This is a genomic window from Olsenella sp. AGMB03486, from assembly GCF_040884255.1.
Lineage (GTDB): Bacteria > Actinomycetota > Coriobacteriia > Coriobacteriales > Atopobiaceae > Olsenella_L > Olsenella_L kribbiana.
Map to the genome: position 1 here is coordinate 57,116 of NZ_JBEVTM010000001.1, position 114,376 is coordinate 171,491.

At 60.6% G+C, this 114,376-nt stretch carries 102 protein-coding genes, 2 tRNA genes and 1 riboswitch (2 of these 105 cut by a window edge); of the genes, 65 read left to right on the forward strand and 39 right to left on the reverse strand.

The window, feature by feature from the left end; translation table 11 throughout:
- Positions 1 to 168 carry the 3' portion of a NifU family protein gene (locus tag ABVS03_RS00230; protein WP_330970898.1) on the forward strand. Its footprint begins 66 nt before the window's first position, so the window shows 168 of its 234 coding nt (coding positions 67-234); its start codon lies beyond the left edge, outside the window; the stop codon is at positions 166 to 168.
- Between the two features lie 86 nt (positions 169 to 254).
- On the forward strand, positions 255 to 1,100 hold the full coding sequence (lgt, locus tag ABVS03_RS00235) for a prolipoprotein diacylglyceryl transferase (protein ID WP_368017534.1): 846 nt from the start codon (positions 255 to 257) through the stop codon (positions 1,098 to 1,100).
- 63 nt (positions 1,101 to 1,163) lie between these two features.
- On the opposite strand, the gene ABVS03_RS00240 is transcribed toward lgt, so the two are convergent.
- Positions 1,164 to 1,643: a hypothetical protein gene (locus tag ABVS03_RS00240; RefSeq protein ID WP_368017535.1), complete on the reverse strand. Its 480-nt coding sequence runs from the start codon at positions 1,641 to 1,643 to the stop codon at positions 1,164 to 1,166.
- A 197-nt stretch (positions 1,644 to 1,840) separates the two neighbouring features.
- Positions 1,841 to 2,038, forward strand: a riboswitch (cobalamin riboswitch).
- 109 nt (positions 2,039 to 2,147) lie between these two features.
- On the opposite strand from ABVS03_RS00240, the gene ABVS03_RS00245 reads away from it, so the two are divergent.
- The 6 genes from ABVS03_RS00245 (at position 2,148) to ABVS03_RS00270 (ending at position 9,805) form a co-directional block, all read left to right on the forward strand.
- Positions 2,148 to 4,700 carry an InlB B-repeat-containing protein gene (locus tag ABVS03_RS00245; RefSeq protein WP_368017536.1) on the forward strand — a complete coding sequence of 851 codons (2,553 nt, stop codon included), beginning with the start codon at positions 2,148 to 2,150 and terminating at the stop codon, positions 4,698 to 4,700.
- A 1-nt stretch (position 4,701) separates the two neighbouring features.
- On the forward strand, positions 4,702 to 5,850 hold the full coding sequence (locus ABVS03_RS00250) for a DUF4430 domain-containing protein (RefSeq protein WP_368017537.1): 1,149 nt from the start codon (positions 4,702 to 4,704) through the stop codon (positions 5,848 to 5,850).
- Positions 5,837 to 6,751, forward strand: coding sequence for an energy-coupling factor transporter transmembrane component T (locus ABVS03_RS00255; protein WP_368017538.1), 915 nt, complete (start codon positions 5,837 to 5,839; stop codon positions 6,749 to 6,751). The genes ABVS03_RS00250 and ABVS03_RS00255 overlap by 14 nt, the downstream gene beginning before the upstream one ends.
- Positions 6,748 to 8,181 carry an ABC transporter ATP-binding protein gene (locus ABVS03_RS00260; protein ID WP_368017539.1) on the forward strand — a complete coding sequence of 478 codons (1,434 nt, stop codon included), beginning with the start codon at positions 6,748 to 6,750 and terminating at the stop codon, positions 8,179 to 8,181. The genes ABVS03_RS00255 and ABVS03_RS00260 overlap by 4 nt, the downstream gene beginning before the upstream one ends.
- Positions 8,178 to 8,861 (forward strand): ECF transporter S component, encoded by a 684-nt coding sequence (locus tag ABVS03_RS00265; RefSeq protein WP_368017540.1) that lies wholly within the window; start codon positions 8,178 to 8,180, stop codon positions 8,859 to 8,861. The genes ABVS03_RS00260 and ABVS03_RS00265 overlap by 4 nt, the downstream gene beginning before the upstream one ends.
- A 143-nt stretch (positions 8,862 to 9,004) precedes the next feature.
- On the forward strand, positions 9,005 to 9,805 hold the full coding sequence (locus tag ABVS03_RS00270) for a YebC/PmpR family DNA-binding transcriptional regulator (RefSeq protein WP_330970906.1): 801 nt from the start codon (positions 9,005 to 9,007) through the stop codon (positions 9,803 to 9,805).
- Between the two features lie 127 nt (positions 9,806 to 9,932).
- Here ABVS03_RS00270 and ABVS03_RS00275 read toward each other — a convergent pair whose 3' ends face one another.
- The 3 genes from ABVS03_RS00275 to ABVS03_RS00285 are packed head-to-tail and all read right to left on the reverse strand — an operon-like array spanning position 9,933 to position 14,020.
- On the reverse strand, positions 9,933 to 12,452 hold the full coding sequence (locus ABVS03_RS00275) for a homocysteine S-methyltransferase family protein (RefSeq protein WP_368017541.1): 2,520 nt from the start codon (positions 12,450 to 12,452) through the stop codon (positions 9,933 to 9,935).
- Positions 12,436 to 13,161: a vitamin B12 dependent-methionine synthase activation domain-containing protein gene (locus tag ABVS03_RS00280; RefSeq protein WP_330970908.1), complete on the reverse strand. Its 726-nt coding sequence runs from the start codon at positions 13,159 to 13,161 to the stop codon at positions 12,436 to 12,438. Before ABVS03_RS00280 ends, ABVS03_RS00275 begins: the two co-directional genes overlap by 17 nt.
- Complete coding sequence (locus tag ABVS03_RS00285; protein ID WP_368017542.1) at positions 13,151 to 14,020, reverse strand: methylenetetrahydrofolate reductase; 870 nt, start codon at positions 14,018 to 14,020, stop codon at positions 13,151 to 13,153. Before ABVS03_RS00285 ends, ABVS03_RS00280 begins: the two co-directional genes overlap by 11 nt.
- Before the next feature lie 178 nt (positions 14,021 to 14,198).
- On the opposite strand from ABVS03_RS00285, the gene ABVS03_RS00290 reads away from it, so the two are divergent.
- From ABVS03_RS00290 to ABVS03_RS00310, 5 genes are all read left to right on the forward strand, one after another.
- On the forward strand, positions 14,199 to 14,993 hold the full coding sequence (locus tag ABVS03_RS00290; protein ID WP_368017543.1) for a hypothetical protein: 795 nt from the start codon (positions 14,199 to 14,201) through the stop codon (positions 14,991 to 14,993).
- A complete protein-coding gene (locus ABVS03_RS00295) occupies positions 14,986 to 15,348 on the forward strand; it encodes a DUF2273 domain-containing protein (RefSeq protein WP_368017544.1) in 363 nt (120 codons plus the stop codon). Before ABVS03_RS00290 ends, ABVS03_RS00295 begins: the two co-directional genes overlap by 8 nt.
- A gap of 95 nt (positions 15,349 to 15,443) precedes the next feature.
- Positions 15,444 to 15,950: an Asp23/Gls24 family envelope stress response protein gene (locus ABVS03_RS00300; protein ID WP_330971158.1), complete on the forward strand. Its 507-nt coding sequence runs from the start codon at positions 15,444 to 15,446 to the stop codon at positions 15,948 to 15,950.
- Between the two features lie 166 nt (positions 15,951 to 16,116).
- Positions 16,117 to 17,034, forward strand: a complete 918-nt coding sequence (locus tag ABVS03_RS00305; protein ID WP_330970912.1) for a nucleoside hydrolase — start codon at positions 16,117 to 16,119, stop codon at positions 17,032 to 17,034.
- A 114-nt stretch (positions 17,035 to 17,148) separates the two neighbouring features.
- Entirely contained in the window at positions 17,149 to 18,810 is a 1,662-nt protein-coding gene (locus tag ABVS03_RS00310) for a serine hydrolase domain-containing protein (RefSeq protein ID WP_368017545.1), read from the forward strand.
- Positions 18,811 to 18,896: 86 nt separating this feature from the next.
- Here ABVS03_RS00310 and ABVS03_RS00315 read toward each other — a convergent pair whose 3' ends face one another.
- From ABVS03_RS00315 to dltA, 5 genes are read right to left on the reverse strand one after another with little or no spacing between them, the layout of a single operon-like run.
- Positions 18,897 to 19,097, reverse strand: coding sequence for a hypothetical protein (locus tag ABVS03_RS00315; RefSeq protein ID WP_368017546.1), 201 nt, complete (start codon positions 19,095 to 19,097; stop codon positions 18,897 to 18,899).
- Entirely contained in the window at positions 19,094 to 20,326 is a 1,233-nt protein-coding gene (gene dltD, locus ABVS03_RS00320) for a D-alanyl-lipoteichoic acid biosynthesis protein DltD (RefSeq protein ID WP_330970915.1), read from the reverse strand. Before dltD ends, ABVS03_RS00315 begins: the two co-directional genes overlap by 4 nt.
- A 13-nt stretch (positions 20,327 to 20,339) precedes the next feature.
- The gene (gene dltC, locus ABVS03_RS00325) at positions 20,340 to 20,600 is read right to left on the reverse strand and encodes a D-alanine--poly(phosphoribitol) ligase subunit DltC (protein ID WP_330970916.1); all 261 of its coding nucleotides are present in this window, start codon (positions 20,598 to 20,600) and stop codon (positions 20,340 to 20,342) included.
- Between the two features lies 1 nt (position 20,601).
- Complete coding sequence (gene dltB / locus ABVS03_RS00330) at positions 20,602 to 21,777, reverse strand: D-alanyl-lipoteichoic acid biosynthesis protein DltB (RefSeq protein WP_330970917.1); 1,176 nt, start codon at positions 21,775 to 21,777, stop codon at positions 20,602 to 20,604.
- 13 nt (positions 21,778 to 21,790) lie between these two features.
- A complete protein-coding gene (gene dltA, locus ABVS03_RS00335; protein WP_368017547.1) occupies positions 21,791 to 23,413 on the reverse strand; it encodes a D-alanine--poly(phosphoribitol) ligase subunit DltA in 1,623 nt (540 codons plus the stop codon).
- Positions 23,414 to 23,594: 181 nt separating this feature from the next.
- Between dltA and ABVS03_RS00340 the strand changes: the two genes are divergently transcribed.
- Positions 23,595 to 24,275, forward strand: coding sequence for a response regulator transcription factor (locus tag ABVS03_RS00340; protein WP_368017548.1), 681 nt, complete (start codon positions 23,595 to 23,597; stop codon positions 24,273 to 24,275).
- Positions 24,272 to 25,531 (forward strand): sensor histidine kinase, encoded by a 1,260-nt coding sequence (locus ABVS03_RS00345; protein WP_368017549.1) that lies wholly within the window; start codon positions 24,272 to 24,274, stop codon positions 25,529 to 25,531. The genes ABVS03_RS00340 and ABVS03_RS00345 overlap by 4 nt, the downstream gene beginning before the upstream one ends.
- On the opposite strand, the gene ABVS03_RS00350 is transcribed toward ABVS03_RS00345, so the two are convergent.
- Positions 25,528 to 26,184, reverse strand: coding sequence for an HAD family hydrolase (locus ABVS03_RS00350; protein WP_368017550.1), 657 nt, complete (start codon positions 26,182 to 26,184; stop codon positions 25,528 to 25,530). The genes ABVS03_RS00345 and ABVS03_RS00350 overlap by 4 nt on opposite strands.
- A 103-nt stretch (positions 26,185 to 26,287) precedes the next feature.
- Positions 26,288 to 26,470, reverse strand: a complete 183-nt coding sequence (locus ABVS03_RS00355; protein WP_368017551.1) for an HTH domain-containing protein — start codon at positions 26,468 to 26,470, stop codon at positions 26,288 to 26,290.
- A 139-nt stretch (positions 26,471 to 26,609) separates the two neighbouring features.
- Between ABVS03_RS00355 and ABVS03_RS00360 the strand changes: the two genes are divergently transcribed.
- Together ABVS03_RS00360 and ABVS03_RS00365 are read left to right on the forward strand one after the other, a co-directional pair.
- Positions 26,610 to 27,542, forward strand: coding sequence for a ribokinase (locus ABVS03_RS00360; protein WP_368017552.1), 933 nt, complete (start codon positions 26,610 to 26,612; stop codon positions 27,540 to 27,542).
- Between the two features lies 1 nt (position 27,543).
- Complete coding sequence (locus ABVS03_RS00365) at positions 27,544 to 29,295, forward strand: AAA family ATPase (protein ID WP_368017553.1); 1,752 nt, start codon at positions 27,544 to 27,546, stop codon at positions 29,293 to 29,295.
- Between the two features lie 3 nt (positions 29,296 to 29,298).
- On the opposite strand, the gene ABVS03_RS00370 is transcribed toward ABVS03_RS00365, so the two are convergent.
- Positions 29,299 to 29,628 carry a NifB/NifX family molybdenum-iron cluster-binding protein gene (locus tag ABVS03_RS00370; protein WP_330970925.1) on the reverse strand — a complete coding sequence of 110 codons (330 nt, stop codon included), beginning with the start codon at positions 29,626 to 29,628 and terminating at the stop codon, positions 29,299 to 29,301.
- A gap of 150 nt (positions 29,629 to 29,778) precedes the next feature.
- Between ABVS03_RS00370 and ABVS03_RS00375 the strand changes: the two genes are divergently transcribed.
- Genes ABVS03_RS00375 through ABVS03_RS00385 form a run of 3 tightly spaced genes read left to right on the forward strand, consistent with a single transcriptional unit; the run spans position 29,779 to position 33,580 of the window.
- Entirely contained in the window at positions 29,779 to 31,323 is a 1,545-nt protein-coding gene (locus ABVS03_RS00375) for a hypothetical protein (protein WP_368017554.1), read from the forward strand.
- Positions 31,324 to 31,361: 38 nt separating this feature from the next.
- Positions 31,362 to 32,768 (forward strand): hypothetical protein, encoded by a 1,407-nt coding sequence (locus ABVS03_RS00380; protein WP_368017555.1) that lies wholly within the window; start codon positions 31,362 to 31,364, stop codon positions 32,766 to 32,768.
- Between the two features lie 8 nt (positions 32,769 to 32,776).
- Entirely contained in the window at positions 32,777 to 33,580 is an 804-nt protein-coding gene (locus ABVS03_RS00385) for an alpha/beta hydrolase family protein (protein ID WP_368017556.1), read from the forward strand.
- Here the strand turns inward: ABVS03_RS00385 and ABVS03_RS00390 are convergent.
- The 3 genes from ABVS03_RS00390 to ABVS03_RS00400 form a co-directional block, all read right to left on the reverse strand.
- Complete coding sequence (locus tag ABVS03_RS00390; RefSeq protein WP_368017557.1) at positions 33,577 to 34,350, reverse strand: alpha/beta fold hydrolase; 774 nt, start codon at positions 34,348 to 34,350, stop codon at positions 33,577 to 33,579. The two genes, ABVS03_RS00385 and ABVS03_RS00390, sit on opposite strands and share 4 nt — an antisense overlap.
- 82 nt (positions 34,351 to 34,432) lie before the next feature.
- Positions 34,433 to 35,194 carry a Pr6Pr family membrane protein gene (locus ABVS03_RS00395; RefSeq protein WP_368017558.1) on the reverse strand — a complete coding sequence of 254 codons (762 nt, stop codon included), beginning with the start codon at positions 35,192 to 35,194 and terminating at the stop codon, positions 34,433 to 34,435.
- 24 nt (positions 35,195 to 35,218) lie between these two features.
- Complete coding sequence (locus ABVS03_RS00400; protein WP_368017559.1) at positions 35,219 to 35,542, reverse strand: hypothetical protein; 324 nt, start codon at positions 35,540 to 35,542, stop codon at positions 35,219 to 35,221.
- A gap of 180 nt (positions 35,543 to 35,722) precedes the next feature.
- On the opposite strand from ABVS03_RS00400, the gene glmM reads away from it, so the two are divergent.
- Positions 35,723 to 37,060 carry a phosphoglucosamine mutase gene (glmM, locus tag ABVS03_RS00405; RefSeq protein ID WP_368017560.1) on the forward strand — a complete coding sequence of 446 codons (1,338 nt, stop codon included), beginning with the start codon at positions 35,723 to 35,725 and terminating at the stop codon, positions 37,058 to 37,060.
- Between the two features lie 79 nt (positions 37,061 to 37,139).
- Here glmM and ABVS03_RS00410 read toward each other — a convergent pair whose 3' ends face one another.
- From ABVS03_RS00410 to ABVS03_RS00430, 5 genes are all read right to left on the reverse strand, one after another.
- Entirely contained in the window at positions 37,140 to 38,096 is a 957-nt protein-coding gene (locus ABVS03_RS00410; protein ID WP_368017561.1) for an alpha/beta fold hydrolase, read from the reverse strand.
- A 169-nt stretch (positions 38,097 to 38,265) separates the two neighbouring features.
- Entirely contained in the window at positions 38,266 to 39,489 is a 1,224-nt protein-coding gene (locus tag ABVS03_RS00415) for an acetyl-CoA carboxylase biotin carboxylase subunit family protein (protein WP_368017562.1), read from the reverse strand.
- A 160-nt stretch (positions 39,490 to 39,649) separates the two neighbouring features.
- Positions 39,650 to 40,816: an esterase family protein gene (locus ABVS03_RS00420; protein ID WP_368017563.1), complete on the reverse strand. Its 1,167-nt coding sequence runs from the start codon at positions 40,814 to 40,816 to the stop codon at positions 39,650 to 39,652.
- A gap of 137 nt (positions 40,817 to 40,953) precedes the next feature.
- Entirely contained in the window at positions 40,954 to 41,256 is a 303-nt protein-coding gene (locus tag ABVS03_RS00425) for an AzlD domain-containing protein (protein ID WP_368017564.1), read from the reverse strand.
- Positions 41,253 to 42,056 (reverse strand): AzlC family ABC transporter permease, encoded by an 804-nt coding sequence (locus ABVS03_RS00430; protein ID WP_368017565.1) that lies wholly within the window; start codon positions 42,054 to 42,056, stop codon positions 41,253 to 41,255. Before ABVS03_RS00430 ends, ABVS03_RS00425 begins: the two co-directional genes overlap by 4 nt.
- A gap of 103 nt (positions 42,057 to 42,159) precedes the next feature.
- Here ABVS03_RS00430 and ABVS03_RS00435 point away from each other — a divergent pair, with 103 nt between their 5' ends.
- From ABVS03_RS00435 to ABVS03_RS00445, 3 genes are all read left to right on the forward strand, one after another.
- Complete coding sequence (locus ABVS03_RS00435; protein WP_368017566.1) at positions 42,160 to 43,062, forward strand: LysR family transcriptional regulator; 903 nt, start codon at positions 42,160 to 42,162, stop codon at positions 43,060 to 43,062.
- Positions 43,063 to 43,175: 113 nt separating this feature from the next.
- The gene (locus ABVS03_RS00440; protein WP_368017567.1) at positions 43,176 to 43,652 is read left to right on the forward strand and encodes a hypothetical protein; all 477 of its coding nucleotides are present in this window, start codon (positions 43,176 to 43,178) and stop codon (positions 43,650 to 43,652) included.
- A 196-nt stretch (positions 43,653 to 43,848) separates the two neighbouring features.
- Positions 43,849 to 44,670, forward strand: coding sequence for a hypothetical protein (locus ABVS03_RS00445; protein WP_368017568.1), 822 nt, complete (start codon positions 43,849 to 43,851; stop codon positions 44,668 to 44,670).
- Here ABVS03_RS00445 and ABVS03_RS00450 read toward each other — a convergent pair.
- A complete protein-coding gene (locus tag ABVS03_RS00450; RefSeq protein WP_368017569.1) occupies positions 44,667 to 45,215 on the reverse strand; it encodes a hypothetical protein in 549 nt (182 codons plus the stop codon). The two genes, ABVS03_RS00445 and ABVS03_RS00450, sit on opposite strands and share 4 nt — an antisense overlap.
- Positions 45,216 to 45,292: 77 nt before the next feature.
- On the opposite strand from ABVS03_RS00450, the gene ABVS03_RS00455 reads away from it, so the two are divergent.
- Together ABVS03_RS00455 and ABVS03_RS00460 are read left to right on the forward strand one after the other, a co-directional pair.
- Positions 45,293 to 46,645 carry a DNA repair protein gene (locus ABVS03_RS00455; RefSeq protein ID WP_368017570.1) on the forward strand — a complete coding sequence of 451 codons (1,353 nt, stop codon included), beginning with the start codon at positions 45,293 to 45,295 and terminating at the stop codon, positions 46,643 to 46,645.
- Positions 46,617 to 46,796, forward strand: a complete 180-nt coding sequence (locus ABVS03_RS00460) for a hypothetical protein (RefSeq protein WP_330970943.1) — start codon at positions 46,617 to 46,619, stop codon at positions 46,794 to 46,796. The genes ABVS03_RS00455 and ABVS03_RS00460 overlap by 29 nt, the downstream gene beginning before the upstream one ends.
- 27 nt (positions 46,797 to 46,823) lie before the next feature.
- On the opposite strand, the gene ABVS03_RS00465 is transcribed toward ABVS03_RS00460, so the two are convergent.
- Positions 46,824 to 47,363 (reverse strand): NUDIX domain-containing protein, encoded by a 540-nt coding sequence (locus ABVS03_RS00465; protein ID WP_330970944.1) that lies wholly within the window; start codon positions 47,361 to 47,363, stop codon positions 46,824 to 46,826.
- The gene (locus ABVS03_RS00470; RefSeq protein WP_368017571.1) at positions 47,363 to 48,328 is read right to left on the reverse strand and encodes a hypothetical protein; all 966 of its coding nucleotides are present in this window, start codon (positions 48,326 to 48,328) and stop codon (positions 47,363 to 47,365) included. The genes ABVS03_RS00465 and ABVS03_RS00470 overlap by 1 nt, the downstream gene beginning before the upstream one ends.
- A gap of 415 nt (positions 48,329 to 48,743) precedes the next feature.
- Here ABVS03_RS00470 and ABVS03_RS00475 point away from each other — a divergent pair, with 415 nt between their 5' ends.
- The 4 genes from ABVS03_RS00475 to ABVS03_RS00490 all read left to right on the forward strand — a co-directional run bounded on the left by ABVS03_RS00475 (position 48,744) and on the right by ABVS03_RS00490 (position 55,992).
- Positions 48,744 to 52,061 (forward strand): ATP-binding cassette domain-containing protein, encoded by a 3,318-nt coding sequence (locus tag ABVS03_RS00475; RefSeq protein ID WP_368017572.1) that lies wholly within the window; start codon positions 48,744 to 48,746, stop codon positions 52,059 to 52,061.
- A 195-nt stretch (positions 52,062 to 52,256) separates the two neighbouring features.
- The gene (gene nadA, locus ABVS03_RS00480) at positions 52,257 to 53,192 is read left to right on the forward strand and encodes a quinolinate synthase NadA (protein ID WP_368017573.1); all 936 of its coding nucleotides are present in this window, start codon (positions 52,257 to 52,259) and stop codon (positions 53,190 to 53,192) included.
- Positions 53,193 to 53,197: 5 nt separating this feature from the next.
- Positions 53,198 to 55,426 (forward strand): L-aspartate oxidase, encoded by a 2,229-nt coding sequence (locus ABVS03_RS00485; RefSeq protein WP_368017574.1) that lies wholly within the window; start codon positions 53,198 to 53,200, stop codon positions 55,424 to 55,426.
- An 11-nt stretch (positions 55,427 to 55,437) separates the two neighbouring features.
- Positions 55,438 to 55,992 (forward strand): transcription repressor NadR, encoded by a 555-nt coding sequence (locus ABVS03_RS00490; RefSeq protein WP_330970949.1) that lies wholly within the window; start codon positions 55,438 to 55,440, stop codon positions 55,990 to 55,992.
- Positions 55,993 to 56,077: 85 nt separating this feature from the next.
- Here the strand turns inward: ABVS03_RS00490 and ABVS03_RS00495 are convergent, their stop codons facing one another.
- Positions 56,078 to 57,304, reverse strand: a complete 1,227-nt coding sequence (locus ABVS03_RS00495; protein ID WP_330970950.1) for an MFS transporter — start codon at positions 57,302 to 57,304, stop codon at positions 56,078 to 56,080.
- Between the two features lie 219 nt (positions 57,305 to 57,523).
- Here ABVS03_RS00495 and ABVS03_RS00500 point away from each other — a divergent pair, with 219 nt between their 5' ends.
- Together ABVS03_RS00500 and ABVS03_RS00505 are read left to right on the forward strand one after the other, a co-directional pair.
- Entirely contained in the window at positions 57,524 to 58,468 is a 945-nt protein-coding gene (locus ABVS03_RS00500; RefSeq protein WP_330970951.1) for a hypothetical protein, read from the forward strand.
- 260 nt (positions 58,469 to 58,728) lie between these two features.
- A complete protein-coding gene (locus ABVS03_RS00505; RefSeq protein ID WP_154434155.1) occupies positions 58,729 to 58,932 on the forward strand; it encodes a cold-shock protein in 204 nt (67 codons plus the stop codon).
- Positions 58,933 to 59,030: 98 nt separating this feature from the next.
- On the opposite strand, the gene ABVS03_RS00510 is transcribed toward ABVS03_RS00505, so the two are convergent.
- Positions 59,031 to 59,741 (reverse strand): HAD family hydrolase, encoded by a 711-nt coding sequence (locus ABVS03_RS00510; protein WP_368017575.1) that lies wholly within the window; start codon positions 59,739 to 59,741, stop codon positions 59,031 to 59,033.
- Positions 59,742 to 59,839: 98 nt separating this feature from the next.
- Here ABVS03_RS00510 and ABVS03_RS00515 point away from each other — a divergent pair, with 98 nt between their 5' ends.
- Positions 59,840 to 61,252 (forward strand): Sapep family Mn(2+)-dependent dipeptidase, encoded by a 1,413-nt coding sequence (locus ABVS03_RS00515; RefSeq protein WP_368017576.1) that lies wholly within the window; start codon positions 59,840 to 59,842, stop codon positions 61,250 to 61,252.
- 78 nt (positions 61,253 to 61,330) lie between these two features.
- On the opposite strand, the gene ABVS03_RS00520 is transcribed toward ABVS03_RS00515, so the two are convergent.
- Positions 61,331 to 63,763 carry a tetratricopeptide repeat protein gene (locus tag ABVS03_RS00520; protein ID WP_368017577.1) on the reverse strand — a complete coding sequence of 811 codons (2,433 nt, stop codon included), beginning with the start codon at positions 63,761 to 63,763 and terminating at the stop codon, positions 61,331 to 61,333.
- 151 nt (positions 63,764 to 63,914) lie between these two features.
- Between ABVS03_RS00520 and ABVS03_RS00525 the strand changes: the two genes are divergently transcribed.
- Positions 63,915 to 64,268: an ArsR/SmtB family transcription factor gene (locus ABVS03_RS00525; RefSeq protein ID WP_368017578.1), complete on the forward strand. Its 354-nt coding sequence runs from the start codon at positions 63,915 to 63,917 to the stop codon at positions 64,266 to 64,268.
- Here the strand turns inward: ABVS03_RS00525 and ABVS03_RS00530 are convergent.
- From ABVS03_RS00530 to serC, 4 genes are all read right to left on the reverse strand, one after another.
- Positions 64,265 to 65,509, reverse strand: a complete 1,245-nt coding sequence (locus ABVS03_RS00530; protein WP_368017579.1) for a diphosphate--fructose-6-phosphate 1-phosphotransferase — start codon at positions 65,507 to 65,509, stop codon at positions 64,265 to 64,267. The genes ABVS03_RS00525 and ABVS03_RS00530 overlap by 4 nt on opposite strands.
- Before the next feature lie 107 nt (positions 65,510 to 65,616).
- Positions 65,617 to 66,900 (reverse strand): DUF1015 domain-containing protein, encoded by a 1,284-nt coding sequence (locus tag ABVS03_RS00535; RefSeq protein WP_368017580.1) that lies wholly within the window; start codon positions 66,898 to 66,900, stop codon positions 65,617 to 65,619.
- 18 nt (positions 66,901 to 66,918) lie between these two features.
- The gene (locus ABVS03_RS00540; RefSeq protein WP_330970958.1) at positions 66,919 to 68,109 is read right to left on the reverse strand and encodes a 3-phosphoglycerate dehydrogenase family protein; all 1,191 of its coding nucleotides are present in this window, start codon (positions 68,107 to 68,109) and stop codon (positions 66,919 to 66,921) included.
- 37 nt (positions 68,110 to 68,146) lie between these two features.
- Positions 68,147 to 69,232 (reverse strand): 3-phosphoserine/phosphohydroxythreonine transaminase, encoded by a 1,086-nt coding sequence (gene serC / locus ABVS03_RS00545; protein WP_368017581.1) that lies wholly within the window; start codon positions 69,230 to 69,232, stop codon positions 68,147 to 68,149.
- Between the two features lie 306 nt (positions 69,233 to 69,538).
- On the opposite strand from serC, the gene ABVS03_RS00550 reads away from it, so the two are divergent.
- Together ABVS03_RS00550 and ABVS03_RS00555 are read left to right on the forward strand one after the other, a co-directional pair.
- Complete coding sequence (locus ABVS03_RS00550; protein WP_368017582.1) at positions 69,539 to 69,898, forward strand: phasin family protein; 360 nt, start codon at positions 69,539 to 69,541, stop codon at positions 69,896 to 69,898.
- Positions 69,899 to 69,901: 3 nt separating this feature from the next.
- Positions 69,902 to 71,644: an ABC1 kinase family protein gene (locus ABVS03_RS00555; RefSeq protein WP_368017583.1), complete on the forward strand. Its 1,743-nt coding sequence runs from the start codon at positions 69,902 to 69,904 to the stop codon at positions 71,642 to 71,644.
- Positions 71,645 to 71,744: 100 nt separating this feature from the next.
- Here the strand turns inward: ABVS03_RS00555 and ABVS03_RS00560 are convergent, their stop codons facing one another.
- The 5 genes from ABVS03_RS00560 to ABVS03_RS00580 all read right to left on the reverse strand — a co-directional run bounded on the left by ABVS03_RS00560 (position 71,745) and on the right by ABVS03_RS00580 (position 78,597).
- On the reverse strand, positions 71,745 to 72,749 hold the full coding sequence (locus ABVS03_RS00560; RefSeq protein ID WP_330970962.1) for an RlpA-like double-psi beta-barrel domain-containing protein: 1,005 nt from the start codon (positions 72,747 to 72,749) through the stop codon (positions 71,745 to 71,747).
- A gap of 332 nt (positions 72,750 to 73,081) precedes the next feature.
- On the reverse strand, positions 73,082 to 74,200 hold the full coding sequence (locus ABVS03_RS00565) for an aldo/keto reductase (protein ID WP_330970963.1): 1,119 nt from the start codon (positions 74,198 to 74,200) through the stop codon (positions 73,082 to 73,084).
- A 109-nt stretch (positions 74,201 to 74,309) separates the two neighbouring features.
- The gene (locus tag ABVS03_RS00570) at positions 74,310 to 76,160 is read right to left on the reverse strand and encodes an ABC transporter ATP-binding protein (protein ID WP_368017653.1); all 1,851 of its coding nucleotides are present in this window, start codon (positions 76,158 to 76,160) and stop codon (positions 74,310 to 74,312) included.
- 80 nt (positions 76,161 to 76,240) lie between these two features.
- On the reverse strand, positions 76,241 to 78,079 hold the full coding sequence (locus tag ABVS03_RS00575) for an ABC transporter ATP-binding protein (RefSeq protein ID WP_368017654.1): 1,839 nt from the start codon (positions 78,077 to 78,079) through the stop codon (positions 76,241 to 76,243).
- Positions 78,080 to 78,105: 26 nt separating this feature from the next.
- Positions 78,106 to 78,597, reverse strand: coding sequence for a MarR family transcriptional regulator (locus tag ABVS03_RS00580; protein ID WP_330970964.1), 492 nt, complete (start codon positions 78,595 to 78,597; stop codon positions 78,106 to 78,108).
- Between the two features lie 391 nt (positions 78,598 to 78,988).
- Between ABVS03_RS00580 and ABVS03_RS00585 the strand changes: the two genes are divergently transcribed.
- The 12 genes from ABVS03_RS00585 (at position 78,989) to ABVS03_RS00640 (ending at position 90,997) form a co-directional block, all read left to right on the forward strand.
- A complete protein-coding gene (locus ABVS03_RS00585; RefSeq protein ID WP_368017584.1) occupies positions 78,989 to 79,921 on the forward strand; it encodes a phosphate ABC transporter substrate-binding protein PstS family protein in 933 nt (310 codons plus the stop codon).
- A 100-nt stretch (positions 79,922 to 80,021) separates the two neighbouring features.
- On the forward strand, positions 80,022 to 80,963 hold the full coding sequence (pstC, locus tag ABVS03_RS00590) for a phosphate ABC transporter permease subunit PstC (RefSeq protein WP_368017585.1): 942 nt from the start codon (positions 80,022 to 80,024) through the stop codon (positions 80,961 to 80,963).
- Positions 80,956 to 81,891 (forward strand): phosphate ABC transporter permease PstA, encoded by a 936-nt coding sequence (gene pstA / locus ABVS03_RS00595; RefSeq protein WP_330970967.1) that lies wholly within the window; start codon positions 80,956 to 80,958, stop codon positions 81,889 to 81,891. Before pstC ends, pstA begins: the two co-directional genes overlap by 8 nt.
- A gap of 14 nt (positions 81,892 to 81,905) precedes the next feature.
- Entirely contained in the window at positions 81,906 to 82,712 is an 807-nt protein-coding gene (gene pstB, locus ABVS03_RS00600; protein WP_368017655.1) for a phosphate ABC transporter ATP-binding protein PstB, read from the forward strand.
- Positions 82,712 to 83,464 (forward strand): phosphate ABC transporter ATP-binding protein PstB, encoded by a 753-nt coding sequence (pstB, locus tag ABVS03_RS00605; protein WP_368017586.1) that lies wholly within the window; start codon positions 82,712 to 82,714, stop codon positions 83,462 to 83,464. The genes pstB (ABVS03_RS00600) and pstB (ABVS03_RS00605) overlap by 1 nt, the downstream gene beginning before the upstream one ends.
- A gap of 1 nt (position 83,465) precedes the next feature.
- A complete protein-coding gene (gene phoU, locus ABVS03_RS00610) occupies positions 83,466 to 84,131 on the forward strand; it encodes a phosphate signaling complex protein PhoU (RefSeq protein WP_330970970.1) in 666 nt (221 codons plus the stop codon).
- 2 nt (positions 84,132 to 84,133) lie between these two features.
- A complete protein-coding gene (locus ABVS03_RS00615; protein WP_330970971.1) occupies positions 84,134 to 84,811 on the forward strand; it encodes a response regulator transcription factor in 678 nt (225 codons plus the stop codon).
- A 1-nt stretch (position 84,812) separates the two neighbouring features.
- The gene (locus ABVS03_RS00620; protein WP_368017587.1) at positions 84,813 to 86,231 is read left to right on the forward strand and encodes a sensor histidine kinase; all 1,419 of its coding nucleotides are present in this window, start codon (positions 84,813 to 84,815) and stop codon (positions 86,229 to 86,231) included.
- Positions 86,232 to 86,413: 182 nt separating this feature from the next.
- Entirely contained in the window at positions 86,414 to 87,493 is a 1,080-nt protein-coding gene (gene argC, locus ABVS03_RS00625; RefSeq protein ID WP_368017588.1) for an N-acetyl-gamma-glutamyl-phosphate reductase, read from the forward strand.
- 86 nt (positions 87,494 to 87,579) lie between these two features.
- Complete coding sequence (gene argJ / locus ABVS03_RS00630) at positions 87,580 to 88,854, forward strand: bifunctional glutamate N-acetyltransferase/amino-acid acetyltransferase ArgJ (protein ID WP_368017589.1); 1,275 nt, start codon at positions 87,580 to 87,582, stop codon at positions 88,852 to 88,854.
- Positions 88,855 to 88,875: 21 nt separating this feature from the next.
- A complete protein-coding gene (gene argB, locus ABVS03_RS00635; RefSeq protein ID WP_368017590.1) occupies positions 88,876 to 89,757 on the forward strand; it encodes an acetylglutamate kinase in 882 nt (293 codons plus the stop codon).
- Between the two features lie 4 nt (positions 89,758 to 89,761).
- Positions 89,762 to 90,997, forward strand: a complete 1,236-nt coding sequence (locus ABVS03_RS00640; RefSeq protein ID WP_368017591.1) for an acetylornithine/succinylornithine family transaminase — start codon at positions 89,762 to 89,764, stop codon at positions 90,995 to 90,997.
- Here the strand turns inward: ABVS03_RS00640 and ABVS03_RS00645 are convergent.
- On the reverse strand, positions 90,994 to 91,866 hold the full coding sequence (locus ABVS03_RS00645; protein WP_368017592.1) for an alpha/beta fold hydrolase: 873 nt from the start codon (positions 91,864 to 91,866) through the stop codon (positions 90,994 to 90,996). The genes ABVS03_RS00640 and ABVS03_RS00645 overlap by 4 nt on opposite strands.
- A 57-nt stretch (positions 91,867 to 91,923) precedes the next feature.
- A complete protein-coding gene (locus ABVS03_RS00650) occupies positions 91,924 to 93,957 on the reverse strand; it encodes a methionine--tRNA ligase (protein WP_368017593.1) in 2,034 nt (677 codons plus the stop codon).
- Between the two features lie 103 nt (positions 93,958 to 94,060).
- Here ABVS03_RS00650 and ABVS03_RS00655 point away from each other — a divergent pair, with 103 nt between their 5' ends.
- On the forward strand, positions 94,061 to 94,591 hold the full coding sequence (locus tag ABVS03_RS00655) for a DUF3267 domain-containing protein (RefSeq protein ID WP_368017594.1): 531 nt from the start codon (positions 94,061 to 94,063) through the stop codon (positions 94,589 to 94,591).
- Between the two features lie 581 nt (positions 94,592 to 95,172).
- Here the strand turns inward: ABVS03_RS00655 and ABVS03_RS00660 are convergent.
- Positions 95,173 to 95,919: a hypothetical protein gene (locus ABVS03_RS00660; protein ID WP_330970981.1), complete on the reverse strand. Its 747-nt coding sequence runs from the start codon at positions 95,917 to 95,919 to the stop codon at positions 95,173 to 95,175.
- Between the two features lie 152 nt (positions 95,920 to 96,071).
- Here ABVS03_RS00660 and ABVS03_RS00665 point away from each other — a divergent pair, with 152 nt between their 5' ends.
- Together ABVS03_RS00665 and queA are read left to right on the forward strand one after the other, a co-directional pair.
- A complete protein-coding gene (locus tag ABVS03_RS00665; RefSeq protein ID WP_368017595.1) occupies positions 96,072 to 96,692 on the forward strand; it encodes an epoxyqueuosine reductase QueH in 621 nt (206 codons plus the stop codon).
- Between the two features lie 66 nt (positions 96,693 to 96,758).
- Positions 96,759 to 97,922: a tRNA preQ1(34) S-adenosylmethionine ribosyltransferase-isomerase QueA gene (queA, locus tag ABVS03_RS00670; protein WP_368017596.1), complete on the forward strand. Its 1,164-nt coding sequence runs from the start codon at positions 96,759 to 96,761 to the stop codon at positions 97,920 to 97,922.
- Positions 97,923 to 98,007: 85 nt separating this feature from the next.
- Here queA and ABVS03_RS00675 read toward each other — a convergent pair whose 3' ends face one another.
- Positions 98,008 to 99,231 carry a hypothetical protein gene (locus tag ABVS03_RS00675; RefSeq protein WP_368017597.1) on the reverse strand — a complete coding sequence of 408 codons (1,224 nt, stop codon included), beginning with the start codon at positions 99,229 to 99,231 and terminating at the stop codon, positions 98,008 to 98,010.
- Positions 99,232 to 99,501: 270 nt separating this feature from the next.
- Between ABVS03_RS00675 and ABVS03_RS00680 the strand changes: the two genes are divergently transcribed.
- The 14 genes from ABVS03_RS00680 to ABVS03_RS00745 all read left to right on the forward strand — a co-directional run.
- Positions 99,502 to 99,777 (forward strand): HPr family phosphocarrier protein, encoded by a 276-nt coding sequence (locus ABVS03_RS00680; RefSeq protein WP_330971154.1) that lies wholly within the window; start codon positions 99,502 to 99,504, stop codon positions 99,775 to 99,777.
- A gap of 25 nt (positions 99,778 to 99,802) precedes the next feature.
- Complete coding sequence (locus tag ABVS03_RS00685; RefSeq protein WP_368017598.1) at positions 99,803 to 100,708, forward strand: Cof-type HAD-IIB family hydrolase; 906 nt, start codon at positions 99,803 to 99,805, stop codon at positions 100,706 to 100,708.
- 1 nt (position 100,709) lies between these two features.
- The gene (gene tgt / locus ABVS03_RS00690) at positions 100,710 to 101,852 is read left to right on the forward strand and encodes a tRNA guanosine(34) transglycosylase Tgt (protein WP_330971152.1); all 1,143 of its coding nucleotides are present in this window, start codon (positions 100,710 to 100,712) and stop codon (positions 101,850 to 101,852) included.
- Positions 101,853 to 101,950: 98 nt separating this feature from the next.
- Complete coding sequence (secD, locus tag ABVS03_RS00695; protein WP_368017599.1) at positions 101,951 to 103,438, forward strand: protein translocase subunit SecD; 1,488 nt, start codon at positions 101,951 to 101,953, stop codon at positions 103,436 to 103,438.
- Positions 103,431 to 104,378, forward strand: coding sequence for a protein translocase subunit SecF (gene secF / locus ABVS03_RS00700; protein ID WP_368017600.1), 948 nt, complete (start codon positions 103,431 to 103,433; stop codon positions 104,376 to 104,378). The genes secD and secF overlap by 8 nt, the downstream gene beginning before the upstream one ends.
- Before the next feature lie 5 nt (positions 104,379 to 104,383).
- The gene (gene recJ, locus ABVS03_RS00705; RefSeq protein WP_368017601.1) at positions 104,384 to 108,049 is read left to right on the forward strand and encodes a single-stranded-DNA-specific exonuclease RecJ; all 3,666 of its coding nucleotides are present in this window, start codon (positions 104,384 to 104,386) and stop codon (positions 108,047 to 108,049) included.
- 3 nt (positions 108,050 to 108,052) lie between these two features.
- Positions 108,053 to 110,365, forward strand: a complete 2,313-nt coding sequence (locus ABVS03_RS00710) for a bifunctional (p)ppGpp synthetase/guanosine-3',5'-bis(diphosphate) 3'-pyrophosphohydrolase (RefSeq protein WP_330971148.1) — start codon at positions 108,053 to 108,055, stop codon at positions 110,363 to 110,365.
- Complete coding sequence (locus tag ABVS03_RS00715; protein WP_368017602.1) at positions 110,366 to 111,010, forward strand: MBL fold metallo-hydrolase; 645 nt, start codon at positions 110,366 to 110,368, stop codon at positions 111,008 to 111,010.
- Between the two features lie 92 nt (positions 111,011 to 111,102).
- Positions 111,103 to 111,193 (forward strand) — tRNA-Leu (locus tag ABVS03_RS00720).
- Positions 111,194 to 111,306: 113 nt separating this feature from the next.
- A tRNA-Leu gene (locus tag ABVS03_RS00725) sits at positions 111,307 to 111,393 on the forward strand.
- Positions 111,394 to 111,750: 357 nt separating this feature from the next.
- Entirely contained in the window at positions 111,751 to 112,287 is a 537-nt protein-coding gene (locus ABVS03_RS00730) for a hypothetical protein (protein ID WP_368017603.1), read from the forward strand.
- Positions 112,288 to 112,349: 62 nt separating this feature from the next.
- Positions 112,350 to 112,604 (forward strand): hypothetical protein, encoded by a 255-nt coding sequence (locus ABVS03_RS00735; protein ID WP_368017604.1) that lies wholly within the window; start codon positions 112,350 to 112,352, stop codon positions 112,602 to 112,604.
- Positions 112,605 to 112,621: 17 nt separating this feature from the next.
- Positions 112,622 to 113,323, forward strand: coding sequence for a hypothetical protein (locus ABVS03_RS00740; RefSeq protein ID WP_368017605.1), 702 nt, complete (start codon positions 112,622 to 112,624; stop codon positions 113,321 to 113,323).
- Positions 113,324 to 114,079: 756 nt separating this feature from the next.
- A protein-coding gene (locus ABVS03_RS00745; protein WP_368017606.1) for an ATP-binding cassette domain-containing protein crosses the window boundary here: on the forward strand, positions 114,080 to 114,376 show its start. It continues 348 nt past the right edge of the window; the window shows 297 of its 645 coding nt (coding positions 1-297); the start codon lies at positions 114,080 to 114,082; the stop codon falls past the right edge of the window.

The following is a 114,376-nucleotide window of genomic DNA, read 5'->3' on the forward strand; positions in this document are numbered from 1 at the left end:
GGCGGCGACGTGGAGCTTGTCGATGTGGACGACGACGGCGTTGTCTCCCTCGAGATGCAGGGCGCATGCGCAGGCTGCCCGCTCTCGAGCTACGACATGTCGATGGGCATCGAGCGCATCCTGAAGGAGCACGTCCCGGGCGTGACCCGCGTGCAGTCGATGATGTAGGATTTCGATAGAAGAAGTGAGAGCAGCAGCCGGAGCGTCCCTTCGGCTGCTGCTTCTTGTAAGGCAGAAAGCACCGAGGAGCGCCCATGTGGCTCAATGAGATCTATCAGCATCTGAATCCGATAGCCATCCAGATCGGCCCTATTGCCATCAGGTGGTATGGCATCGCGTATCTCGCAGGGTTCATCTGCGCCTATCTCGTGATCAGGAGCCTGAACAGGCGCTGGGAGCTCGATATCGTGGAAGACGACCTGCTCTCGATCGTGATCGGCGTCGCCTTCGGTGTCATCATCGGTGCCCGCCTCTTCTATATCCTGTTCTATGGGGCTGGCTACTATCTTGCGCATCCTGCCTCGATCCTGGCCTTCAATGAGGGCGGCATGAGCTTCCATGGCGGGCTCTGCGGCGCCATTGTCGGTGGCTGGCTCGTCTGCCGCCATCTCCATATCTCGACACTCTCGGTTGCAGACATGGCTGTCTGCGGCGCGCCTCTGGGCCTCTTCTTCGGCCGCTGCGCGAACTTCGTGAACGGCGAGCTCTGGGGCAAGCCGACCGATCTTCCCTGGGGCGTCATGTTCGAGACGGGCGGCAACGTCTACAGGCACCCGTCGCAGCTCTATGAAGCCATCCTCGAAGGACTTGTGATCTTCGTCGTCCTCTTTGCGCTCTCGAGGAAGAAGCCGCCCCGCCCCCAGGGCACGTTCATCGGCACGTTCCTCACGCTTTACGGCGTCTTCCGCTTCCTGATTGAGTTCGTGCGTCTTCCGGATGCACAGCTCGGCTATCTCCTCGGCACGAACTGGCTCACGATGGGGCAGTGCCTCTCGATCCCGATCTTCATCATCGGCCTCGTTATCCTTGCCTTTGCCCACAAGTACCAGCTGCCGCAGGTCGGATATCTCAAGAAGCACACTCCCGCGCACACGAAATAGGATTGTGAGCAGAAAGGGCCAGGCACGATGCCTGGCCCTTCTTCATATCGATGATATCCGGCTCTATTCGAAGATGATGAACGGCTGCTCGTCGTAGCCTTCGAGCTCGATATCGTCGCCCGTGAAGCCGAAGATCTCGCGTGCATCCTCGAGCGCCGTGTTCTCCGTATCCTCCTCGTCCGCATCGTCGGGCGCTTCTTCATCCTCAGGCTCGCGTTCCATCTCGTAGGAGATGGCCTCGTCGCCTTCTGCGAGCGGCGTTGCGCTCACGAGCGAGCAGAGCCCTTCGCGCGTCGGCACGATCTTCTGCCACTGCGTGACGAGCGGTTCTTCCGGCTCCTCTGCAAGCTCAATGAGGGAGTCGAGATAGATCTCCTTCGCTCCTTCGAGCAGGTCCGAATTCTGGCGGATGTCCTCGAAATGGTTCGCGAACTTCTCGAGCGCTTCATCGGCGTCGGCTGCCTTCACGATGCAGGGCATGAGGCAGTAGTTGTGTGCAGCGTCGAGCTCGTCGTTGTAGCTGAAGTTTCCGACATAGAGCATGGGGTGCCTCCTCAGACGGCATTGCCTTGCTTTGAGCCTAGCAGCTCAGCGACGGAATGGCCCCCGCCTTATGTGCAGACGGCACGGCTGGAACGGCAGGATGCCCTGCATCCGGGCAGTGTTGCCTTTTCCACCCACTTTCAGGCAGATGCTTGCTAGACTGAGATGAAAAGGCAGCAGAAGCTGCCGTACATACAGACACTGTCGGATGGGGCGGTTTGCAGCGCCTGCGTGCTGCGATTAAAAGGGAACCCGGTCAGAATCCGGGACAGCCGCCACTACTGTATAGGGGAATGCCTGGACGCATATCCCATTGGGCTTCGGCCTGAGAAGGGGTCCAGGAAGGCATTGCCAGCCCCCAAGCCAGGAGACCTGCCTCCCATCCAAAGGACCGAAGCATCCTGGGCAAGGGGGAGGCCGGCCGGAACAGCCAAGGCAGCAGGTGCTCCCTGCCGCAATCATGGCATCTGGCTCTTTCCTTCCAGGAGGAAAGGAAGGGGCTTGATGAAGCATCGGCCAGAAAATCCAGGATATGCACGGCGCGTGCTGGCATTCGTGCTCAGCCTCTCGCTTGCCTGGTGCCAGCTGCCAAAGCCGGCGTTCGCTGCGGACGGGGTGGGCGGAAACCTGCAGGAGACTGCCCAGGCTGCACCCGCACAGGAAGCTTATGTGGCCGGCTCGGGCACTGCGGCGTCGCAGGCCTCCTCTCTTTCGGCAAAGGATGGGGACAGCAAGGAGAACGGAATCTCTTCTGCGACAGAGGTGTCTGTCACGACAGACGAGAGCCCAGCTTCCGGAAAGAATGCCGATGCCTCCTCAGAACAGAAGACGCAGGCTTCAGCCGCAGCTTCTGGCACGACCACGGAACCTGCAGCAGATGCCGGGGCAGATGTGGCCGAGATCTCCGTCAGGATTCGCGTGATCGGTCCCGATGCAGCGGGCAACGTCAGCGACTGGCTTGCCGAGAAGACGGTGAAGATAGCGTCCGGAAAGACTGCTCAGGACCTCACACAGCAGGCATTTGCCGGCACACTCACGGCAGACATCGAGCCCTCTGCCTGGGGTGCCTACCTGGATACGATCACGTCGCCTATCGATGGAAAAGCCTATGGCTCTGATAAGGCGACAAAGAAGTATTGGCAGCTCTTCGTGGATGGTACGCCATCCGCTCTTGGCATGTCCCAGGTAACGCTCGCAGAGGGTTCCGAGATCGTCTGGTACTACTCTGCATATGGTGCGTCTCTTGCGGATGCAAAGGTCGTGAGCGACCCGAGCCTCGAAGTGTCTGATGCTTCAGCCACGCGCACGGAGGGAACGGCCGAGTGGGCAGGCTTCAATCAGGGCATGCGGGGAGGTGCCGTCACGGCTGAGACGCCGACCACGGCTGCAGGCACGGCCCTTGCCTGGAATCCTGTACAGATCGGCATGGGTGCCTCCGACCCGGTGCTCGTGGATGGAAAGCTCTATATGGTCTCTGCCGGCACGCTCCAGGTCATCGATTCCTCGACAGGCGAAGTCCTGGCAACGAAGAAGATCTCGACGAAATCAGGCTTCTTCTGCCGTCCGGTCTATGCAGAAGGCCTTCTGATCGTTCCTGTCGATGATGGCCGCCTCATGGCTTACACGCTCTACGATGCTTCAGGCACCGATTCCTTGAAGCTTGTCTGGGAGACGCCGCGCATCGAGGCTTCCGGCGCGACGCAGACGCTCTCGTCCCTCACAGTGGCAGACGGCCGCGTCTTTGCCGCGTTCTCTGTCGTCGATTGGATGAACCCGCTCGATGGCACGGGCTACATCGTCTCGGCATCCCTCGCGGACGGCTCGAGCTGGCAGGTCACGACGGAGAACGACGAATACTACTGGGCAGGTGCCGCTTCTCATGGCAAGGACATCATCATTGCAGACGAGAAGGGCTACGCCTACCTCCTGAGCGGCACGGATGGATCCGAGATTGCGTCTGTGAACCTCGGGAACGCCAGCCACGCGAGCATCACGAAGGTGTCTGATACGGAGTATCTTGCCGTGACGACAGATGGCGTGCTCCATGTTCTGAGCGTCCAGAACGGCACCATTGCCGAGACCGCATCCGTCAAGTTTGCCGACCGCTCGACCTCGACGGCGGTCGTATCCGGCTCTGTCGCCTTCGTCGGCGGCTCTCTGAACGGTTCTGGCTGGCCCTATACTGGCACCCTTTCTGCCATCGACCTTGCCCGCGTAGGCGAGGTGGGCTATGTGCCCCAGACCATCGAGATCGGTGCAGGTGCCGTGCAGGCAACGCCTCTCGTGGCGCAGAGCAGCTCGGGCCTCTCCATCTATGTGACGGCGAACAGCACGCCGGGCGGCCTTTTCCTCGCGAGCTACCGGAATGGCAACCTGTCGGAAGCCCAGACCATCTTCACGCCGGAAAGCTCGTACCAGAACTACTGCACCGCATCGCCCATTGCCTCGAAGATGGGCCTCATCTTCTACACGAACGACTCCGGCTATCTCTTCGCGCTCAAGAATGTGGCCATCTGGACCATCTATTTCGATACCGAGGGCGGAAGCAGCATGGCGCACAAGACGGTGGCTGCCGGAACGGCAGCAGGCTCGCTCGATGAACCGACACGCGATGGCTACACATTTGCGGGCTGGTATCTCGACAAGGAATGCATGAAGTCCTTCGATGCCTCCTTTATAGGCGAAGGCGGCACGACGCTGACGCTTCATGCCAAATGGACGAAGAATGCAGCGGCACCCGCTCCGCGAACGGATGCAGACGGAGCTGCCCCTAAGACGCGCCCTGCGCGCACGCCGGCAGCTCCGTCTTCTGTGCCTGCAGTCCAGACAGCTGACGAGAGCACTATGACAGATGAAGCGGCACCTGTCCTGGCGCAGTCCGCCAGCAGGGACTCTTCTTCCGGGAGCCCGGAGGATGTCAGCGCGGCCGCAGCCGGTAGCGCGGACATGACCGGTGCTGCGCAGGACACATGGAAGATTGCGGTGCCCATCGCGCTGCTCGCCCTTGGCCTCTTCCTGATCCTTCTCGCACTCAGGCGCAGAAAGCAGGAGAGATAGCGTGGCAGGATACATCGTCCATGACCCTGAGGGCGAAGAGGGCGGGCAGAAAGCAGGGGACAGGAGGCGCTTAGGCTGGAAGCTGCCGCTTGCCGCGGGACTCGTCCTTGTGGCAGCAGCCCTTGCCGGCTTTGTCGCGCTCCTGGGGCCGAATCTGGTCTCGGCCTCGTCCATCGCGGATAGCGCAAGCGTGGTCCAGGAGCAGCCAGCACTTACAGAAGCCCGCATCCAGGCGGCGCTCGGGGATCTTGTGTGGCAGGGAGAGGATGTCGGCCTCGACCCTTCTTCTACTGCAGTCACGATCCAGGACGACGGAGGCATCCTCGTATCTGTGGTGGATGACGGGGCGGCCCAGGACGTTGTGCCGCTTGCGGCAAAGCGCCTCCTCGCCCTTGCACAGTGGATAGAAGACCAAACAGGTGCGGATGCACCCGCCGTCTCCTGGAGCGTCAGCACGACAGCGGGCGTCCAGGTCTTCGAAGGCACGCTCGACGCAGGGGCGTCTCCTTCGCCAGAGGCCCGAAGCACGAAGGAGCTTCTCTCTGCGCTGTCGTCCTACAAGCTCTCCGATGCAACCTGGCAGGACCTTGGCCTTGCCGATGTGCCGGAATCCGGGGGCGGCGACAGCGCGGATGCAGCGGGTGATGCGGCAGCTGCAGACGATGGGTCCTCCAAGAAGGGCTCCGACAGCACAGCGGGCCCCGCCTCGCCTCAGAGCAGCGCTTCTCCTGGCGCCGGGGCGCCTGGAGGCTCTTCGGACCCTCCCGATCGGGTTCAGGGCGGAGGCCCGACGAGCCCATCATCTCCATCGGGGGATGCAGCACCTGCTGGCACGTCTTCTGCACCGTCCCGGATCGCGGTCACGGTTTCTGTCGATTCCACGCTCGGTGGCGGCAACTCAACGTCTGCTTCGGCCAGCGTGCCCTTAGGCTCATCGGTCCTCGATGCGCTTGAGGCTGCAGGGTATAGCGTAAGCACGCAGAACACGCAGTACGGAATCTATATCACAGGGATTGGCGGCGTCGAGGCGAGCTCGCGCGACAGGCGTGGCTGGGTCTATGCCGTGAACGGCGTCGAGCCTTCCTGTTCCGCTGCGAACTATGTGCTCTCATCTGGTGACACGATTGCGTGGGCCTATGTCTCCTACTGATGATTTCGGGGAGAGAGGGGCGGACGTCTCGGAGACACTCCGTCCCTTCGCCTCCTTCCATCCAGCCGTTGCGCTTGCCGCAGGAACCGCCCTTCTGCTCTTTGCCATGTTTGCCCTGCAGCCGGTCTATGTGTGCCTGAGTCTCGTCTCAGCATTCGTGCTCTCAGGAATTCTCCGTGGCTGGATGCGTACGCTTGCAAAGCTTCGCTGGCAGCTGGGCCTTGTCCTTCTCATGGCCTGCGTGAATGCTCTCTTTGCCGGGTATGGGGCAACGACGCTTTGCGTGCTCGGCCCCTTCACGATTAAGCTCGAGAGCCTCGCCTACGGGGCGATGATGGGCGCAGTCCTTCTTTCTGTCATGCTCTGGTGCGAGAACCTCAGCTCCATGGTGAGCGAGGACGAGATCATGCAGATGATGGGCACGAAGGCGCCTGCTACGGCGACGACTTTGGCTATCGCTGCCCAGCTCGTGCCCCAGAGCATGAGGAGATATCACGCCGTGAAGGACGTCCATCTCGCGACGACTGCCGCAAGGCAGCCCTCGTCTGCCAAGGAGCGGACCGATATCCTGGCGGGAGGGATCCTGCTCTCCTGGATGCTCGAGGACTCGATCGGACGTGCCGATGCGATGCGCGCCCGCGGGTGGGCACGGGGGCAGAAGCGGTCAGCCTTCCAGACGCACGAATTCCATGCACGGGATGCCGTGGCGCTTATCGGCCTTGCCGCGCTCGGGCTTGCCTCGGCTGTGCCTGCGGGCATGGCGGTCGGACAATGGCACTTCTATCCCACAATGCCTACGCTTGTCTTCTGGTGGGGCTATGTGCCCTATATGATGCTTGCAGCCCTGCCCATAGGATCTCTCGTGCATGAGCGGATGCTCTGGCGGAAGGAGGAGAGATGACAGAAAGCGCTCTGGAGTTCAGCCACGTGAGCTTTGCCTATGCAGTGCCGGAAGGGGAGCGGCAGGGGCCAGATGTCCTTGCCGACATCACATTCTCCGTGCCGGAAGGCTCCTTCACGATCCTCTCCGGCCAGAATGGCTCGGGCAAGACAACGCTTCTGCGTCTCGCGAAGCCAGAGCTGGCACCTCACGGCAGGTTTTCTGGCACTATCTCCTTCTTCGGACGTCCGATTGATGCACTCTCTCCGGCCGAGTCTGCCTCTGGCATCGGATACGTGTTCCAGGACCCCGAGAGCCAGATCGTCTGCGATACGGTCTGGCACGAGCTTGCCTTCGGCCTCGAGAATCTGGGCTCGACGCAGGAAGAGATGCGCCAGCGCATAGCCGAGACCTGCTATTTCTTCGGTATCGCCTCCTGGTTCCGGAAGCGCACCTCCGAGCTTTCGGGCGGCCAGAAGCAGATTCTTGCCCTGGCATCGCTCATGGTCATGAGGCCACGTCTTCTCCTCCTGGACGAGCCGACCTCCATGCTCGATCCGCTTGCCGCAAAGACCTTCCTGGGGCTGCTCTGGCGCATGAACCAGGAGCTCGGCATCACTGTCATCGTCGCGACGCACGACCCAGCCACGCTTGTCCCCTATGCAGACAGGGCCTTCATGCTTTCCGCAGGAGGCACGCTTGCAGAGGCAGAGGCCAGAGCCTTTGCAGAGGCACCCTCAGCGCTTTCTGGCATGGCGGCCGTGCATCCTGCTGCAGCTGGTGTGGCAGCAGAGCTTGAGCGCGTCTACCAGCGCTATGCCGCGCGTGCCCCCTGGGTGCTTCGCGACCTCTCGTTTGCGGTGCCTGAGGGAAGCTTCAGCGTGCTTCTGGGCGGCAATGGATCGGGCAAGTCGACGGCGCTTGCTGTACTTGCAGGCATCGCTTCGGTGCAGCATGGAAAGGCGAGGAACGCCCATGCGAAGATGCAGGCGTTCCTGCCGCAGAACCCGCGCGCGCTCTTCGAGAAGCCGTCCATCTCAGAGGAGCTTCTGGAATGGGGACCTTCTGTTGGCTATGGCAGGAAAGAGGCTCTGGAGGTGCTCGAGGCCCTGGGCCTTCCTCAGGACGAGGCATTCCTCGCACGGCACCCCTACGACGTCTCGGGCGGGCAGGAAGAGCTCCTGGCGATTGCGAAGCTGCTGCTTGCGAAGCCGGATATCCTGCTTCTGGATGAGCCGACGACGGGACTTGACCGGAGTTCGAAGAGAAGGCTGGCTGCGGCGCTCCAGAAGGTGCAGGAGGCAGGCACGACCATCGTCTGCGCGACGCACGATACCGAGCTTGTGCGAGCGCTAGCCAATACGGTCACGCTCATCTTCGATGGGGGAGCGGCAGTGAGCACAGATGCAGAGAGCTTCCTTTCCAGAAGCTGGCTCTGGGGGCGCAGATGATGTGGCAGCGCATCCTCAAGGCCTCGGAGCCTCTGGTCCTGGCCCTTGTCCCTCTCCTCATGCTCTGGTCTGCCTGGACGGGCTCTGCCATATCGGGCGGGCTTGCGCTCCTTGCGGCAGCCGTTGCCATCCTCTTCATGTTCGCCCGCATCGAGGCGGGAAAGCCGGCGCTCCGGCAGATGATGCCTGTAGCCTGCCTTTCTGCTCTGGCGGCAGCGGGCAGGATCCTCTTTGCGGCTGTGCCCGATGTGAAGCCGGTCTCTGCCATCGCAATACTTTCAGGGGCGCTTCTGGGGCCGGAGAGCGGCTTTGCCGTCGGCGCCTTCGCAGCGCTCCTCTCGAACTTCTTTTTCGGGCAGGGCGCCTGGACACCGCTCCAGATGTATGCCTGGGGGCTTGTAGGCTATCTCGGAGGCGTTCTGGCACGTCATGGGCTCTTGCATAGCAAGTGGCAGCTCGCCGTCTCAGGCGTGCTCTCAGGCCTTCTCTATGGGGCAATCCTCAATGGCTGGTATGTCCTGGGCTATGTGCGTCCGCTCGTGCCCGAGACTGTCATTGCCGCCTTCCTCGCAGGACTGCCGCTCGACCTCGTGCATGGGCTTTCTACCGCTGGATTCCTGCTGCTTGTCTGGATTCCTTGGGGCAGATCGCTCAGACGTGCTCTGGCGCGCTATGATTGATAGCCGCACAAACGCAGATTGTACGTACCACCATGGCTTCCGGGGACCTTCGCAGAGGTGCCACACTTTGGCATCTTCTATTTGCAAAGTCATCCCTGCTTTTGTATTATCTGTATGTTTTGCCAATCTAGAAGGAGATGTGCATGTCCGGACACTCTAAGTGGGCTACCACGAAGCACAAGAAGGCCGCAATCGACGCAAAGCGTTCTGCGCTCTTCTCCAAGCATTCCCGCAACATCACCGTCGCAGCCCGTACCGGCGGAGACCCGAACCCCGCAAACAACGCTTCCCTTGCTGCAGCAATCGCCCGTGCCCGCATGGTTTCCATGCCGAACGCGAAGATTCAGGCTGCCATCGACAAGGCCTTCGGCTCTGGCGCCGAGGCTGTCGTGTACAAGGAGGTCACGTACGAAGGCTATGGCCCTGCAGGCGTTGCCGTCTACGTCGAGTGCCTGACCGACAACCTGAACCGCACCGCTGCTGATGTCCGCTCCGTCTTCACGCATGCAGGCGGCAACCTCGGCACGACCGGTTCTGTCGCCTTCCAGTTCACCCGCAAGGGCTCCATCGCCGTGGAGAAGGTCATCGTCTCCGACGAGAAGAAGGTTCCCGACAAGGAGAACGCTGTCGACGAGGACGAGTTCATGATGGCCGTGGCCGAGGCTGGCGGCGAGGATTACGAGGACGCAGGCGACGAGTGGATCGTCTACACCGCGTATGACAAGATGCAGGACGTCGAAAAGGGTCTCGAGGATCAGGGCATCGAGGTCAAGGGTTCCGAGCTCACGATGGTCCCGAACACGCCGGTCGAGCTTGGTCTCGCTGACGCTCGCAAGGTCCAGCGTCTGATCGACCGCCTCGAGGAGCTCGACGACGTCCAGAACGTCTACTCGACGATGTCTGTCTCCGACGAGGTCGCAGAGCAGCTCGAAGAGGACGAGTAGCCTCCATTCCAGAGCGCACAGAAGGGTGTCCGGTTCATCCGGGCACCCTTCTGCTATACGGAGGCAGGCCATGAAGGGCGGCAGGGGAAGCGTCCCTGCCGCCCTTCGCTGTGTCTCTAGGTGGTGCCTATTGCCCCAGGACCTCGGCTGCGATCTTTGCGGTCTCGGCGGCGTCCTTCGCGTAGTAGTCGGCGCCGACCATCTTCGCGTACTCGGGATTCAGGACGGCGCCTCCGACGACGACCTTGCACCAGGGTGCCTGCTTGCGCAGGAGCTCGATCGTCTCTCCCATGGCCGGTACCGTTGTTGTCATGAGTGCGCTGAGCCCTGCGAGCTTCACATGGTGCTCGACCACGACATCGCAGAACGCCTGCGGATCCACATCGCGGCCGACGTCCAAGACCTCGTAGCCATAGTTCTCGAGGAGCATCTTCACGATGTTCTTCCCGATATCGTGGATGTCGCCCCTGACGGTGCAGAGCGCGATCTTGCCCTTCGTCGGCACGGCGTCCTTCGGCTGCGATGCCTTGATTGCATCGAATCCTGCCTTTGCTGCCTCAGCTGATGCCATGAGCTGAGGCAGGAAGAACGTGCCCTTCTCGAAGCGCACGCCAACCTCGTCAAGGGCAGGAATCAGCACCTGGTTGATCGCATACATCGCATCGTGGCCTTCGAGGAGCTTCTCTGTCGCCGCCTTGACGGCTGCCTTCCTGCCATCGAGCACGCCCTGAAGGGCAGCCTCTTCAGGCGTTGCGGCAGCAGACGATGTGCTCGGGGCGGCAGGGGTGCCGGCAGCAGCGGCCGGGCCCTTTGCCTCGGTACGGCCGGCATTCTCCTCGACATAGGCACGGGCTGCCTCGTCTTCGCCTGAAAGCACGCGCCAGGCGCTCACGACATCGTGCATGCGCTGCTGGCCCGGGTTGATGATAGCGAGGTCGAGTCCGGCAGCAAAGGCAGCAGCGAGGAAGGTCGCATTGATCAAGGGGCGGAAGGGAAGGCCGAAGCTGATGTTCGAGACGCCGAGGACCGTGCGGACACCCGGCATCGCCTCCTTCACGAGGCGGATGCTCTTCAAGATCTCGCCAGGCGCCTTCTGATCCGTGCTTGCTGCCATAGCAAGGCAGTCGAAGACAAGGTCCTGTGCCGGCATGCCTTCCTTGCGGGCACGGTCATAGATCTTGCGCGCGACGGCGAGGCGTCCTTCTGCCGTGGCCGGGATGCCTGCCTCGTCGAGCGTCAGGCAGACGAGCGCGCACCCATAGTGGTGGGCAAGCGGAATCATCTCCTCCATCATGTCTTTGCGGCCATTCGTGGAGTTGATGAGCGGCTTTCCCGGATAGCTCCTGACAGCTGCCTCGACCGCGGAAGCCGTTGCCGAGTCGACCTGGAGCGGCAGCGATGTGACGCCTGAGATGTCCGTGACGGCACGCTTGAGGAGCTTCGTCTCGTCTATCTCAGGCAGACCCACATTCACGTCGAGCACCTGGGCGCCGGCGCGTTCCTGCTCGATAGCGAGCGTCAGGATGTAGTCGAAGTCCCCGGAGCGCAATGCCTCCTTCATGCGCTTCTTGCCCGTCGGGTTGATGCGCTCGCCGATGACGGCAATATGTCCCGGAGCAAGCGAGAGGAGCTCCTGGGAGCTTGCGACCGTGAAGTCGGGGGAGAGCGCATGGGGACGGGGCGTGCCGATCCCATCGATGAGGGCACGCTCGCGCGCGATATAGTCGGGTGCCGTGCCGCAGCAGCCGCCGACAATGGAGACGCCTGCCTCGACCATGGGCTTCATGGCTGAGACGAATTCCTCGGCGTCGATTCCATAGGTCGTCACACCGTCATGCACCTCAGGGAGTCCCGCATTGGCCTGCACCATGCAGGGGCAGGAAAGGTAGGGGAGCATGCGGAGCACAAGCGGCTCCACGTCTTCAGGGCCAAGCGAGCAGTTGATGCCGACAGCATCGGCACCGAGCGAGGAGAGCGTCACGGCAGCGACTTCAGGCGTCGTGCCGAGGAAGGTACGCCCGTCCTCTCCGAATGTCATTGTCACGAATGCCGGCAGCTGCGTATGTTCCTTGACCGCAAGGAGGGCAGCCTTCGCCTCGGCGAGGTCTGCCATCGTCTCGATCACGAAGAGGTCGGCTCCTGCCCCTTCTGCCGCGATTGCCTCTTCGGCAAAGAGCCCATAGGCCTCTTCGAACTTCATGGTCCCCATGGGCTCGAGAAGGGCTCCTGTGGGGCCGATATCCGCCGCAACATAGCGCGCTCCTGCTGCACGCACGCAGGAGACGGCTGCCTCGAAGATATGGCGCACGGTCGCCTTGCCGGCAAGCTTCAGGGCATTCGCGCCGAACGTGTTCGTCGTCACGGCCTCTGCACCAGCCTCGACGTAAGCGGCATGGATGGCTGTGACATTGTCCGGATCTTCAAGGCAGAGGAGCTCTGGCAGCTCTCCTGCCTTCATGCCACGTTCCTGGAGCTGCGTTCCCATGGCGCCATCGAAGAGGAGGAACTCCTGACCTTCGAGCACGTGGGCGAGGTGCTCGTCCTTGATTCTGAGCGTGCGCTTGGTACCAGGCCCGAAGGGGGCAGATGCCGGCACCTTCGGGTCGCGGATAGCAACAGAGGACAGGGTCCTATTTCCTTCTGTCATGGCAGGTCCTTCCCTGGACACGGAATGTGCAGAAATCGTGGCAGACGCACTTGGCGCAGCTCATGTGCGTGCTTCTCTTCGGTTCCGTGAAACAGCCGACAATGGCCGTGACGCTCTTCGTCGGTGTCATGAGGAGGCTCGGCGAGAGCGTGATGCCCAAGAGCCTCTGGGCATTGAGGGCAGAAAGGAGCGTCGGCTGCACGGCAAGCGGCAGGTCTCCGTAGCCAGGAGAGTAGCGCCAGGTGCAGAAGAGTCCCTGGCCTGCTGCCCACTTCACGGCTTCTGCCTCTGCAGCGTCGGCGGCACGCTCGACGAGTGCGACTGAGGCAGCATCGAAGAGGATCTGCTCGAGATGGTCGGTAAGCGAGAGGCGTCTGAGCTCCCGCTCATTCGACATGCCCAAGGTCACCGCGAAGACGGCTGCGGCCTGGGCCCCGGCAAGATGCTCTGCGATATCGTGGCCGGGAAGCTTGAGTGCCGTACCCTTGAGATGGACGCAGGGATTCTCGCCTTCGTCTATGCGCTCGACCTCGAAGGGGCGCATGACCCCCTTCGGTTCGGAGATAGCGAGGGCATGCCCGATGGCCGCATCGATCCTGCCATCCAAGGATGGGCTATACTCCTGCCCGGCATAGCCAAGGTAGCGGAGCACCTCCTCCTTGTCGACAGAGGATATCTCGTAGCGGGAGACGGATGTGCTAGCTGGCAAGGTAGCCGCACCCCACAAGCGCCTCGTGGATCTCGTGCGCCATGGCAGGCTTGTTCATCGTATAGATGTGGAGGCCGTCGACGCCGTTCTGTGCGAGGTCCTGGAGCTGCTCGATTGCGTAGGCAACGCCTGCCTTTGCCTGCTCGGCCGGGTCGTCTCCTGCGGCGATGATGCGCTTGATCACGGCAGAGGGAATGGATGCCCCGCACGTGAATGCCATGCGCGTGATCTGCTTCTGGCTCGTGAACGGCATGATGCCCACAACGATGGGGATCTTGATGCGGCCACGGGCGCAGAGGTCGCGGAAGCGGTAGAACGTCTCGTTGTCGAAGAAGAGCTGCGTCACGAAGAAGTCGGCGCCGGCATCCTGCTTGCGCTTCAGGTTCTCGAGCGATCTCCTCATGGACGGCGACTCCACGTGTCCCTCCGGATAGCAGGCAGCGCCGAGGCAGAGCTCGGGGTGCTGTGCCTTGAGGTAGGAGATGAGGTCTGACGCATACGTGAAGTCGATGGCATCGCGTCCTGGGGCGCGGTCGCCTCTGAGCGCCAGGACATTGGAGACGCCTGCCCGATCGAGCTTTCCCACATAGCGCTCGACATCCTCCTTCGAGGAGCCGAGGCAGGTCAGGTGCGCAAGGGAGGTGATGCCGAGGTCGTTCTGGACCGTGTTGCAGATCTCTGCCGTATGCGAGGAGGAGCCGGTGCCGCCAGCAGAGAATGTCGTCGATATCCAGTCAGGATGGTCCTGAGCGAGCGCTTCTGCCACCTTGCGCGCATCGGAAAGCGGCATCGTGCCCTTTGGCGGGAAGATCTCATAGGAATAGGTCTGCTTTGTCTTCAGCAGCTCGTCGATTCTCATCCGGTGCACCTTTCTCGAGTATCTGTCTTTCCATCATATGGGAGCTCTGTTTCATCTGCATCTCAGCTGCAGAATCGTGGCAGATTTCATGGCAGGGACAAGAGGGCCGGCCTCGCAGACTCATGTCGGCGAAACGGGGTATCCTTGGGATGTATCTGACGCTGGCGGAGGTGGCAGCATGGGATTTCTGAAGAAGCTCGCGATGACCCTGTGGTTCCTGGCGACGATTTTCGCGTTTGCCGCGCTTGTGCTCACGATCTTCGGACCGTGGACGAAGGAGGCGCTCGCGCTCTTTGCCGTCGACAGCTACAGCTATGCCGTGCAGGGATGCGTTGCCTTCTCCCTCATCGGCAGCTTCGTGATGTGGGTCCGCGTGCTTGCCCGCCGCAAGAAGGCACAGACGATCGAGCTCGAGGATGAAGAGGGCTCGACGATTGCAATCACCCGCGATGCGATTGCCTCCCAGGCTACCTACATCGTCGAGGAGGATGGCTCCTGCGAAGCGACGAAGGTCGCGGTCTTCGCGGAGAAGCATGGCATGATATCGGTCCATTTGACGATCCGTCCGCACGAGACGGTCTCTGCCGTCGAGAAGGGGCGCGAGCTCAAGGAGGAGCTCGAAGAGGGCCTGACAAAGCTCTGCGGCGAGAGGATCTCCTCGATCAGCCTCGAGTTCCTGGCACCTGAAGAGCCGAGCTCGCTTTCCGAGCCTGAGTCCTATGACCACCTCTTCGATGTGCCGGCGGGCGATGCCGATGCTCCGGCAGAGGAGGCATCTGACAGCGTGTCTGCATCTGAGGATGATTCCTCAGAGGACACCGCCGAGACGCCTTCCGCAGAGGGCGGCTCTGTCGCCGAAGAGGATGCTCCTGCTGCAGCAGATGAGCCCGAGGTTCATCCTGCAGCGTCGGGCGACGGCGTGACGATCTTCATGAAGGGCAGGACCCCGAGGGAGGAGGAGGCGCATGAATAGGCCGAAAGTGACGGTCGACGAGGACGAGCCCAAGCGTGATGCGAAGGGAGCATCGGAAGCCAGCAGGGACGCTGTAGCAGACACGGCTTCCACGAAGCAGAAGGCTGGTGCCCGTCCTCTCGAGGCAGCCGAGGCGTGGCTCCACAAGACGTTTCCGGGCCACGAGAATGCGGTGCTCTGCGGCTTTTTGGGCCTCATCGTCGCAATCCTTCTCTTTGCAATCGGCTTCTGGGCAACGCTTCTTGTTGCGCTCTGCGTGACCATAGGCGTCGCAATAGGCCAGATGCTTGACGGCGACCCGAAGATCATCTCATTCTTCCGTGGCCTCATGGGTCCGAAGGATGACGGAAGATAGCTGGATAATCGAGACGAGCAAGGAGTGGATGTATGGATACAGAGACGAAGGACACAGCAAAGGCCACGTATGCTGCTCCTGATGGACAGGAGAGCATGACCGATACGGAAGACATCGTGGCAGCAGAGGAGGATGACAACTCCGAGGATTCGCTGACGTTCAGCAACGGCGTGATCGAGAAGATCGTCGCCCTCGCCGTACGCGACGTTCCTGGCGTTGTCGGCATGAAGGGCGGCTGGGTGAACCGCGTGCAGGATGCCCTTGGTGCGACCGACCCCAGGAAGGGCGTGACGGTCGAGGTGACGCCTGATGCTGCCGTGCGCGTGAACATCTCCGTCCTGATCGAGTATGGTGCCTATGCACCGCAGATCTTCGAGGACGTGAAGAAGGCCGTCGTGAAGCAGGTCATGGGGATGACGGGTCTCGAGGTTGCAGGCGTGAACCTGCGCATCGAGGATGTCCTCACGCCTGAAGAGGTCTCCCGCAACGCGAAGCGCGCAGCCGAGGAAGAGGCAGATGCCGATGCCGAAAGTGAGGCCGAGGCACAGGAGTCCGAGGAGGATGTGGCACCGGTCGCTTCGACGGAGCCTGCCAAGGCCTAGGAAGCTGAAAAGTCAGCATCTGAACAGCCGAGCAAGAAAAGATAAGCCTGCATGCCTTGCATGCAGGCTTTTTATATATGATTTGTAACCAGGCAGGTCCAGTCGGTTGCCAAATGTCCCCGCTGCGGTATATTTGTCAGAAATCTGGAAGCGTTGAGGAGGAGCTATGAGCACATGCGGCACCCCTGCAATCATCGATGTGGATCCAGGTGTCGATGATGCGGCTGCGCTCTTCATAGCGCTGACCTGCTCACGTCTCGATACGTCGCTTGTGACGACCGTCGGGGGATCGATCGGCGTCAACCAGGCAACAGCCAATGCGCTGAAGCTCGAGGCCTTCCTCGGTACCCGTGCACTTGTTGCCAGGGGACGCGACCTTCCGAATTCCGAGAAGCGCCACTACATGCAGCCGACGCTCGGACCGTCCGGTCTGGGCTCCTGGGTCTTTGCCGATGAAGCATGGGACCTCTTCTACAACGTGCCTGCGAAGGATGCCATCTGCCAGACGGCGAAGAGCGCAGCAGCAAAAGGCCAGCGTGCCTGTATGATCTGCCTTGCACCGCTCACGAACCTCGCCGATGCACTCGAGGCGCACCCCGATCTGCCCGATATCCTGGGGCCCGTCTTCTGCATGGGTTCGACCATGGGAACAGGAGATACGCTGCAGCGTGCCGGCAGGAATGTCGCAGCAGACCCTGCAAGCGCGAAGGCGGTCCTTGCCTCCGGTCTCGATGTCTTCCTCGTGCCGGTCGAGGTAGCGGCAGCGGTTCGCATGTCCGATCTCGATATGGCCGATATCGCCCTTTCGGGCCGTGTCGGCAATGCCGTCTATACGATGCTCTCCGGTGCCCAGAGCCTCGACGGCAAGGGCAAGGAGATTGCAGACCCCATAGCGGTCGGCCTTGCGACCCATCCCGAGTTCTTCACGGTCGTGCCTGGCGAGCTTGAAGTCGAAGACGACGGCTCCTGCGGCATGAAGATAGGGGAGGAAGCGGCACATCCGAACTGCCGTGTCGCTACGGCTATCGATGTGCATGCATTCCGTGCCTGGTTCAAGTGGGCTCTGGAGCGCGCCTCCCGCTAGCGGATATCTTCAGCGCACGCTCAGCTGTGCGCCCATTTGTGCTCCTTTGCCGCTTGCCCTCCAATATGCGTCCCATCTCGCCTAGAGTAGATAGGTCGAAGGGGGATGTGGAGCTTGGGTCAGACAAGGATGCGCGATATCTGGATCAAGTCAGCTGTGGGCGTGGCTGCTGCGGCATTCCTCGTTGCTGCAGCCTATGCCGGAGGCGGCTGGGAGCCGCAGGCACCGGTCTATCCCGAGCCAGACGATGCGTGGGATGCGCAGTGCATCGAGGAGGGCATAGAAGGCCCTGCGGTCGGCACCGATGCGCCGAATGCCGTGCAGGACTATTTCCCCGACGAGCCGACCTTCGGCATCCTTTCGGACAACCCCACGACCGATGAGACGCAGGACGCAACAGAAGACGGTACGGCGACTGCCCCGACATCCGGAAAGAAGAGCTACTCCACGTATCGTGCGCTCGACGAGTATCTCGATGAGAACTTCGATGCGGCTGGCACGCCTGGCATAGGCGTTGTAGTCGTCGATGCAGCAGGAGCCGAGTACGAGAGAACGATGGGCGACATCGAGAGCGACCACGACACGATGCTCATAGGCTCGCTCACGAAGTCGTTCACGGCCCTCTCGATCATGCAGCTCGTCGAGGATGGCAAGATCGACCTCGATGAACCGGTGGCAACCTACTGCGACGCCTATGGGACGCCGGACAATGTGACCATCAGGATGCTCCTCAACCAGACAAGCGGATTCGGCTACTACGACTCGCTTGCCGAGGCGACGCCGGGCCTCACGCAGGGCACGTTCTCCTATTCGAATGCGAACTACGACCTTCTCGGCAAGGTCATCGAGGCCGTCTCGGGCGAGGCGTACGACGAGTATGTCGAAGAGCATATCCTGGAGCCGCTCGAGATGGACGACTCCTCGGCGAGCCTTGAGGCGCGTGCCTCTGCCCATGCCTGGAGAAACTACTTCGGCTGGAATGTCCAGGATGGCTTTGTGCACGAGGACGGCGATAATTCCTGGGGCAGCTGGAGCTCGGGCTATATGGCCACAAGCACGGCCGATATGGGCAAGTACCTCATGATGTACCTGAACCAGGGCACCCAGACCGCTACAGGCGGCGCCCAGGTGCTTTCTGCCGCAGGCATACGCCAGATGTTCCTGTCACGTGCTGCCGACCCCTACAGCGATGCCTTCTATGGTATGGGCTGGATCTCGTTCTACTGGGACGATGGGGAGCTCGTGCTCTCGCATGACGGAGATGTCGAGAACGGCGTAGCACGCATGATGATCTTCCCTGAGCGCGGCATCGCGATTGCTGTGCTCGGAGACGCGGCGGATGCCTTCGGCGGCAATACGGCCTTCTACGAGCTTGCGGACGGCGTCGTCGCAAATGTCGTCGGCGGCAAGGCAGAGCCTGTGAGCGCCACGGAGCGCATCGCGACGCACGCACAGGAAGATGCCTTCCTTGCCCTCTTCGTGCTGCTTGCCGTAGCTCCCATCGTGCGCCTCAGACGCTGGCGGAAATGGATAGGCAGGCTTCCGCACGATGTCTCGCTCTGGCGCCTCGTGTGCCTCCACGTGCTGGCGCCTCTGGGCATACTCTGCATGCCAGTATTGCAGGGCTACAAATGGCGGGATGTCCTTACGTTCATGCCAGATGTAAGCATCGTCTATATCGGATCTGCAGCAGTGCTCTTTCTGACCGGTGCCGCAAAGCTCCTCTTCATGCTCCATGTCTGGAAGAAGGAGAGAGGAAGAGAGCTGGCTGCGTAGGCGTGGCTTCTTCGAGAGACGAGAAAGGCCTGCCGGATCGCTCCGGCAGGCCTCTTCCATGTCACGGGGTCTTGTGGCAGCTTGCGCTAGAACCCTGCATAGATGAAGGTCGCAGGTGCCGTGTAGCCCGAGAAGCTCACGAACCAGTAGAGCAGGAGGCCCATTGCGATGATGGCAGCGGCAGTCCCGATATAGGTCAGCGTCTCATGGGTCTGCCCGAAGTCGAGTATGCGCTCCTTCGCGGTGGCAAGCGGTGTGAACTCCGCCTTCTCGTCCTTCTTGCTCATAGCTGGATCCCCCTCATATCGTCCGTGCCGGCACCCTCTGCGTCGCCGTAGCCCCAGCCGCCGAGGAACTCGTCGTCCTGGCCGTTCACGAAGTGGTAGACGGCGCGCTCGATATGGACCCAGCCACGCCAGCCCGGGTGCACGGTATCGCAGAAGAAGTAGCGCTCGTACTCGCAGGGGGAGAAGTCGGCGTAGGTGGCACCGGCAGAATCTGCTACATCCCTGACGCGGGCATACCAGGCAGCACGCTGGCTCTCGTCGATGCCGACATGGTCATACCAGGGTCCGTGCATCGGCAGCATGATCATGAGCACGCTCATGCCGCACTCGCGCGTGACATCGAGGAAGAGCGAGAGGTCGGACCACTCGCTCTCGGCCTCGTCGAAGTTCTGGCCACGCTCTGACTGGTAGTTCTTGTTCTTCTCCCAGTAGGAGTCGTAGACACCGATCTCATTGTTCGTGCAGCGCGCCTGGCCATCGGCTGTGGCCTGCTCGAGCCAGGCTTCCCAGTCAGGCTCGCCTGTCGGGATGCCCTGAAGCCTCGTCTTGCTCTTGCTCGGCGAGCCCTGGATCATCTTCTCGAGCTCGCTTCTGATGCGGAGCGTCTTCTCCTCGTGGATCTGGAGGTCGTTCAGCGTATCGAACGGCGTGTCCTGGTTGGCAGCGGCGAGTGTATCGGAGGAGATGCCGAGCTCGCGGGCACGCTCGCGCACTTTGTCCTTCGTCGTCTGCGAGAGCATCGTGTTCTGGCAGAAGTTCCGATAGAGCTCGTAGTTGAACTTGCCGGAGAACTTGTTCTGGGCGCCGCCGCTCTTGAAGAACCACTGCGGGCTCACGAAGAGCACGCACTCCTTGTTCTTTGCATGGGCACAATAGGCGCCTGCCGCGATGGCCTGCCAGAGGCTCTGGTCGAACGGCTCGCCGATGAGCGTCATGTCCACGCCGGGGTTATTGTCTCCGAAGACCTTGAGCGCAATCTCGGGGATGAGGTCGGCATTGAAATAGAACTCGGACGTGCCGAAGCAGAAGCGGCCATCGTCGCTCATGTTTGCGAGCACGAAGTCGACGGCCTCCGATTTCGGCATGCCGTACACATAGTCATAGATGCGCGAGCCATCCGCCTTGTTCTCGAGCTTCGGGTACAGGAACTCGTCTGCACCGACGAGCCCGGCGCCCAGGGCGGCGAGGCTTCCTGCAGTTGTCTTGAGTAGGGTCCTACGGGTGATCATATGCGTGAGTACCTCAGTCGAGCCGCTTCTCCACCTGCTTGATGATGAGATTCGGCGTGTTCATCTCCGAGCGGTCGACCTCGGTCGGCGCAATCGACACATCGAGCTCGTCCTCGAGGGCGACAAGCAGCTCGATGGCGCCCATGGAGTCGAGGTAGCCCTCCTCGAAGAGATCGGTGTCCATGTTGTCGGCGACGTCGTCCTCGCCGGAGATATCGCAGAGAAGGTCGATGACCTTCTGCTTCACCTCGTCGTGGCTATACTTTTCTGCCATATCATGCTCCTTTCACGAGCAGCGTAATCTGGCCGCAGAACAGGGCGAAGCCGAAGAACACGAGAGCCATCGTGACGGCCCACGAGCAGATCCGGTACCACGTCTTGTGGCGGTGCGTCTTGTAGAACTTGGTGCGCTCCCAGCTCTGCTCCAGAGCAAGAAGCACGCCGTGGTAGAGGCCGTAGAGGATATAGTCGATCGAGAGCCCATGCCAGAATCCCATGATAAGCATATTGGCGATCATGGCGGTCTGGGCCGTGCGCAGGCGTGCGCTCTTTCCCTTGAAGGCCTTGCGGCGCATGAGGGAGCGGGCTATGCGCATGAAGCAGAAGTCGCGCAGCCACGTCGAGAGCGTGATGTGCCAGCGGTTCCAGAAGTCCGTGATTGAGGTCGAGAGGAAGGGGGCTCGGAAGTTCCTGGGCACGTGGATGCCGAAGGCAAGGCCGGCACCTTCTGCCATCCAGGAATAGCCGGCAAAGTCGAAGAAGAGGTAGAGGCCATAGGCGATGCAGTTCCTGAACTGGCGCCAGATAGCGACGGCAGTGCCTTCGTTGTACTGGTTGAAGTACTCGGGCACCCAATACTTCTCGAAGATCGTGGCCAGCACGATCTTGTAGACCATGCCGAGCATGATGAGGAGGATCGCGTTGGCAAGCATGCCGGAGTACTCGTCCTTCGAGGGCACGTTGTCGAGGTCTTCCTCAAAGCGCCTCGAGCGGTCGATCGGGCCTGACGTGAAGGTCGGGAAGAAGATCAGGAAATAGAGATAGTCGCTCATCTTCATGCGCTCGATGAGCCCATCATGCGTCTCGACGAGGACCTGCACCGAGCGGAAGGTCACATATGAGATGCCGGTGAAGCCGAGGATGTTTGCCGAGAAGGCACCCGACACCTTGCAGGCGACGAGCGGCACGAGCGTGAGTGCAAGCGCTATATGGAAGCGCCGGGCGCTTTTGGGGTCGCCCCAGAGGAAGTGCGCACAGAGAAGGGAATCTGCCAGGAAGATGCAGCAGAAAAGGCCCTCCAGAGGCGTCTTCACGAAGAGGGCGAAGAGCATGAAGATCGAGGCATACAGCCCGTATCTCCTCATGCTCCTCTCGTGCAGGCCGAGATAGGCGGCTCCCATCATGAGGAGCGCAAGGATGAAGAAGAAGCTGAAATCGCTGAAGAAAGACATGCGGGATGGACTCCTACGCTTGTGCGAGCATCTTGCGGTCTATCTTAGCATTCGTCGTGAGCGGCATCTCGTCGAGCACCTTCACGGTCTTGGGGACCATGTAGGAAGGGAGATTCTCAGCAAGGCGCATGCGGATCGCGCGGGGCGTCTCGTCTTCGGTCGGCTCGGGGTGGTCGAGGACGACGAAAGCCTTGAGCGCAGAGATGCGGTCGCGGCGCTTGACGGGCACGACGGCTGCCATCTTCACGCCCTTCAAGGCTCTGAGCGAGTGCTCGACATCGCCGAGCTCGATGCGGAAGCCGTTGAGCTTGATGAGCGACCCCATGCGCCCCTCGTAGTGGAGCATGCCATCCTCGTCGAGGTGTCCGATATCGCCCGTGCGGAAGGAGCGGACCTTGCGGCCGTCCTCAAGCGTGGCTTCGGAGAAGGCATGCGCGGTCTTCTCGGGCTCGCCGAGGTAGCCCTTCGCCACGGTGTCGCCCACGATCACGACCTCGCCGGACTCGCCGGCTGCGCACTCGGCGCCGAGTGGGCCATCAGGCTCGTCGATGTGATAGACATGGAGCTCCGTGCCAGGACGGGGATATCCGACAGGCAGCGCATCATCGCTTGCGATCATCTCGTCGGTCATCTCGGCGTAGGTGATGGCGACCGTCGACTCGGTCGGGCCGTAGGTGTTTGCGACCACGGCATGCGGGAAGCGCTTCTTGAGGCCCCTAGCGGTACGGTGCGAGAGCGTATCGCCGCAGAAGAGGAAGAGCTTGAGGTCGGGGAGGAGCTCCTCGGAGAAGCTCGGGTCGGCGAGGCACATGTCCGCGAAGGGAGGGGTCGACACCCAGACGTTCATATGGGAGTCCTTGAGCTCGGCAAAGAGGCGCTTGAAGTTCGCGGCCGACTCGGGAGCAAGCGCATAGAGGGAGCCGCCGGTAGAAAGCGCGCCCACGAGCTCGAACTCGGAGAGGTCGAAGGAATAGGGTGCCTGGTCCATGAAGACCTGGCCGCGCTCGCGGATGGCCGGGAACGTATCGAGCCACTCCATGAAGTGGGAGACGTCGTTCTCGGTGACCTCGATGCCCTTGGGCTTTCCGGTCGAGCCGGACGTGAAGATGATGTATTGGGTCTCCTCGCCTGTGACCCAGCCCTGGCTCTCGTTCGGCCTGAGCTCGGCCGTCTCGGGAAGCGTGGCTGCCTCGAGCACCTCAGGTGCGCAGATCATGCCCTCCTCATGGTGTCCGGCAGCTGCTGCCTCGTCCCTCGATGTCGCAACAAGGATCGAAGGGGCACATCCGAGCGATTCCTCGATCTCTTCGCACATCGTCTCGACGCGGCTCTGCGGCATGCTTGTGTGCACGGGCACGAAGGCGTGTCCAGCACGCAGGCAGGCAAGAAGAGAGCAGAGCATGTCGGGGCACTTGCGGCCGAGGACGATCACCGGGATGCGGTCCTGACGGATGCTGGCGAGCCTGTCTGCAAGGACGCCTGAGCGCTTCCAGAGTCCGGCATAGGTGAGCCGCTCCTCGCCGAGCATGCGGAACACCGGCGCCTCAGGGTGGCAGCAGACCTCGATCCAGATGCGCGCCAGAAGGTCGTTTGTCGTCAGGTCTTCCTTCTCCTGTGCCGTACGGACACTCTCCATGAGATGCTCCTTTGTGTCAGCAGCCATAGCGCTTCGGATGATACTGCTGCATCTTAGGTGTCCTCCCTAAACTGGGCCTTAAGCAAGATAAAACCTAAAGACTCCCAAAAGACGGGCCTTGAGGAGCGGATGCAGAATGCGGCCGGGATACGATAGAGTCCGGATAAGAGAAAGGGCATCCGTGAAGATTCTTCTGGCAGACGACGAGCGCGAGCTCAGGCAGGCGCTCATAGCGATACTTTCGCATGCAGGATATGAGGTGGAAGGCGCCGCCGACGGCGAAGAGGCGCTCTACGATGCCAAGACCTCTTCCTTCGACCTCATCATCCTCGATATCATGATGCCGAAGATGGATGGGCTCACGGTGCTCAGGAAGCTCCGCCAGGTGGGGATGGATGTCCCTATCCTCATGCTCACGGCCAGGGCTGATATCGATGACCGCGTGGCTGGCCTCGATGCCGGCGCGAACGACTATCTCGTGAAGCCCTTTGCCGCCAAGGAGCTCCTGGCAAGGATCCGTGCAATCACGCACACAAGCCCCGGGGCCGTGAAGGCGCATCCGACGTTTGGGGATATCGAGCTCGACGAGGGGAACTCCGAGATCGTCTCCCACGGCAGGAAGGCGCAGCTCACGGCAAACGAGCTCAAGATCATGAAGCTCCTGCTTGCGCACACAGGGGGCCTTACCTCGATGGAGGCGATCCGCCGCGAGGTCTGGGGGCTCCTCTCCGATACCGAGCCTTCCGTCATCTGGGTGAACATCTCGAACCTGAGGAAGAAGCTCAAGAGCACCGGTGCCGAAGTGCAGATAGCAGCCGTGCGCGGCCTTGGCTACCGGCTCGAGATGCCGGAGACGAAATGAGCACGCACAGGCTCCAGCGCCTCCTTTTCGGCGGAGCAGATCCGACGGTCCGTGGCATGCGGCGCAAGGTCACGGCAGCAGCGCTTCTTGCCTGCACGCTCGTCCTGGCCTCGGTCCTTGTCGGCATCAATCTCCTGAACTGGAACGCGACGGTACGCAGGCTCGATACCGAGCTCGACTATCTCGAGGATACGGATGGCGAGCTCTCGGCGCTCCTCTCGGATTCCGACGGCTCCTCGCCTGACTACCTTATGGAAGTGCCCTATGACACGCGCTACTTCGTCGTCACGCTCGACTCCGAGGATGCGCCGATCGCCCTCAACATGGACTCGATCGCCTCGGTGCACGATGAAGGCGCGGTCGAGATGGCGCAGGATGCTGTGGCTGCCGGGCAGCCCCGCGGCTTTGCAGGCAGCTACCGCTATCGGGTCGTCTCGACCGTGGGGCAGACGACGGTCTTCTTCCTCTATGCCTACAACGACCTTGCCTACTTCCATTCGTTTCTCATGGCATCGATCGCAATGGGGCTCATCGGACTCGCCGTCTTCATCCTCATCGTCATTCCCTTCAGCTCTGCTGCCATACGCCCTGTCGAGGAGGCGCAGAAGCAGCAGCGCCGCTTCGTGACCGATGCGTCGCATGAGCTGAGGACGCCTCTTTCCATCATACAGTCGGCGGTCGATGTGATCGAGATCGAGAACGGCGAGAGCGAGTGGACGGAAAGCATCCACAACCAGACGAAACGGCTCGAAGGCCTCACGGACAAGCTCGTTGCGCTTGCGAAGGCAGATGAAGGGGCAGATTCCCTGAAGCTTCAAGATGTCGATTTCTCCTCGCTTGCGATGGAGGTTGCCGAGGACTTCGAAGTGGTATCGGCGGCGCAGGGAAAGCCGTTCACGACCGATATCCAGGAGGGGATCGTCGTGCGCGCCGATGCCGGCATGGCGGGACAGATCGTCTCGATCTTGCTTGACAATGCGTTCAAGCACTCGCCTGATGGTGCTTCAGTCACATTCTCCGTGAAGGGGACCCGCCCAGGCCATGCTCAGATCTTGGTCGCAAACGAGGCGGAAGGGCTCGCTCCCGGTGCACACCCCGAGCTCTTCGACCGCTTCTTCAAGGCAGATCCTTCGCGCACCTACGAAGGGGGCCACGGCATAGGCCTTGCGGTCGTGAAGGCGGCGGCAAAGGCCCATGGTGGCACCGCCGAGGCCGTATCGGATGGACAGGCGCTCACGATCTCGGTCGAGCTCTAGGCAAGCCCCAGGATCTTGCCGAGCTCTTCGGGCGTCTCGGCGATGGCCTCGGCTCCTGCGCCTTCGAGTTCCTCGCGCGGCGCGGTCCTGCCCCAGAGGACGCCGATGCCGGGGATGCCGACCGCATGCGCTGCGTCGATATCGTAGTGGCGGTCACCTATCATCACGGCGCTCTCCGTGCCTGCCTCGTCGAGCACAAACGCAAGCGTAGCTGCCTTCGTCTGGGGCGCATCGCTCCTCTTGCCTTCGATGAAGGAGAAGAAGGGGGCGATGCCGGCATCCTTTGCCGACTTCTCGACGAGGTGCATCCGCTTCGAGCTGGCAATCGCAAGCATGCGTCCGGATGCCTTGAGAGCTTCTAGCAGCTCCTTCACGCCGGCAAAGGCTGGCCACGCCTCAGGACCGAGCGACGAATAGATCTCGCGGTAGCGGTTCGTGATCTTCTGGGCATCCTTAGCGCTGTAGCCGAAGACTTGGGAGAATGCCTGCGGGAAGGGAGGCCCTATGAGCTGGGGCACATCCTTCATGCGCTCTTCAGGAAGCCCTGCCTCCCGCAGCACCGTCTCGGCTGTACGGATGATGCAGGGCGCGGTATTGGCGAGGGTTCCGTCGAAATCGAAGACGACGAGCTGGCATGCTGCTAGATCTGGCACCGTGATGGATCCTTTCTTCTCGGAATGCCAAGGATACAGCAAAGGAGGCAGCCGGGATATCCTGGCTGCCTCCTTGTGCATTGCGCTTGTACGCACTGCTTCTCTACTTCTCTGCGGGCTCCCACTTGCAGCGGACTGGAGAGACGATGGAGCCATCGGCCTTGAGCTTCTTCATGGCCTTGTCGATCTCCTTGCGGTTGATGCCGGTCGCGGTTGCGATCTGGCCTGCGCTCATCGGGGCGCCGTTCTCCTTCATCGTGGCAAGCACTGCTTCGGTGACTTCCATGTGAGGTCCTTTCGACGAATGCATGGCACCTCTGGCCATGCTGGCACCTAGTATACGATGGTGTGAAAACGAAGAGAAGCAGAAACGATACTAGTTATTGATAATTTTCTGGCTGGCAGCCAGCAGGGAGGAGCGCACAATGAACACGGTCGTCGTCTTTGGCAGCCTCAATATGGACCTCTCGATTGCGGCAGAGCGCATGCCGAAGCAGGGAGAGACGCTTGCGGGCGAAGGCTTCTGCACGAATCCGGGCGGCAAGGGCGCAAACCAGGCAGTCGCTGCCGCGAAGGCAGGAGCGCCTACCCTCATGTTCGGTGCTGTCGGAGAGGATGTCTTCGGATCCGCGCTCGTGGATGCGCTGGACAAGGCAGGCGTCGACACCACTGGTGTGAAGAGGCTCTCCGACACGAGCACGGGCGTCGCCGTGATCCTGCGCACGCAGGGAGACAACAGGATCGTCCTCGACCATGGGGCAAATGGCCTCGAAGCGCCCGAGGAGATGGCGGAAGCCGTGGCAGCCGCGGGAGATGCTGGCGACATGCTCCTCTGCCAGATGGAGTGCGACCTCGAGACGACGGCCGCCGTCCTCCATGCGGCCCATGCAAAGGGCATCCGCACGCTCCTGAATGTCGCGCCACCCGAAAAGCTCCCCTCAGGCATCTGGGAAGATGTCGATATCGTCTGCGTGAACGAGACAGAGGCAGAAGCCCTTGTCGGCATCCTGCCCCAGGATGAGGAGAGCGAGAGGCAGGCGCTCTCAGCGCTCTCGGCCCTCGGACCTGCTACGGCTATCATCACGCTCGGCGGCAAGGGGTCTGTCGCGCTCGAGGACGGCAGGTTCCTCGAGGTGCCTGCTGACAGGATCTGTCCTGTCGATACGACTGCCTCGGGCGACACGTATATAGGATATCTGGCCCAGGGGTATGTATCTGGTTTGGGGCTGGACGAAAGCATGCAGCGCGCAACGCATGCCGCAGGACTCACGGCGACCCGTGTCGGGGCGCAGCAGGCCATCCCGTGTGCGGAAGAAGTGGACGCGCTCTTCGGGCCAGCATCCGGAAACAGGCGATAGGATGGATGGTTCTGAGATTCTGGAGAGGGCCCAGGATGCGGGGCTCGAGGATACGCTGGCAGAGCTTCTGGCCCGTCCACGCGACGAGGCCGTGTCAGAGATCGAGCGTACGGTCATAGGCCAGGATGCGGTCGTCGAGGAAGTCGTGGACCTCATGTATGCCTGCCTCGAGCGGATGCTCAGGCGTGCCGAAGGGACCGATGAGCTCGACCTGCCGCGTGCCTGTGCCTTCATGCTTGCCGGCACAACGGCTTCCGGCAAGTCCTTCCTGATGAAGGTTGCCGCGCGTGTGCTGAAGCTGCCGATCGTGACGATAGACTGCACGGGCATCACGGGCGCTGGCTGGGCCGGAGACTCCGTCTCCTCGGAGCTGAGAAGGGTCGCCCATGCGCTCACGCTTGCACCGGGCACGCCGGTCATTGCGTTCTGGGATGAGGCAGACAAGCTCGTCCGCTCCGCCTCCGGCCAGAACCGTGGCTTCGATGCGCAGGGCAACTTCCTGAAGCTCCTGGACGGCGAGACGATGGTGCTCGAGCCGGAGCAGCCAGGGCAGAAGGAGCTGACGCTCGATACTTCGCGCATCCTCAATGTCTTCGCCGGTGCCTTCATGGGCATCGAGGATATCGTGAAGAAGCGCCTGCTCGAGAACAAGCTCACGGTTGCCGGCACGAAGAGCGCCCATACCTTGATGGACAAGGATGCCCTCTATGCAGAGGCGAATCTCGAGGACCTCATCACCTGGGGCTTCATGCCCGAGCTTGTCGGCCGCTTTGGCGCGGTCGTGAGCGTGCCTGCGCTCTCTAGGGCTGCGCTCAGAAAGATCGTGAAGGGCTCCGAGCGCTCGCTCGAACGCAGGATCCAGAACCTCCTGGGTCCTGGCAAGACGTTCGAGATCGAGGACGATGCGGCCGATGCGATGGCGCAGGAAGCGAAGAGGAGCGGCCTCGGTGCCAGAAGGATCGACCAGCTGGCGAATCGCTATGCAGCCCATGCTATAGCAGGCCTGCAGGACCCGAAGGGCCCGAACAGGGCAACGCTCGTCTGTGCCGAGGATGGCCTCGAGCTTGCCTTCGACCGTGTGGAGGAGCTTGCCGAGGCGGGAAAGGCAGTCAAAGCTGAAGCTGATGCGGCCACGCCCGAGACGGTCGAGCTGCCGAAGAAGAACGTCTTTGCGCCTGATGAAGACCTCGAGAAGCGCGTGAACAAGGCTCTCGCCGGCGCCCGCTTCGGCGATGCGGCGAAGACCCGTGAAGGACGGGAGCTTCTCAGCCGGAGGATTGCTGCCTATAAGGGCTGGCATCTCAAGGACCAGCGCACGCTTCCGGCAGCGGAGCTCCTTCTTGCTTCCGTTATGGGCTATCTGGTCAGGGGCAGAGGGAGTGCGCTCACGCTCGGCGAGACCTGTGCCTACATCCGCTTTGCCGATGTGGCGGTCGCAGGCTCTGTGAGCTACCTCGATATCCTCTTCTTCGGCCGTGTGGATACCTGCGGCATACGTGGGCTCGAGGAGCGTGCCACGGAAGATGCTGCGCTCGCGACGCCCGATACCTTGGCGGCGCTTTCAGCCTATAGGCGCTTTTCTGCCTATCCGGAAGCCGTGCGCAAGGAGGCTGTGAAGCTTGCACAGGCACGTGCGCTTGCGGCCATGACCTCAGAGCAGGAGGCAGCGTGGCTCCGCTCTGATATCAACGATGTCGCGGTAGCGCTCAACAAGGAGAATCCGTTCGGAGACGGCCCCTCGATCATGTTCTGAAGATCAGGCAGACGGGGCATCCTTTGCCTGCGTGAGCTTGTGGGCATAAAGCGCTGCGAGCGCCTCGTCTGCCGTGCCTGACACATTCGGATAGAGGAGGATGCCGGCATCGGCGATGCGCTCCTGCGCTTCGCGGCCGACGGCTCCTGCAATGAGCGCTTCGGCATTGTCGTCCAGAAGGACGCGGATGAGCTCTGAGACGGAGGTCTTGCCGACATGGCGGACAATCCGGCGCTCAGGCTGGTCCTTGCCTGTCTGGCAGAGCATGATGTCGGTCGTATCGGCAAAGCGGGCGGGAATCGTTCCGTCCGCAAGAGAGATGGCACAAAGCATGGGACACTTCCAAGGGTTCTGGCAGATTTCTGCGCTGTTATGGTCAGGTACGTGGATAAGTACCCCTAAATCGGTCTCATGAAACCATGAGTCGGCAAGTGTCTGTCCGGCTTGCTAATATGGAAGGCCGGACGTCGGAAGGAGAGCGCAATGGAGTACCGGAGCATCTTGGGACCAGATGCAGGTGCAGGCGAGCCTCAAGAGATGACAGAGGCCCTTCATGACGGGAGGATCGATTCTCTGATCGATGCTGCCGCTCAAGATCCGCGCTGGGCCGAGGCACGTCCGCTCTTCCTCGCTGCGACGGCAGGGGAGCGCACCGCTGAGTGGCGGCTCGGCGTCTTTTCAGACCTGATGGCAGACCCTGCTCTGAGGCGCTCGGTCGAGTCGTTCTCTCATGACCTCTCGGCGCTCCTGGACGATCTTGCAGCCGTGCTCGAGCATTTCGGTCCGGCCACGGCAGCAAGCCTCGACGATGTAAGCCGCTTGGCGCTCCTCTCCTGTGCCGAGCGCTGGTGCACCCTCGTCGAGCGCTTCGAAGAGGCGCTCCACTCTGCGCATCTCGGCGAAGGCCTGGGCTCCTTTGCCCGCTACCTTGCGCGCTACTGTGCAGCTGACAGCTACCTGCGCCTCAAGGACGATATCGCGCATACGAAGAAGCTCCTCGGCTATGTGCAGTGCTCGCTTCTCGTCGACGATATGGGCATGCGTGTCCGCAAGTACCAGGGAGAGCCTGCGCTTTCCCGCGGCCTTGAGGACCTCATCCGCCCCTTTGAGCCTTACGAGACAAAGCCTGAGCCTGAGTGGCCTGCGCCTGCTGCGGCAGATCCTGCGATGGACGCAGCGGTCCTCGAAGCCGCCTCGCGCGACTTCGGCGACCAGTTCCGCGCCCTTCAGACCTTCTGCGAAAGGCATACGGCCTTTGCCGATGAGAAGATTGCACGCTTTGCTTGGGATGTCCGCTTCTATCTGGCCTGGCTCACGCTTACGGACAAGGTCCAGGAAAAGGGCAGCCCTGTCTCCCTGCCCACATTTGCGGGAGCAGATGATATCGTGGAGCTGAAAGACGTCTGCGACGGAGCGCTTGCGCTTGGAGACGGATGCGTGCCTATGACGGTGACGCTTGCGCCAGGCGAGCGCCTTGCCGTCATCTCGGGCAGGCCGCACTCCGGCAGGACCACGGCCGCCCGCGCCATCATCCAGGCTGTCTGGTGTGCCTCGATGGGGCTTCCCGTGCTGGCACGCAAGGCGCATCTGCCGTATCGCGGGACACTCTCGACGTGGATGCAGGACACTCACGATGCAAAGCACGGGATGGCAGGAATCCGTGGCGCGCTTGCAGGCGCCGGCGAAGATGCCCTCCTGGTCCTTGACTGCCCTGCGCCTTCTGGCTCTCCTTCAGACCAGCTTGCCTTCACAGAGCTCATCCTGGAAGAGGCACTTGCCTCAGCAGCGTCTGTCGTTGTCACGGCAGGACCTGATGGTGTGACCATTCCCGATGGACTTGCCCATGCCTGCGCGAGCTTTGCCTTCGCAGACGATACGGAGCATCCAGGGGCGCGTTCCTTGAAACTCGCCCGCCACGCCCCCTGGGGCATGGAGTCCGCTCATGCTATGGCTGAGCGCTATGGCTTGGGGACAGAGCAGCTGAAGGCACGCATCGCCGCAAACAGGCAGGGAGCTGATGCAGAGTGAAGATCCGTCTTCTGTACGCCGACCGCGAAGAGCGGAGCATGGGCGAAGGACCGTTTGGCTGGAACGAAGCGCTCGAGGCGACCGGCACAGATGCTCTCGTGAAGCTCATGGCACAGGGGGATGTAGGCCTGACCGCTGCCGCGAAGCATGCGCTTGCCCACCCGCTTGCCACGGCGACCGAGGTGGCCTATCGCCAGGATGCCGTGCGCGACGCGCTCGAGCATGCACAGGCCGTGAAGCATCTCTTTGCCGTCTGCCAGGGAGAGGCAGTGCATGCGGCAGATGCTGCCGGCACCTCCGATTTCCTCGCGCTTGCCGATGTGGCGGCCCAGCACGTGCAGGCGCTCTCCGAGCTTGCCCAGGTCGCACGCGATATGCACCACGACGTGAAGTCGGTGGCGCTTCGGCGCTTTGCTGACGAGATGGCAGAGCTTGTGGAGGAAGGCTATCTCAAGAGTGCAGACGAGATGCTGCGCGAGATCTGCCGTCCCTCCTCTGCCCTCATGAGCGCCATGCTCGACCCGGAGACGCTCAGGCCCCGCTACGAGCTCAGGAGCTATCCCAGGCGCACCGACTGGCTGCGCTGGAAGGTGACAGGTGCCGTCACGGCTGATATCGAAGACGATGCAGCCGCCGCAGACCGAGCAAGCCGTCTCGCTTCGGCCAGGCGTGCCTTGGCCCCCGTGCTCTGGGAGTGGACAAGCCGCATGGGGAGCTTCTTTGCGGCACTCAGAGACGAGCTTGGCTTCTACGTCGCGGCAATCAACCTTGCCAGCGCCTACAAGGATGCAGGATGTGCCTGGTGCCTGCCTCAGGTCGAGGATGTCCTGCCTGAAGAGAAGCCGGGATACCATGCCCATGCGCTCTCGTATGCGGAGGGCGGCAGCTTCCACCTCATTGCGGACGAGATCTCTGCCAAGGGCATCTCGTGCTGGCTTGCAGGGGGAGCAGACGAGACAATGAGAAGGCAGTTCCTCTCTGCCTGGGGCCAGGCAGAGATTCTGGCGCTCACGGGATTTCCGGTTCCTGCCGAGGAGCTCACGCTTCCGGTAGCGACGCAGGTCGTCTGGCTCTCGTCTGAGGGCAAGGATGTCGAAGAGGGCCTTGCCGAGGCAGGGGAGAAGCTCTCGAAGCTCCTTCCGGGAAGCATCGTGCTCTGGGATGAGCCCTTCTCCTGGTTCAGCCAGACGGAGGCGGCAGAGCTTGTCTCTGGCCTTATGGGCACCATTGCAGAAGCTGGCGCCGAGCTTGTCATAGGCACCGCGAATCCGCATATCGGCGCCAGGAACCTCGCGCGGCGCGGCGTCTTCCATCTGCGCCTCGAGCAGACGCAGGAAGGCCTGCGTGCGGTGCCGGGCAGGCCCCGCGCCGATACGAGGCTCCAGGACACATTCGAAGAGGTCTTCGGCGAGCGCCTGGATGTGGCGCTCAAAGCCGCACGATAGGGGGATCCATGCCCGAGAAGATGTTCAACACCCATATCCAGTGGACAATCAGGAAGAAGGATGGCCGCAAGATCAAGATATACGGCGAGACGTCGATGCCCAGAGGCTTCGAGAGCGCTCCCTTCCCGCGTCCCACCATCGTAATGGCGCACGGGTTCGGCTCTTCCCATAAGTCCCTCGTGCCGTATGCCGAGGTCCTCGCCCAGCGCGGCTATGTCGTCTACAACATCGACTTCTGTGGCGGCGGACAGGAATCCAAGAGCGATGGCTCCTGGGAGGATATGAGCATAGAGACGGAGAAGGAAGATCTGCTGGCGGCTGTCGGCCTCATGCGTGAAGAGCCGTTCTGCGACCCGAAGTGCCTCTTCCTCTTCGGCGCCTCTCAGGGAGGGGTCGTCTGCTCTCTTGCGGCAGACGAGCATCCGGAGCTCTTCCGTGGCATGGTGCTCCTCTATCCTGCCTTCGTGCTGCATGAGGATGCATGCAGGGCCTATCCGGAAGGAGAGCCGCTGCCGGAGCATCTGGAAGCTCTCAGCCGTCCCGTCGGTGCGTCCTATATCGAGGCGGCACGCCGCTATGTGCCCGAGGAGCACATGTCCTATCCAGGGCGTACCCTGATACTTCACGGGGACAATGATGAGATCGTGCCTCTGGCCTCATCCGAGAAGGCTGCCGCCACCTTCCCGGCGGCGACGCTTCAGACCGTCGAAGGCGCAGGCCACGGCTTTTCGGGCGACGCACAGAAGAAGGCAGCCGAAGCTGCCTTCGATTTCATCTTCCATGTGCTGCATGACAAGGAGAAGAGCGCCTAGCAGGCTGCGGGCACCGGCTGCGCGAGTGCATGCTGGATGCGCAGGCTGTACTCGCGTGCATGATGGAGTGCGAATTCGAGCGGGTGCGCGTCGGGGAACTTCACGATCTTGGCGGTAGGGATTGCCTGCTCGACCGTGCGGATGTCCTGACGGCGGCGCTTCCTGCTTCCTTCGGCGTACCAGTACTCGACGGCCGAGCCGCCTCCGATGGGGCCCTTCGGCAGCTCATAGCTGTGGCAGGAGGCAGAGAGGTTCCAGACGCTTCTTGTCGAGATGCGCTGGAGTGTGCCGCAGATGATGCCGCGCTCCTCTTCAGAGGAGATGTGCTCGGCCAGCCTGCCGAGCCCCTTCGGTACCGAGAGCTTGGCTGCCTCGTAGGAGAGATAGTCTCTCGCTGCCTCGAGCTTCGATACGATCGAGGAGCCCTGATGGGGAAGGACGCCCTCGTCGATGATTGCATGCATGATGCGGATGCGGCTGTCGGCCAGAAGGCGCACGACGACAGATCCTCCGATATCGATGCCAAGAGCACCGAGGATATCGAGATAGCCACGGGCAATGAGCCCGTCTTCAAGCTCCTTTGCCGTGCGCTCGACGCTCCAGAAATCGCCGCCGTCCTGGAAATCATGGCCAGGAAGCACCGGCACGACGACGTGGTAGCGCTCGGAGAGCAGGCGGATGTCAGGAAGGAGCACGTCCCAGGTCACAAGCCTGGGCTGAACCACTAGAAGGATATCGGGAGAGTCTGTCCCGAATTCATGAAATCTCACTGCTTGTCACCTCTACATCCTTGAAAGACTAGACATAAGAAGCGCCGAGTGCAAGCACACGGCGCTCTGCGGAAGTCTTCTGTCAGGAGCGGAAGTGGCGGGGCGCTGCCGAAAGCGGCGACTGGATCGGCAGCTCTGCTTCGGCTTCCTCCTGGGCCTCGGCGGCACGGGCATCCCTGCCGACCGTCGAAAGCAGGCGGTCGAGGGCAAAGACGACGTAGCCGAGTGCCGTGAAGAAGGCATAGCCGCAGCCGACAAGCAGAAGGACATGCTCGGGGCCAATCTGCGTGACATCGAGCAGGGGATAGGGATAGCGTGAGACGCCCGAGATCTGGAAGTCTCCGGCAAGATCGATGCCTGTGCCGGCAACGAGGAGCTCCGTGATCAGGAGATAGATCAGAAGCGGGCAGGTCCAGACAAGCGGTCCCCACCCATGCATGAGGCCCTTCCGGTCGAAGAGGAGCCAGTCGGCGACGGCAAGCGCCGGAATTAGGTAATGGAGGGCGAAAAACGGGAAGTCCCAGCCGCAACCCCAGAAGGGACCGACCTTCAGAAGGAAGTGCGTGACGGTGCAGGTGACGACAAGGCACATCGTGAGCGCATACTTGAGGCTCGGCTCGATGACAGAGCCGCCACGGTCCTCCTTGCGATGCACGAGGACAAAGATCGCCTCGCAGAGCCAGTAGATGGCAGAAGCGGCGGCAATGAGGACAGCGAAGTAGTGGAGCCCCTCGAAATGCCAGGAGCCGCTTCTCCAGCCGAAGGTCAGGGCAAGCGCCAGGACGCACAGGGCAGAGATGGCAAGCTTCATCAAGAAGGAGAGGGAAGCGTGATGGATCCGCATGCAGAAGCTCCTTTCTGGGCGCGGCTACGTAAGCGAGAAGGGCAGGCGTGCCGCAAGACGGTTTGCAAGGTCGGAAGCGATTGCCGGCAGGCTCCTCATGGCATGGGCAGCAGACGGTACAAAGAAATAGAGGGCCACGAGCGCGTAGCACACGATGCGCCAGAAGAGGGCAGCACGCGCAAAGCTCCGCCTGTTCATGTTCTTGCTTGCGAAGGCAAAGATGAGGGAAGAGACAAGGCCTACGAGCGGAATGGCAAAGAGGATCGTGAATCCGATATAGCCGCCAGGCATGATGGGTTCGTCATCCGCCGAGAAGGCTGCGTCCTCTGCTGTGAAATGTCTGGGCATAGCGTGCTCCGATTCTGCTGCGATGATGAGGTGGTATCTACCATATAAGTCCTACTTCTTCCGTGTGGGCAGCCATCGGCAGACGGCAGACGGGAGCGATACCGTTACAATGGGGAAACGAGCTTGTAAGCGATCTGGCCTGCTTGCGTGTGGAGCAGGCGCCGATGCAAGGAGAGAGCGATGAAATATTTCGGTACGGACGGCTTCCGCGGCAGGGCCAATGAAGGCCTCAATGTCGAGCATGCGTTCAAGATCGGCCGCTATGTCGGCTGGTACTACGGAGCGAACCAGGGCAGGAAGGCCCGTGTCGTCCTCGGCAAGGATACCCGCCGTTCGTCCTACATGTTCGAGAGCGCCCTCATCTCGGGCCTCGTGGCATCGGGCGCCGATGTCTACATGCTCCATGTGATCCCGACGCCGGGACTCTGCTATGAGACGCTTGATGGCGGGTTCGACTGCGGCATCATGATCACGGCCTCACACAACCCCTACACGGACAACGGCATCAAGCTCGTGAACCATGAGGGCTACAAGATGGACGAGGATGTGCTCCTCAAGATCGAGGACTACCTCGATGGAAAGGTCGAGGTGCCGCTTGCGACCGGCAATGCGATCGGCCGCACGATCGACTACATGCAGGGCAGGAACCGCTACATCGCCTATCTGATTGCCTCCTGCGGCTTCAGCCTCCAGGGCATGAGGGTCGGCCTCGACTGCGCCAACGGCGCTGCTTCGAGCGTCGCCCGCCCGGTCTTCGACGCCCTCGGTGCCGATACCTACGTGATCAACAATGCTCCTGATGGCTTCAACATCAATGTCGACTGCGGCTCCACGCACATCGAGACGCTCCAGAACTTCGTGATGTACAACCGCCTCGACGTGGGCTTCGCCTACGACGGCGACGCTGACCGTTGCATCGCGGTCGACGAGAAGGGCGATGTCGTCGACGGCGACCTCATCCTCTATGTCTGCGGCACCTACCTCAAGAAGCATGGCAAGCTTGCCCATGATACGGTCGTCCCGACTGTCATGTCGAACTTCGGCCTCTTCCGTGCCTTCGACGATGCCGGCATCAAGTACGAGGCGACGGCCGTGGGCGACAAGAACGTCTATGCCTGCATGCGTGAGAACGGCTACTCGCTCGGCGGCGAGCAGTCCGGCCACATCATCTTCGGCGATATCGAGACGACAGGTGACGGCGTGATGACAAGCTTGAGGCTCATGGAGGTGCTGCGTGCCGAGAAGGAGAAGCTCTCCGAGCTCACGCGTCCGGTCAAGCGCTATCCGCAGCTTCTCATCAACGTCGAGGTCAAGGACAAGAATGCCGTGATGGAGGCTCCCGAGATCCAGGAAGCAGTGGCCGAGGCAGAACACTTCCTCGAGGGCAATGGCCGCGTGCTCGTCCGTGCATCCGGCACCGAGCCTCTGATCCGCGTGCTTGCCGAGGCACCGGAGCAGGATCTCTGCCAGAAGGCGGACGATATCGTGATCGAGGCGCTCGCACCGTACCGCGTCTAGCACGAACTGAAAGCAGCAAAGAGGCGGGGCGTCTGCATCTGCAGGCGTCCCGCCTCATCTTGATGCTGTCGTTCTGTGCTCAGACGCCGACCTTCTGCTTCGTCCAGACAAGGATGTCGCGCATCACATCGTCCGCATCGGTCTCGTTCAGGATCTCGTGGCGCATGTGCGCATAGATGTGCACGGAGACATCCTTCACGCCGGCATCGCGCGCCATCCGGGCTGCATGCTCGACGCCCTTGCCACAGGAGCCGACGGGGTCCTCGGCGCCTGCCACGAAGAAGACGGGCAGGTCCTTGTCCCACTTCGCGAAGCAGTCAGGAGAGCAGACGAAGCGGGTGATGGCAGAGACCGTCGCATAGCCGCCACAAGAGAATGGGAAGCCGCAGGCTGGGTCTGCGATATAGGCGTCGACGTTCTCCGTGTTGTAGCTCAGCCAGTCGAAGTCGGTCCTTGCATTCTTGATCTGCTTTGCATAGGCACCGTCGCCGAGCGAATGGAGCATCTCGAGGTAGGCATCCTCGCCGTGGCGCCTTGCCGCCTGCACAGCGAGGCCATGCATGAAGGCAGAGGCTGCAGGCGGGACGTGTCCCGTGCCGGAAAGGATGCAGGCCTTGAGGTCAGGGTCGCGGTAGGTTGCGAGGTAGGCACGGGCAAGATAGGATCCGAGCGAGTGGCCGAAGAGCACATGCGGTACGCCCGGCACCCTCTTCTCCATCTCCTTTGCCATGCGCCTGATATCGTCGACCATGATCTTGTCGCCGCCCTGGGCAGGAAGCTTGCCCCAGCGCTCTGGAGCTGCGCTCTCGCCGTGGCCTATCTGGTCATGGCCGCAGACGACGTATCCCGCATGGGCAAGATACTCGGCAAAGCGCTCGTAGCGACTGATGTGCTCTGCCATGCCATGGACGATCTGGAAGATGGCCTTCGGCTCGCCTTCTGGCCACACGATCTTTGCGTGGATCTGGGTGGTGCCGTCTGCACTCGGAAACGTGAAGCTCTCTTTCCTGAGCCCTGCGCTCGTGGATGTATCCAATGCGTGCCTCCCTGCAATCGCTCACGGACCCATCCTAGGCCGAAGCCTCTGATGCATACACGGAAGGCAGGCCAGACGGCACAAAAGACGGCGCATGCGGAAGGAAGGACAGGCAGGAAAAAGGGCCTGGAAAGAGCTTCCAGGCCAGAAGGAAACTATGCGTGCTTGGCTAGAGCGCGAGGTCTTCCGGACGCGCCGCGTCGTCTGGCGTACGCTCCTGCACGTAGCGGATGAACTCGCGGCGCTCCTCGTCTGTCCTGAGCTTTGCTGTGTATGCCATGTCTCCCATATCGTCGGCAAGGGCAGGGGAGATGCGGTCTGCCTCAACGAGGCGCTCTCCATAGGTCCGCCTGATATCGGCATCCGAGTGGACATAGCGGTGGCAGTCGCGCTGCGAGGCATAGACGCAGAAGAACTGCTCGCCTTGGGTCACGTCAGTCGCATCCTTCGTGACCATGTCGGCCCATATCTGGTAGACATCGCAGGAGTGTGCATAGTTCATCATGTTCGGCGTGTTGGATCCGGGCGGACGCAGGTTCACCTCGAGGCCGACATAGTCGCCGGCATCTCCCAGGCCTTCCTTGGCCTTATCGAGCCGGAAGAATTCCATGTGGGTGAAGCGGCTTCTGATGCCAAAGGACTTGCCGGCAGCGCGGCCGAGCTTCTGGAGCCTCGGATCGATCGCAGGAAGGCAGGTATAGGCCATATCGAGCTTCTCTTCGGCCACGCGTGCCATGCTCCTCGGGAACTCTTCCATGTTCTCGAAAAGGGGATTGGCGTGGCTGTCGAAGATGGCATCGTAGGAGCAGATGCGTCCCGAGACGAACTCCTCGATCACATAGCTGCCCTTCGGCCTGTCTGCAAAGAAGGCGGCAAGAGCTGCCTCGTCTGCAATCTTGCGGGCACCGAGCGAGCCCATGCCGACCTCGGGCTTCGCGAAGAGGGGATAGCCGACCTGTGCGGCGAACTGCTTTGCATCGTCGAGCGTCGAGGCCTTGATCTGGCGTGCTGTCGGAATGGACCCCATCGCATAGAGCGGCTTCATGCCGGCCTTGCTCTGCCAGACGGCCATCTGCGCGGTCGATGCTCCCGTCACGATATGGAAGTCATCGCGCAGGCGTGCATCCTGCGCGAGCCAGAATTCGTTGTTCGATTCGAGCCAGTCAATCTTTCCATATTTGTACGAGAAGAAGGCGACGGCACGGAAGACCTGGCTGTAGTCAGCGAGATTCGGTGTGTAGTAGTACTCGGTGAGCGAGCTCTTGAGCTCTGGTGCCAGCCCGTCATACGGGGCATCGCCAATACCGAGGACGGTGACACCGTTTCTCTGGAGCCTGTTGCAGAACTGCCAGAAGACAGGAGGGAACTGCGGGGATATGAAGACGAAATTCATGGACTACCTCTGACGAACATTCAGGACTCATTCATGCTAGCGCGTGCAGGACTACAGGCTTGTTACAGCAAGACATTACGCAATCTTTGCAGGATATGCCTTGCAGATGAAAAAAGGCCTGTCCCGAAGGACAGGCCCAGATGCATGCAACCGATGCGAGCTACTTTGCGCGGCGCGTGGAAGACCTGCGGGTCGTGGTCTTCTTCGTTGCAGGCTTTGCTGCGGTCTTGGAAGCGGTGGCAGCCGTCTTCTTCGCTGCAGGCTTTGCAGCCTTGGTGGCAGGCTTTGCAGCGGGCTCAGCTTTCTTGGCAGTGGGCTTCGCCGCGGGCTTTGCCGCTGCGGTCTTGGCGGGTGCTGTCTTCTTTGCGGGAGCCGGCTTTGCCTCAGCAGCTGCAGGAGCTGCCTTCGGCTCGGCCTTCTTTGCGGTAGGAGCTGGCTTCTCGGCTGCTTTGGGAGCAGGCTTTGCAGCTGCCTTGGGAGCAGGCTTTGCCTCGGCCTTCGGTGCTGCTGCAGGCTTCTCTTCCTTCTTCGGCGCAGGAGCAGCTTCCTTCTTGGCAGAGGCTGCCTCCTCGGCAAGCTCCTTCTTCACGTCTTCGAGGACGATCGGCAGGAAGTAGCGCATCTGCTTCTTCCACCATGGCCAGTCGTGGTTCACATCGTAGCCCCAGAAATCGCACCAGGCATTGATGCCCAGGCGCTTGAAGGAGGCGTCCATGTCGCGCAGGTCGGAAAGGCCATCTTCCCAGGCACCCTGGCCGACGCAGAAACAGAGCGAGCGGTGGTTGTAGAGGTCGATGTAGGGATGGTCTGCCGGCAGGTCATGGAGCATCTGGACCATATCGTTCATGTAGAGGTTCTCGTCCATCCAGTCGCCGAAGAAGAAGCTCGTGCGATAGACGCCGGAGAGCGCGATGCAGCCCTGGAAGAGGTCCGGACGGCGCAGCGCTGCAATAGCGGAGTGGGTAGCACCCATTGAGCAGCCGGTTGCGAGCGGGCGGAGGTCGGAGCCGTTCCTGTCATGGACATACGGTACGAGCTCGTCCGTCACGAAGCGGAAATAGTCCTCCTGGCGCTGGGAACGCCAGCTCTTATCGCCGTTCGTGTTCGACCAGGATTCCTGGTCGATGGAGTCGACGCAGAACAGCTGCACCTTTCCACCATCGATGTAGTCGGCAAGCTCGGAGATCATGCCGAAGTCCTCGTAGTTCGTGCACTTCGAGTCCTGGGTCTGGAAGACGATTATGGGGTATCCCGTCATGCCGTACACGATCACGCCGAGATCTTCGCCGAGCACATTGCTGTGGTAGGAAATTGCATCGCGGTACATGAAGCCTCCTCAGATAGCACATCAAACGCTGCCCATGGTAGCAGCACAAATGCCTGGAAGCCCTGCCTGTGCGCATCTCATAACAACAAATTTATAAACTAACGCTCAGATATCGGCGAATGAGCCGATTTCTCCGTCTACGCAAGGAAGAGCTCGAGGACAAGCACGGACAGGCAGCAGACAGCGGCGACAGCGAAGAGGCTCTTTCCCCGCCAGGATGCGTAGATGCCAAGGGCAAGCGCGGCTGCGCCTGCCAAAGGTGACTCCGTGCTCTGGAATATCGCCGGTACCGTCATGACTGCCAAGGTCACATAGGGGACGTAGAAGAGGAAGGACTTGAGGTAGGGGCTCTCGATGGGCTTCCTGATGAAGATTACAGGAAGGACGCGCAGAGAGACCGTCGCCGCTCCCATAGCCAGCACATAGATCCACATGTTCATGAGAGGGCCTCCTGTGTCTTCCAGGACTGGCGCTCCTGCGCGGCATAGCGGAATGTCGGCACTCCGTCATGCACCGGGAAGAGCCAGGCTGCAGCACCTGCAATCGCGAGCGTCAGGATGATCGTGCGCGTGCCGCTTGAGAGCTCCGAGATGATGGGAGCTGCATCGCAGAGCATGCTTGCGGCAAAGCTTGCGGCCACGACGGCGCAGACGGCCTTTTCCTGGTGCGCTGCCGGAATGATCACGGCGAGGAACATCCCGAAGAGGGCGACGGAGAGGGCAGAGAGGATGCGTGCCGGCAAGACATTGCCGAGAAGGGCGCCAAGGGCACCGCCGAGCGCCCAGCCGGGAAGCGCCGGCAGGAAGGAGCCGAAGGAATAGGCCGGGCAGACATTGCCCGGACGGGCGATCGTGAGCGCGAAGAGCTCGTCGGTATTGTCGTAGGCGATGAGCATGCGCTGCCAGAGCGGCGTCTTCGCATCGAAGCGCTGGGCAAGCGCGGCACTCATGAGGATGTAGCGGGCGTTTGCGATGAGGGTCACCGCTACGAGCTCGAGCACGGCTGCTCCCTGGGCGATCGAGGAAAAAGCGGCATATTCTCCCGCCGAGGCATTGCAGAGGAAGCTTGCGACGAGCGACTGCAGAGGGTCGAGCCCGGCCCCTGCTGCAGAGATGCCAAGAGAGAACGAGACGGCAAGGTAGCCGAGCGCAATCGGCACGCCGTCATGTGCGCCCTGCCAGAAGCAAGATGCTCTCCTTGCCTTCGATGCGCTTCTCTGAGCTGCTGCTGTCTTTTCCATGGTGCCTCCCTGCGTCGTTTTGCATACTTGTACGCCCCGGCAAACCATAAGTAAAACGATTGTATGTAATGGCATAATAAGCAGACCTAATGGAAGGAGCGCCATGAGAGCATCGCGTGCAGGGGTGTGCGTAAGGGTTGCCGAGAAAGGCAGCTTCACGGCAGTGGCCGAGGAGCTCGGCTATACGCAGTCTGCCATATCGCAGCAGGTACGGTCGCTCGAAGAGGAGCTGGGATGCACCCTTCTCGAAAGGCGCCGCGACGGCGTGCGGCTCACGAAGGATGGCTCGGTCCTCATGCCCTACCTCGAAGCCATAAGCCATGCAGAGGATGCTCTCTCGCGCCGGCAGCGGGAGCTCTCAGGCCTTGTCGGCAGCGAGATCTCGATCGGCACGTTCACGAGCGTGAGCCGAAACATCCTGCCTCCCCTCATGAAGGAGTTCAAGGAAGTCTGGCCCGAGGTCCATTTCGTGCTGCGCCAGGGGGAGTACACCTCGATTGCAGACTGGGTGCGCGAAGGGGAGCTCGACCTTGGCTTCACCGATATGGAGGATGCAGCAGGCCTCCAGCGTGTGCCGCTCCTCGCAGACGAGATGATGGCCGTCGTGCCGCATGGGCACCGGCTTGCAAGGAAGCGCACGGTATCGCTCGAAGACCTTGCGGCAGAGCCGCTCATCGTGCTCGACGAAGGCGAATCGTCGGTGGCGCTTCGTGCCTTCGAGCATGCTGGCATCACGCCGAATGTCGAATATACGGTCACGGACGACTATTCGATACTGCAGATGGTGAGGGAAGGGCTGGGCGTCACGCTCCTCTATGAGCTCATGCTCTCGAACTACGATACGGGCCTTCTCACGAAGCATGTGCGGGAGCGTCCGAAGAGGAACATCTGCCTTGCCTGGCGTTCGGACGAGACCCTGCCTCTGGCCTCGAAGCGCTTTGCGGAGAAGGTCATATCCTCCTCTGCAAGCTCGCCTTACCCGTTCGTCCGTCTGGTCCAGAGCTGAAAGCGCAGTGCCAATTGGTGCCTGATATGGCATGCAAGCGGCTTTTCCTGCAAGGTTTGTGATACGGTCTAGCTAGCTTTCCGCAAGCTTGAACCATCCGGAAGGGGGAATCCGTGTCCAAGAGATTCACGATCAAGAACCACCGGACCGGTTCCGCAGCACATGTGCTCGATATCTTCGATGCAGAGGGGCACATTGCCTACAATGCGAAGATACAGCTTGCAGGCGGTGTCGACCATATGATGCTGCAAGATCCGAATGGCAACGAGATTGCACGCTACCGGGTCCGTGCCTTCGAGGAGCGCGGCATGCTCATGGTGACGATGGCAGACGGCGTGCGCTTTGCGGCAAGCTTTTCAGGCGTCCACCATACGCCGCATCTTTCCGTGCCGGACTACGGCTGGAATCTCGACCGCTCGCCTGTGCGCGGGATGTATCACATCACGAACTTCAGGGGTGACAAGATCGCGACGGTCGTGCGTGGCGAGGAATCTCTCGGCAGCTATGTGGCAACGATCTCCGACTGCCGCCACACGGACGAGCTTCTTGTGCTCGTGCTTGTCGTGCGCTTCCTCCTCGAGCATCGCTGAAGTGAATAATTCGCATGATGGCAAGTCTTTATGCGCATGGATGAGAGCAAGTGTCGGAATTCTCAGGAATGTGTGGCCGTCGGCCGCTCCATTCCCACCGCTGCCGATTGGGGTGGCAAGGATGAAGCGTTTCCATTAGGCTCGAAGGTAGCGCGGCTCCAAGGCAGGCATTCCGGATGCAGGGAAGTGGTCACGGATGGCAATATTCTCGACAGATCAGGTGAAGGACAAGATCGAAGCGAAGCAGCATGAGCTCGGCACGGTGAAGCAGAGCATCGAGCTGGATCATGAAGAGCTTGCCATGCGCGACGATATCCGGAAGAACTCCGACCAGATGCTTGCCGAATATGCATCACGCGAGAAGGAGCTCGAAGCGACGCTTGCCCACGAGCAGAAGCTTCTGGGGAGCCTCGATATGGTGAGAAAGCCGTTCGAGGAGATGAAGGCCGAGCTTGCCCAGGGCAAGAGCGACTTCACGAAGGACGAGCGGGCGACGCAGGAGAAGAATGCGCGAGCGCTCGAGGAATCCGAAGAGAGGCTTCGCTCCTTCGACCTCACGCACACGGAGAGGCTCTCGGACGAGGAGAAGGAGCGCCGCCATGGCCTCGCCGAGGATGTGAAGCTCAGGAACCAGGCGCTTTCGGCTGCCGACGAGGCGCTCAGGCAAGCTGGGAAGCGCTTCGACGAGAGCCAGAAGCCCGTCTACGACAACATCGCTGCCGTCAAGAACAACCTCGACCGCCACCAGAAGGCCGTCCAGGATGCCCAGATCGAGCTCGAGGACATCGCGCTCAAGCGCGCCTATGTGACAGACTGCATCACGGACAACACGGGAGACGACGAGCTCCACAGCGTGATCCGCCGCAAGGAGAACAAGGCAGAGGCCATCCAGAAGGAGATCGAGAAGCTCGAGAAGCAGCAGCACGCCCATGAGAGCCTGATCCGGTTCCTCTGGGCGTGCCTGATCGTGTTTGCGGCCTTCCTGATCTTCGGCCTTATGCATGTGCTGGGAGACTAGCGCCTCTTGAAATAGATGATGAGCTGGTAGACGCCGAAGACAAGGCAGCCGACGCCGAAGATGACGGCGGACCAGAAGTCAAGACCGGAGAAGGTCTGGTTCATGCCGTAATAGGCAAGGATGGCTGCTGTCGCAAAGCAGACGACGGCATAGCCGATGCGGCGGCTCGTGCGCTTCTGACGCCTGCCGCACTCGAGCACCTGCTCGCTTTCGGAGAGCTTCGGCTCCTCGGCCTTCTTGAGGGCCGGGATGAAGCTCAGGTAGAAATAGCCCGACGTCAGGATATAGAGCCCCGCGAAGAGGGCAATGCCGATCCAGAGCGAGGTCGTAGCACCGAAGATCGCTGCAAGCGAGACTGCGAAGATCGTGCGCTGGCGGTCGAAGAAGGCGAGCTGGCGCATCTTCGACTCGGGCACATAGTAGTACTGGTGGAGATAGTCGTTGTAGTAGACATTCCTGCCGGACTTGTCCACCCTCACGACGTCGTCGAGCTGAGGCGAGGCTTTCTTCGTCGCCGAGCCGGTCGTGGTCTTTCCTTTCGCCATTCCAAACCTTTCTGTCCTGTCCAGGCTGTCGGGCCTGTCTGCTAATATGGGTACATCCGTTCGAAGAAAGGAGCTCCGTGGCAGGCACGCAGAAGCACTATCTGTGCATAGACCTGAAAAGCTTCTATGCCTCTGCCGAGTGCATCGCACGCGGGCTCGATCCCTTCACTACCAATTTAGTGGTAGCAGACCCCACGCGCACCGAGAAAACGATATGTCTGGCTGTTTCTCCGGCGATGAAGAAGCTCGGGGTCCCGGGGCGCTGTCGCGTGTTCGAGATTCCCAAAGGCATCGATTACATCATGGCTCCGCCCCGCATGCGCTACTACATGGAGAAGTCGGCCGAGATCTACGGCATCTACCTCAGGAAGATCGCTCCGGAAGACATCTTCGTCTACTCGATCGACGAGGCCTTCTTCGATATCACGCCCTATCTGTCGCTCTATGGGATGACCGCACGCGAGCTCGGCGAGGCGCTCAGGAGCGAAGTTGCAAAGGAGACAGGGATCACCGCGACCTGTGGCCTTGGCACGAATCCCTACCTCGCAAAGATTGCCCTCGATATCACGGCAAAGCATTCGGATGACTTCTTCGGCGAGCTCGACGAGGAGAGCTTCAGGGCGACGCTCTGGAACCATAGGCCGCTCACGGACTTCTGGCGCATCGGCCCTGGCATCGCGAGGCGTCTCGCCGAGATGGGGATACACACGATGGGACAGCTTGCGCATGCCCCGACAGAGCCGCTCTTCCGCGAGTTCGGGAAGGACGCCGAGATCTTGATCGACCATGCCTGGGGCATCGAGCCCGTGACGATGGCAGATATCAAGGCCTACAAGCCGCAGGCGCATTCCCTGAGCTCGAACCAGGTCTTCGGCTGCGCCTATGACGCAGAGGATGCGCTCCTCGTGCTCAAGGAGATGGCAGATGCGCTTGCCCAGCGGCTCACGGAAGGCGGCTTTGTTGCAGGCGGCATCTCGGTCTTTGTAGGCTATGCGATCACGGAGGAGGAGCGCGAATATGCGCGGGAGAGAAGGCGCCTCCACCGCTATGGCCCCGGCGCTTCGGGCTCGATGTCCTTCCTCGTGCCGACAAGCTCCTCAAGGAAGATCCGGCAGGCGGCAGAGGCGATCTTCCACGACCGGGTGGATCCCGAGCGGCAGATCAAGCGCCTCGGCATCGGTGCCTTCGAGGTCGCTCCTGAGGATGCGAAGGGCGCGCAGATGAGCCTCTTTGCTGAAGAGGAGACAGATGAAGGCGAGCTTTCGCGCCAGCGGACTGTGAACGATATCAGGCAGCGCTTCGGCAAGAATGCGATCCTGAAGGGCATGGACCTCATGCCGAAGGCGACAGCGCGCGAGCGCAACAGCCAGATCGGCGGACACAGATCGGGAGATGAGAACGATGGGGTCGAAGACGTCTGGCGCAGATAGGCCAGGGCGCATCCGCTATGGGCATCCGTCCATGAGCGCAGCAGAGCGGGCAAAGATCTTCATGCCGTTCGATGCGCTGCCGGAATACCGGGGCCTCCTCAAGAAGAAGGAAGAGGAGATCCGCGACAGGCAGAAGCGCGGCCTCATATGAGAAGAGCCTGCTTGTGCAGGCTCTTCGTCAGGCGTTCATGAGATGGTGGCGGGCAAACCACTGGGCAAGAGAGCCCGACACAAGGGCATCGGCAAACTCGTCTTTCGGCACCCAGCGGGCACGGTCGACCTCGCGGTTGAGATGGAAGTCTTCCGTCCTGGCCCGGCAGACGAAGTTCGAGATCAGCGTGTTCGTGCGGGCATAGAACTGGCTTGCATTGAAGCGGAGGTCCGAGACGTCGAGCGCTGTCTCCTCTTTGACTTCGCGCCTGACGGTTTCCTCGAGGCTCTCTCCCTGGGAGACGTATCCAGCCACGAGCACGCCGTGCTTGCCATACTGGTCGATTGCCAGGATCCTGGTCCCGTCAGGGGAGTAGACGATCGTGCTGATGGCAGAAGAAAATGCTGGATAGCGCCATGCATTGCAGGTCGGGCACCACGGCTCCGGGCCGTCTTCTGGCTGCTCCTTCAGCACGAGCTCAGATCCGCAGATGCTGCAGTAGCGCTCATGCGGAAGCGCGATGCCGTCGTTGCCGTGCCATTGAGGCAGCATCTCTTCTTCTGCCATTACAGGGTCTCTCCGGCCTTCTTCGGCCTGCCGTCGAAGTCCTTGCCATGGGTGATGGATTGGGCTTTCTGAGCATCGAAGCCATCATCGAGGAAGCACTTGAGATCGCACTGCAGCTCGCCCTGCGTGCCGTAGTAGAGATCCCAGAAGCTTGCCGTGTGCTCATGGCCCGTATAGGGATCGGTCCACGTCTGGTGCTCCCTGTTCTCGAAGACAGAGGAGGCTTCCTTCCTTGCCCTGTGTGCCATGGCCCGGTAGAGCGAATGGCGGCGGTGCAGGATATTGACCTCGATCGCAGAGGCGATCTGGGACTTCGCATCGGTCAGGTGCGGTGCCCTCATGAGGCGCATGAGGGTCCTGTGGGCATTGATGGCGCCAGAGAAGAGCGTGTGCGGCACGACGAGCCCATAGACCTTCAAGAGCATGTAGCGATACATCCTGTCGCAGATGCCGAGGATGCGCTCGGTGGCATCGAGGCACTCATGGGCCGGGTGGAAGGTCTCGACGGTCTTGCCGGACTTCGTGTAGAGCACCATCTCGTCGAGGTCGCGCTCGACCTCTGCCGTGACGACTTTCGCATCGCGCTCGTCGAGGCCTTCGACGCCTGCCTCGCAGATGCCGCGGGTCCAGCTTGCCACAAACGGTCCGACCCTCGAATCGAGCTCGAAGTGGCTGATATAGCCTGCCACATAGGCACGTCCCGTCGGCCTCTCATGGTCTGAGAGGTAGGCAAGCGAGCCCTTGAAGGCGGCGATGCACTCCTCGATCTTCTCCGTGTGGAGGAGCTTCGCGATATTGCGGTATTCCTTGAGGCGCGGATCGAGATCGAGCGACTCGAAGGGATCGGGGCCCTGGCAGCCCAGAAGATAGGCCTTGCGCTCCTCATCGGATTCGCTCTTGAGCGAGTTCGCTGCCGTGAAATACATGTCCTGCCCGTAGAAGTAGTGCGTGATGATGGCTGGCATGCAGAAGCCCTCCTGTCAATGGTCGTCTGGCCTTGTCGCACTCTACAGTATCGGACATACACGGGCTCCGTGGCGCCGGATGCGTCGAAAAAGCACTAACCTCCGTGTGCGGCAGCAAGAAAGGGCATAAGGTCCTGCCGCCTCCTTTCTGCGCTGGACACTCAGAAGAGGAGATGTCCGGCACCAGACACATGAAAGTGCATCTGTATGAAAGGTTCGAGCAGCTCAGATGTGCCGTGCAGATGCTGGACAGAAGCGGCTGAAAGATTCATGGGGATAGCTGGGATTTGGGCAGAGGGCAGCATCGGCGCGAGCAGCGCCGTGGGCATAATGAAGCGAGAAGACAGAAGCTGCCAGATATTCAGATATCTGCATTGCAGCATTTGCATGAAGGATCTCCGGCTGAAAGGCGGCCATGCTCGAACTCTCCCATATCTCCAAGTCGTATACGACCGGCACGTTCACGCAGAAGGCGCTCGACGATGTGTCGCTCGCATTCCGTGACTGCGAATTCGTCTCCATTCTCGGACCCTCCGGCTCGGGCAAGACGACGATGCTCAACATGATCGGCGGCCTAGACCACTTCGACGACGGCGACCTTCTGATCGACGGCATCTCGACGAAGCGCTACCGCGACCGCGACTGGGACACCTACCGCAACAACAGGATCGGCTTCGTGTTCCAGAGCTACAACCTGATTCCGCACCAGACGGTCCTTACCAATGTCGAGCTGGCGCTCACGCTCTCAGGCGTCGGAGCGTCCGAGCGCGAGAAGAGGGCGAGGGAAGCGCTTTCCAAGGTCGGTCTTGCCGAACATGCCGACAAGAAGCCCTCGCAGCTCTCGGGTGGCCAGATGCAGCGCGTGGCGCTAGCCCGTGCCCTTGTGAACAACCCTGAGATCGTGCTGGCAGACGAGCCGACAGGAGCTTTGGACTCCGAGACCTCCGTCCAGGTCATGGATCTTCTGAAGGAGGTTGCCCAGGACCGCCTCGTGATCATGGTGACGCACAACCCCGAGCTCGCACGCCGCTACTCGACGCGCATCGTAGAGCTCAAGGACGGCACGATCAGATCCGATACCGACCCTTATGACCCGTCTCTTGATGCCACGCACAGGGCTGCAAAGCCTCCCCGCAAGACTGCGATGTCCTTCCTCACGGCACTCGGCCTCTCGTTTGCGAACCTCATGACCAAGAAGGGAAGGACCTTCCTCACGGCCTTCGCCGGCTCCATCGGCATCATCGGCATCGCTGCGATCCTGGCGCTTGCGAACGGCGCGAACGGCTATATCGAGGATACCGAAGAGAAGATGCTCACGGTCTATCCGCTCCAGATCCAGGGCACGAGCTTCGATATAACGTCCGTCCTCTCGTCGGTGAATGGCACGGCAGGCTCGTCTGGCTCATCTGGCAGCTCCTCTGATGATGGCTCTTCCGATTCCGGCATCAAGGAAGCGCCGACAATCACGAACATGTTCAAGAGCGTCGGAAAGAACGACCTCAGATCGCTCAAGGAATACCTTGACGCCGATGGCGGAGGAATCCGTCAGCATGCCCGCGCCATCCAGTACTCCTACGACGTGAAGCCCGAGCTCTACCTCGAGAATGCCAATGGCACGGTCACGGAGGTGAATCCCGAGTCTTCGTTCACGCAGCTCGGACTCGGTGTCTCCTCCTCGATCTCCTCGAGCATGACCTCGCAGACGAGCGCGTTCCATGAGCTCATGGACGATACCGACCTCATCAAGAGCCAGTACAGCCTCGTGGCAGGTGAGTGGCCGCAAGCTGAAGACGAGCTCTTGGTCGTTCTCAGGCCTGATGGCACGCTTCCCGATCTCGATGCCTTCGAGCTGGGCCTTCGCGACCACAGCCAGCTCGACTACATGGTCTCGACGCTCACGAACGCCGAGAGCTCCTCCACCGAAGAGTCCGCGATCGATGCAGAAAGCGGAGCGAGCTACTCGACAGACGATATCCTGGCGGCTCACCTCAAGCTTGTCTATCCGACCGACATCTATGCCTATGACGAGCAGTACAGGATCTGGACAGACCGCTCGGATGATGCGGACTTCATGAAGACGCTTGTCTCGTCTGGCAAGGACATCCATGTTGTCGGCATCGTCCAGGCAACAGATTCCTCCTCTTCGCTCGATCCGGGCATCTACTACACGAGCGCCCTCACGAAGGATGTGATGGCACACGCAGCAGATGCCGACATCGTGAAGCAGCAGCTGGCAGATCCTCAAACCGACGTCTTCACCGGCAAGACCTTCGCCGAGGAGGCGGCAGGCACGGCAGGGGAGGATATCGATCTCTCGAACCTCTTCAATGTGGATACGGATGCCCTCAAGGCCTCGTTCTCGTTCGATACCTCGAAGCTCGACCTCGATCTTTCCGACCTCGACATGTCGTCCATGCGGACGCCCACGATCGATGTGCCGGCACTCGACCTTTCGTCTGTCGATATGTCTTCGCTCGACCTTTCCGGCATCGATGTCTCCTCGTTCAGCACGGACGAGATCAAGGAGCTCCTTCCTGACTTCTCCGATATCGATGTGCGGGAGCTCGTCTCCGGCCTCGATATCAAGTTCGACCAGACAGCGGCCCAGGCACTCACAGCCGAGCTTGTGCGAGGCTGGCAAACCTACATGCAGGAGCATCCAGACGCCCAGGTCCAGGACTACTTCCTCCTCGACAGCACGAAGAAGGAGATCGAGGACGGCGTACGCAAGATCGTGAACTTCGATGAGATCGAGAGCCAGATAGAGCAGCGGCTCTCCGGCATCGTCGACGAGAAGATCCAGAGCTCGGTCGCAAAGGCCCTGGAGTCCCAAATCGTGTCCCAGCTGGCAAGCCAGGTGGAAAGCCAGCTCGAGGCAAAGATCACAAGCGCCCTCACGTCCTACATCCAGTCTGCCTTCTCCTCTGTCATGCAGCAGACCTCTGCTGCTATCGAGACCCAGCTCACGAGTGCCCTCCAGACAAGCATGGGCAGGCTTCAGGCCTCGTTCCCGAATGCGATCTCGGTCGATGGGGACAAGATCAAGAGCGCCTTCAGCCTCAATATCGACGAGACGCAGCTCAAGGAGCTCATGGCCGGCATGCTCTCGAACTCGAGCGCCAGCTACGACGACAACCTCGCAAAGCTCGGCTATGCCGATCCTGCAACGCCTTCAGAGATCGACATCTATCCGGGGGACTTCCAGGACAAGAACAAGGTCATAGAGATCCTCGACGACTACAACGACCAGCAGACCGATGAGGCGAAGAAGATCAGCTATACCGATATCGTGGGCACGCTCATGCAGTCCGTGACCCATATTGTCGATATGATCAGCCGCATCCTCATCGCCTTCGTCTCGATCTCGCTCGTCGTGTCTTCGATCATGATCGCCGTGATCACCTACATCTCCGTCCTCGAGCGCAAGAAGGAGATCGGCATTCTCCGCGCGCTTGGCGCGAGCAAGCACAACGTGAGCTCTGTCTTCAATGCCGAGACCGTGATCGAGGGCTTCATCTCTGGCCTCATGGGCATCCTGATCACGCTAGGCGTCTCGGTCCCGGTCAATGCCTATGTGCTTTCGGTCTACGATGTGCCGAACATCATGAGGCTCTCCTGGCAGTCGGCATTAGCATTGATCGGCATCTCGGTCCTGCTCACGTTCCTGGCGGGCCTCATCCCGTCGAGGAAGGCAGCCCATGAAGATCCGGTCGAGGCGCTGAGAAGCGAATAGACTCCGCAGACACCCCTTGTCTGTCCGTCCGGAGATGGCATATTGCAGCCATGCCGCCCGGTGCTTCACCCTTGAGATGGGGAGAGCGCCGGGCGGCTCTCTGTGTGGAGTGTGCAGAAAGCTTTGCATCTGTCTTGTCAGATGACATGACGGCTGCCATACTGCCAACTCGGCGCTGGATACGAGAGGGGATTCATGGACACGAAGACCACAGGCACGATGGCTGCGCGCATCGCCGCGCTCAAGAAGGAGCAGGATGCCGTCATCCTTGCCCACTACTACGTGAAGGACTCTGCACAGGAAGTGGCAGACTATATCGGCGACTCCTTCTATCTGAGCAAGCTTGCTGCCGGACTCGACTGCAAGACGCTCGTCTTTGCTGGCGTGCGCTTCATGGCAGAGAGCGCAAAGCTGCTGTCGCCCGAGAAGCGTGTCCTCATGCCCGAGCCGAAGGCTGACTGCCCGATGGCGCACATGGTCGTGAAGGAGACGGTCGATAACGCTCGTACCGAGTACGGAGACGACCTCGCTGTTGCCTGCTATGTGAACTCGACGACCGAGATGAAGGCATGGTCCGATGTCTGTGTCACCTCCTCGAATGCCGTGAAGATCGTGCGCAGGCTGCCCCAGCACCACGTCCTGTTCATTCCGGACATGAACCTCGGCCGCTATGTGGCTGACCAGGTGCCGGAAAAGCATGTGATCCTGAACGACGGATTTTGCCCGACGCATGAGGCAATCGAGCTTGCCGAGATCGAGAAGCTCAAGGCCGCGCATCCTGATGCCGTGGTCTGCGCCCATCCTGAATGCACGCCCTGGGTCGTCGAGGCAGCAGACTATGTCGGTTCGACCTCAGGCATCATCAAGCGCGTCGCCGAAGGCGAGGAGAAGTCCTACATCATCGCTACCGTGATTGGCGTCCGCCGCACGATCGAGCAGAAGATTGCCGGACAGGGCAAGGAGATCTTCTTCCCTGAGACGACGCCCATCTGCCCGAACATGGCAATGGTGACAGGCGAGAAGATCCTCTCGTGCCTCGAGACCGGGTCGGGCGAGATCGAGGTCGATGACGCTGCGACCGAGGGCGCACGCCGTGCGCTCAGGCGCATGCTGGAGCTTGCGAAAGACTAGGAGCCATGGAAACAGAAGAGACTATCGAGGCGGCCCGCACAGCAGAGCCGCAGGACGAATCATGCGATGTGGCGATTGCGGGGTGCGGCGTCGCAGGACTCTTCTGTGCCCTGACGCTTCCTGCCTCCGCCCGCATTGTCATGCTCTCGAAGGGCACGCTCGAGGAATGCGATTCGATGCTTGCGCAGGGCGGCATCTGCGTCCAGCACGACGATAACGACTACAAGGCATTCTTCGAGGATACCCTTCGGGCAGGACACTATGAGAACCGCCGCGAATCCGTGAAGATCATGATTCAGGAGTCGCGCCCGACGATCAAGCGCCTCATCGACTACGGCGTGGAGTTCGCACGCACTTCCGATGGCAGCCTCGCGTTCACGCGCGAAGGCGCGCACTCACGCCCGAGGATCCTCTTCCACGAGGACATCACGGGCAAGGAGATCACGACAAAGCTTCTGGCACAGGTGAAGAAGCTCAAAAACGTCGAGATTCTCGAGAACACTGAGTTGGTCGACCTCATCGAGCGCAAGGACCAGAATGGTACGCCGTACTGCGCAGGCCTTGTGGCTGTAAGGCGCGACGGCACGGTGCTTCGCCTGCATGCGCACCATACGCTTCTTGCCACGGGTGGCATCGGCGGCCTCTTCACGCACAGCACGAACTATCCGCTGCTCACGGGAGACGGCGTGCGCATCGCAAAGGAGCACGGCGTCGCGCTCGAGCATACCGACTACATCCAGATCCATCCGACGAGCCTCTGGACGACGAAGCTTGGCAGGAGCTTCCTGATCTCCGAGTCCTGCAGGGGCGAAGGCGCGGTGCTCCTGAACGGCAAGATGGAGCGCTTCACCGATGAGCTCCAGCCGCGCGATGTGGTGTCTGCTGCCATCCACGAAGAGATGAAGAAGGAAGGCACGAACCACGTCTGGCTCAGCTTCAAGAACATCGATGAGCAGACGATCCGCCACCACTTCAAGCACATCTACGAGCACTGCCTCGAGGAGGGCTACGATATCACGAAGGAGCCCATCCCTGTCGTCCCCGCCCAGCACTACTTCATGGGCGGCATACATGTCGGCGAGGATTCCGAGACGACCATGAACCATCTCTTTGCAGCAGGCGAGACAAGCTGCAACGGCGTGCACGGAAAGAACCGCCTTGCCTCGAACAGCCTGCTCGAGAGCCTTGTCTTCTCTGCCCGTGCTGCAAAGAGGATGATCTCTGACCAGAAGGAATTCGGCTCCTGGATGCTCGAGCCGAAGAAGACGGCACCTGCCGCACCTACAAGGAGGATCGAGATGGACGAGACCATGAAGCACCCTGCCGTGGGCGAGCCGAGGCCGCTCACGCCGAGCTATCAGAAGGGCCACAGCATGGATACCTCTTCGCTGGGCCTCATGATTGACAACCACATCAGGGAGGCGCTTGCCGAGGATATGCCCTACGGCGATGTCTCGACCGAGGCTGTCATGCCCCGTGCCCGCCGTGCCCGCGTGCAGCTCATCTGCAAGCAGCAGGGCATACTTGCCGGCATCGATATCTACTTCCGCGTCTACAAGCTGCTCGATGCCTCTGCCGTGATGGTGGCCCGTGCCGGAGACGGCGACGAAGTCATGCCTGGCCAGGTCATCGCCGAGGTCGAGGCAGATGTAAGGGCACTGCTCTCGGGCGAAAGGACCGCCCTCAACTACCTGCAGCGCATGAGCGGCATTGCAACCTATACGCATGAGATGGTGCAGGCGCTCCAGCAGGCAGGCGCCAAGGCGACGCTCGTCGATACGAGGAAGACGACGCCTGGCATGCGCTACTTCGAGAAGATGGCAGTGAGAATCGGCGGCGGCACGAACCACCGCTTCGGCCTCTCTGATGCTGTCATGCTCAAGGACAACCATATCGCCGCTGCTGGAGGCATCCGCCAGGCTGTGGCAGCAGCGAAGAGGAGGAGCCCCTTCATCTACCGCATTGAGGTCGAGTGCGAGACGATTGCCCAGGTGAAAGAAGCAGTCGCCGCACACGCTGATGTCATCATGCTCGACAACATGACGCACGAGCAGATGAAGGAGGCCATCAAGATCATCGATGGCCGTGCCCTCACAGAGTGCTCCGGCAACATCACGCTCGAGAATGCTCCCCAGATGGCAGATCTCGGGATAGACTACATCTCGAGCGGGGCGCTGACGCATTCTGCCGGCATCCTCGATCTCAGCAACAAGAATCTGACGATGCTGGAGTAGAAGCGATGGGAATGGACGGCGCAGCAAGGCGCAGGCAGATCGTGGCAGCACTCGAGGGGAGCGCGCGTCCGCTCTCTGGCAAGGAGCTTTCTGACATGCTCCGGGTGAGCCGCCAGGTCATCGTCCAGGATATCGCGCTCCTTCGGCATGAAGGCCACGAGATCGTGGGGCTCCATACTGGGTATGTGCTCCGCGAGGAGAGGAAGGGGCTTCGCCGCCTCATCAAATGCCACCACACCGACGATCAGCTCGAGGACGAGATGGATATCGTTGTAGATGCCGGGGCCACGATGGAGGACGTGATCGTAAACCACAGGACCTACGGCGTCATCTCGGCCCCGCTCGGTGCCAGGAGCAGGCGGGATGTCCAGGGCTTCCTGGAGGGCATCCATTCAGGGGTATCTTCGCCCCTCATGCTCCTCACAGATGGCTACCACTTCCACCATATCAGCGCGCCTTCCGAGGATATCCTCGATGCGGTCGAGGAGAAGCTGAAAGACCGCGGCTATCTCGTGCCGATCGAGACATGGGAGAGAGACGATATCGAGAGGCACACGAAGCGCTAGAAGCTGCATAAGACAGATGAAAAGGAAGGCCAGGGCGTCTGCCCTGGCCTTCCTGCTATCGATCGGGATCTGTCCGCCGGCTCGCTTACGCCTTTGCGTGCGCGTCTGCCGGGACCTTCAGCATGAAGATGAAGCCGACGACGAAAAGTATTGCGATCGAGAAGACGCCGAGGTTTGCCATGCCCGTGAGCTGCGTCATGACAGCGACAATGAGCGTGCCCATGATGTCGGAATACTTGCCGAAGATATCGAAGAAACCGAAGTACTCGTTCGAGTTCTCCTTCGGGACGAGCTTTGCGAACTCGGAGCGGGAAAGCGCCTGGATGCCGCCCTGGAAGAGACCGACGGCCATGGCCAGGATCCAGAAGTCGATCGCGGTCTGGAGATGGAAGGCAGCGTAGAACGTGATGCAGCCGTAGGCGACGATGCCGACAAGGATCATCTTCTTCGTGCCGACCTTCGTGCCGAGCTTGCCGTAGATGATGGCAGAGGGGAAGGCAACGAACTGCGTTGCGAGGAGCGCCAGCAGAAGCTGCGTCGAGTCGATGCCGAGCTGGGAGCCGTAGCTCGTGGCGAGATTTATGATCGTGTGGACGCCGTCGATGTAGAAGAAGTAGGCAATGATGTAGTAGAGCATCGGCTTGTTGGCGGCGATGCTCTTCATCGTCTTGCCGAGGCCTTGTATTGCCTTCGAGACAGCATGGCGCTCGAGCGGCTTGTAATGTGTCTGGTCGACGTTTCTGAGCATCGGGATCGTGAACGCGAGCCACCAGGCTGCAGTGACGATGAAGGAGAGCTGCATGCTTGCGCGGACGGAGATGTCGAAGGGGAGCAGGAGCACGATGGCAAGGCAGCAGATGAAGGGCACGCACGAGCCGATGTAGCCCCAGGCATAGCCCTGGGAGGAGACCTCATCCATGCGCTCGTCTGTCGTGGCATCGACGAGCAGCGAGTCATAGAAGACGAGCGAGCTGTTCAGCATGATCGAGGAGATGATATAGATCACGAGGAACGGCAGCCACGTCGTGGGGATGCCAAGGGCACAGGTCGCGATGACGCCTGTGCCGACCGTGCCGATGATGAACTTCTTCTTCATGCCCTGCATATCGGCAAGAGAGCCCAGGAACGGCATGAGGAGGGCAATGACGAGGGAAGCGATCGTCTGGGCGTAGCTCCAGGCGACAAGCGCGTTTCCTTCTGCCAGGCTGTTGAAATAGATCGGGATGAGCGCTGTCGAGAGCAGGACAAGTGCCGAGTTGCCGACGTCGTAGACAATCCAGCTCTTCTCGCGTTTCGTGAATTTCTGTGCCATAGGTCTTCCGCCTTCCACCGTGTCGTGCACGGTCCCTCTCAAGCAATGGGATAGACTCGTGTGCCATGGACTTTCTAGCGAAATGCGCACCTCCGCATCCGGAGATGTGCGTTGGGGTAGAAAACCCATGAACACAGTACGGTAACGTCTTACCGGACTGAAGGCCTGAACTGGTAAGCGGCAGGTCTTGTTTCGGTAAGGATCATGTGAGGAGCTTCCATGCCTGCAATAATGACGCACGATTTCTTCGGCAAGGACGTCTACGACGAGTGCTTTTCGACGATCGGCATGACGGCAGACGAGCGCGATGCGTTCCTTCTCGGCAACCAGGGACCGGACCCGCTCTTCTACACCCTCATCGATCCTGCGCTCAAGGACTTCCGCAATGTCGGCGACGTGATGCACCATGAGAGGCCGACGTCGCTCATCTGCGCGATGCGCCTGGCCTATGAGGCGCTCGACAGCAGCGACCGTGCAAGCGGGCGTGCCTATGCGCTCGGGTTCCTCTGCCACTATCTCCTCGACTCCGCGATGCATCCGCTCGTCTATGCCGAGCAGTATGCGTTCTGCGATGCTGGCGTCGAGGGGCTTGACCGTTCCGCCGGCTCCTATGTGCACGCAGAGATCGAGCGAGACTTCGACGAGATGGTGCTCTATACGAAGCTTCACCGCACAGTCCAGACCTACAAGCCCTACCGCGAGGTGCTGCGCCTCGACGAGCCGGCGCTCGAAGCCGTGGGCCGCATGTATGCGCTCGTGCTCCAGAGCGTCTATGGCCTCTATGCGCCGCAGAACCTCTATGTGAAGGCTGTGCATGACTTCCGCGTCGTGCAGCATCTGTTCTATTCGAAGAATGGCCAGAAGGCAGGAGTGCTCGGCACTGTCGAGAAGCTTGCGACAAGAAAGCCGTATTCGCTCGAGCGCGCGATGGCGCACCGGGCCCGCGCGGAGGAGACGAGCGACTTCGACAACAGGGGCCACGCTTCGTGGACGAATCCGTTCACGAAGGAGGAGTCGACCGATTCCTTCTGGGACATCTATGACGCAGCCAGGAAGCGCGCTTCGTCTGCGCTTGCGCTCTTCGCCGATGACAGCTTCACGCTCGCGGAGGCAGCAGAGCTCACGGATGGCCTCAATTTCTCGGGCCAGCCAGCGGAAGGTTAAGGGAATAAATTATGCGTCTGGGTTCGGACGGATACGCCGAGCGGCCATATAAATCCGTGAATGGCGACACCGTCTTACTTGACAAGGTATCTACCTGCACTTTTTCTGACCTGTCACAAGAAAGAGATGCCAGAGCGAGATTGTCGGGTTTCGCGAAGGGCGCTTAGGGTATCATAGACAACGCGTTCTTAAGGGCGCAGGTATCGCGCGCAAGCGCACTGTGTTTTGCCCTGTCAGGGCAAATGAAAGAAAGGCACGTCATGGCTCAAGGTACTGTTAAGTGGTTCAACCCCGACAAGGGCTACGGCTTCATCTCTCGTGAGGACGGCGACGATCTGTTCGTCCACTACTCCGAGATTCAGATGGATGGCTTCAAGACCCTGGACGAGGGCCAGGCTGTGGAGTTCGACATCACGACCGGCCAGAACGGCAAGCTCCAGGCTTCCAACGTTCGCAAGATCTAGTCTCAGACAAGACATATCTCTGTGATGCCCGAGAGGCTCCTCTTCGAGGAGCCTCTCGTTTCATATAAAGAGGGATTGTGCTGTCAGGCGTTTCCGACCTAGTCTGTGCCGAGCGGGATGTCGCGCCAGTCTTCGAGATAGATGTCAGCGATGCGGCGTACCTCGTTCGTGTCCTGGAGGGCATCGCCTGAGCAGACGGCACAGGTCGTGCAGCCGGCACGGTGGGCTGAAAGAAGGGCTTCGGCGAGGTCCTCGAAGACGATGCAGTCAGATGGTGCCACGCCGAGCCTCTTCGCTGCCTCCTCGTAGATGTCGGGGAAGGCCTTCGAGCGTGCGACCTCCTGCCCATAGACCTTCACGGGGAACCACTTCTGGATATCGATCCTGTGCATGGACTCGAGGAGATCGGGCGTGTTGGTCGTTGCGAGCGCATAGGGGATGTGCGCTCGCTGGAGCGCTTCGAGGTACTCTGTCACGCCAGGCCTGAGCACGGCCTTCGTTATGTAGAGCGCTCGGCTCATGCGCATCCACTCCTCCACGATATCGTCCGGATCCTCGTCGAGGTGGTAGCGCTCGACCGTATAGCGTGCCCCCTCATGGAACCCCAGGGCCGAGAGCTGGCGCGGATAGTCGACGGTATAGGGGATGGCGCGCTTTGCAAGGAAGGCGCGGTCCACCTCCTCCCAGAGAGACGCCGTATCGGAGACGGTGCCATCGAAATCGAAGATGGCGGCCTTCTCGGGGAGCGGCCAGAGCCTCTCGGGCGCTGCCGGCGCCAGAGCTTTCTTGTCAGGCGAAGATGAACTCACGGTAATGACCTTCCGCATATTTCTGCTTTGCTGCGTTCAGTATCGTACACTGGGATGGTTCAGAGACGATCGAGATGTGCCTTGAAAGGAGACATCACATGTCAGCAGAACCTACGCGCGCAGAAGTCGACGCCTATGTGGATGAGGTATGGGACGACGTGATCCGTGACATCGACTATCTCGTGCAGGTCGAATCCGTAGAGGATCTGGCGCATGCCGATGAAGAGAAGCCGTTCGGTCCGGGCCCCTATGAGGCGCTCAAACGTGCGCTCGAAGTTGCCGGGCGCCTAGGACTCGAGCCGCACAATTGCGGCGGCCATATCGGCTATGCGGACCTTCCAGGGGCATCCGACAAGCAGATAGCGACAATCGCACATACCGATATCGTGCCGCTCGGCACGGGCTGGCATACCGACCCGCTCCATGTGACGAGGAAGGAAGGCTACCTTCTCGGTCGCGGCGTCCTCGACGACAAGGGTCCCTTCACGCTCTCGCTCTATGCGGCACACTTCTTCGCACGCAAGGAACAGCTTTCGGGCGAGCAGGTCCCGTATACCCTTCGTTGCCTTGTCGGCGTGAACGAAGAGACGAACATGGAGGATGTCGAGTGGTATCTGGCCCACTATCCGGAGCCTGACTTCCTGTTCACGCCCGATGCAGACTTCCCGCTGATCTGCGGCGAGAAGGGCCTCTACGGCTGCGCGTTCACGACGGCACCGGTTGCCCAGCGCATCGTCTCCTTCGATGCCGGCACGGCCTCCAACGCTATCCCCGGTGTGGCCGAGCTGGTGCTCAAGGCCGATGCCGACAAGCTTCCGGCAGCAGAGGGCATCGCAATCGAGCCTGCAGGTGAGGGGCTTGCCAAGCTCACGGCCCACGGCAAGGGCGGACATGCCTCGATGCCCGAAGGCACGAAGAACGCTATCGGCATGCTCGTCTCCTATCTCTTGGCAAACGACCTCGTCGAGGGTGACGAGCGCGAGTTCTTCGAGTTCGAGCAGAAGATCTTTGCGGCAAGCGACGGATCGGGCATGGGCATCGCCACGTCTGACGAGAAGTTCGGTGCCCTCACGAGCTGCGGTGGCGTCATCCATCTCAAGGACGGCCGCTACTCCCAGACGCTCGACTGCCGCTATCCGACCTCTGTCACGGGCGAAGAGCTCGACTCCAAGCTCGAGATGCTGGCAAAGAGCTTCGGCGTCACATTCCATCCCGAGCGCAAGGTCGAGCCGTTCTACACGGACCCGAACTCGGCCGAGATCCAGATGCTCGTCAAGACCTACAACGAGTTCACGGGACACGACGACAAGCCGTTCACGATTGGCGGCGGTACCTATGCCCGCCACTTCAAGAACGCCTGCGCCTTCGGCCCGCACGACTCCCGCATGGAGACGCCTGAGTGGGTCGGCATCGAGCATGGTCCGGACGAGGGCATCCTCGAGGACCAGCTGAAGCTCGCTCTCAAGATCTACATCGTGAGCATCGCCCGCCTCATGAATCTCGACCTCTAAGGTCTCAAGGCACAGACGCGATACGAAAAAGGCCAGGACGTGCGTCCTGGCCTTCTTTCATGCATGCCGGATCTGATGCTAGCGGTCGGGCTCTCCTTCGAGCGAGCGGCTGATATCGAGCACGACGTCGTCGCCTGAAAGCATCGCAAGCACATCGACGAAGTTCTTCGCGACGGGGAAGACCTCGGCGTCGAAGGCAGCGCGCATCGCAAGGACGAAGGCTTCCGAGACTTCCTCGGTCGGCGCTGCCGGCACATTGTGGGAGGCGAGCACGTAGTCCACGTCCTCGTCGGTCTCCATCTTTGCCATCTCTGTCGGCTTCTTCTGGGAGAGCGAGTTCAGGTTCATGACGGCCATGAGGTAGGAGGAGGAGACGAAGCGCGTGCACCTGCGCCACGAGGCGGCAGAGGCCATCTCATCTCCGATCTGCTCGAAGATCTGGGCAAGCGCTGCATAGGCATTGCCAAGCGTCTCGGGGTCGTAGGCGTGCTCGAGAAGAAGGATGAGCGTCTCTTTCGCTCCTTCGAGGTCGCCCAAGGCGGTCTGTGCCTGCGCATGGAGGAGATAGGCAGAGGTGTCCATAGGCGCGAGCACTATCATCGATGCGCTCTGGCGCCTTGCCTCCTCTGCCTCGCCTCCGGCAAGCGCTGCCTGCGCAAGCATGAGGCGCGCCTGGTAGTAGGCATCGGGCACAAGGATGGTCTTCTGCCCCTCGTTTGCCATGAGGCGGTTGAAGAGCGCACGGTCGCAGTAGCTTCTGAAGAAGCGGTGCACCGAGGTCTCGGTATCCGCGAGGCTGTGTGCGCCCTCATAGTCCCTGAGAGCGTCTCTGAGGATTGCTGCGGCATCTGAGTACTGCTGCTTGCGTGCCAAGCCTTCAGCACGCTCCACGGCGCGTGTGAGGGCGTCTCCCGAGATGAAGTCATCCTCGATGGAGAGCGCATCTGAAGAATCCAGGCTTCCATCGATGATGTGGCCCATCGTGCGCTTTGCAGCATCCTGGACGCCTTCGTCCTCCATGTCTTTCGTGACGGAAAGGATGGCATGGACTGCTTCCTCAGCGGTCGTGCCGAGGTTCCTTCCAATCTTTTCTGCTGCCTGGATCCTGGCCGTGTCCTCGTTGATGGCAAGGCCTGAGACATGGTCGCAGCCGAGCGCCTTTGCAGAGGCGCCGAAGATCCTTCTCTTCGAGGTGGCGACTGGCTCGTAGCGGAATGCGGGGCAGAAGCGGACGTCCGAAAGAGACAGCTCCTGAGGTATCGGATTCAGGGCTTCGGACGGTGCATCCATGTGCGCATCGAACGATGCGAAGACAGCCCAGGGATCCGAGATCTCTTCCATATCGAGGAGAGCAAAGCGGTTCCTGTCGAAGTGCACCGTATAGAGGCAGCTGCGCTTCGTGCCCGTCGTCTCCATGGCAGAGACGAATACATCCTTTACGGCAGGGGAGCAGCGGAAGGCGCCTGCGGCAAGAAGAAGACCTACTCTCAGCGCATACTGGCTTGCTTCGCGGGCACGCATGAACTGCGTCGTCGGCACGACCCTGCCGAGGCCATCCACCCAGGCGCTCCTCGGGAAGCAGGTGGCAGGCGTCGCTTCGAGCTCGAAGAGCACCCGTCCCTCATGCATGTTCACGCGGTATCCTGCCTCGAGCCTGTAGGGGAGGCGGAAGCTCTCGAGCTCTGTCGCTATGCCCTTGCGCACTGCCCACTCGCCGTCAGAGAATGGCTCATCGATGGTGGGGAGCTTGTCCGAGATGGTCGGGACCTGCGAGGTGATCGAGCGGGCGACGCTCTGGTTCGTGCGGAAGCACTCCCTCTCCGTCAGGGGTGCATCGTCCTTGTGGAATCCTGTTGTGAAGAGCAGTGCGTTGAGCGCTGCCTCGATGCGAACGAGAGCAAGCTTCGTCCCGAAGGGGACGCGCGGCTGCATGACGCGGAGATAGAAGAGATGGCTCCTGTGGAGCAGCACGGCTGTCGTCTGGGGAAGCTCAATGTCCTTGTCGAAAAGGCCTGCCTCCTCGAGCATGCGGGCATACCAGAGCTCGAGCTCTGTCGGCGCCTGCGGACGGGTCTGCACCTTCTGCTGCTCGTCTGGCTGGCTCTCGCCGAGGGCGGCGGCCTTCCGGGTCGCGATGTCGCCGACCTGGGCCTTGAGCTCTGCTACCGCATCTTCTGCTCCAAGAAGCCTCTTGGTGATCGTTTCTGCCGTGAGCGTGGAGAGCGGAGTCGCCGGCGCGCTCGGGGCAGGGGCGGGCACCTCTGCCTTGCGTTCGGTATCTGTATGCTGCTCGTCCATGAAATGCTCCTTCGATGTGCACGTGCCTCCTGCATCGCCCTGTGCCATGCCTGCTGCGGCGGCCCCACAGAGGACAGCTGCTGCAGCTGCCGCTCCTGCGGCAAGCGCAGGAAGCGCGGAGGCAAGCCCTGTCTGGGCAAGTATGGTGGCGCAGAGTGCAAGCACGACGAAGAGCTGGGCTCTTGCCGCGAGCTTTTGCGTGCGCCTCTCCATCCAGGCCTCCCGTCTCCTTCTGGAGCGCAGAGAATGCAGATGCTTTTTACCTACCCCACCGTTTGGAATGGCATACGCGGGATGGCATATCGGACCTGAAAACGCCGCAGAGCGTATACTGATTGGAAATATGGAGAAAGAGGGATTGCTGATGGGCGAAACAGAGAAGCGCTATCTCGAGACGGCGATAGCTGACGACGATATCGTATATGGGGCAACGCAGATCTTCGATGCGCTGTCCGATTTCACGCGCTTCCAGATCCTCTGCGCCCTGAGCATCCAGGACCGTTCGGTCGGCGAGCTCCAGGAGTTCTGCCATGTCTCCCAATCAGCCATCTCGCACCAGCTGAGGCTTCTCAAGGACCGTGGCATCGTCGCTTCCAAGCGCGATGGGCAGCGGATGGTCTACTCGCTCGACGACGACCATGTGGCAACGCTCATCGAGGTCGGTCTCGAGCATGCAGGCCATTACCGCTGCGAAGGTGATGGCGGAGAAGACGCCTAGCAGGAAGCGGCATCCAAGGCAGGAAGCCTGAGCGGCATGCCATCCACGTAGGGCGGATGCGGCTCTCCCGCGATGAGGGGACGGGCATATCTCAGGTATGCATCGGTCACGTGCATGCCATCTGCTGCAATCATGGAGGCAGGAACGGTGCGCTCCTCGTTTGCGACATCGGCGATTGCGACCGTGCCGATCTTCGTCTGGTAGGGAAGAGAGCTCACGCGCTCGATCGTGCACATGATGCCCGTGGAGCCGGCAAAGGCAGCACGTACGGCGGCGGCACCGAGACCCCTGGCCTCTGCGAGGTCGGTTGCAGAAGCGCAATGCGTTGCTGCGCGCTGGAGCGTCGAGAGCTCCGTGCCGCGTGTCTTCACATGGAGCTCGCGCTTCAAGACTCCTGCGAGGTAGCGGCAGGTGCCGGAAAGCGCCGCCTCATGGCCGAAGGCATCCTTTGCCGCCTTGGCGCCGCCCGCTTCGCAGAGAAGCTTGCCCGAGGCATCGCGCACGCCTTCGGAGGCGGCAATCACGACAGTGTTCTTGTGCTCGAGGAGCGAAGCGACACGTTCCACGATGTGCTCTTCTGTCTGCGGCACCTCCGGCAGGAGGACGAGGTCGGGGCAGGGGAGCTCAGGAGATGAGGCAAGGGCAGCTGCTGCGGCGAGCCAGCCGGCATTCCTGCCCATGATCTCGATGACCTCGACGCTCTTGAGGTCGTAGACGGAGGCGTCACGTGCGATCTCGCCGACAGCGGTTGCAATGAACTTCGCGGCGCTGCCGTAGCCAGGCGTATGGTCGGTGGCCATGAGGTCGTTGTCGATCGTCTTCGGGACGCCGACGAAGCGGATCGGGCTCTCCTTCTCGGCACCGTAGGCTGAAAGCTTCGAGATCGTGTCCATAGAGTCGTTGCCGCCAATATAGAGCACGGCGTCGACGGAAAGCTCGTCGAAGAGGGCGAAGAGTTTCTGGTAGGGCGCCTCGTCCTCCTGATAGTCCGGGAGCTTGTAGCGGCAGGAGCCAAGATAGCTGGCGGGCGTGAGTGCAAGAAGCTCGAGTGCCTTGGCATCAGGGGCTGCCGCATCGAGGTCGACAGTCCTGCCCTCCAAGAGTCCTTCAATGCCATACCGCATGCCCAGGGTATGGGCGCCGGCTTCGCGGGCACAGGCGATGACGCCTGCAAGGCTTGCATTGATTGCGGCAGTGGGGCCGCCTGACTGACCGACGAGAACCGTGCGCTTCTTCCCCATGGTTTGGATCCTTCCTGAGAGTCTGCTCGTGCCTTCATTGTAGCTGAGACAGAGAACGGCTCCCCCGGCATGCCGGAGGAGCCGCCAGCGTATCTCTGTTGGGGCTTTTAGGCCTCTCCTGCTTCCTGCTTCATCGCAAGCTCAGGGTCGATGCCGGAAAGCGGGCGGATGAAGAGGCCGCTTCTGAGCTTCGGCTCGAACCAGGTCGACTTCGGAGGCATGAGGAGTCCTGCATCGGCCACGCGCATGAGCTCGTCCATGCTCGTGGGGAAGAGCGAGAATGCGCAGCCTGCATCGCCTGCTGCCTTCGAAAGAGCCTCTGTCCCCTCGATGCCGCCGACGAAGCTGATACGGGGGTCACGGCGCGGGTCTTCGATGTGGAGCACAGGAGAGAGGAACCTGTCCTGGAGAAGCGAGCAGTCAAGCGAGGCGACAGGGTCCTGCTCCTCCTCTGGGGTGAGGGTGAGCGAGAGCCTATACCAGGAGCCGCCGGCAAAGAGGGCAAACGTGTGGCGCTCTTCAGGTTCGGGCGCTTCCGTGAAGGGTCCCTCTGCGGCAAAGCCAGCATCCTTTGCAGCGGCGAGGAGCTCGTCTGCCGTGAGCCCTGCCGTGTCCTCGACGACACGGTTGTAGGCCAGGATCTTGAGTTCGGAGGCCGGGAAGAGGACGGAAAGGACCAAGTTCCAGGGAGCCTTGGAGCTTGCGTTCGGATGCTCTTCGCGGCGGGCAAGGGCCACCTTCACGGCGCTTGCCGCACGGTGGTGGCCATCTGCGATGTAGGCGCAGCGAATCTGCTCGAGCATGGCCTCGATTGCATCGACAGCGTCTTGGCGGGCAACCCTCCAGACGGTCTGGCGCACGCCATATTCGTCCGTGAAGTCATAGAGCGGACGTCCCGACATCGCAGCATTCAAGATGATTGCGAGGACCGGATTGTCGCGGTAGGCAAGAAATACCGGACCCGTCTGTGCATCGAGGGCCGCGATGTGGTCGATGCGGTCCTTCTCCTTGTCGGCACGGGTATTCTCGTGGCGGCGGATCGTGCCATCGACGAAGTCATCGACCGCAGCGGCACAGACGATGCCCGTCTGCGATCGTCCTGCCTGCTCGAGCCTATAGAGGTAGTAGCACTTCCTGCCATCGGCTACGAGCGTCCCGTCCTCGATGCGCTCGTCCAGGAGCTCCTTGGCCTTTGCATAGACCTCAGGGGCATACATGTCCTGGCCGGGCCCGAAGGCGGTCTCGGGACGGTCGATAGCAAGGAAGCTTTTCGGATGCGCCTCGACATAGGCCTTGGCGGAGGCGCGGTCGAAGACATCGTAGGGAAGGGCTGCAAATGTCGACGCCTTGTCAGGCGCAGGACGAAGGCAGCTCATCGGATAGGCATGCATAGGATGGAATCTCCTTCGCTAGGCAGTGCGTGCCGGCTTGATGACACGGACACGGTAGATGCCATCGATCTTGGAAAGCTCATCGACAGTGCCCTCATCGAGGGGCACGTCGGTATCAAGCAGCGTGTAGGCATGCGCTCCCTGTGCTTCGTTTGCCATCCTCTGGATGTTTGCCGTGGCATTGCCGAGGATCGAGGAGATCTTGCCGATCATGCCCGGAACGTTCTTGTGCAGAAGGGCGACACGGCCGCCTGCCTTGCAGGGGCCAAGGTCGCAGGCAGGGTAGTTCACGGAGTTCCTGATCGTGCCCATCTCGAGGTAGGCCTTCATCTCGCCGACAGCCATGTGCGCGCAGTTCTCTTCGGCCTCGTTCGTGCAGGCGCCCATGTGCGGGGTAATCGTCGTGCGTGGCATCTTCGTCGTCTTCGGCGTCGCGAAGTCGCAGATGAACTTGCCGAGCTGGCCGGACTCGAGGGCTGCTGCCACGGCGTCCTCGTCGATAATGTCGGCACGGGCATAGTTCAGAAGCATCGCAGAAGGTGCGAGGAGCGCCAGCTGCTCGGTCGAGATCATGTGGATCGTGTCTTCCTTCGCGGGCACATGGAGCGTCAGATATTCGGCGCCACGGCAGAGGTCATCGAGGCTCTCGACGCGCTTGACGGAGCGGTCGAGCTGCCAGGCATGCTCGACGGAAAGATACGGGTCGTAGCCATAGACATCGGCACCGAGGGCGACAAGGGCATTGGCGACCTTCGAGCCGACAGCGCCGAGTCCCACGACGCCGACCTTCCTGCCCATGAGCTCATGGCCTACGAAGGCCTTCTTGTTGCGCTCTGCATCCTTCACGATGTTGGGGTCGTCCGTGTGGTCCTCGACCCAGTCGATGGAGCCCTGGGTGTCACGGGAGTTCACGAGGATCATGCCGACAACGAGCTCCTTCACGGCGTTCGAGTTGCCGCCGGGGGAGTTGAAGACGACGATGCCGCGCTCAGCGCACTCCTCGAGCGGGATGTTGTTGACGCCGGCGCCGGAGCGGGCGACGCAGCGGACCGAAGGCCCGAAGTCGAGGCCGTGGATGTCGGAGGCACGGACCAGGATAGCATCTGCCTTGTTGATGTCGTCGGTCTTCTCGTAGCCTTCGCCGAGCTCGGCCACGCCGTCTCGGGTGATGTTCTTTGCGATGTTGTCGAGCACCTTTACATAGCGCATGGATGCGTTCCTTTCGAATCTATGAGAAATCAGGCTCTTATGCGTTTGCCTGCTCGAAGTCCTTCATGTAGGCGATGAGGGCATCCACTGCCTCAGGAGAGACGGCATTGTAGCAGCTTGCGCGCATCCCGCCCAGGATCCTGTGGCCCTTGAGACCGACCATGCCGCGCTCCTTGGCGCCTGCCACGAAGGCCGCGTCAAGCTCCTTGGAGCCGGTCGTGAAGACGGCGTTCGAGATGGAGCGGTCCTCGGGCTTTGCCAGGCCTCTGTATAGCTTGGAGGAGTCGATCTCGTCGTAGAGCTTGTTCATCTTGGTCCAGTTGCGCTCGCCCATGGCCTCAAGGCCGCCGGTCTTCTCGACCCAGTGGAACACCTTGCCGCAGAGATAGATGCCGAAGGTGTTCGGCGTATTGAGGAGCGAGTCCTTCTCTGCCTCGACGTGCCAGTCAAGGTACTGCGGGCAGATGTCGGCGCGTGCCGGTGCCTTCTCGAGGAGGTCGTTCCGGACAATCAGGACCGTGATGCCGGCAGGGCCGCCATTCTTCTGGGCGCCCGCATACAGCATGCCATAGCGGGAGATATCGAGCGGGCAGGAGAGGAACATCGACGAGATGTCGGCAACGATATCGACCGAGCCCGTCTCCGGCAGCTCCTTTGTCATCGTTCCATAGACGGTCTCGTTCTGGCAGAGATAGACATAGTCGAGGCTCTGGTCGACGGGGCCGGAAATCGTTGCGGTATGGTCGAAGTGCGTCTCCTCAGAGGAGGCCAGAAGGTCTGCCGTGCCATACTTGGCAGCTTCCTTGTAGGCCTTCTTCGACCAGTTGCCAGACACGATGTAGCCGGCATGGCCCGTGAACATGAGGTTCATCGGCACGCCTGCGAACTCGAGCGTGGCGCCGCCCTGCAGGAACAGGATCGAGCAGTTGTCAGGAATGCGATAGAGCTTCTTGAGGGCTGCCTTGGCATCCTGGAGGATCTCTTCGAACTCCGGAGATCGATGGCTCATCTCAAGCACGCTCATGCCACTGCCCTGGTAGTCGAGAAGCTCGGACTGGGCTTCCCGGAGCACGCTCTCGGGCATTGCTGCCGGACCTGGGTTGAAGTTGAACACGCGAGCCATCTACATGCTCCCATCGTTCGGCACCTGCGCCAAGGCACAGGTGCGCCCTCCTGCCGAAGCAGCGAAGGCGAGATGTATAGATGCGAACACTGTAGCTATTCAGTCTGATACAGCTTTGCAAAAAGCCGGAAATTATCTCAACTGTTACCAAGTGCATCCTGCTGGATAGCATACGGCTGACATTTCTGTGGCAGGTTTTTCCTCCATTCCGGCACGCATAGGGGCCGCCTCCGGAAACGGCGAGAAATTGGACGCGCTCTTCGGGTAGAAAGAATGCATATTGGTTGTTCGAGATAAGGAGCTGCCATGTCCGGATTCGATGCATTCGATACTGCGCACAAGATCTTCCTGGCAGGCGTCGGTGCCGTTGCCACCGCAAGCGACAAGAGCACGGAGATGCTCGACGATCTCATCCGCAAGGGCGAGGAGACCGTGAAGCAGGGCCAGGCCTTGAACGAGGAGCTCAGGCACCGCACGCGCGACATCGTGGACGGCGTTTCGGATGGTGCCCTGAAGTCGAAGATCGACTCCATGTCCGATGAGGAGCGCGACGCGTTCGTCCGCAAGGTCCAGGAGATGGCAGATGCGGCGAAAGCCTCCCATGTGAAGGTCGACGTCGATGTCGAAGACGCCGAGACCGGGGACGCAGACAGCAAGACGGAGTAGAGCGTGGCAGATTCCGGAAAAGCCGGAGCAAGCTCCAAGAAGACAGATGAAGAGGCAGCCGCCGAGGGCAAGGACGCCTACGAGGGCATAAAGGATGCCGCCTTCGAAGAGACGATAGGGCTTCTCGGCGGCCGCCAGGGCGGATATGAGAGCGGGACGCGCGCCTCGCGCAGGAAGCGCATGGGCGAGATTCTTGCTGTCGTGCGCAAGTACGATATCCTGCACGGCCTCACGCCGGTGACGCTCAGGAAGATGCTCGAAGAGCTCGGCCCTACCTTTGTGAAGGCAGGGCAGATCCTCTCGATGCGCTCCGAGATCCTGCCTGAGCCGTTCTGCCAGGAGCTCACGAAGCTGAGGGCCAATGTCGAGCCGATGGACAGGGATGCCGTCCTTTCGGCCCTGAGGTCCGAATATACGATACCGATTGAGGACATCTTCGATGCAATCGACGATGTCCCCTTGGGCTCTGCCTCGATTGCCCAGGTCCACAAGGCCCGCCTCATTACCGGCGAGCTTGTCGCCGTGAAGGTCCAGCGCCCGCATGTGCAGGAGACGATGGCGCAGGATATCGATATCATGCGCCGCCTTGCCCGCTATGCCTCGCGCTTCCTCCCCGATACGCAGGTGCTCGATCTCGGCTCTGTCATCGAGGAGCTCTGGCATTCATTCCGCGAGGAGACGGACTTCCTCGTCGAGGCGAAGAACCTCGAGGAGTTCCGCCACAACAATGCGAACGTGAAGTTCATCGGCTGCCCCAAGCCCTACATGAAATGGTGCACGCACCATGTCGTGGTGATGGACTATGTGAACGGCATACCGATCTCGAACACGAAGCGTCTGGCCGAGGATGGCTATGACCTGAACGAGATCGGCATGAAGCTCATCGACAACTATGCCCAGCAGATGCTCGACGATGGCTTCTTCCATGCAGATCCCCATCCCGGAAACATCATCATCTCAGGCGGCAAGATCGTCTATATCGATCTTGGCATCATGGGCAGGCTCTCATCGCATGACCGCGATGCGACGCGCGAGATGGTATTCGCTGTCGCAGAGAGGAACTCGGCACGTCTCAAGAACGGGCTTCTGCGCTTCGCCGTCTCAGATACGAGCAAGGTCGACCATGCACAGCTCCTGGAGGACCTCGATGCGATCATCGAGGACTATGGTGCGGCAGATCTGGACGACCTCGATATCGCTGCCTTCATGAACTCACTCATAGCTATGGCAAGGAAGAGCGGGATCGAGCTTCCGGGCACGGTCACGATGCTTGCACGCAGCCTTGTCACGCTCGAAGGCGTCGTGAACGACTTCCTTCCTGGTGTCTCCATCATCGAGATCGTGAAGAACCATATCCGTGCGCATGAGACGCCGCTCGACTTTGTGCAGAAGGAAGCGAAGACCTACGCGCGTGAGGCCGAGGCAGCCTCCCATGGCCTTCTCGAGGCAGCATCGGAGGCAGGCCTTGCCGCCAAGATGCTTACGCGCGGCCAGCTCAGGATGAAGCTCGACTTCTCGGACACGACAAGCCCGATATCCGATCTCGCTGCTGCAGCAGACCGCTTGACGATGGGCATCGTCGTGGCGGGACTCTTCATCGGCTCTTCGGTCATCTACTATGCCCGCATCCAGCCTGTCATCTTCGGCATCCCGATCATCGGCTTCGTCGGCTTCTTCCTCGCGCTCTTCCTGGGGCTCTGGATTGTCCGCAACATCATGCATGAGCGCAAGCAGAACAGGCGCTAGGGGACAGGAGAGCTGAGCAGCTTGCTCCAATCCATCTCTATAAGAAGGAAGGCGGCCCTCGATGAGAGCCGCCTTCCTTGTGTTCTGGATGTATGTTCGCCTAGCTGACGACGCGGTAGCCGACCGTGCCGACACCGGAGAAGCCGAGAGCAGATGCGACTGCAGGCTGCATGTCGATCTGGCGGTTGCCGGAGTAGGGGCCACGGTCGTTCACGACAGCGGTGACGGTCCTGCCGTTGTAGGTGATCTCGATGATCGTGCCGAGCGGCATCGTCTTCATTGCGACGCCCATGGATGTCGGCGTCAGCGTATCGCCCGAAGCCGTCGTGCCATACATGAGGCCATCGCCCTCGCCGTACATCGATGCCTCGACGTAGGTGTAGCTCGCGGCTGGCGCTGCGCTCGAAGAGGAAGAAGACGAAGAGGCGGGAGCGGAGGCTTGGGGGGCAGAGCTCTGGGAGGAGGTGTCCTGCTGCTGGCTCTGGGAGGACGTCTCCTGTGCCTGCGTGCTCGTCTGAGCAGAGGAGTCGGAGGAGCTGTCCTGTGTTGCCTCTTGGATCTCGGTCACCGTTGCATCCTGCTGGCCCTTGGCCTGCTCGGCCTCATAGGCTGCTTCCTGGGCAGCGGCGTTCTCCATGGCCTTCTCCTTGGCAGCCTCGATGGCAGCATTTGCGCTGTCATAGGCATCCTTGGCGGCCTGGACCTTGGCTTCCTCGTCGGCCTTCTGCTGCGAGAGCTCGGCCTGCTTCTGCGTGAGCTCCTGCTGAGCTGCGACAAGATCGTTCATATCGTTCGTCGCATTGCCCACGATGTGGTTCAGGTACGCGAGCTGCGTGATGAAGTCATTGAACGTGTCGGCAGAAAGCAGCAGGGCCAGAAGGGAGTTCTGGTCCTGGTGGATCTTGTAGGACGTGGCGATAGCGTTCGAGGCGTTTGCCTTGAGCTCGGGGAGCTGGTCTTCGATCTCCTCGATGCGGGCCTCGTTGTCGTCTATCTGCTGCTGCAGGCTGTCCAGCTCCTGCTGGGCCTGGTCGTACTGCTCGCCGGCCGCGATAGCGGCATTCTGGAGCGATTCGAGGTCGGTGTCTTCAGCAAATGCTGCCACAGGCACCGAACTTGCCACGAGGGCAGCCGTGATGGCTGCTACAGCGGCATGGCGAAAGAATCTTGCAGGTGTTCGCATCTCTTCTAACCCATAATCTCGTCGGGGACCTTATCAGGTCCGTTTGCAGATCTGGAATTGGCTGATTGCGCAGTGCTACTTCTCGTCAATTCATGTTCTCTATACTACTCCCGAAGCCGACATGATTGGCGATTATCCAGCTAAAGGCCACAAGTTGCAAAAATGGTGTCCGCCACATGCACAAAATCATGCATATTGGTGGACACCTTATGCAAAGCGCTACCTGAATGCTATCAGAACAGGTTTCTGGAAGCCTATTCGAAGGCCTCTGCTGCGCGCTCGAGCCAGCTCATGCACTTGATCTGCTGAGGGCAGGCGCGCTCGCACTGGCCGCAGTGAAGGCAGGCCGAGGCAAGGGCGCCTTCCTTCGTTGCATCCTCATAGCCCTTCTTCGCAAGCTCCGTCTGGCCCCAGACAAGCTCGCGGTTGAGTGCCGAGAAGATTTCCGGGATATGGATGTGTACAGGGCAGCCCGGCGTGCAGTAGTGGCAGGCCGTGCAGGGCACCTGCTTGATCTCGGCGAGCGCCTTCTGTGCACGCCCGATCGTTGCCTGCTCGTCATCTGTGAGCGGCTTGAAGTGCTCCATATAGGAGACGTTGTCCTCCATCTGCTGCATGTCCGACATGCCGGAAAGCACCGTGATGATACCGTCAAGCGAGGCGACATAGCGGATGGCCCAGGAGGCGAGCGACGCTTCGGGCTCGGCTGCCTTGAGGATATCGGCGACCTGCTGAGGCGGCGCTGCGAGCGTTCCGCCCTTGATAGGCTCCATGACGACAATGGACTTCCCATGGGCACGTGCTACCTCGTAGTTGGCACGGCTCGTGATGGATGGATTGTCCCAGTCGGCGTAGTTCAGCTGGAGCTGCACGAAGTCGACCTCGGGGTGCTTTGTCAGGAGCTCGTCCAGAAGCTCAGGCGTTGCATGGAAGGAGAAGCCCATGTGCTTCACGAGGCCCTTTTCCTTCTGTTCGTGCACGAAGTCCCAGATGTGGTAGTCGTCGTACTTCCTGAAGTTCGAGGTCTGCAGGGCATGGAGCAGGTAGTAGTCGAAATACCCTGCCTGTGTGCGGTCAAGCGATGTCTGGAACTGCCTCTTGCAGGATTCCTCGTCCGTGCATGCCGCCATTGCGTTGATCTTCGTCGCAAGCGTGTAGGAATCGCGCGGATGGCGCTCGACGAGCGCCTGCCTCGCTGCATCCTCAGAGCCCGCGTAGACATAGGCTGTATCGAAGTAGGTGAAGCCTGCCGCCAGGAAGCGGTCAACCATCTGCTTCGTCTGCTCGATATCGATTGTGCCGTCCTCAAGCTTCGGCAGGCGCATGAGGCCGAAACCGAGCTTCGGGACATCCTTTCCAAAGTATTCGCTCATGATTTTCCTCTCCTTGTAGTTCCCCTGCGACCAAGATACCCGCGATAAGAGACTATATGAAAGGAGCCGGGCCATCTGCCCGGCTCCGGGCGCTCTCTGGAACCCTCGGCTATTCGAGCTCGAAGGCGCCGGTGTAGAGCTGGTAGTAGGTGCCCTTCTGGGCGATGAGCTCGTCGTGCGTGCCATGCTCGATGATGCGACCATGGTCGAGGACGATGATCACATCGGAGTTCCTGACCGTCGAGAGGCGGTGGGCAATGACGAAGGTGGTGCGTCCCTGCATGAGGGCATCCATGCCGCGCTGGACGATCTGTTCCGTACGGGTATCGATCGAAGATGTTGCCTCGTCGAGGATCATGACGGGGGGATCTGCGACAGCGGCGCGGGCAATCGAGAGGAGCTGGCGCTGGCCCTGGGAAAGGGAAGCGGCGTTGTCCCTGAGCATCGTCTGGTAGCCCTCAGGAAGGCGCGTGATGAAGGAGTCGGCGCCTGCGAGCTTGGCAGCTGCGATGCATTCGTCGTCTGTCGCGTCGAGCCTGCCGTAGCGGATGTTGTCCATGACGGTACCGGTGAAGAGGTTCGTGTCCTGGAGGACCATGCCGAGGGAGCGCCTCAGGTCTGCCTTCTTGATCTTGTTGATGTTGATGTCGTCGTAGCGGATCTTGCCGTCGTCGATATCGTAGAAGCGGTTGATGAGGTTCGTGATCGTCGTCTTGCCGGCACCGGTCGCACCGACGAAGGCGACCTTCTGGCCCGGCTTCGCATGGATTGTCACGTCGTGGAGCACGATGTGCTCGGGCGTATAGCCGAAGTCCACGTCGTAGAGGTCGACCTTGCCCTCGAGCTGGGTGTAGGTGACAGAGCCATCCTCGTGCGGGTGCTTCCAGGCCCAGAGGTCGGTGCGCTCGTCCGTCTCCTCGAGCGAGCCATCCTTGGCGCGCTTGGCATTGACAAGCGTGACATAGCCGTTGTCCTCTTCAGGTTCCTCGTCGAGAAGCGAGAGGATGCGCTCGGCACCGGCAAGGCCCATGACGACGAAGTTGATCTGATGGGAGACCTGGCCGATCGATCCTGCGAAGCGCTTCGTGAGGTTCAGGAACGGGACGATGATGTCGATACCCAGAATCATGCCGGAGATCGAGGGGTTCGGGATGCCGGCGACAAGGAAGATGCAGCCTGCGAGGGCGACGATTACGTAGGCAAGGTTGCCCGTGTTCATGAGGATGGGGCCAAGGGTGTTGCCGTAGATGTTCGCGTTCTTCGAGGCCTGGAAGAGCTGCTCGTTCACCTTGTCGAAGTCAGTCTCGGTCAGCTTCTCATGCGTGAAGACCTTGATGACCTTCTGGCCGTTCATGGATTCCTCGGCAAAGCCTTCCTCGGCCGCAAGAGCACGCTGCTGCGCCAGGAAGAAGTGGGCAGAGCGGCCGCCGAGCACACGTGTCAGGGCCATCATGATTGCAACCATGACCAGGACGACAAGCGTCAGCGGCACGGAATACCAGAACATGATGTAGACGACAGAGATCATGGCAATGATGGTCGTCAAGAGGTTCGGGAGCGACTGACCGATGAACTGGCGCAGGGTATCCACGTCGTTCGTGTAGTGAGACATGATGTCGCCGTGCTTGTTGGTGTCGAAGTAGCGGATCGGGAGGTCCTCCATGTGAGAGAACATCTCGTTCCTGACCTTCATCATCGTGCCCTGGCAGATGACGGCGCCAAGCTGCGTCCAGCCGATGTTGCAGGCAAGGGCGGCGACGTAGCATCCGATGAGCGTAAGGACGATGCGCAGAATCTGGGGCTGCGCCGTTGCCCAGTCGCCGGTCTGGAACGTGTCCTCGACGACGGCGATGGCCTGCTGCATGAAGATCGAAGGCACCGAGGCGATGATGGCGGCTGCCACGATGCAGAGGGTCTGGATGGTCACGAGGCCAGGGTAGTAGTGGAAGACAAGCGACATGATGCGCTTGAACGTTGTGCCGGGATTCTGTGCACCATGGCCGCGGCCCGGTGCCTGCTGCTTCTTGGTTGCTTCCTCGCTCACTTCGTGGCCTCCTTTCCTGCTTCGGCATCCTTTTCGAGGATGCCCATCTTCTCGTCGTGGGACTGCTTGTTCTGGGTCATGTAGACCTCGCGGTAGATGTCGTTCGTGCGCAGCAGCTCGTCGTGCGTGCCGATGGCATCGATCTGGCCGTCACGCATGACGACGATGCGGTCGGCATCCTCGATAGATGAGGTGCGCTGCGCGATGATGATCTTGGTCGTGCTTGGGATGAAGCTCCTGAAGCCCTGACGGATGAGGCGGTCGGTCTTCGTGTCGACAGCGCTCGTGGAGTCGTCGAGGATGAGGACCTTCGGGTTCTTCAGGAGGGCACGGGCGATGCAGAGGCGCTGCTTCTGGCCGCCAGAGACATTCGTGCCGCCCTGCTCGATATAGGTGTCGTACTTGTCAGGGAAGCGCTGGATGAACTCGTCTGCCTGGGCAAGCTTGCAGGCCTCGAGCATCTGCTCGTCGGTCGCATTCTGGTTGCCCCAGCGGAGGTTGTCCTTGATGGTGCCGGAGAAGAGGACGTTCCTCTGAAGCACGACGGCGACCTCATTCCTGAGCGTGTCGAGATCGTAGTCGCGCACATCGTGGCCACCAACCTTGACGGTGCCTTCCGTCGCATCGTAGAGGCGGCTGATGAGCTGGATCAAGGTCGACTTCGAGGAGCCAGTTCCGCCGAGGATGCCGATGACCTCTCCGCTCTTGATATGGAGGTCGATGTCCTTGAGCGCGGGGCGCTCTGCCTTCTCGGAGTACTTGAAGCTCACGTGGTCGAAATCGACGGAGCCGTCTGGCACCTCCATGATCGGGTGCTCGGGGTTGGCAAGCGTCGGCTTCTCCTGCAGGACCTCGCAGATACGCCTCGAGGACTCTTCAGCCATCGTGATCATGACGAAGACCATGGAGAACATCATGAGGCTCATGAGGAGTGAGAAGCCGTAGGTGATGAGCGCGGAGAGCTGGCCCACGCCCATGGCCTGCGACTGGGTCGTGACGATGGCCATCGAGCCGAAGTAGATGACGAAGGTGTAGATGATATCGACTGCCAGCGTCATGAGAGGCGTGTTCCAGGCAAGGATGCGCTCCACGTGCACGAAGTCATGATAGAGGGTGCCGGAAGCCTCATTGAACTTCTGCTTCTCGTAATCCTCGCGCACATAGGACTTGACGACGCGGATGCCGGAGACGTTCTCCTCGACGGAATCGTTCAGGCGGTCGTACTTGCGGAAGATGCGGCGGAAGATCGGCATGGCTGTAAGCGCGATCTTGAAGATGGCATAGCCAAGGAAAAAGGCGACGATCACGTAGACGACTGCCATGGGGCCGCCGGAGATGAATGCCATGATGATGGAGAAGATGGCAAGCATCGGGCAGCGGATGGCCATGCGGATGATCATCATGTAGGCCTGCTGGACGTTCGTGACATCGGTCGTGAGCCTCGTCACGAGCGAGCTTGTAGAGAAGCGGTCGATATTGGCGAACGAGAAGCCCTGGATCTTGTGGAACAGGTCATGCCTCAGGTTCTTGGCAAGGCCGGTCGCACCGATGGAACAGGTGACGCCTGCAGCGGTGCCGAACGCAAGCGAGACCAGGGCGAGGCAGATCAAGATGACAGCAGAAGGGATGATGCCTTCAAGCGGCTCTCCTGCTGCAATCTGATTGATGAGCTGCGCCGTGAAGAACGGAATGGTGCACTCGATGATGGCTTCGAAGGCTACGAACAAAGGGGTCTCCCACGCATACTTGCGGTACTCGCGCAGCGACTGCGCCAGCGTATGCACTATCTCCCTCAGTCCGTATTCTGGAAGCGTGCTGTCCGTGCCCGCCTCCATCGCATTCTTGATGCTTCGGGTCAATTTCACTCCGGCATCGCCTTCTTTCTCTCGTCTTCCAGTTCATTCCAATGACCGACCAGCCGGTCAAGCGTCTCGAGCAGCTGCGTGCGCTCGTTGTCCGTGAGGATATCGAACGCATGGGATTCGAATGCCTGCCGGCGCTTGGCAAGCGCTTCTGCCTCTTTCCAGCCAGCATCGGTCAGCGTGATATCGAGCTGCCTTCTGTCCTTCTCGGAGCGCGTGCGCACGATAAGGCCTTCACGCTCGAGCTTCGTCAGCACTTCGGACAGAGATGCGGAGCTGATCGGCTCCGAGTTCTGGAGGTCGCGCTGCTGGAGCGTGCCGCCTGCAAGGCTGAGCTTGATGAGCATATGCTGCTTGCCGCTCCTGCCGCCGCTGTGCACATGCATGAAGTGACCGAAGTAGCCGAAGTCCTGCATGATGCTGTGCTCGATTGTCGATTCTGAACGATGCTCAGGGGGCCTGCAGCAGCGTGCCCCCGTTCCGTTTGCCATGTTTCACCTCTTCTGATTCTCGGGCCCGCCTGTGGAATCGCAAGGTGAGCAAATGTTTTTTCCTATAAAATGTTAGGTACCTAGCAAATAGATGTCAAGGTACCTAGACAACTATGTACAGAGTGTGCAGAGGAGGTGCGCCGGGGGAGAGAACCGTGCAGGAAAACTGCCTTTGTGGAAGCCACGCAATGGCTTCCCTATATAAACAGAGTCGCTGAACTGGGATTGTAAAGGACATGTAAGCCGGTATCAAAGCTGCGTAATAGACGGGTGGGCGCAGATTTCGGAGCTCTTTCAGGCCCTAGCATTCAAGTCAGCAGAGGGCAGCCTTGCACCATGCAGGAACTTCCGAATATACACGAAGGGCTGCCCAGTCTCAGGAGGGACAGATATGTCAAAGAGCCTTACCCGTCGCGGCTTCCTTGCTATGAGCGGAAGCGCTGCAGCACTCGCAGGTCTCGGCCTTGCCGCCTGCGGCGGTGGCAGCACGTCCACCACAGACTCCAGCTCGAGCGAGACGAAGAATCTGTCCGGCAGCATCACCGCTGTCGGCTCCACGGCACTCCAGCCGCTCGTCGAGGCTGCATCCGAGCAGTTCATGGAGACCTACCCGGATGTCCAGATCACGGTCCAGGGTGGCGGTTCCGGCCAGGGCATCACGCAGATCTCCCAGGGTGCTGTCCAGATCGGCAACTCCGATGTCTTCGCCGAGGAGAAGCTCTCCAACAAGGATGACGCAAAGAAGCTCAAGGACAACCAGGTCTGCGTTGTCGGCATGGGCCCGGTCGTGAACTCTGAGGTCACGGTCGACGACATCTCCATGGCCGACCTCAAGAAGATTTTCATGGGCGAGGTCACGAACTGGAAGGACGTGGGCGGCTCCGATCAGGACATCGTCGTCATCAACCGCGCTTCCGGCTCCGGCACCCGTGCAACCTTCGAGTCCGCTGTTCTCGGCTCCGACAAGGTCCCCGAGTCCTTCAAGCCGCAGGAGCAGGATTCCTCCGGCACCGTCGCATCCATGGTCGCCCAGACCCCGGGTGCCATCTCCTACCTTGCCTTCTCCTACTTCGCTGACACCTTCAAGGCACTCAAGGTCGACGGCGTCGAGGCAAAGGAAGCCAACGTCGAGACCAACGACTGGAAGATCTGGGCCTACGAGCATATGTACACCGCAGCAGATCCTGACGAGACCACGCAGGCCTTCATCGACTACATGTTCTCCGACGATGTCCAGGGCTCCCTCGTCGAGCAGACGGGCTACATCCCTGTCACTGGCATGAAGATCACCCGTGATGCAGGCGGCAACGTCACGAACAAGTAAGGGCTTTGGCCCAGCCGCCTTTTAGCGGCATGCGAGGCGGCATCTGCGCACATGCGCCAGGTGCCGTCTTGCTATGCAGCTGCAATTTTCAGGAGGAACAGTGTCCACTAACAGTACAGGTGCTGCGGGGAGCATAGCCGAAGGCTCCTCCTCGAAGTACCGGATAGAGCGGAAGGGAAAGATCCTGACCGGAGCCTGCGTGCTCTTCGTCGTTCTTCTTGTCGTGACGCTCATCTTCATGGTCTGCTCGAGAGGCCTTGCGACCTTCACGGCAGACGGCATCAGCTTCGACTCGTTCATTACGGGCACGACCTGGAACCCGCACCAGACAGGCGATGATGGCCAGCCGCTCATGGGAGCTCTCCCCATGATTGCAGGCTCGTTTGCTGTCACGCTCCTTTCCTGCGTGCTGGCGCTTCCGTTCGCGCTCGGCGCAGCAATCTTCGTCGTCGAGATCCAGCCGGGCTTCGGCAGCAAGGTCTTCCGTCCGATGATCGAGCTCCTCACGGGCATCCCATCTGTCGTCTTCGGCCTTGTCGGCCTTTCCATCATCGTCTCCTGGGTCCGCTCCTGGGCAGGCGGCACCGGCTACGGCATCATGGCAGGCTCGATCGTCCTTGCCTTCATGATCCTGCCGACGGTCACGTCGCTTTCCACCGATGCTCTCGCCGCTGTTCCTGAGGCCTATCGCGATGGCTCCTACGGCCTTGGCTGCACGAGGTGGCAGACGATCCTGCACGTCGTGATCCCGTCTGCGCTTCCGGGCATCCTGACTGCTGTCATCATGGGCATGGCCCGAGCCTTTGGCGAGGCACTTGCCGTCCAGATGGTCGTCGGCAACGCAGCCCAGATGCCGCAGGGCCTCTTCACGCCGGCAGCGACCCTCACGTCCGTCCTTACCATGGGCATGGGCAATGAGGCCATGGGCACCGTCTACAACGATGTCCTCTGGTCGCTCGCTCTCGTGCTTCTCGTGATGTCGCTCTTCTTCATCCTGATAGTCCACTTGATCGGCAGGAAGGGGGCGGCCAAGAATGACTAGCGAAGAAGCGAAGGCCACGGCCTTCACGGCGACGAAGTCCACGAAGATGGCCAAGACCCAGGACAAGATCGCAACGGGCATCCTGACCGCTATCGTCGTGCTCATCCTCATCGCGCTTGTCGCGATCATCGCCTACATCGTCGTCTCGGGTGCCTGCAAGCTCTTCGATATCCACTTCCTTACGGCGAAGCCTGAGCAGTTCAAGGCAGGCGGCGGCATCGGACCTGAGCTCTTCAACTCGTTCTATCTCTTGATCCTGACGCTACTTATCTCGCTCCCGATCTCTCTTGGCGGTGCCATCTTCCTGACGCAGTACGCACCGGTCGGTCCTGTCACGAGCATCGCGAAGACCGCGATCGAGACGCTCTCGAGCCTCCCTTCGATCGTCGTCGGCCTCTTCGGCATGCTGATCTTCGTCCTGCAGTTCGGCTGGGGCTTCTCGATCCTCTCTGGCGCCCTCGCGCTCACGATGTTCAATGTGCCTATCCTGGTCCGCGTCATCGAGCAGGCGCTCGAGGCAGTGCCGCGCGACCAGAGGGACGCTGCCCTTGCTCTCGGCCTCACCCGCTGGGAGGCAACGACCCAGGTGCTCATCCCTGCCGCCATGCCTGCCATCGTCACCGGCGTTATCCTCTCCGCAGGACGCGTCTTCGGCGAGGCAGCAGCGCTGATCTACACGGCAGGCCAGTCGGCACCGGCTCTCAACTGGGCAGCACCGATCACGAGCCAGGCGAACCCGCTCAACGTGTTCAGGCCTGCCGAGACGCTTGCCGTCCATATCTGGAAGATCAACTCCGAGGGCGTCGTGCCTGACCTCTCTGCCGTGTCTGCGGGCACCGCAGCAGTCCTCATGGTCTGCATCCTTGCCTTCAACATCATCGCCCGCATCGTGGGCAAGCATATGGGGAAGAAGATGACGGCCGAATGAGCATGAATCAGACCATGGCAGCATCGCTCGTGACGCCGACAGGCAAGAGCAGCTACGCTGGAGGCGAGGCAGCCATCAAGACAGTCGATGTCACCGTCGACTACGGCGAGAAGCGTGCCCTCAAGGGCACGAGCCTCGAGTTCGGCCTCGGCTCCGTCACAGCCCTCATCGGCCCTTCAGGCTGCGGCAAGTCCACCTTCCTGCGCTGCCTCAATCTCATGAACCGCGAGATCCCGAACTGCATGATCGGCGGCGAGATCTACTACCACGGCACGGAGATCAACCAGCACAAGATCGATACGTTCTCCCTGCGCACCCATGTCGGCATGGTGTTCCAGCAGCCGAACCCGTTCCACAAGTCCATCTACGAGAACATCGCCTTCGCACCCAGGAAGCACGGCATCACGAAGAAGGCAGACCTCGATGCGCTTGTGGAGAAGAGTCTCAGGCAGGCTGCCATCTGGGATGAGGTCAAGGACAAGATCTATGGCTCTGCCTATGCGCTCTCCGGTGGCCAGCAGCAGCGTCTCTGCGTAGCACGCACCCTTGCCATGAACCCTGATGTCATCCTTATGGACGAGCCTTGCTCGGCCCTCGACCCGATCGCCACCTTCGCGATCGAGGAGACGATCCGCGACCTCGCGCAGCAGGGCATGTGCATCATCATCGTCACCCACAACATGGAGCAGGCCATGCGTGTCTCCGACCGCACCGCCTTCTTCCTTCTGGGCGACATGATCGAGACCGGCGAGACGGCAGAGCTCTTCTCCCATCCGAAGGACCAGCGTCTCGACGACTATCTGACGGGAAGGTTTGGATAATGGCGACACCAATGTCGGTCGAGCATCTCGACCTGTTCTATGGGGACTTCCAAGCCCTCCACGACATTTCCGTGAACATGCCTGCCGGCAAGATCACGGCTTTCATCGGGCCTTCCGGCTGCGGCAAGTCGACGCTCCTGCGCTGCCTCGACCGCATGAATGACCGTGTCCAGGGCTGCAAGGTCACAGGCACCGTCAAGCTCGGCGAGACCGATGTCTACAAGGACATCGATGTCTATGAGCTGAGGCGCCGGGTCGGCATGGTCTTCCAGAAGCCGAATCCGTTCCCCATCTCCATCTACGATAACGTGGCCTATGGCCTCCGCCGTCATGGCCGTCCTTCGAAGTCCGAGCTTGACGGAATCGTCGAGTCCACGCTCAAGGGCGTCGGCCTCTGGGATGAGGTCAAGGACAAGCTCGACCATTCCGGACTCTCGCTCTCCGGCGGCCAGGCACAGCGTCTCTGCATCGCACGTGCGCTTGCCGTGAACCCGGATGTCCTCCTCATGGACGAGCCGACAAGCGCTCTTGACCCGATCTCTACCGGCCTTGTCGAGGAGCTCGCGCAGCAGATTGCCAAGGAGCATACTGTCATCATCGTCACCCATAACATGCAGCAGGCTTCCCGCATCTCCGATGTGACTGCCTTCTTCTATCTGGGCAAGCTCATCGAGTGCGGATCGACGCCGCAGATCTTCACCGCACCGAAGGAAAAGCAGACGGAGGACTACCTCACAGGAAGGTTTGGCTAATATGTCGAGAACCGCATATCTCAAGCAGCTCAATACCCTGTCCGAGCACATGACCGAGCTTGGCAACCAGGTTGTCCAGTCCATTCGCGATACGGCACGCGCCGTGGGCGACGCGGACTCCGGCGCCTCCAAGGATGTCCAGGACCGCCACAATGACTCCGAGAGGCTCCGCCGCAGCATCGAGGATTCCTGCATGAACCTCATGCTCCTGCAACAGCCGCTTGCATCCGACCTGCGTCTCGTCACGGGCTGCTTCCGCTCCATCACAGACCTTGCCCGCATCGACGAGATGGCCTACGAGACCGCCCTTCTCATCGAAGAGTACGATATCGCACATTCCGAGCTTGCTCCCGAGCTGGCGCAGCTCGCCGAGAAGGTTGCCCGCATGGTCGAGAAGGCACTCAAGGCCTTCGAGGGCTCAGACGTTAAGATGGCCGAGGAGGTCTTCCCGCTTGACAACGGCGTCGACGAACTCTTTGAAAAGATCCGCAGCGATGTAGTAGAGTTGCTGAAGACTGGTGCCGAGCCGGCAGCTGTCGCTCCGGAAGTCCTTACCATCGCCAAATACTACGAGCGCATGGGCGACCACTCCCAGAGCATTGCTGACTGGGCAATCTTCAGGGCTACGGGAAGCTACCGCGGCCGCACGATGGGGGACAAGGACTAGCTGTGGTCTACTACGTCGAAGACGACAAGAATATCCGCGATCTCACGATCTATGCGCTGACGCAGGCGGGCATCGATGCCAGAGGCTTCGACTCCGATGTCGAGTTCAGGCGCGGATGCGCTGAACGCGTGCCTGATGCCATCCTCCTCGATATAATGCTTCCCGATACCGACGGCATCCAGATTCTCAAGAGGATCCGCCAGACGCCTGAGCTCAAGGATGTTCCCGTGATGATGCTCACGGCGAAGGATACCGAGCTCGATACGGTCCGTGCCCTCGATATGGGTGCAGACGACTATCTCACGAAGCCCTTCGGCATGATGGAGATGGTGAGCCGTGTCCGCGTCATGCTCCGCCATGTCGGCAAGCACTCGCAGTCGCAGCACGCCGAGGTCCTGAAGTGCGGGCCGCTCACGCTCTGGCCCAGCAGGCGCGAAGTGACCTTGAACGGCGAGGAGCTCCAGCTCACGATGAGGGAATTCGACCTGCTTGAGTTCCTGATGCGCTCGCCGGGCGAGGTCTTCACGCGCGAGACCCTGCTCCAGCGTGTCTGGGGCTGGGACTTCGATGGCGGGTCACGCACGGTCGATGTCCATGTCCAGACGCTGCGCTCCAAGCTAGGAGATGCAGCCGACCTGATCGAGACGGTCAGAGGCGTGGGGTACCGTCTGAGGGGATAGCATGGCTGAGAAGCATGAGGCCCGGTCTCTTTCCAGCATCATCTTCATAGCGCTCACAATGTTCGCCGTGGGCGTGGCTGTCGTGGCCACGCTTGCGGCGGCTTTTGTCTTCCATGCGACGCTCGTCGACGATGCAAAGCATGAGCTGACAGACCAGTGCGCAACAATAGCGGCATCGCTCAATTCCGACGATACGACCGATACGGATCAGGATATCGTGCGCATGCTGACACCGCAGAAGATGAGGGCGACGCTCGTCGCTCCTGACGGCACGGTCATCTACGACACAAAGTTCGAGGCTTCGAGCCTGCCGAACCACGCAGACCGACAGGAGATCCAGGAGGCTCTGTCTTCTGGCACCGGGGAGACCGAGCGCCCCTCCGATACCGCAGGCAATGTCTCGCTCTACTATGCGCAGCGGCTTGGCTCGGGCGACGTCCTGAGGCTCTCTGAGGACCGGGAGTCCGTGACAGCGATCTTCACGCACGATATCGGCCTTCTTGTCTCTATTGTCGCGCTCGTCGTGCTCGGTGCCTGGGCGGCAAGCCGCATGCTCTCGAAGCGCCTCGTGAAGCCCATACTTGATATCGATACGACAGCTGCCAAGGCAGAGGCTCCCTACCGTGAGCTTGAGCCTCTGGTAGACCGCTTGAACGACCAGCAGGCAGAGCTCATGGCCCAGATGGACAAGCTGAGAGATGCTGACGCCTATAGGCTCGAGTTCACGGCGAACGTGACGCACGAGCTCAAGACACCGATTGCCTCGATCCAGGGCGCTGCTGAGCTGATACGTGACGGCATTGCCCGTCCCGAGGACATCCCTGAGTTCGCAGGACGCATCTACAGCTCGGCCAGGCGCCTCTCGTCGCTTGTGAGCGACATCCTGACGCTCTCCAAGATGGATGAGTCGGAGCGTGCGGGCGACTCGCAGCTCCTGGGTCCCAAGACAGAATGCGACCTCTGCCAGATTGCAGGAGACGTCACGGACCGCCTCCAGGACAAGGCAAAGCGTGCCGGTGTGCGCCTTACGCTCGAAGGGCAGAAGTGCATGGTCGTCGGCAATGCGGGGCTGCTCGATGAGATGGTATCGAATCTCTGCGACAACGCTATCCGCTACAACCGCGTGAATGGCAAGGTATACGTCTGGGTGTATCAGATAGCGGGTCGTCCGACCGTATCGGTATCCGATACCGGCATCGGCATCCCCGAAGAGGCGCAGCCGAAGGTGTTCGAGCGCTTCTACCGTGTCGACAAGAGCCGCTCTCGTTCCAACGGAGGAACAGGCCTCGGCCTTGCTATCGTGAAGCATGCTGCCGCTTTCCATAACGCGAAGATCGATCTCAAGAGCAAGCTCGGCGAGGGGACGACCATCACGGTCACGTTCCCGAGTGCCGATGAAGCTATGCAGAATAATGGATAGATTGTCCTAACTTTTACTTGACACCTGCATTCGCTCTGTTGCAGGAATGTGTCCAGAAGGACAACAACGCAAGCTTGCGGGGCTCATCCACCTCATGCGTGCTAGGATGCTTGCAACAAATCGAAGCCGCCTGATACGTGACGGTGCATACATGAGATTCAAGGAAAGATGAGGTGTTGGGGATGTCCCAGAGCATACGTGCCTGCGTCGTAGGTGCTACTGGTTATGCAGGCATCGAAGCTGTGAGGCTTCTTCTCCGCCATCCTTCCTTCGAGCTGGCGATGGCAACAGACAGAAAGCTTGTCGGCACGAAGCTCGCCGAGGTCTATCCCGGCCTCGCCGGCATCACGGACCTGGCCTTCTCGGCACCTGTCGCAGAAGATATCGCTGCAGCAGCAGATGTCGCCTTTCTTGCGGTGCCGCATACGGCGTCTCTGGCACTCACGCCTGCGCTTATTGCAGCTGGCGTCTCCGTCATCGATCTTTCTGCCGACTACCGCCTGAAGGATGCCTCAGTCTATGAGGAGTGGTACGGCGTCAAGCACACCTCTCCTGAGCTTCTGGACGAGGCGGTCTATGGGCTGCCCGAGCTAGCGCGCAAAGACCTTGCAAAGCTCGCCGAGAAGCGTGAAAGCGGCAAGGCCGTGCTGGTGGCTGCTCCTGGCTGCTATCCGACGGCGACGGCGCTTGCTTCGGTGCCGGCGCTCGAAGCAGGCTTCGTTTCTGGCGACCTTGTGATTTCCGATGCCATCTCCGGTGTCACCGGTGCCGGCAGGACGCCCAATGCACGCACTCATTTCTGCCACGCCGATGAGTCTGTCGAGGCCTACGGCGTTGCCCATCACAGGCACACCCCTGAGATGGAGCAGACGCTCTCGGCTGCTGCCAGACGTCCCATCTCTGTCGTCTTCACGCCGCACCTGGCTCCGCTCAAGCGCGGCCTTCTGGCTACCGTCTATCTGCCCATGGCAGAAGATGCCACGGCAGATGAGTTCTATGGTGCCTATGCAGCACGCTATGAGAAGGAGCCCCTTGTCGAGGTGCTGCCCCAGGGCCAGATGCCGCAGACTGCCTCTGTGGCTGGCTCCGCACGTGCCCAGGTGGGCCTTGGATTCGATACGCGACGACGACGCATGGCCATCGTCTCCTGCGCGATCGACAATCTGGGCAAGGGCGCTGCGGCACAGGCAATCCAGTGCGCAAACGCCGTCTTCGGCCTCCCGGAAACAGAAGGGCTCGATCTCATACAGCCCCTGGCATGATCGGTCGCGGGCAGAGGAGACATAACTTGCACGTCTCCGTCCATCCGGCAGCAGAAGCTGCCTCTGCTCGAAAGGCCTGAAAACAAATGAATGCATATGAACCTATTGCGGTCCCTGTCTCTGCTACCGGGGCCATGCCGGAAGGCTTCTCAACCTCAGAAGGCGGTGTCTGTGCCGCTCAAGGCGTGATGGCCTCTGGCGTCCACGCTGGCTTCCGGAAGAATCCCGAAAGGCTCGATCTGGCTGTCGTTGTCGCCGACAAGATGGCTACCTGCGCCGCCACGTTCACGCAGAACCAGTTCTGCGCAGCTCCGGTCCAGCTCGACCGCAAGCGTGCTGCCACAGGCAAGATCCGTGCGGTGATGCTCAACTCCGGCATCGCGAATGCCGCGACAGGAGAGCTGGGACTCGCGCATGCAGAAGAATCCGCCCATATGCTCGCCGAGGCGCTCGGCTGCGAAGACAGCGAGGTCGAGGTCGCATCGACCGGCGTCATCGGCCCGCAGCTCGAGATGGGGCCCTTCGAGTCGGGCATCCCGGAAGCCGTGTCAAAGCTCGCAGCAACCGCTGAAGGCGCGCATGATGCGGCGTGTGCCGTGATGACAACAGATACGCACCCGAAGGAGGCAGCACTTCAGGGAACCTTGCCTTCGGGCACGAAGATCCACCTCGGCGGCTTCGTGAAGGGCTCCGGCATGATCCAGCCGAACATGGCTACGATGCTCTCCGTCGTGGCGACCGATGCAAATGTCTCGCAGAAGGCAGCACATGCAGCGCTTCTTGCTGCGGTCCAGGGCTCCTACAACAAGGTCACGGTCGACTCCGATACCTCGACGAACGACTCCTGCTTCCTTATGGCAACAGGGGCGGCTGGTGGCCGTGAGATCCAGGAAGGATCGGCGGACTTTGCCGTCTTTTCGGCAGCATTGAAGGAGCTCTGCCAGGAGCTGGCACGCCAGATCGCCGCAGACGGCGAAGGCTCGACAAAGCTCATCACGGTCGATTGCGTCGGTGCCAGGACAGACGCAGAGGCAGAGACGGTGGCGCGTGCCATCGCGAACTCGCCGCTCGTGAAGTGCGCCGTCTTCGGCAACGACGCGAACTGGGGCAGGGTTGCAGCCGCAGCCGGCAAGTGCGGCGTTCCCTTCGACCAGACGAAGGTCGATATCGACTTTCTGGGTGTTGCGGTCTGCCGCAAGGGACAGCCGGTTCCGGTCGATGAGGATGACATGCTCGTTCGCTTCAAGGCAGACGAGGTGCCGATAGCCATAGACCTCGGGCAGGGGAGTGCACACTGCCGCATCTGGACCTGCGACCTCACGCATGACTACGTTTCGATCAATGGCGACTACCGGAGCTAGCGCTCAGGAAAGGATATTTCAATGAAGGCAGAAGAGCGCAAGCGCAGAAGCGAAGCCGCACAGAAAGCAGAGGTCCTGACCGAGGCCCTGCCCTGGATCAACAAGATGAACGGCCGCACGGTCGTCGTGAAGTACGGCGGCGCTGCGATGGAGAATGCAGACCTCATGCGCCAGGTCGTGGGCGACCTCATGCTCATGAAGCTCATGGGATTGAGAATCGTGCTCGTGCATGGTGGCGGCAAGGCCATCAATGCCCTCTTGAAGCAGCTCGATATCCCTGTGAAGTTCGAGCGTGGACTCCGTGTCACCGACGATCAGACAATGGAAGCCGTGCAGATGGTCCTCATCGGCAAGGTCAACCAGACGCTTGTCCGTGGCCTCAACGCCTACGGCAATGTCGGTGTCGGCATCTCGGGTGCGGATGGCATGACGTTCGAGGTGGAGCAGACCGATCCCGCGCTGGGACGAGTCGGCACGATCACCCACGTGAATACCGATCTCATCGAGTCGGTGCTCGATGATGGCTATATCCCCGTCATTGCAAGCGTCGGCTGCGGAGAGGATGGCTTCTACAACATCAACGCCGATGTCGCAGCCTCAGAGGTTGCAAGCGCCCTCGGTGCCGACAAGCTCGTCTATCTCACGGATGTGGATGGCCTCTTCCGCGATGTGGAGGATGAGGAATCGCTGATCTCGCAGCTCACGAAGAGCGAGGCAGAAGAGCTGCTGGGAAGCGGCACGCTCTCAGCAGGCATGATTCCGAAGATTTCCTCGGTCGTAGAAGCGCTCAAAGGCGGCGTCAAGGAAGTCCATCTGCTCAATGGCACCTTCCCGCATGCATTGCTTCTGGAAGTGTTCACGGATGCCGGCATCGGCACGATGATTGTACAGGATGAGGAGTAGCAATATGGCTGATTTCATAGCAGAAGACGCCGAGTACGTTATGCATACCTATGGCCGGCTCCCGATCGAGCCGGTGCTTGGCCATGGATCCACTCTCGTGGACTCGACGGGCAAGGAATATCTCGACTTCTTGGCAGGCGTCGGCGCGGTCTCTCTGGGACACTGCAACCCGGTCGTGCGTGATGCCCTCGCCGAGCAGGTCGGCAAGGTCTGGCAGACAAGCAACTACTTCTATGCGGAGAACAGGGCGGAGCTTGCGCATGATCTCTCGGACCTGCTCTCGAAGACGACGGACACAGAGGGTCACATCACGGGCTCTACCGGCACGAAGTGGCAGACCTTCTTCGGCAACTCCGGTGCCGAGGCAAACGAAGGTGCTATCAAGGTCGCACGCCGCTGGGGCGAAGAGGAGCTCGGCGGCGCTACGGGCATCCTGACAGCGCAGCGGAGCTTCCACGGACGTACGCTCGCAACGCTTGCAGCGACCGGCCAGGCAGTCTTCCACAAGTCGTTCCTGCCGATGCCAGCAGGATTTGCGGCCTTCCCGCTGAACGATGCGGATGCCCTCGAGGCTGCCATCGTGAATCCTCCGGCAGGCACCGGTCCCCTCTGTGCTGTCATGCTCGAGTGCATCCAGGGCGAGGGCGGCGTCTGGCCGGCTGAGGCAGCATTCCTGAAGCGTGCTCGCGAGCTCTGCTCTGAGCACCACCTCATGCTCATCATCGACGAGGTGCAGACCGGCTTCTTCCGTACCGGCGCTCCCTTCGCCTACCAGCTTGCCGGCATCGAGCCTGACATCGTCTCCCTTGCGAAGGGCATCGCGGACGGCTTCCCGATGGGTGCTGTGTGCGCTCGCGAAGAGGTCGCTTCGCTCATGCATCCGGGCGACCATGGTTCGACCTTCGGCGGCAACTGCCTTGCGGCGACGGCAGGACGTGCCTGCGTCGAGGAGATGGTCAAGGAGGACATCGGCGAGCACGTGATCGAGGCAGGAAACCATCTGGCAGAAGGCCTCGCGAAGCTTCCACATGTGACCGAGGTCAGAGGGCATGGCCTCATGCGTGGAGCCCAGCTCGATGTACCGTCTGCGACTGAGGCTGTAGACAAGGGCCTTGAGGCAGGCCTCATCCTGAACCACATCGGCGACTCGATCCTGCGCTTCCTGCCTCCTCTTGTCATCACCAACGCTGAGATCGACACGATGCTCGAGCGCCTGGGGAAGATCCTCGAAGAAGCCTAGGATTCCTCGCAGGCCCTTACCATCGTCCGGAAGAGCGCGTCCGTCACATCCTGGGGCGCCTCTTTCGGAAGCGTATGGCCATGGCCTGGGACAATCACAAGCTCTGCGCCTGGGATGGCAGAGGCGATAGCCTCGGTCTCATCGGGCTTTATAACGTCATTCTCTCCCGCCATGATCGTGGTCGGACAGGAGATTGACATGAGGCTCTTTGCCTCGATATGGGGCTCCTCGTCCATGAGGCGAAGGAGGTCTGCGGTCGTGCGTGCGTCTGCTGCGGCAGGCGTAAGGAGCGCAGGGTCTATGGCACCTGCCGGATCGAGCGACTCTGTCCAGCTTGCCCACTCGTCGAGCTCGCGTGCTGCACCCTCAACATCCCAGCCGTCGCTGTAGATTCCCTCGGGCGAAAGGTTTGCGCCGGGTGCCGTGCAGGAGAGAACCCGCTCAGGACAGTCGCGTGTCAGAAGAAGGGCCAGGATGCCGCCATCCGAGAAGCCGAGGATGTGGAACTTGCTTATGCCCCATGCGTCCATCACGGCAAGGGCATCTGCTTCCATGAGCTCATGGGTGAGATGCTCTGATCCCCGTGTGCTCTTGCCCTGGCCACGCGAATCGACACCGATGGCAGGATTTCCGCCTGCCACGACCGCATCGATCGTCGGTCCGAATATGCCATGCTCCTCGCCGTTTCCATGGAGGAAGAGGACGGGTGCATCCTCTGGATTCTCTTTCCAGGGCGCATCTGCCCCATAGGCAAAGGCAGCGATCTTCGCGCCATCAGGACGCTCGATAAGCTCAGCTCTGAGAGGTGCCACATGGGGGCGCTCATAGGGCGAGGGAAAATGGAGCTGTGGCGGGACAGGCATATGCATGGGGAAAGGTCCTTTCCAAAGGAAAGCGCCCGCCCGAAGGCGGACGCTTGAAGTGGTCTATTTCTGCCCTGGCTTCTTCTCGAAGAAGTCGTAGCGCGGAGGCAGCGCCACGAGCTCGTGTGCCTCAGGCGTCTCTCCCTGCGCTTCGGCGAGCTCGGTGACGCCGTCGAAGGCGTGGTCCCAGCTGAAGAAGAGCTCGGGCTTGAAGTTCAGATGCTCGCAGATCTTCGCGCAGCCGAAAGGCGTTGCCGGATGCATGAGGAGCGTCACGGTACGAAGCGCTCGGAACGCATTGGCAAGTGCCTGGACGTAGGCGTCGTGGTCGTCCTTGGCGGCCTTCGACTCGTCGCCCCAGCGCTTGTTGGCAGCGCGGCAGTACTCTTCTGCAACAGAGAGTGCCGTATGGGCATCGAAGACGGCGCAGGCACGCTCGAAGGCAAGCGTCGCCTCGTTTGCAGCATCGACAACTTCCTGCTCAGGTGCGACTTCTGGCAGGTGCCCGTCGCAGTTGTTTGCGGCACCGTAAAAGCAGCTCCTCACAAGGCGGTTGAAGATGTTCGTCAGGAAGGCGCTCTCCTTGAGGGCAGGGTCGACGACGCGCGGATCGTCCTTCACGAGAATCTCTTCGCCGGTCTTCTTGTCCTTGTGGCTCACGGAGGTGTCATAGGGCTTCGGAGAGAAGCTCACAGCCTTCTGGTCGAGAGCAAGGCTCAGCCAGTGGGTGCGGAGCTGCTCGGGCGTGTAGTGGTCCAGAAGCTCCTCTGCCATGGGCGGTTTGATCTTGCCGGAGCTCGAGGCCTTCTTGTTCATGAAGAGGATGTGGTAGTTCGCGACTGGCGTGTCCTGGAAGAGGCCCCAGTCGAGCGCTTCCCACATCGCAGGCTGTGCGACGCAGTAGAAGTAGATGTTGTCCTGGCCGATGAACTGGAAGACCTTTGCATCGTCTGCACACCACCAGTCATGCCAGTCCGTGGAGGAGTAGCGGCCTTCAGGGGCATTCGCAAGCACGGTCTGCACGAAGGAGATAGGTGCCCAGAGGCTCTCGGGCCAGACCCAGACCGTGAGGTCCTTCGTGTCTTCGAGATCGGGTGCCGGGACGCCCCAGGAGATGTTGCCGGTGAGGCGGAAGGGGAGAAGCGTCTTGCCGGTGCGGAAGCGCACACCAGCCTCTTCGAGGATCTCGCGGGCATGGTCGCGGTCTTCCCAGTTCTCGAAGCTGACAGAGAAGGACTGCTGGTTGCCCTCTGCCGGCGTCACGGTATGGGCCGGAAGCTTCGGCTCTGCAGCCTTGAAGGCGTCCTCGAAGCGCTGCTGGATATAGATGACCGGGTCGACGAGGCTCTCGCGGACCGTCTTCGTGACAATCGGGCGCACCTGCGGATCCTTGTCCCACTCGTCCGTGAGCTTCTCGAGGTCCTTGCGGAAGGCAGGGAGATCGAAGTACCAGTTGTCGACAGGACGGAGCTCCGGCTTCGTGCCGGTAAGCTGGCTCACCGGGTCGATGAGCTCTTCGGGGTCGAACTGGTGGCCAAGATCGCACTCGTCAGCGTAGGCCTTCTCGGACTTGCAGCCCTTGACGGGGCAGCGGCCGATGACCTGGCGGCCATTCAGGAACTGGCCTGCCTTCACGTCGTAGAACTGCCTTGTGGACATCTTCCTCAGATAGCCACGCTCATAGAGGCGCTCCAAGATCTCCTTCGAGAGCTTTGCATGGATCGGACGTGCCGGTTCGAGGCCAGAGCCTGCGAAGATATCGAGCGAGATGCCATAGGCATCCAGAGCTTCCTTCTGGAGGTTGTGGTTCGCCTGGACATAGTCGACGATCGTGCCCTCGTAGCCTTCCTCTTCCACCTTCTTGCGGTAGCCCTCCATGATGGGGGAGCCATAGCAGTCGGTGCCCGAGACGAAGATCACGTTTTCCTGGCCGATGCGGTCGCGCAGGAAGCGGGCGAAGAAGTCGGCAGGCACGAACACACCGCCGATATGCCCGAAGTGGAGATTCTTGTTGCCATACGGCATGCCGCCGGTGATGACCGCACGCTTGGGGAACTGCGGGCGCTCTGTGGATGCTTTAGCTGCTTCTGAAGCCATGACCTATCCTTCATTCTTGGCTATACGGCACGCTCTATTGTATGCCACGGCAGGCGGTATGGGCAGAATGGAATATGTGTTTGCTGAAGGAGGGAGAGCGTCTGTGGAAGTCAGAGGAGAGGTCGATGTGCTCGGCGATGCCGTGCTGCAGAGAAGGATGCTTGTGCAGTCTGTGCTCGTGCTGGCCCTGGGCCTGGCTCCCTCGCTCATTGCGGCAGCAATCGGCGGATGGACCATCTTCCGTAACGGCTGGGCCGTGCTCTGGACTGTCCTTGTCACGATGGCATGCTTTGCTGTCCACGAGCTCGTGCATGCCCTCTTCTTCCTCATCATGTCCCATGGCAAGTGCCATATCAGCTTCGGGGCCGAGGCAGGCTTCCTCTACACGAGGACTGATGACTGCATGCTGCCGAAGGGACGCTTCATCTGCGTGCTCTTGGCGCCGACCATTCTCGTGACGGCAGGCATCGTGGCTGCGGGCTTCGTCCTGTCCTTTTCCGCAGAGTCGCTGATTGTGGCAGAGGTGCATCTCTCCGGCTGCGTAGGGGACTGGGATATGGCAAAGGCCATTGCAACGACGTCCCATGTCACCCATGTGAAGGACTCCGAAACCGGCTGCATCCTTCTGGGGTAGCACTCAGAGTTCAAGGACGAAGGATGCGCCATGTGCCGTCTGCCCAAGGAGATATTGGCTACCGTCTTTTGCGTCCTGGCATCGAGCGGGGCTGTAGGCTCGTCTGCGAAGATCACGGGAGCTTCATGGGGGCACAGGGCGTCCGGAACAGATTCCGGATCTGCTTTGCCGCCATTCTCGGGCAGGGTGCTGATTGCGTCGATTCTCGCATGGCTGCCAATCCCGAAGACCATGCATATGCGGACAGCACTGACGCAGCTGATGATGCCCTTGCTCATATGGAGCATGCTGACCAGGACGTTGCTGCGTGCCTCCATGAGATGAAAGACATTCTGCGTTTAAGGAGGTCTTGCCTCAGTGGTGGGGTCTTTCAGTTCCAAGAGCTCGACCCATACTGTATGACGGCGCCGTTTGTGTTATGGATTTCACCGCATGGGCGGATATCTGCCTTCCGTTCGGCGGTTCATGATAAAGCGCCCTGAAACGCAGGAGCGTTGATAGAAGGCAAACATGCAAGGCGGAACCCCAAAGGATTCCGCCTTGCATGTTCTATGCCTTATGCAGGCATTCCTGCTGGTTCACTAGCTCCGGTATCGTGCCATCATCTCGGAGAAGAGCTCCTGCACCGAAGGCGGCGTGTACGTGATCGCGTTGGCTCCTGCCTCTATTGTGGCCAGGATGGTATCCGGCTTGTTGCCGCCGGTTGCAATGATAGGAACTGTCGGATGCTTGGCACGGATGGCCCGCACGATATTGGCTGTCTCCTTGCCTCCTGCAACATTCAGGATGGCAGCGCCTGCAGCGAGGCGGGCATCGATATCGGTCTGGGGTGTCGCGACTGTCACGACGGTCGGGATATCGACAGCGCGGGAGACGCCGAGCAGGTTCACATTCGAGATCGGCGCATTGAGGACGACGCCCATGGCACCCTGGGACTCCACGTCCTTCGCAAGCGATATTGTTCTCATGCCACGTGTCGTGCCGCCGCCGACGCCGCAGAATACCGGCACGCTCGCAGCGCTGATGATGGCAGCGGAGATGGACTGCTGGGGCGTGAAGGGATAGACCGCAAACACGGCATCCGCATCGCAGTTCTTTATGATGGCAAGGTCGGTCGTGAAGACGAGGCTCTTGATCCTTCTGCCGTAGATGACGATGCCGGAGGCACGTCTTATCTCCTGTGGCATCTTCAGGATGTTGTGGCGGAGCCTCGACTCAATCGAGGGGACGGTACGCTCTTCCTTGGGGATCTGAGGGTTGCCCGAAAGCGGGGGAGCGCTTTCCACGACGGGGGGATTGCCGGGATTGATGGGCGTTGCTTCGGGCATGGGGCACCTCGCTCTGTCTTTGGGATTTTTGCTGCCTTCATGCTACCCACCTGCGCGGGTTTTACGCTTTTCGCAGAACAAATTTCTGTGGCTGCAACAGATGGCTTTGAATGCTACGGTTGTAGCAGCAATAGACCATAAGAGAGGAATCTATGGGCACACCGCTCTTTCTTCATGCCTGCTGCGGGCCCTGCTCGCTCGAGCCGGTGAAATATCTGCGCGAGGAAGGCTTCGAGCCGACCATCTGCTGGACAAATCCGAACATCCAGCCCATTGAAGAGCATGACAAGCGCCTGAAGACCCTGCTTGCCTGGGCAGATGAAGTGGCCCACGTGCCGGTGATCGTTGCAGAGGACCGCCGCGATCTCTGGGAGGCGAAGGTGGCGCCAGCCGGGCTTGCGCGCGAGGCGCGCTGCCGTGCCTGCTACCGCGTGCGTCTCGAGGAGTCCTGCAGGGTGGCGAAGGAAGAGGGCTTCCACTATATCTCGACGACGCTTGTCGTCTCGCCCTACCAGCTCTTCGATGCCTGCCATGAGGTGCTTTCGAAGCTTGCACCGAAGTATGGCCTGGAAGAGGTCTGGCGCGACTTCAGGCCCCATTATCCGGAATCGGTCACCGATTCCCGTGCGCTCGGGATGTATCGGCAGAACTACTGCGGCTGCCGCTTCTCTGCGGCAGAAGCTGCCATCGAACGGCATGAAGCACGCGACATGCGCAAGGCCGAGCACAAGGCGAATCGGGCAGCAGCTCGATGTGTGCCTTGTGCACAGTGAGCCTGAAAGCTCAAAGCGCGCTATCATCAACAAGGCATAACGTAAAGAACAAAAAGGATTATCTCTATGCGCACTGACGATTTCGACTATCCGCTGCCTGATGAGCTCATCGCGCAGGAGCCGGCAGACCCGAGGGATTCCTGCCGCCTCTTCGTGCTGCACCGCGAGAACGGTGGCCACGAGTACCGCACATTCACCGATATCGGCGAGTACCTCGAGCCGGGAGACCTGCTCGTCGCAAACAAGACCCGTGTCATGCCGGCACGTCTCGTCGGCAGGAAGCGCCAGACAGGCGGCGTCTCCGAGACATTGCTCCTGAAGCGCCGCGAGGACAAGGATCCTCTGGGACATGTCTGGGAGTGCCTCGTGAACCCGGGCAAGCGCCTGAAGCCGGGCAATGTCGTCGAGTATCGTCCTGGTGGCGCCCATGCACCGGAGACGGCTCCGGTCGTCCTTACGGGCGAGATCGTCGACTACGTGGACGATTCGCGCGGTGGCAGGCTCGTGCGCTTTACGCCGGCAGAGGGGCTTACGCTCGACGAGGCCATGCACAAGGCAGGACATGTGCCCCTGCCTCCCTACATCACGCAGTATGAGGGCGACCCCGAGAAGTACCAGACCGTCTATGCCATGCATGAGGAGCACTCCGCAGCAGCCCCGACAGCAGGACTTCACTTCACGCCGGAGCTCATCGAGCGCCTCGAGAAGCAGGGCATCGGCTGGAAGACTGTGGAGCTCGAGGTCGGCATCGACACCTTCCGCCTCGTCGAGGAGGACGATCCTACGAAGCATGTCATGCATACCGAGCGCTATCACGTCCCGCAGGATGTCGTGGATGCCGTGCATGCAACGAAGGCAGCAGGGCACCGCGTGATTGCCGTCGGCACGACGAGCGTCCGGTCGCTCGAGAGCGCCTGGGAGGCAGAAGCACCGGTCTCCAATCCTCCGGTAACGGCACGCCGCTTCGAGGATGCACAGGATTCTGCCAAGGTCACAGGCAAGGGCGATATCGTGGAGCGCAAGAACGCCACGACGAACCTCTATCTCATGCCGGGCTCGACCTATCACGTGGTCGATGCCCTGATCACGAACTTCCATGTGCCGCGCTCGACTCTCATGATGCTTGTCTCCGCCTTCGCGACGAGGGACCAGATCATGGATGCCTACCAGGATGCAATCGACCACCGCTTCAGGATGCTCTCCTTCGGTGATGCCATGTTCATCGACTAGGCTATCTGCAACATATCAAGCTACGAAGAAGGCCGGATCTGCTCAGTGCAGGTCCGGCCTTTGTGCTGCCTTGTGGCTGCTTGTCCTAGTGCGTCAGGAACCAGATGATGAGGAGGATGACGGCAGCGATTACGATGAGGAGGGAGATGAAGGTGATGCGCTGCTTTCTCGTGGAGCTCCTGAGCTGCTTTTCGGAGCGGGCAAGCGAGCTCACTTCCTGCTTCTGGATATCGACGAGGTGCTGCTTCTCTGCCACGGATTCGGCGAGCTTCTTCGTGACCTCGGGGTGGGCATGGATGTCCTCTGCCTCATCGAGGAGCTTCTGGGCGGCCTCGATATTTGCCTGAGCCGTGTCGCGGTCCTTCGAGGCATCGCGGATCCCCATCTCGCGCTGCACGACATCGTTGTCGAGCGTTGCCTCCTCGGTCTGGAAGCTCTGGTAGCGCTCGTCGTACTCGGCCTTCTGACGCTTGGCTTCGGTGCTTGCTTCCTCTGCTGCCTTCTGCGCGGAATCGAGTGCCTGCTGCTGGTTCCAGAGATGGCGCTGGGCGGCATCGACATTCTTCTGTGCCTCGTCGGTAACCAGAGGGATGTCTGCCTTCGTGCTCTCGAGGTGTGCCTTCTCGGCAGAGATCTCCTGCTCCATGCGGGCGATGGCGCCAGCATCGGTATCAGGCCTGCCTTTGAGCTCCTCGAAGTCAGCGTTGAGCTTGCGAAGACGTGCCTGGGCATTGTCGTAGGCCTTGTTCGCGGCAGAGATCCTCTGCTCGCGGCGTGCCTGCGCATCGTTTGCCTCGGTCTGTGCAGCCTTGGCGGCCTTCTTCGCCTCGGAGAGGAGCTTTGCCGTATCGTCAGCGCGGCCACGGGTGGATTCCATGACGTTCTGGAAAGGCTTGAGCGCTTCTGCATGCTCCGAGCGCATGACTTCGAGCTCGCCGGCCAGCTTGTCATGCTCTTCCTTCAGGGCCTCGATGCGGCGCTCTGCTGCGGCCTTCGCCTTCTCGGCATTCGTCCTGGCCTTCGTCTGCTCGGAGACGATCTGGGCGTAGCTTCTCGTCACATCGATCCTGTGGTCGAGCACCTTCTTGTCCTCGGCGAGTGCGGACTCTGCCTTCTTGAGCTCGGAGCGGGCATTCGAGTGCTCCTTCGAGGCAGCGTGCACCTGCCTCACGGCAGCAAAGCCGCCTGTGAAGCCAGAGGAGCCCTTCGGCTTCTTCTGTGTCTTCTGGTCCTTCTGCTGCTTCTTGTCCTTGCGCCTCTCATGGCGGGGCTTCTTTGTATCGCTGCGCTCTTCTGCGTTGTCCTGCATGGTTTCCAAGCTCCTTGGTGCTTCAGCATGTACATGTACCATTTTGGCGCATTTCCGCCCGCCGCTGCCCAGAAATAGGAAAGCGGGTGTCATTTCATGCCATCGCGGACAGCTGCAGAGCTTCGAGATGGAGGGAATATGCTGGAACATTCTGGATTCTGCGTAGTGAAAAGAAAGTGTGTCACAAGTGCACAAGTTTTGTTACAGTAATGGCAAATGCGCATTGCGGGGCAGCCCGCGCGCTCCATTGTCGTGTCAAAGGAGAAAAAGATGGTTTCCAAGCAGACGACCATTGTCAACGCTACTGGTCTTCACGCACGTCCCGCTTCCCAGTTTGTTGCTGCCGCAAAGAAGTTCCCCTGCAATGTGACGATCAAGGACCTCACGAAGGGCTCCGCTCCTGTCAACGCAAAGTCCATCATGATGATTCTTGCTGCTGGCCTCGCTGCTGGCACCAAGGTCGAGGTTGCCTGCGACGGCGACCAGGAGCAGGAAGCTCTCGACACCCTCGTCGCTCTGATTGACGACGGCTTTGGCGAGAAGTAGTCAGCCCTCTGCACTCAAGCAAGGATTGGCCGGAACAGCCCGGTGCCCTCAGGGCATCGGGCTGTGCCTTTTTGACCTCGATGGAACGATTCTTGCGCATCATCAGGGAATCTCTCCTCGGGTTGTAGCGGCAATCAAGATGCTCCAGGACCACGGTGTCGCGACAGCTGTCTGCAGCGGGCGCCCCCGCGGCCTCATCGAAGGGCCGGCCACCGATGCTGAGTGCATGGATTATTACGTGACAGCAAATGGAGCCTGCATCGCCGACGGGAATCTTGCACCGCTTGTGCGCAGGCCTATCGAGCGTGATGACGCGCTCAGGATCTACCAGGCGTTCAGGCCGCTCCATGCCGCCTGGCATGTCCATCTCGGTATGGATACCTACGCCGAGGCAGGTGCCATCTCCTATATGGCAGGACAGACGGAGCGCAGGAGCGGGTCAGCCCTCGATATTCTGAAGGGCTTCGTCTCGCATCCGATATTCCGTCTCAAAGGATGGCACAGCTGCCTGTCAGCCCTTCCGAAGCTCAAGAGTGCAGAGGATGGGATAGAGAAGTTCGACTGCTCCTTCCCGGTACCCGAGAACATGAAGGTGGCAGAGCGCATCCTCGAGCGTGAAGGCATCTGGGAAGTCGCCGAGATGGAGAAGACCCAGATCGAGATCACGAAGAAGGGTGTCACAAAGGGCACGGGCGCCGACGCGCTTGCTGCCTATCTGGGCATCCCAAAAGGGGCAGTCGTCGCTTTCGGCGACGGCGGAAACGATATCCCGCTCATCGGGCATGTCGGCCATTTCGTCGCGATGGGCAACGCGTCGGACGATGTGAAGGCGCTTGCAGACGAAGTCTGTCCAAGCATCGATGAGGACGGCGTCGCCGTCTGGATAGAGGCTGCGCTCGAAGAGGCGCACGCAGCTGCAAAGGAGGCATAACGTGGCCAGCAATCCGAATTTCACGTTCACGGTCCAGGCAGAAGATCCTCTGACCCATGCACGTGCCGGCCTCATCCATACCGAGCACGGCGACATCCCGACGCCCATCTTCATGCCGGTCGGCACGAAGGCAACCGTGAAGGGCATCCTTCCCTCCACGCTCGAGGAGCTTGGCGCCAAGATCATCCTCGCGAACACCTACCATCTCGCAAACAGGCCGGGAGCAGACCTTGTGGACGAGATGGGCGGTCTTCACGAGTTCATGCAGTGGCACCGTCCAATCCTTACCGATTCGGGCGGCTTCCAGGTCTTCTCCCACGGCGAGTTCACGAAGCTCTCCGATGAGGGCGTGACGTTCCGTGCGGTCGACTACGACGGCTCCTATATCCACTGGACGCCTGAGGATAACATGCACATCGCAGAGCAGCTCGGTGCTGATATCGTGATGCAGCTCGACCAGTGCCCGCCCTATCCGGCAGAGCGTCCCTTCGTCGAGCGTGCGGTCGAGCTCTCGAGCGCCTGGGCAGAGCGCTGCTTTGCGGCTCATACCCGCGAGGACCAGGCCCTCTTCGGTATCGTCCAGGGCGGCATGCACATGGACCTGCGCCTTCGGTCCTTGCACCATCTTGAGGAATGCGCCGATTTTCCCGGCTACGGCATCGGCGGCTACTCGGTGGGCGAGGACTTCGAGACGATGTGCGAGACGCTCGATCCCTTGGTCTGCGAGTACATGCCGAAGGACAAGCCCCGCTACCTCATGGGCGTCGGCAATCCGACGACGCTTGTGCATGAGGTGGGCTGTGGTGTCGATATGTTCGACTGCGTGCTTCCGACCCGCACGGCTCGCATGGGCACCGCCTTCAGCCATGAGGGAAGGATGAACCTCAAGAACGCGAAGTATACGCACGACCACGGACCGCTCGATGACAAGTGCACGTGTCCTGTCTGCACAGGCGGCTTCACGCGTGCCTACATCCATCACCTTGTGAAGCAGCAGGAGATGGTCGGCGCCATCCTCCTCTCCATGCACAACATCTACTTCCTCCTGGAGCTCATGCGCCAGGCACGCGCTGCGATCTTTGCGGGCACCTACAAGCAGTTCGAGGACGAGTGGATGGCATCGGAAGCAGTGCGCGACTTCTGATTGCCCAGCTTTTCCGCATTTTGTCAATCTTGGCCATGTCCCTATAATGGTTCTGTTGCAGATACGAGGGACCATAGGTTCCAGAAAGTTGCAGGGACATGGCTAAGAACAAGAAGGGGCAAGCACCCCAAGAATCGGGTGTCGCGCGCTGGAATGCCTCAGAAGGCGCATCGGCTACGGCACCGAAGCGCAAGAAATCACGCTCGAAGCGACGCCTGAGCGCAAATGCCCGCCGCTGGGTATCGACGCTCGTCGTTCTCGCAGCGGTCTGCGTTGCCTGCGTGATTGCCTTCACGCCGCTTGGCACCTCCATCAATCAGGGTCTCGATATCAAGGGCGGCGTCTCCGTCATCCTGACGGCCTCGAAGTCTGATGGCTCTCAGCCGAGCTCTGATGATATGGCTACCGCTACATCGATTGTCCAGAACCGCGTGAACTCGCTCGGCGCTTCCGAGGCGACCGTGCAGCAGCAGGGCGCAAATTCCATCCTCGTCCAGATTCCGGGTGCGACGGATGCAGAGACCGCCGTCCAGACCATCGGCCAGACCGGACATATCGAGTTCGTCCGCCTCGACGATATCGGCGACGCCGATGCGCTCCTGAAGATCAGGAATGGCCAGGAGGATGTCGAGCTTGCTGATGGCTCCTACATCGCCTTCATGGATGGCTCCTATATCACGAAGACCTCTGTCGCCCAGTCCTCGACGGGCGAGTATGTCGTGAATGTCTCGTTCAACAGCGAAGGTGCCCGGATCTTCGGCGATGTCACGACCGAGCTTGCCCCGACGAAGGGCCAGATCGCTATCGTGCTCGACGGCGTCGTGAAGTCTGCGCCAGCAGTGCAATCCGCCATCACGGATGGCAATGTCTCCATCTCGGGCTCATTCACGCTCGATGAGGCAAAGAGCCTGAAGACGGTCCTGGACTCCGGCTCGCTTCCTGTGACGCTCACATACTCCGAGTCCCGCGTCGTCGGACCGACGCTTGGCCAGGACTCCCTCCAGCAGGGCATCCTCGCCATTGCGACCGGTGTCGCGATCGTCGTCGTGTATCTCTTCTTCTTCTACCGTGGCATGGGCATCCTGACTCTGGGTTCGCTTGCCTGCTTCGCTGTCCTTTATCTCGGCCTTCTTGCCATCCTCTCGAAGAATGGCCTCTTCAGCCTGACGCTTCCGGGACTTGCCGGCATGGTCTTGACGACAGGATCTGCTGCCGACTCGTCGATTCTCGTGCTCGAGCGCTTCCGCGAGGAGATCAGGATGGGGAAGAGCGTCAAGAACGCCTCGATCTCCGGCACGAAGCACGGCATCAAGACCTCGCTTGACGCCGATATCGTGACGCTCGTCTCCGCTATCGCCCTCTTCGCCTTCGCCTCTGGCACGGTCAAGGGCTTCGGCCTCACGCTTGCGCTCGGCGTTGCCTGCGACATCGTGACGATGTTCTGCTTCAAGGCACCGGCACTTCGCCTTCTGGCCCAGCGCCAGATCGAGAAGCACCCAAAGTTCTGGGGCATCGAGGAAGATCTGGAAGAGGCAGAACGCGCCCGCAGCGAGCGGGGCGTGAAGGGAGGTGTGGCCCATGCGTAGCCACTTCAAGGGCGAGATCCAGTTCATGAAGCACCGCCGTGCCTTCTTCGTCATCTCCGGTGTCCTCATCGCTCTTTCCATTGTCGGCATCCTCGCCCGCGGCCTTGTCTTCGGCATCGAGTTCATCGGCGGCACCGAGATCGACTTCCGCGATACGGGAGAGATCACGATCGAGCAGATGCGCGATGCGCTTGCCGATGCAGGCGAGGGTGAAGCGACGGTCCAGACCTCTGTCACGGATGGCGCGACGGGCTTCCTCGTGCGTTCTGGCACGACGGATCCCCAGACGGCCACCGACCATGCCAACCAGGTCGCAGACAGGCTCGGCCTCGAGGATTCCTCCTATCAGGTCACGACGATCGGCCCTGACTGGGGAGCAGATGTCACCCGCTCTTCGCTTCTTGCCTTCTTCGTCGCAATTGCCGCCATCATCGTCTATGTCTCGATTCGCTACGAGTTCAAGATGTCGATCTCTGCTGTCATCGCCCTCGTGCACGACCTGCTCATCACTATCGGTGTCTATGCCTGGACGCAGATGCCGATCACGCCGAATGTCGTGGCAGCGCTCCTGACGATCATGGGCTATTCGCTCTACGACACGGTCGTCGAGTTCAACCGCATCGACGAGAACGCAAAGCAGCTTTCTGACGGCAAGCACCATACCTACGACGAGATCGCGAACTACTCGATCAATGAGGTCATCGTCCGCACCATCAACACGACGATCACGTCGGTCGTGCCGGTCATCTGCATGCTTGCTATTGGCGGTTCGACCCTGCGCGACTTTGCCTTTGCCATGTTCGTTGGCGAGCTCCTCGGCACCTACTCGAGCTTCGCGGTCGCTTCCCAGATCCTCTGCGTCTGGAAGGGCAAGGAGCCCAAGTGGGCAAAGATTGCCGCCAAGTACCGTGATACGGCAACGCCCGCACAGGAGGCCTGATCTTTATGGCAGGCCTCAAGGGAAGCAGACGCTGGGATGTCCTTCCTCAAGATGACGAGGCCGCTTCCAAGCTGGCGAATGCACTCGACGTGGCGCCCCTTGTGGCACGCGTGATGTGCGCCCGCGGCATACGCGACGTGGAGGAAGCGAAGCGCTTCCTCACGCCCTCGCTCGATCGTGACTGGCAGGACCCTCTGCTGATTCCAGGCATGAAGGAAGCAGCAGACAGGGTCGAGGCAGCGCTCGAGCGTGGCGAGCAGATAGCGGTCTTCGGCGATTTCGATGTCGACGGTATGAGTGCGACCTGCCTTCTGACGCTCGGTCTCCGGGCGCTCGGAGGCAAGGTCGCTCCGTTCATACCGAACCGCTTCGGCGAGGGCTATGGCCTTTCGCGCGAGGCGCTCGCGCGTGTGCAGGAGAAGGCATCGCCCGACCTCATCGTCACGGTAGACAACGGCATAGCAGCGAAGAACGAAGTCGCATGGCTCAAGGAAGAGGGCATCGACGTCGTCGTGACCGACCACCACGAGCCGGGAGACCTCGTGCCTGAAGGCGTGCCGGTGACCGATCCGAAAATGACGGAAGACTGCCCGAGCAGAGACCTTGCCGGTGCCGGTGTGGCTTTGAAGCTTGTGCAGGTCCTGGGCGAGAGGCTTGGGAACCCCGACCTTTGGCGGCACTACACGGAGGTCGCGACCCTCGGCACGATTTCCGACATGATGGACCTGTGCGGCGAGAACAGGGCACTTGTGACCGATGGCCTCGAGCGGATGAGGAAGACGGACCGTCCGGGCATCGTCGCTCTGGCCGCAAGCTCGGGCACCGACCTCTCGACGGTCACGGCAGACAGCCTGCCGTTCTCGCTCATACCTCGCCTCAATGCCGCAGGACGCATGGGCTCGACCGATGTGGCCTTCCAGCTCCTGCTTACGGATGACAAGCAGGAGGCGACCCGTCTGGCGGGCCAGCTCGAGGCCATCAACTCGGAGCGCCGCGAGATCGAGGCAGCGCTTACCGACGAAGCGATGGCAATGGTGGATGCACTCTACGAGGGCGGTCGCGTCATCGTCGTCGGCGGCGAAGGCTGGCATGAGGGCGTCAAGGGCATCGTCGCCTCGCGCATGGTGAACAAATACCATGTGCCAGCCCTCCTCTTCACGATCTCTGACGGCGTGGCCAGAGGCTCTGGCCGCTCCGTGGGTTCTGTCGATCTCTTCCATGCGGTCGAGCAGTGCTCGGACCTCCTGATTCGTTTTGGCGGCCATGCAGGAGCAGTCGGCGTCACGCTCGATGCCGCCAATCTCGATGCCTTCCGCGACCGCATGGAAGCCATCATGGATGCCCTGCCTGCAGAGCAGTTCGAGGACAGGGGCGAGGTCGCAGCGATCGTCTCCCTCGCAGAGATCGACCGTCCGACAATCTCCTCGCTTGAGATCCTCCAGCCTTTCGGTATGGGCAACAAGAAGCCGCTCTTCGGCGTCTGCGGCGTCACGATGAGGGGCAGGGCGCGTGTCGGCACGAACGGCGACCATCTGCGCTTCGTCGCAAGCGATGGCACGCACGCCGTGCCTGCCATCATGTTCCGGACGCCCCACATCGAGAAGGCATCAGGCTATGACGGGGCTGTGGACCTCGTCTTCGAGGCTGTGAACGAGACCTGGCAGGGGCGCACGAAGCCGAAGCTCATGGTCAAGGACATCATCTACAGGACCCCTGACGAGGACAGCAAGAAGGCGGACCCGACGCTTGCCGACGAGCTCTTCGAGCACGCCTCGGAGGTGCTTTCGGTCCCTGAACATGCAGGCATAGCAGAGGCGCTCAAGTTCAGGACCCGTGTCGTGAGGATGCCGGAAGGAACCGACCCCACGCGTCTTTCGGAAGGAGAGGAGCTCTCCGTCTGCTCTGACGGCACGGCAGAGATGTGCTCTCTTGCCCTCGTGACGAAGGAAGGCACGGTCTTGGGGCATCTGCGCCATCATATCGCAGCAGCGCTTGTGCCTGCCATCGATGCCGGCGCGACCTATCGTGCCGAGGTGCTGAAGGTCGTCTGCACCACAAGGAGCCAGGATGCCGCCATCGATATCCAGGTCATGCGGCAGCCGAAGGAGGTGCAGGCAGCAGCTTCGAAGGCAAAGGGCGTGCAGGCACTGCGCCAGGAGCTCTCGGGGCTTGCGACTGAGGCGCTTGCAGAGCGCCTCTCGCATCTTTTCATCGGCGACCACGACCTTCTGCCGGCACAGCGGGAGGCGCTCGCGCTCCTTGGCGCGGGCAAATCCTGCTTCTGCGTGATGGCTACGGGTCGTGGCAAGAGCCTCATCTTCCACGTCCACGCCGCGCGCATGGCGCTCGCGGAGCACAAGGCATCGATATTCGTCTATCCGCTCCGCGCCCTTGTCGCAGACCAGAGATGCCACCTCGAGGAAGCCTTCGGCGCTCTCGGCATGACCGTGCGCGTCCTGACCGGTGCCACAGGCCAGGGAGAGCGGGAGGACATCTTTGCTGCGCTTGCTGCAGGGGAGGTCGACGTCGTGCTCACGACGCCCGAGTTCCTCGCAGCCCATGCACGCCGCTTCGCAAAGGGCGGACGCATCGGCTTTGTCGTCGTCGACGAAGCCCACCATGCGGGGCAGGCAGGGCCTGCAAAGAGAGACGCCTATAGCGACTTCCCGAAGATTCTGGAGGCTCTGGGGCATCCGGTCTGCCTCGCAGTCAGCGCGACGGCACCCGATCCGGTGGCAAAAGAGCTCTGCCGGCTTCTCCAGATTCCGAAATCGAATGTCCTCATCGACAGAACGAGCAGGACGAACCTTGTGCTCGACGATCTCCGCGAGCTGCGCGACCGCGAGGCGGCGCTTGTGCATATCGTGGCGGCAGGGGAGAAGTGCGTCTGCTACGTGAACTCCCGCGAGCAGTCGGTGGCGCTCGTGAGGATGCTCAGGCACGCCGTGCCGGATGAGGCGGGACGCATCGCCTTCTATAACGCAGGGCTCACGCGCCGCGACCGTGCACGCGTCGAGCGTGCCTTCCGCGAGGGAGACCTTTCCTGCATCGTTGCGACCTCTGCCTTCGGCGAGGGTGTCGATATCCCTGATATCAGGCATGCGGTCCTCTTCCATATGCCATTCTCGGAGATTGAGTTCAACCAGATGTGCGGCCGTGCCGGAAGGGATGGGAAGCCTGCCCAGGTGCACCTGCTCTTCAGCAGCAGGGATGCCAGAATCGATGAGCGCATCATCGCCTCTGCTGCCCCTGCACGCTCTGACCTCGTCGTGCTCTATCGCACGCTCATGCAGCTTGGCAGAGCTGCAAAGGCAGAAGGCGGAGATGGCAGCTTCGACGCGGCGAATGCCGATATCGCCGAGGCATGCCTCTCCATGGACGACAGAGCGCACATCGACGAGGGATCGGTCTCTGCCGGCATCCAGATATTCCAGGAGCTCGGCTTCCTCTCGACGAGCGGCTGGGGATCCCAGCGTCGTATACTCATGGCAGACGCTCCTTCCCGCATGGACCTCGTGCAGTCCATCCGCTATCTCGAGGGCATGCGTGCACGCGAGGATTTCGCCCGGTTCCGGGACTGGATCCTCACGGCAACGGCACAGGAGCTCACCTGCGCACTCTGCAGGCCCATCATCCCGCATATGGGACGTATCGTCGACGGAGAGGAGTGAACCATGGCAGAAAAGGCCATTCCGAATGCAGACAACTGGCGCCTCCTCGAGGTTACCTGCTCCCGCTACATGGACGAAGAGGCGGTCTCGAAGATTCACGAGGCCTATCACTTTGCAGCCGAGTTCCACAAGGACCAGAAAAGGCGCTCCGGCGAGCCCTACATCAACCATCCGGTCGAGGTTGCGCTGATTCTCGCCGACAAGCTCCATATGGATGAGGATTCGATCTGTGCTGCGCTTCTGCATGACACGGTCGAAGACACGCCTGCCACGCTCTCTGACATCTCCGAGCGCTTCGGCGAGACGGTTGCAGAGCTCGTGGACGGCGTCACGAAGCTCACCTCGATCGAGGTCGAGTCGATGGACGAGAAGCAGGCCCTGAACCTGCGCAAGATGTTCTTGGCGATGTCGAAGGACATCCGTGTCATCATCATCAAGCTTGCAGACCGCCTGCACAACATGAGGACGCTCGCGGCACTGCCGCCCGACCGGCGCATCTTCAAGGCGCATGAGACGATGGATGTCTATGCGCCGCTGGCAGATCGTCTCGGCATCAGCTCCATCAAGTGGGAGCTCGAAGACCTTGCGTTCTACTACCTCGAACCTGAGGAGTACCAGAGGATCGCCCGCATGGTCCAGGACTCGCGTGCCCAGCGCGAGCAGGATACCGATGAGGCCATAAAGGTCCTGGACGACGAGCTCAAGCGCGCCGGCATCAAGAACTTCCAGATCACGGGACGCCCGAAGCATCTGTGGTCCATCTACCAGAAGATGCTCAGGAAGGACCTCGAGTTCTCCGACATCTATGACCTCATAGCACTTCGCGTGATCGTGCATACGGTCGGCGAGTGCTACTCCGTCCTGGGTGCCGTTCACTCGCTCTGGCATCCTCTGCCAGGACGCTTCAAGGACTACATCGCGACGCCGAAGGCAAATCTCTACCAGTCTCTCCATACCACCGTCATCGGTCCCGATGCCCGCCCGATCGAGATCCAGATCCGCACCGTGCAGATGCACGAGCAGGCAGAATATGGTATCGCAGCACACTGGCTCTACAAGAAGGCCGGCAACTCCCAGGGCCTCATGAGCGCAGACGACAAGAACATCGATTCTGCCATCAACTACATCAGGAAGAACCTCGAGTGGACGACCGAGGGCGACATCGACGATGCCCATGAGTTCCTGAACAATCTGAGGGTCGACCTCTTCGAGGACGAGATCTTCGTCTTCACGCCGAAGGGCGAGGTCATGAGCCTCCGGCGTGACTCGACGCCTCTCGACTTTGCCTACGCTGTGCACACGGAGGTCGGCAACCACTGCGTCGGTGCCAAGGTCAATGGCGCCGTCGTGCCGCTTACCTATCGCCTCAAGATGGGCGACCGCGTCGAGATACTGACGAACAACAATGCCAAGCCGTCACGCGACTGGGTGAACATCGTCGCGACGCCGTCGGCCCGAGCCAAGATCAGGAAGTACTTCGCTTCCGTCACCCGTGCCGACGATATGGAGACCGGCAGGAACGACCTTGCCCACGAGCTCAGGAAGCGCGGCTACGGCATCTCCACGCCGCGCGTGCAGAAGGCCTGCGAGAAGGTCCTGCCGCAGTTCGATGTCCACACCGTAGACGACCTCATGGCATCGATCGGTGCCGGCAAGTACACGCCGAAGATCGTTGCGAACCGCCTCGAAGAGGTCATGCTCGAGGGCTCTCCTGAAGCCAATGCCCAGGCACAGGCCCAGGCAGACCGCGAAGAGGAGATGCGCCGTGCCATCATGGAGGACCGGCCACTCATCAAGCCGTCGAAGCCGACCCGCGAGGAGAGAAAGAAGCGCTCGAGCTGCGGCGTGATCGTGAAGGGCGACCCGGACCTGATGGTCCACCTTGCCCACTGCTGCAACCCTGTTGCAGGCGATGATATCGTGGGCTTCGTGACACGGGGACGTGGCGTCTCGGTCCACCGCGCGAACTGCCCGAACGTGAAGGGCCTCATGGAGCATCCTGAGCGCATGATCGACGTCGAGTGGGATACGTCGGGTGCCACCGAGTTCCAGGTCGAGATCGTCGTCGAAGCATCGGACCGCATGGGGCTTCTCAAGGATGTCACGATTGCAATCAACGATTCTGGCGGCAATATCCTGTCTGCTGCGACCCAGACCTCTGCCCAGGGCGTGGCACGCCTGCGCTTCCTCATCGCAATCTCCGACGCGAGCCTGCTCATGCCGCTTCTCGCAAACGTGAGCCGTGTGCCGTCGGTCTTCGATGCCCGCCGCATCATGCCGGGCGAAGGGTCGAGCCAGATGAAGAGGAGGCTCTAGATGGCAGAGCTCAGACAGTTCGTGGTAAGCCCCTTCCAGACGAACTGCTACGCCGTGATATCGAACGGCCACTGCATGGTGGTCGATCCAGGAGACCAGGGCGCACGCATCGCCCAGGAGCTCAAAGATGTCACGGTCGACCTCATCGTCTGCACGCATGGCCACAACGACCATGTGTCGGGTGTGCGTGCCCTGAAGGAGGCTACCGATGCCAGGTTCATGATGCCTGAGGCTGACTATGCGTGGGCAAAGGAGCACTCCGGCAAGGTGGACGGCTCAGGCATGGCATACGGGGAGCAGATTCCTGACGCCGATGAGCTTCTGCATGACGGGGACACATGGAAGCTCGATGAGCTCTCCTTCGAGGCGATAGCTGCGCCGGGCCATACGCCGGGCGGCATGGTGCTTCTGGGAGAAGGCTTTGCCTTCGTGGGAGACACGCTCTTCCATCTCTCCTGCGGCAGGACCGACCTTCCTGGCGGCAGCCACGCAGAGCTCATGGAGACGCTTGCCAAGCTCAAGCGCCGCATCCCCGCCTCCTATACGCTCTTCTGCGGCCATGGTCCCGAGACGACGATGGCAGAGGAGCTGGCACACAACCCCTGGCTCCAGGACGGGGAACATGCAACTGATGGCATGCACTAGGCTGTGCCAAATGTGCAGCGCCAAGAACTTCCGAAAAAAGTCGGCTGTGCGGCTTGGGAAGTATGCTAAAGTACCACTTGCGCACAACGCATGTCGGAGTGGCGGAATTGGCAGACGCGCTAGCTTGAGGTGCTAGTGACTGACTAAAAGGTCGTGCGGGTTCAAGTCCCGCCTCCGACACCATCGAGTGTCCAGAGAGCCCCGGATAGGGGCTCTCTTCATATAGAGACAGAGAAATGGGCTGTTCTGGATGCCTGGCATCTGGTATAGTTTGGGAGCCTGATGAAGGCACATATGCCCGAGTGATGGAATTGGTAGACGTGACGGACTCAAAATCCGTTGGCAGCAATGCCGTGTGGGTTCGAGTCCCACCTCGGGCACCAGCGATATGGATGAGGCCGGAAGCTCACGCTTCCGGCCTTCTTTCTTTTTGCGGCTGCCATTTGATGAGGCGGACAAGCCTCTTGCGGAATGCGGTCTCAGCGATGCTGCAAAAAACGTTCGCTGCTATGCTTTTAGGTAAGCTTTCAGATTCATAGCCTGTCCATCACAAAGAACCCTCCTCCTGTCTGGGAGCTGCTTATGAGTGGTGCATCGCACATATTGAAGGTGCTCCGGCATATCGAGACGAAAGAGCCCGAGATGCATCTGGCTGCGAACATAGCTTCTCTTGGGGACCGGAATGAACGACGTTCGATGCTTTTTACTGTTCTGCCTGTAGCAGAGGAGGGGTGCATGCTATGAAATTGCTTCCAGCCATACGTTTCCAGCTCAGAAATGTCTTCGAATCGCCTCGGTATCTTGCTGCCGTTGCACTTGCAGCACTGGGCATTGCGGTAGTCTTCGCCGAAGGCCTTGTCAGATTCTGGGGAAGCGATGTCGGCTCCCTGCCCTCGGCCGCTATCGGGTGGATGGGCAATTATGAAAGCATGTATTCGTATCTCTGGGTCTATATGCTTGGTTTCGTTATTCCGACGCTTGGCTGCATGGCTGCAGGAGATTCCTTCTGCCGCGATCTTCGTTCTGGAAGATACGCAATTCTGGCAACAAGGATGGGCAGGCGAACCTATTTCGCTTCATTCCTTCTAGCTGCATTCATTGGATGCTTCGTCTATGTAGCTGCAATGATTGCGGCTTCTCAGATTGTGGAGCTGCTTGTATTTCCTTATGACTCGAGCATAGATGCATTCCAGATAGGATTTGGCAGCAATGCGGCTTCGATGCTGAAATACTCCGACTACGCGGCACGGCTCCCTTTTGGGCGCTGGCCTCCCTGAGCCCTTACCTGCTGAATCTGGCTTATCTGGCATATGACGCGTTCTACATCTCAGCGCTGGTCATGTTTGCCGCAGCCCTTTCGCTTTATCTGCCAAAGCAGTCGCTTCTGGTGCTCGCGTTTCCGATGGCATTCGTGATTGTTGCGACGCAGATTGCTCCAGCCGAGTGGAATCCTCTCGTCAATCTTACCCTGACCATCTCTCGGGCAGAAGATCTCTCTCTTGTAGGGATGTTCTCTGTACCTTTGCTGGTGCTTGCAGCAGCAGTACTGCTGGCTGCAGTATCCGAGTTTCTGCTCAAGGGTGATCCGCAATGAAAGGCGCTGGCCGGCTCATGGTCCCAGGGATAAAGCAATTGCTTTTGAGCGTTGCTCTCTATATCGCATCCGTCCCAGTCATGCTTGCCATGTACGGAAGCCCCTCTCGGCAGGCTCTTCCATCCGAATCCTTCATGAAGCTCTATGGGACCTATTCCCACGAACTTCTGAATGCTCTCTTCTATACGCCAGCCTGCATTGTCCTGCTTGTGCCATCGCTTGCTGGCATCACATCTTCCATGCTGATAGTGAGGCGAAATGGCTTTGCGGATGCAGTGAAGTGTACTCTGCGGGACTGCCTTCTTCTGGCGCTTGTGGCAGGAATGGCCGTCTCGATAGGGCTGGCTCTGGAAGCAGCATTCATTGGCTGCATGGATGCAGCGGGCAGCCTGTTCTGGCATCTCTGGACATTGGCAGCCTGCTCATACTTCATCAGCTGTGCGCTGCTGCTTGTAGCGGTTTGCATTGCAGCCGGCGAGAGGGCTGCGGTGCTCGTGGCTCTGGGCTATGGCTTCTTTGGCTATTTTCTCGGTGCATCGCCGCTGCGATCGATTGACATGCTGCATTTTGGCTGGATGATAGTGCAGGACATGCAGAACGGTGTCGGAAATGCGTTGGCTGTCCTTCTGCGCCAGCTATTCATCTGCATTGCAATCCTTTCATCTATCAGATTGATGGCGGAAGTGTGCGATGTGCCATCAGGGGGCGAAGGCAGATGACAGGCTATCCTCTCCTTGAAAGGGGCCAGATGATACGCTGCATGATTTGTGCGGGCGCAGCGCTCCTGTGTGCGCTCGCACCGCTTGCGAACACATCGGATTACCTGATGGTTGAGATTGTGGGAGGGGCAAGCATTGTCGATGCAGGGGAGCAGGGCAATGCAATACTCTGGCAGTTCGGCAGCATGGCACCGACTGCTCTCAATATCTTCTTGCTGTCAGATGTGGCGACAGATCCTTCCTTTCAGCATGGTCCGCTCATCAGGTTCCGCATGAAGAATCCTCGTGGCATGCTGCTGCAGGGTGCTGCGAGCCTTCTTGCTGCGGAAATGCTCGTTGCGTGTCTCAGCGCAGTGTCAGAGCTCTGTGCCGGATTCCTGATGGGATGGCCGCTCGATGATGGCTCGTTCATAGCCTTCATCTCTTTCTCGGCATTGCTGTCATGCTTGTCTGCAGCTGTGTATAGCTTGATAGGCTCGCTCCTTGCAAGAGATGGACAGAGCCGCTCTTCTGCTGGCGTATCTGTCCTTCTCTATATCGTATCCTGCATGGCTGTCGCGTTGCTGCCATCCGATTCCCTTGTCTTAAGGCTGCTCCCTGCATGCTGGGGATTCAGCGCCAATGCTCTTGTGGCTGGCCTCGAGACGAATCTTGCTGCATTGCTTCAGGCCGTATTGTCTCTGGATGTCTGGCTCCTTGCTGCTATTGCCACGTTTCTGCTGCTTTTTCCTCACGTCGAAGCCTGATTGGAGTGCCATGGCTGCAGTAAAGATCGAGCATGTCACGAAGAAGATACACGGGCGCGCTGTTCTGGATGATATAGACCTCGAGATTCCTGACGGCTCAGTCGTGGGCTTCACTGGCGTCAATGGGTCCGGCAAATCGATGCTGTTCCGGGCTGTCGCTGGCCTCGTGCGCATCAACGGGGGACAGATACTTGTCGGCGGTAAGCTGCTCGACCGCATGAAAGCCTATCCAGTGCGTCTTGGATATATGGCTGATGGCACAGGGTTCTGGGAATACCGATCAGGGAAAGGCAATCTCGAGATTCTT

Bases quoted from the DNA above. Each gene is read 5' to 3' on its own strand.
- ABVS03_RS00645 (WP_368017592.1), bottom strand. From the start codon at position 91,866: ATGCATATGCCTGTCCCGCCACAGCTCCATTTTCCCTCGCCCTATGAG.
- ABVS03_RS00260 (WP_368017539.1), top strand. From the start codon at position 6,748: ATGACAGAAAGCGCTCTGGAGTTCAGCCACGTGAGCTTTGCCTATGCA.
- ABVS03_RS00375 (WP_368017554.1), top strand. From the start codon at position 29,779: ATGGAGTACCGGAGCATCTTGGGACCAGATGCAGGTGCAGGCGAGCCT.
- ABVS03_RS00660 (WP_330970981.1), bottom strand. From the start codon at position 95,919: ATGCCCGAAGCAACGCCCATCAATCCCGGCAATCCCCCCGTCGTGGAA.
- ABVS03_RS00735 (WP_368017604.1), top strand. From the start codon at position 112,350: ATGTTTGCCGCAGCCCTTTCGCTTTATCTGCCAAAGCAGTCGCTTCTG.
- ABVS03_RS00430 (WP_368017565.1), bottom strand. From the start codon at position 42,056: ATGGAAAAGACAGCAGCAGCTCAGAGAAGCGCATCGAAGGCAAGGAGA.
- secF (WP_368017600.1), top strand. From the start codon at position 103,431: ATGCGTAGCCACTTCAAGGGCGAGATCCAGTTCATGAAGCACCGCCGT.
- ABVS03_RS00730 (WP_368017603.1), top strand. From the start codon at position 111,751: ATGAAATTGCTTCCAGCCATACGTTTCCAGCTCAGAAATGTCTTCGAA.
- ABVS03_RS00255 (WP_368017538.1), top strand. From the start codon at position 5,837: ATGTCTCCTACTGATGATTTCGGGGAGAGAGGGGCGGACGTCTCGGAG.
- nadA (WP_368017573.1), top strand. From the start codon at position 52,257: ATGGACACGAAGACCACAGGCACGATGGCTGCGCGCATCGCCGCGCTC.
- ABVS03_RS00290 (WP_368017543.1), top strand. From the start codon at position 14,199: ATGGGATTTCTGAAGAAGCTCGCGATGACCCTGTGGTTCCTGGCGACG.
- ABVS03_RS00710 (WP_330971148.1), top strand. From the start codon at position 108,053: ATGGCAGAAAAGGCCATTCCGAATGCAGACAACTGGCGCCTCCTCGAG.
- phoU (WP_330970970.1), top strand. From the start codon at position 83,466: ATGTCGAGAACCGCATATCTCAAGCAGCTCAATACCCTGTCCGAGCAC.
- serC (WP_368017581.1), bottom strand. From the start codon at position 69,232: ATGGCTCGCGTGTTCAACTTCAACCCAGGTCCGGCAGCAATGCCCGAG.
- ABVS03_RS00415 (WP_368017562.1), bottom strand. From the start codon at position 39,489: ATGAATTTCGTCTTCATATCCCCGCAGTTCCCTCCTGTCTTCTGGCAG.
- ABVS03_RS00355 (WP_368017551.1), bottom strand. From the start codon at position 26,470: ATGGAAGTCACCGAAGCAGTGCTTGCCACGATGAAGGAGAACGGCGCC.
- ABVS03_RS00665 (WP_368017595.1), top strand. From the start codon at position 96,072: ATGGGCACACCGCTCTTTCTTCATGCCTGCTGCGGGCCCTGCTCGCTC.
- ABVS03_RS00585 (WP_368017584.1), top strand. From the start codon at position 78,989: ATGTCAAAGAGCCTTACCCGTCGCGGCTTCCTTGCTATGAGCGGAAGC.
- ABVS03_RS00715 (WP_368017602.1), top strand. From the start codon at position 110,366: ATGGCAGAGCTCAGACAGTTCGTGGTAAGCCCCTTCCAGACGAACTGC.
- ABVS03_RS00315 (WP_368017546.1), bottom strand. From the start codon at position 19,097: ATGAGCAAGAAGGACGAGAAGGCGGAGTTCACACCGCTTGCCACCGCG.
- ABVS03_RS00370 (WP_330970925.1), bottom strand. From the start codon at position 29,628: ATGCTTTGTGCCATCTCTCTTGCGGACGGAACGATTCCCGCCCGCTTT.
- ABVS03_RS00300 (WP_330971158.1), top strand. From the start codon at position 15,444: ATGACCGATACGGAAGACATCGTGGCAGCAGAGGAGGATGACAACTCC.
- argB (WP_368017590.1), top strand. From the start codon at position 88,876: ATGAAGGCAGAAGAGCGCAAGCGCAGAAGCGAAGCCGCACAGAAAGCA.
- ABVS03_RS00380 (WP_368017555.1), top strand. From the start codon at position 31,362: ATGGGCGAAGGACCGTTTGGCTGGAACGAAGCGCTCGAGGCGACCGGC.
- argC (WP_368017588.1), top strand. From the start codon at position 86,414: ATGTCCCAGAGCATACGTGCCTGCGTCGTAGGTGCTACTGGTTATGCA.
- ABVS03_RS00400 (WP_368017559.1), bottom strand. From the start codon at position 35,542: ATGCCCAGACATTTCACAGCAGAGGACGCAGCCTTCTCGGCGGATGAC.
- pstB (WP_368017655.1), top strand. From the start codon at position 81,906: ATGGCAGCATCGCTCGTGACGCCGACAGGCAAGAGCAGCTACGCTGGA.
- ABVS03_RS00565 (WP_330970963.1), bottom strand. From the start codon at position 74,200: ATGAGCGAATACTTTGGAAAGGATGTCCCGAAGCTCGGTTTCGGCCTC.
- ABVS03_RS00575 (WP_368017654.1), bottom strand. From the start codon at position 78,079: ATGGAGGCGGGCACGGACAGCACGCTTCCAGAATACGGACTGAGGGAG.
- ABVS03_RS00435 (WP_368017566.1), top strand. From the start codon at position 42,160: ATGAGAGCATCGCGTGCAGGGGTGTGCGTAAGGGTTGCCGAGAAAGGC.
- ABVS03_RS00450 (WP_368017569.1), bottom strand. From the start codon at position 45,215: ATGGCGAAAGGAAAGACCACGACCGGCTCGGCGACGAAGAAAGCCTCG.
- ABVS03_RS00265 (WP_368017540.1), top strand. From the start codon at position 8,178: ATGATGTGGCAGCGCATCCTCAAGGCCTCGGAGCCTCTGGTCCTGGCC.
- ABVS03_RS00505 (WP_154434155.1), top strand. From the start codon at position 58,729: ATGGCTCAAGGTACTGTTAAGTGGTTCAACCCCGACAAGGGCTACGGC.
- glmM (WP_368017560.1), top strand. From the start codon at position 35,723: ATGAAATATTTCGGTACGGACGGCTTCCGCGGCAGGGCCAATGAAGGC.
- pstA (WP_330970967.1), top strand. From the start codon at position 80,956: ATGACTAGCGAAGAAGCGAAGGCCACGGCCTTCACGGCGACGAAGTCC.
- ABVS03_RS00470 (WP_368017571.1), bottom strand. From the start codon at position 48,328: ATGCCAGCCATCATCACGCACTACTTCTACGGGCAGGACATGTATTTC.
- ABVS03_RS00245 (WP_368017536.1), top strand. From the start codon at position 2,148: ATGAAGCATCGGCCAGAAAATCCAGGATATGCACGGCGCGTGCTGGCA.
- dltC (WP_330970916.1), bottom strand. From the start codon at position 20,600: ATGGCAGAAAAGTATAGCCACGACGAGGTGAAGCAGAAGGTCATCGAC.
- ABVS03_RS00385 (WP_368017556.1), top strand. From the start codon at position 32,777: ATGCCCGAGAAGATGTTCAACACCCATATCCAGTGGACAATCAGGAAG.
- ABVS03_RS00295 (WP_368017544.1), top strand. From the start codon at position 14,986: ATGAATAGGCCGAAAGTGACGGTCGACGAGGACGAGCCCAAGCGTGAT.
- ABVS03_RS00395 (WP_368017558.1), bottom strand. From the start codon at position 35,194: ATGCGGATCCATCACGCTTCCCTCTCCTTCTTGATGAAGCTTGCCATC.
- ABVS03_RS00275 (WP_368017541.1), bottom strand. From the start codon at position 12,452: ATGACAGAAGGAAATAGGACCCTGTCCTCTGTTGCTATCCGCGACCCG.
- ABVS03_RS00640 (WP_368017591.1), top strand. From the start codon at position 89,762: ATGGCTGATTTCATAGCAGAAGACGCCGAGTACGTTATGCATACCTAT.
- dltB (WP_330970917.1), bottom strand. From the start codon at position 21,777: ATGTCTTTCTTCAGCGATTTCAGCTTCTTCTTCATCCTTGCGCTCCTC.
- ABVS03_RS00500 (WP_330970951.1), top strand. From the start codon at position 57,524: ATGCCTGCAATAATGACGCACGATTTCTTCGGCAAGGACGTCTACGAC.
- ABVS03_RS00520 (WP_368017577.1), bottom strand. From the start codon at position 63,763: ATGGAGAGGCGCACGCAAAAGCTCGCGGCAAGAGCCCAGCTCTTCGTC.
- ABVS03_RS00420 (WP_368017563.1), bottom strand. From the start codon at position 40,816: ATGTACCGCGATGCAATTTCCTACCACAGCAATGTGCTCGGCGAAGAT.
- ABVS03_RS00270 (WP_330970906.1), top strand. From the start codon at position 9,005: ATGTCCGGACACTCTAAGTGGGCTACCACGAAGCACAAGAAGGCCGCA.
- ABVS03_RS00525 (WP_368017578.1), top strand. From the start codon at position 63,915: ATGGGCGAAACAGAGAAGCGCTATCTCGAGACGGCGATAGCTGACGAC.
- ABVS03_RS00305 (WP_330970912.1), top strand. From the start codon at position 16,117: ATGAGCACATGCGGCACCCCTGCAATCATCGATGTGGATCCAGGTGTC.
- ABVS03_RS00345 (WP_368017549.1), top strand. From the start codon at position 24,272: ATGAGCACGCACAGGCTCCAGCGCCTCCTTTTCGGCGGAGCAGATCCG.
- lgt (WP_368017534.1), top strand. From the start codon at position 255: ATGTGGCTCAATGAGATCTATCAGCATCTGAATCCGATAGCCATCCAG.
- ABVS03_RS00445 (WP_368017568.1), top strand. From the start codon at position 43,849: ATGGCAATATTCTCGACAGATCAGGTGAAGGACAAGATCGAAGCGAAG.
- ABVS03_RS00365 (WP_368017553.1), top strand. From the start codon at position 27,544: ATGGATGGTTCTGAGATTCTGGAGAGGGCCCAGGATGCGGGGCTCGAG.
- ABVS03_RS00285 (WP_368017542.1), bottom strand. From the start codon at position 14,020: ATGAGAATCGACGAGCTGCTGAAGACAAAGCAGACCTATTCCTATGAG.
- argJ (WP_368017589.1), top strand. From the start codon at position 87,580: ATGAATGCATATGAACCTATTGCGGTCCCTGTCTCTGCTACCGGGGCC.
- ABVS03_RS00540 (WP_330970958.1), bottom strand. From the start codon at position 68,109: ATGCGCTATGTAAAGGTGCTCGACAACATCGCAAAGAACATCACCCGA.
- ABVS03_RS00580 (WP_330970964.1), bottom strand. From the start codon at position 78,597: ATGGCAAACGGAACGGGGGCACGCTGCTGCAGGCCCCCTGAGCATCGT.
- recJ (WP_368017601.1), top strand. From the start codon at position 104,384: ATGGCAGGCCTCAAGGGAAGCAGACGCTGGGATGTCCTTCCTCAAGAT.
- ABVS03_RS00650 (WP_368017593.1), bottom strand. From the start codon at position 93,957: ATGGCTTCAGAAGCAGCTAAAGCATCCACAGAGCGCCCGCAGTTCCCC.
- ABVS03_RS00460 (WP_330970943.1), top strand. From the start codon at position 46,617: ATGGGGTCGAAGACGTCTGGCGCAGATAGGCCAGGGCGCATCCGCTAT.
- ABVS03_RS00490 (WP_330970949.1), top strand. From the start codon at position 55,438: ATGGACGGCGCAGCAAGGCGCAGGCAGATCGTGGCAGCACTCGAGGGG.
- secD (WP_368017599.1), top strand. From the start codon at position 101,951: ATGGCTAAGAACAAGAAGGGGCAAGCACCCCAAGAATCGGGTGTCGCG.
- ABVS03_RS00680 (WP_330971154.1), top strand. From the start codon at position 99,502: ATGGTTTCCAAGCAGACGACCATTGTCAACGCTACTGGTCTTCACGCA.
- ABVS03_RS00495 (WP_330970950.1), bottom strand. From the start codon at position 57,304: ATGGCACAGAAATTCACGAAACGCGAGAAGAGCTGGATTGTCTACGAC.
- ABVS03_RS00465 (WP_330970944.1), bottom strand. From the start codon at position 47,363: ATGGCAGAAGAAGAGATGCTGCCTCAATGGCACGGCAACGACGGCATC.
- ABVS03_RS00550 (WP_368017582.1), top strand. From the start codon at position 69,539: ATGTCCGGATTCGATGCATTCGATACTGCGCACAAGATCTTCCTGGCA.
- ABVS03_RS00530 (WP_368017579.1), bottom strand. From the start codon at position 65,509: ATGGGGAAGAAGCGCACGGTTCTCGTCGGTCAGTCAGGCGGCCCCACT.
- dltA (WP_368017547.1), bottom strand. From the start codon at position 23,413: ATGGAGAGTGTCCGTACGGCACAGGAGAAGGAAGACCTGACGACAAAC.
- pstB (WP_368017586.1), top strand. From the start codon at position 82,712: ATGGCGACACCAATGTCGGTCGAGCATCTCGACCTGTTCTATGGGGAC.
- ABVS03_RS00570 (WP_368017653.1), bottom strand. From the start codon at position 76,160: ATGTCGCTTGTCTTCCACTACTACCCTGGCCTCGTGACCATCCAGACC.
- ABVS03_RS00740 (WP_368017605.1), top strand. From the start codon at position 112,622: ATGGTCCCAGGGATAAAGCAATTGCTTTTGAGCGTTGCTCTCTATATC.
- queA (WP_368017596.1), top strand. From the start codon at position 96,759: ATGCGCACTGACGATTTCGACTATCCGCTGCCTGATGAGCTCATCGCG.
- ABVS03_RS00240 (WP_368017535.1), bottom strand. From the start codon at position 1,643: ATGCTCTATGTCGGAAACTTCAGCTACAACGACGAGCTCGACGCTGCA.
- ABVS03_RS00475 (WP_368017572.1), top strand. From the start codon at position 48,744: ATGCTCGAACTCTCCCATATCTCCAAGTCGTATACGACCGGCACGTTC.
- ABVS03_RS00425 (WP_368017564.1), bottom strand. From the start codon at position 41,256: ATGAACATGTGGATCTATGTGCTGGCTATGGGAGCGGCGACGGTCTCT.
- ABVS03_RS00360 (WP_368017552.1), top strand. From the start codon at position 26,610: ATGAACACGGTCGTCGTCTTTGGCAGCCTCAATATGGACCTCTCGATT.
- dltD (WP_330970915.1), bottom strand. From the start codon at position 20,326: ATGATCACCCGTAGGACCCTACTCAAGACAACTGCAGGAAGCCTCGCC.
- ABVS03_RS00620 (WP_368017587.1), top strand. From the start codon at position 84,813: ATGGCTGAGAAGCATGAGGCCCGGTCTCTTTCCAGCATCATCTTCATA.
- ABVS03_RS00675 (WP_368017597.1), bottom strand. From the start codon at position 99,231: ATGCAGGACAACGCAGAAGAGCGCAGCGATACAAAGAAGCCCCGCCAT.
- ABVS03_RS00515 (WP_368017576.1), top strand. From the start codon at position 59,840: ATGTCAGCAGAACCTACGCGCGCAGAAGTCGACGCCTATGTGGATGAG.
- ABVS03_RS00485 (WP_368017574.1), top strand. From the start codon at position 53,198: ATGGAAACAGAAGAGACTATCGAGGCGGCCCGCACAGCAGAGCCGCAG.
- ABVS03_RS00535 (WP_368017580.1), bottom strand. From the start codon at position 66,900: ATGCATGCCTATCCGATGAGCTGCCTTCGTCCTGCGCCTGACAAGGCG.